At 34.6% G+C, this 115,343-nt stretch carries 105 protein-coding genes, 2 riboswitches and 1 other annotated feature (1 of these 108 running past the window's edge); of the genes, 39 read left to right on the forward strand and 66 right to left on the reverse strand.

The window, feature by feature from the left end:
- From cstA to NSQ89_RS09680, 5 genes are all read left to right on the forward strand, one after another.
- Positions 1 to 1,165, forward strand: the 3' portion of a protein-coding gene (gene cstA, locus NSQ89_RS09660; protein WP_095257276.1) for a carbon starvation protein CstA. Its footprint begins 632 nt before the window's first position; the window shows 1,165 of its 1,797 coding nt (coding positions 633–1,797); its start codon lies beyond the left edge, outside the window; it ends in the stop codon at positions 1,163 to 1,165.
- 424 nt (positions 1,166 to 1,589) lie between these two features.
- Complete coding sequence (locus tag NSQ89_RS09665) at positions 1,590 to 3,791, forward strand: sensor domain-containing protein (protein ID WP_341132549.1); 2,202 nt, start codon at positions 1,590 to 1,592, stop codon at positions 3,789 to 3,791.
- A 113-nt stretch (positions 3,792 to 3,904) separates the two neighbouring features.
- Positions 3,905 to 4,834: a glutaminase A gene (gene glsA, locus NSQ89_RS09670; RefSeq protein ID WP_047944627.1), complete on the forward strand. Its 930-nt coding sequence runs from the start codon at positions 3,905 to 3,907 to the stop codon at positions 4,832 to 4,834.
- Positions 4,835 to 4,950: 116 nt separating this feature from the next.
- Entirely contained in the window at positions 4,951 to 5,757 is an 807-nt protein-coding gene (speD, locus tag NSQ89_RS09675; protein ID WP_095257275.1) for an adenosylmethionine decarboxylase, read from the forward strand.
- A 202-nt stretch (positions 5,758 to 5,959) separates the two neighbouring features.
- Positions 5,960 to 7,126, forward strand: coding sequence for a M20 family metallopeptidase (locus NSQ89_RS09680; protein ID WP_445668969.1), 1,167 nt, complete (start codon positions 5,960 to 5,962; stop codon positions 7,124 to 7,126).
- 544 nt (positions 7,127 to 7,670) lie between these two features.
- On the opposite strand, the gene NSQ89_RS09685 is transcribed toward NSQ89_RS09680, so the two are convergent.
- The 3 genes from NSQ89_RS09685 to NSQ89_RS09695 all read right to left on the reverse strand — a co-directional run bounded on the left by NSQ89_RS09685 (position 7,671) and on the right by NSQ89_RS09695 (position 9,223).
- Entirely contained in the window at positions 7,671 to 8,078 is a 408-nt protein-coding gene (locus NSQ89_RS09685; protein WP_369987995.1) for a DUF1259 domain-containing protein, read from the reverse strand.
- 422 nt (positions 8,079 to 8,500) lie between these two features.
- On the reverse strand, positions 8,501 to 8,845 hold the full coding sequence (locus tag NSQ89_RS09690; protein WP_235844415.1) for a hypothetical protein: 345 nt from the start codon (positions 8,843 to 8,845) through the stop codon (positions 8,501 to 8,503).
- A gap of 51 nt (positions 8,846 to 8,896) precedes the next feature.
- Positions 8,897 to 9,223 carry a hypothetical protein gene (locus tag NSQ89_RS09695; protein WP_341132551.1) on the reverse strand — a complete coding sequence of 109 codons (327 nt, stop codon included), beginning with the start codon at positions 9,221 to 9,223 and terminating at the stop codon, positions 8,897 to 8,899.
- A 524-nt stretch (positions 9,224 to 9,747) separates the two neighbouring features.
- Here NSQ89_RS09695 and NSQ89_RS09700 point away from each other — a divergent pair.
- Positions 9,748 to 11,196 carry an alpha-amylase gene (locus NSQ89_RS09700; protein WP_047944624.1) on the forward strand — a complete coding sequence of 483 codons (1,449 nt, stop codon included), beginning with the start codon at positions 9,748 to 9,750 and terminating at the stop codon, positions 11,194 to 11,196.
- Between the two features lie 40 nt (positions 11,197 to 11,236).
- Here the strand turns inward: NSQ89_RS09700 and NSQ89_RS09705 are convergent, their stop codons facing one another.
- Positions 11,237 to 11,878 (reverse strand): LysE family transporter, encoded by a 642-nt coding sequence (locus tag NSQ89_RS09705; RefSeq protein WP_095257273.1) that lies wholly within the window; start codon positions 11,876 to 11,878, stop codon positions 11,237 to 11,239.
- Positions 11,879 to 12,178: 300 nt separating this feature from the next.
- Between NSQ89_RS09705 and map the strand changes: the two genes are divergently transcribed.
- The 3 genes from map to NSQ89_RS09720 all read left to right on the forward strand — a co-directional run bounded on the left by map (position 12,179) and on the right by NSQ89_RS09720 (position 15,707).
- Entirely contained in the window at positions 12,179 to 12,922 is a 744-nt protein-coding gene (gene map / locus NSQ89_RS09710) for a type I methionyl aminopeptidase (RefSeq protein WP_095320109.1), read from the forward strand.
- Between the two features lie 355 nt (positions 12,923 to 13,277).
- The gene (locus tag NSQ89_RS09715; RefSeq protein WP_047944621.1) at positions 13,278 to 13,697 is read left to right on the forward strand and encodes a hypothetical protein; all 420 of its coding nucleotides are present in this window, start codon (positions 13,278 to 13,280) and stop codon (positions 13,695 to 13,697) included.
- Positions 13,698 to 13,973: 276 nt separating this feature from the next.
- Positions 13,974 to 14,152: riboswitch (Lysine riboswitch) on the forward strand.
- Between the two features lie 154 nt (positions 14,153 to 14,306).
- Positions 14,307 to 15,707, forward strand: a complete 1,401-nt coding sequence (locus NSQ89_RS09720) for an amino acid permease (protein WP_341132552.1) — start codon at positions 14,307 to 14,309, stop codon at positions 15,705 to 15,707.
- A 59-nt stretch (positions 15,708 to 15,766) separates the two neighbouring features.
- On the opposite strand, the gene NSQ89_RS09725 is transcribed toward NSQ89_RS09720, so the two are convergent.
- On the reverse strand, positions 15,767 to 16,270 hold the full coding sequence (locus NSQ89_RS09725; protein ID WP_095257272.1) for a hypothetical protein: 504 nt from the start codon (positions 16,268 to 16,270) through the stop codon (positions 15,767 to 15,769).
- 202 nt (positions 16,271 to 16,472) lie between these two features.
- On the opposite strand from NSQ89_RS09725, the gene NSQ89_RS09730 reads away from it, so the two are divergent.
- From NSQ89_RS09730 to NSQ89_RS09755, 6 genes are all read left to right on the forward strand, one after another.
- Entirely contained in the window at positions 16,473 to 16,805 is a 333-nt protein-coding gene (locus NSQ89_RS09730; RefSeq protein WP_047944618.1) for a PadR family transcriptional regulator, read from the forward strand.
- Positions 16,806 to 17,561, forward strand: a complete 756-nt coding sequence (locus tag NSQ89_RS09735; RefSeq protein WP_341132553.1) for a DUF1129 family protein — start codon at positions 16,806 to 16,808, stop codon at positions 17,559 to 17,561.
- A 120-nt stretch (positions 17,562 to 17,681) separates the two neighbouring features.
- Complete coding sequence (locus tag NSQ89_RS09740; RefSeq protein ID WP_061796118.1) at positions 17,682 to 18,101, forward strand: GNAT family N-acetyltransferase; 420 nt, start codon at positions 17,682 to 17,684, stop codon at positions 18,099 to 18,101.
- 563 nt (positions 18,102 to 18,664) lie between these two features.
- Positions 18,665 to 20,293 (forward strand): catalase, encoded by a 1,629-nt coding sequence (locus NSQ89_RS09745; protein WP_235850031.1) that lies wholly within the window; start codon positions 18,665 to 18,667, stop codon positions 20,291 to 20,293.
- A gap of 306 nt (positions 20,294 to 20,599) precedes the next feature.
- Positions 20,600 to 22,477 (forward strand): molecular chaperone HtpG, encoded by a 1,878-nt coding sequence (gene htpG, locus NSQ89_RS09750; protein ID WP_082138447.1) that lies wholly within the window; start codon positions 20,600 to 20,602, stop codon positions 22,475 to 22,477.
- Positions 22,478 to 22,791: 314 nt separating this feature from the next.
- Positions 22,792 to 23,517, forward strand: a complete 726-nt coding sequence (locus NSQ89_RS09755; RefSeq protein ID WP_047940677.1) for an MBL fold metallo-hydrolase — start codon at positions 22,792 to 22,794, stop codon at positions 23,515 to 23,517.
- A 158-nt stretch (positions 23,518 to 23,675) separates the two neighbouring features.
- On the opposite strand, the gene NSQ89_RS09760 is transcribed toward NSQ89_RS09755, so the two are convergent.
- The gene (locus NSQ89_RS09760) at positions 23,676 to 24,299 is read right to left on the reverse strand and encodes a LysE family translocator (protein WP_047940676.1); all 624 of its coding nucleotides are present in this window, start codon (positions 24,297 to 24,299) and stop codon (positions 23,676 to 23,678) included.
- 397 nt (positions 24,300 to 24,696) lie between these two features.
- Between NSQ89_RS09760 and NSQ89_RS09765 the strand changes: the two genes are divergently transcribed.
- The 4 genes from NSQ89_RS09765 (at position 24,697) to NSQ89_RS09780 (ending at position 26,769) form a co-directional block, all read left to right on the forward strand.
- Positions 24,697 to 25,134, forward strand: a complete 438-nt coding sequence (locus NSQ89_RS09765) for a diguanylate cyclase domain-containing protein (protein WP_053215580.1) — start codon at positions 24,697 to 24,699, stop codon at positions 25,132 to 25,134.
- Between the two features lie 273 nt (positions 25,135 to 25,407).
- Positions 25,408 to 25,782, forward strand: a complete 375-nt coding sequence (locus NSQ89_RS09770) for a hypothetical protein (protein WP_047940673.1) — start codon at positions 25,408 to 25,410, stop codon at positions 25,780 to 25,782.
- Positions 25,779 to 26,324, forward strand: a complete 546-nt coding sequence (locus tag NSQ89_RS09775; protein WP_047940672.1) for a hypothetical protein — start codon at positions 25,779 to 25,781, stop codon at positions 26,322 to 26,324. The genes NSQ89_RS09770 and NSQ89_RS09775 overlap by 4 nt, the downstream gene beginning before the upstream one ends.
- A gap of 148 nt (positions 26,325 to 26,472) precedes the next feature.
- Entirely contained in the window at positions 26,473 to 26,769 is a 297-nt protein-coding gene (locus NSQ89_RS09780; RefSeq protein WP_095320116.1) for a Parvovirus coat protein VP1-like protein, read from the forward strand.
- Positions 26,770 to 26,876: 107 nt separating this feature from the next.
- On the opposite strand, the gene NSQ89_RS09785 is transcribed toward NSQ89_RS09780, so the two are convergent.
- From NSQ89_RS09785 to NSQ89_RS09795, 3 genes are all read right to left on the reverse strand, one after another.
- Positions 26,877 to 28,145 carry a glycoside hydrolase domain-containing protein gene (locus NSQ89_RS09785; protein WP_341132554.1) on the reverse strand — a complete coding sequence of 423 codons (1,269 nt, stop codon included), beginning with the start codon at positions 28,143 to 28,145 and terminating at the stop codon, positions 26,877 to 26,879.
- A 118-nt stretch (positions 28,146 to 28,263) separates the two neighbouring features.
- Positions 28,264 to 29,214: an L-lactate dehydrogenase gene (locus NSQ89_RS09790; RefSeq protein ID WP_047940670.1), complete on the reverse strand. Its 951-nt coding sequence runs from the start codon at positions 29,212 to 29,214 to the stop codon at positions 28,264 to 28,266.
- Between the two features lie 131 nt (positions 29,215 to 29,345).
- Positions 29,346 to 29,564, reverse strand: coding sequence for a hypothetical protein (locus tag NSQ89_RS09795; protein WP_341132555.1), 219 nt, complete (start codon positions 29,562 to 29,564; stop codon positions 29,346 to 29,348).
- Positions 29,565 to 29,755: 191 nt separating this feature from the next.
- On the opposite strand from NSQ89_RS09795, the gene NSQ89_RS09800 reads away from it, so the two are divergent.
- Positions 29,756 to 30,277, forward strand: coding sequence for a GNAT family N-acetyltransferase (locus tag NSQ89_RS09800; RefSeq protein WP_047940668.1), 522 nt, complete (start codon positions 29,756 to 29,758; stop codon positions 30,275 to 30,277).
- Positions 30,278 to 30,324: 47 nt separating this feature from the next.
- Here NSQ89_RS09800 and NSQ89_RS09805 read toward each other — a convergent pair whose 3' ends face one another.
- Both NSQ89_RS09805 and NSQ89_RS09810 read right to left on the reverse strand, forming a co-directional pair.
- Positions 30,325 to 31,167, reverse strand: a complete 843-nt coding sequence (locus NSQ89_RS09805; protein ID WP_047940667.1) for a TIGR03943 family putative permease subunit — start codon at positions 31,165 to 31,167, stop codon at positions 30,325 to 30,327.
- 15 nt (positions 31,168 to 31,182) lie between these two features.
- Positions 31,183 to 32,049, reverse strand: a complete 867-nt coding sequence (locus tag NSQ89_RS09810) for a permease (RefSeq protein WP_047940666.1) — start codon at positions 32,047 to 32,049, stop codon at positions 31,183 to 31,185.
- Between the two features lie 187 nt (positions 32,050 to 32,236).
- Here NSQ89_RS09810 and NSQ89_RS09815 point away from each other — a divergent pair, with 187 nt between their 5' ends.
- The 3 genes from NSQ89_RS09815 to NSQ89_RS09825 all read left to right on the forward strand — a co-directional run bounded on the left by NSQ89_RS09815 (position 32,237) and on the right by NSQ89_RS09825 (position 35,019).
- The gene (locus NSQ89_RS09815; RefSeq protein WP_341132556.1) at positions 32,237 to 33,493 is read left to right on the forward strand and encodes a polysaccharide deacetylase family protein; all 1,257 of its coding nucleotides are present in this window, start codon (positions 32,237 to 32,239) and stop codon (positions 33,491 to 33,493) included.
- 123 nt (positions 33,494 to 33,616) lie between these two features.
- Complete coding sequence (locus tag NSQ89_RS09820) at positions 33,617 to 34,033, forward strand: RrF2 family transcriptional regulator (protein WP_341132557.1); 417 nt, start codon at positions 33,617 to 33,619, stop codon at positions 34,031 to 34,033.
- An 89-nt stretch (positions 34,034 to 34,122) separates the two neighbouring features.
- Complete coding sequence (locus NSQ89_RS09825) at positions 34,123 to 35,019, forward strand: NAD(P)/FAD-dependent oxidoreductase (protein WP_047940664.1); 897 nt, start codon at positions 34,123 to 34,125, stop codon at positions 35,017 to 35,019.
- Between the two features lie 72 nt (positions 35,020 to 35,091).
- Here NSQ89_RS09825 and NSQ89_RS09830 read toward each other — a convergent pair whose 3' ends face one another.
- Positions 35,092 to 36,069, reverse strand: coding sequence for a LacI family DNA-binding transcriptional regulator (locus NSQ89_RS09830; RefSeq protein ID WP_047940663.1), 978 nt, complete (start codon positions 36,067 to 36,069; stop codon positions 35,092 to 35,094).
- Between the two features lie 6 nt (positions 36,070 to 36,075).
- Positions 36,076 to 37,557 (reverse strand): sucrose-6-phosphate hydrolase, encoded by a 1,482-nt coding sequence (locus NSQ89_RS09835; RefSeq protein WP_341132558.1) that lies wholly within the window; start codon positions 37,555 to 37,557, stop codon positions 36,076 to 36,078.
- Positions 37,558 to 37,778: 221 nt separating this feature from the next.
- Here NSQ89_RS09835 and NSQ89_RS09840 point away from each other — a divergent pair, with 221 nt between their 5' ends.
- Both NSQ89_RS09840 and NSQ89_RS09845 read left to right on the forward strand, forming a co-directional pair.
- Positions 37,779 to 39,725, forward strand: a complete 1,947-nt coding sequence (locus NSQ89_RS09840) for a sucrose-specific PTS transporter subunit IIBC (RefSeq protein WP_341132559.1) — start codon at positions 37,779 to 37,781, stop codon at positions 39,723 to 39,725.
- A gap of 73 nt (positions 39,726 to 39,798) precedes the next feature.
- Positions 39,799 to 41,997 (forward strand): alpha-galactosidase, encoded by a 2,199-nt coding sequence (locus tag NSQ89_RS09845; protein ID WP_341132560.1) that lies wholly within the window; start codon positions 39,799 to 39,801, stop codon positions 41,995 to 41,997.
- A gap of 225 nt (positions 41,998 to 42,222) precedes the next feature.
- Here NSQ89_RS09845 and NSQ89_RS09850 read toward each other — a convergent pair whose 3' ends face one another.
- Positions 42,223 to 43,110 (reverse strand): LysR family transcriptional regulator, encoded by an 888-nt coding sequence (locus tag NSQ89_RS09850; RefSeq protein ID WP_341132561.1) that lies wholly within the window; start codon positions 43,108 to 43,110, stop codon positions 42,223 to 42,225.
- A 113-nt stretch (positions 43,111 to 43,223) separates the two neighbouring features.
- On the opposite strand from NSQ89_RS09850, the gene NSQ89_RS09855 reads away from it, so the two are divergent.
- Entirely contained in the window at positions 43,224 to 44,114 is an 891-nt protein-coding gene (locus NSQ89_RS09855; RefSeq protein WP_082138235.1) for a sulfite exporter TauE/SafE family protein, read from the forward strand.
- 422 nt (positions 44,115 to 44,536) lie between these two features.
- On the opposite strand, the gene NSQ89_RS09860 is transcribed toward NSQ89_RS09855, so the two are convergent.
- From NSQ89_RS09860 to NSQ89_RS09875, 4 genes are all read right to left on the reverse strand, one after another.
- Positions 44,537 to 45,199, reverse strand: coding sequence for a DUF975 family protein (locus NSQ89_RS09860; protein WP_095257263.1), 663 nt, complete (start codon positions 45,197 to 45,199; stop codon positions 44,537 to 44,539).
- Between the two features lie 304 nt (positions 45,200 to 45,503).
- Positions 45,504 to 46,814, reverse strand: coding sequence for a UDP-N-acetylglucosamine 1-carboxyvinyltransferase (gene murA / locus NSQ89_RS09865; protein WP_047940657.1), 1,311 nt, complete (start codon positions 46,812 to 46,814; stop codon positions 45,504 to 45,506).
- 27 nt (positions 46,815 to 46,841) lie between these two features.
- Complete coding sequence (locus NSQ89_RS09870) at positions 46,842 to 47,672, reverse strand: DeoR/GlpR family DNA-binding transcription regulator (RefSeq protein ID WP_235850026.1); 831 nt, start codon at positions 47,670 to 47,672, stop codon at positions 46,842 to 46,844.
- 151 nt (positions 47,673 to 47,823) lie between these two features.
- The gene (locus NSQ89_RS09875; protein WP_144580011.1) at positions 47,824 to 48,423 is read right to left on the reverse strand and encodes a DJ-1/PfpI family protein; all 600 of its coding nucleotides are present in this window, start codon (positions 48,421 to 48,423) and stop codon (positions 47,824 to 47,826) included.
- Positions 48,424 to 48,581: 158 nt separating this feature from the next.
- Here NSQ89_RS09875 and NSQ89_RS09880 point away from each other — a divergent pair, with 158 nt between their 5' ends.
- A complete protein-coding gene (locus NSQ89_RS09880) occupies positions 48,582 to 49,646 on the forward strand; it encodes a DmpA family aminopeptidase (RefSeq protein WP_251687315.1) in 1,065 nt (354 codons plus the stop codon).
- 41 nt (positions 49,647 to 49,687) lie between these two features.
- Here the strand turns inward: NSQ89_RS09880 and NSQ89_RS09885 are convergent, their stop codons facing one another.
- The 17 genes from NSQ89_RS09885 to NSQ89_RS09965 all read right to left on the reverse strand — a co-directional run bounded on the left by NSQ89_RS09885 (position 49,688) and on the right by NSQ89_RS09965 (position 66,306).
- The gene (locus tag NSQ89_RS09885; protein WP_251687317.1) at positions 49,688 to 50,254 is read right to left on the reverse strand and encodes a nitroreductase family protein; all 567 of its coding nucleotides are present in this window, start codon (positions 50,252 to 50,254) and stop codon (positions 49,688 to 49,690) included.
- Between the two features lie 93 nt (positions 50,255 to 50,347).
- Positions 50,348 to 50,965, reverse strand: a complete 618-nt coding sequence (locus NSQ89_RS09890) for an NUDIX hydrolase (RefSeq protein ID WP_095320127.1) — start codon at positions 50,963 to 50,965, stop codon at positions 50,348 to 50,350.
- A 51-nt stretch (positions 50,966 to 51,016) separates the two neighbouring features.
- Positions 51,017 to 52,177, reverse strand: a complete 1,161-nt coding sequence (locus tag NSQ89_RS09895) for an ABC transporter permease (RefSeq protein WP_172866374.1) — start codon at positions 52,175 to 52,177, stop codon at positions 51,017 to 51,019.
- Positions 52,170 to 52,883, reverse strand: a complete 714-nt coding sequence (locus tag NSQ89_RS09900; protein WP_095320129.1) for an ABC transporter ATP-binding protein — start codon at positions 52,881 to 52,883, stop codon at positions 52,170 to 52,172. The genes NSQ89_RS09895 and NSQ89_RS09900 overlap by 8 nt, the downstream gene beginning before the upstream one ends.
- Before the next feature lie 193 nt (positions 52,884 to 53,076).
- The gene (locus tag NSQ89_RS09905; protein ID WP_341132562.1) at positions 53,077 to 54,108 is read right to left on the reverse strand and encodes a glyceraldehyde-3-phosphate dehydrogenase; all 1,032 of its coding nucleotides are present in this window, start codon (positions 54,106 to 54,108) and stop codon (positions 53,077 to 53,079) included.
- A gap of 126 nt (positions 54,109 to 54,234) precedes the next feature.
- Complete coding sequence (locus NSQ89_RS09910; RefSeq protein ID WP_341132563.1) at positions 54,235 to 55,041, reverse strand: protein phosphatase 2C domain-containing protein; 807 nt, start codon at positions 55,039 to 55,041, stop codon at positions 54,235 to 54,237.
- A complete protein-coding gene (locus NSQ89_RS09915; RefSeq protein ID WP_341132564.1) occupies positions 55,041 to 55,490 on the reverse strand; it encodes an HIT family protein in 450 nt (149 codons plus the stop codon). Before NSQ89_RS09915 ends, NSQ89_RS09910 begins: the two co-directional genes overlap by 1 nt.
- 45 nt (positions 55,491 to 55,535) lie before the next feature.
- Positions 55,536 to 55,748: a binding site (T-box leader), on the reverse strand.
- 60 nt (positions 55,749 to 55,808) lie between these two features.
- The gene (locus NSQ89_RS09920; protein ID WP_341133156.1) at positions 55,809 to 56,327 is read right to left on the reverse strand and encodes a DNA topology modulation protein FlaR; all 519 of its coding nucleotides are present in this window, start codon (positions 56,325 to 56,327) and stop codon (positions 55,809 to 55,811) included.
- A 47-nt stretch (positions 56,328 to 56,374) separates the two neighbouring features.
- Complete coding sequence (locus tag NSQ89_RS09925) at positions 56,375 to 57,019, reverse strand: histidine phosphatase family protein (protein ID WP_053215577.1); 645 nt, start codon at positions 57,017 to 57,019, stop codon at positions 56,375 to 56,377.
- 21 nt (positions 57,020 to 57,040) lie between these two features.
- Positions 57,041 to 57,772, reverse strand: coding sequence for a class I SAM-dependent DNA methyltransferase (locus tag NSQ89_RS09930; RefSeq protein ID WP_341132565.1), 732 nt, complete (start codon positions 57,770 to 57,772; stop codon positions 57,041 to 57,043).
- A gap of 11 nt (positions 57,773 to 57,783) precedes the next feature.
- Positions 57,784 to 58,071: a GDSL-type esterase/lipase family protein gene (locus NSQ89_RS09935; protein WP_328004410.1), complete on the reverse strand. Its 288-nt coding sequence runs from the start codon at positions 58,069 to 58,071 to the stop codon at positions 57,784 to 57,786.
- Positions 58,059 to 58,277: an SGNH/GDSL hydrolase family protein gene (locus NSQ89_RS09940; protein ID WP_268874775.1), complete on the reverse strand. Its 219-nt coding sequence runs from the start codon at positions 58,275 to 58,277 to the stop codon at positions 58,059 to 58,061. Before NSQ89_RS09940 ends, NSQ89_RS09935 begins: the two co-directional genes overlap by 13 nt.
- Before the next feature lie 221 nt (positions 58,278 to 58,498).
- Entirely contained in the window at positions 58,499 to 59,563 is a 1,065-nt protein-coding gene (locus NSQ89_RS09945; protein ID WP_082138233.1) for an AbrB family transcriptional regulator, read from the reverse strand.
- 76 nt (positions 59,564 to 59,639) lie between these two features.
- Positions 59,640 to 60,416, reverse strand: coding sequence for a hypothetical protein (locus NSQ89_RS09950; protein ID WP_047940644.1), 777 nt, complete (start codon positions 60,414 to 60,416; stop codon positions 59,640 to 59,642).
- Positions 60,417 to 60,837: 421 nt separating this feature from the next.
- Positions 60,838 to 63,273, reverse strand: a complete 2,436-nt coding sequence (gene parC / locus NSQ89_RS09955) for a DNA topoisomerase IV subunit A (protein WP_144579998.1) — start codon at positions 63,271 to 63,273, stop codon at positions 60,838 to 60,840.
- Complete coding sequence (parE, locus tag NSQ89_RS09960; protein WP_047940642.1) at positions 63,270 to 65,249, reverse strand: DNA topoisomerase IV subunit B; 1,980 nt, start codon at positions 65,247 to 65,249, stop codon at positions 63,270 to 63,272. The genes parC and parE overlap by 4 nt, the downstream gene beginning before the upstream one ends.
- A gap of 643 nt (positions 65,250 to 65,892) precedes the next feature.
- Complete coding sequence (locus NSQ89_RS09965) at positions 65,893 to 66,306, reverse strand: CoA-binding protein (protein WP_061796204.1); 414 nt, start codon at positions 66,304 to 66,306, stop codon at positions 65,893 to 65,895.
- A 557-nt stretch (positions 66,307 to 66,863) separates the two neighbouring features.
- Here NSQ89_RS09965 and NSQ89_RS09970 point away from each other — a divergent pair.
- The gene (locus tag NSQ89_RS09970) at positions 66,864 to 68,576 is read left to right on the forward strand and encodes a methyl-accepting chemotaxis protein (protein WP_095257253.1); all 1,713 of its coding nucleotides are present in this window, start codon (positions 66,864 to 66,866) and stop codon (positions 68,574 to 68,576) included.
- A 54-nt stretch (positions 68,577 to 68,630) separates the two neighbouring features.
- Here NSQ89_RS09970 and NSQ89_RS09975 read toward each other — a convergent pair whose 3' ends face one another.
- The 3 genes from NSQ89_RS09975 to NSQ89_RS09985 all read right to left on the reverse strand — a co-directional run bounded on the left by NSQ89_RS09975 (position 68,631) and on the right by NSQ89_RS09985 (position 73,114).
- Positions 68,631 to 70,343 carry a glycosyl hydrolase family 18 protein gene (locus tag NSQ89_RS09975; protein WP_341132566.1) on the reverse strand — a complete coding sequence of 571 codons (1,713 nt, stop codon included), beginning with the start codon at positions 70,341 to 70,343 and terminating at the stop codon, positions 68,631 to 68,633.
- 484 nt (positions 70,344 to 70,827) lie between these two features.
- Positions 70,828 to 71,250, reverse strand: a complete 423-nt coding sequence (locus NSQ89_RS09980; protein WP_095320135.1) for a GNAT family N-acetyltransferase — start codon at positions 71,248 to 71,250, stop codon at positions 70,828 to 70,830.
- A gap of 589 nt (positions 71,251 to 71,839) precedes the next feature.
- Positions 71,840 to 73,114, reverse strand: a complete 1,275-nt coding sequence (locus NSQ89_RS09985) for an IS110 family transposase (protein ID WP_047945042.1) — start codon at positions 73,112 to 73,114, stop codon at positions 71,840 to 71,842.
- Between the two features lie 195 nt (positions 73,115 to 73,309).
- Between NSQ89_RS09985 and NSQ89_RS09990 the strand changes: the two genes are divergently transcribed.
- Positions 73,310 to 74,661, forward strand: a protein-coding gene (locus tag NSQ89_RS09990) for an IS3 family transposase (RefSeq protein WP_341132567.1) whose coding sequence is annotated in 2 segments (ribosomal slippage) — positions 73,310 to 73,760 and positions 73,760 to 74,661 — 1,353 coding nt in all. Because the reading frame shifts where the segments join, the coding sequence is not laid out codon by codon here.
- 206 nt (positions 74,662 to 74,867) lie between these two features.
- Here the strand turns inward: NSQ89_RS09990 and thiT are convergent.
- From thiT to NSQ89_RS10010, 4 genes are all read right to left on the reverse strand, one after another.
- Positions 74,868 to 75,449 carry an energy-coupled thiamine transporter ThiT gene (gene thiT / locus NSQ89_RS09995; protein ID WP_047940637.1) on the reverse strand — a complete coding sequence of 194 codons (582 nt, stop codon included), beginning with the start codon at positions 75,447 to 75,449 and terminating at the stop codon, positions 74,868 to 74,870.
- A 69-nt stretch (positions 75,450 to 75,518) separates the two neighbouring features.
- Positions 75,519 to 75,617: riboswitch (TPP riboswitch) on the reverse strand.
- Positions 75,618 to 75,726: 109 nt separating this feature from the next.
- Positions 75,727 to 76,986 carry an MFS transporter gene (locus NSQ89_RS10000; protein ID WP_341132568.1) on the reverse strand — a complete coding sequence of 420 codons (1,260 nt, stop codon included), beginning with the start codon at positions 76,984 to 76,986 and terminating at the stop codon, positions 75,727 to 75,729.
- A complete protein-coding gene (locus tag NSQ89_RS10005) occupies positions 76,973 to 77,578 on the reverse strand; it encodes a TetR/AcrR family transcriptional regulator (protein ID WP_341132569.1) in 606 nt (201 codons plus the stop codon). Before NSQ89_RS10005 ends, NSQ89_RS10000 begins: the two co-directional genes overlap by 14 nt.
- A gap of 163 nt (positions 77,579 to 77,741) precedes the next feature.
- Positions 77,742 to 79,226 (reverse strand): aminotransferase class V-fold PLP-dependent enzyme, encoded by a 1,485-nt coding sequence (locus NSQ89_RS10010; RefSeq protein ID WP_341132570.1) that lies wholly within the window; start codon positions 79,224 to 79,226, stop codon positions 77,742 to 77,744.
- A 108-nt stretch (positions 79,227 to 79,334) separates the two neighbouring features.
- Here NSQ89_RS10010 and NSQ89_RS10015 point away from each other — a divergent pair, with 108 nt between their 5' ends.
- Positions 79,335 to 80,282, forward strand: a complete 948-nt coding sequence (locus tag NSQ89_RS10015) for a tyrosine-type recombinase/integrase (RefSeq protein ID WP_179290004.1) — start codon at positions 79,335 to 79,337, stop codon at positions 80,280 to 80,282.
- A gap of 51 nt (positions 80,283 to 80,333) precedes the next feature.
- Here NSQ89_RS10015 and spoIIP read toward each other — a convergent pair whose 3' ends face one another.
- The 6 genes from spoIIP to NSQ89_RS10045 form a co-directional block, all read right to left on the reverse strand.
- The gene (spoIIP, locus tag NSQ89_RS10020) at positions 80,334 to 81,473 is read right to left on the reverse strand and encodes a stage II sporulation protein P (protein ID WP_047940632.1); all 1,140 of its coding nucleotides are present in this window, start codon (positions 81,471 to 81,473) and stop codon (positions 80,334 to 80,336) included.
- Between the two features lie 257 nt (positions 81,474 to 81,730).
- Positions 81,731 to 82,150: a 3-hydroxyacyl-ACP dehydratase FabZ gene (fabZ, locus tag NSQ89_RS10025; protein ID WP_047940631.1), complete on the reverse strand. Its 420-nt coding sequence runs from the start codon at positions 82,148 to 82,150 to the stop codon at positions 81,731 to 81,733.
- Positions 82,147 to 82,752, reverse strand: a complete 606-nt coding sequence (locus NSQ89_RS10030) for a lysophospholipid acyltransferase family protein (RefSeq protein WP_047940630.1) — start codon at positions 82,750 to 82,752, stop codon at positions 82,147 to 82,149. Before NSQ89_RS10030 ends, fabZ begins: the two co-directional genes overlap by 4 nt.
- 572 nt (positions 82,753 to 83,324) lie before the next feature.
- Entirely contained in the window at positions 83,325 to 84,197 is an 873-nt protein-coding gene (locus tag NSQ89_RS10035) for a Cof-type HAD-IIB family hydrolase (protein WP_341132571.1), read from the reverse strand.
- Positions 84,194 to 84,967, reverse strand: coding sequence for a DeoR/GlpR family DNA-binding transcription regulator (locus tag NSQ89_RS10040; protein ID WP_047940628.1), 774 nt, complete (start codon positions 84,965 to 84,967; stop codon positions 84,194 to 84,196). Before NSQ89_RS10040 ends, NSQ89_RS10035 begins: the two co-directional genes overlap by 4 nt.
- Before the next feature lie 177 nt (positions 84,968 to 85,144).
- Positions 85,145 to 85,915, reverse strand: a complete 771-nt coding sequence (locus tag NSQ89_RS10045) for an alpha/beta hydrolase family protein (RefSeq protein ID WP_341132572.1) — start codon at positions 85,913 to 85,915, stop codon at positions 85,145 to 85,147.
- Positions 85,916 to 86,109: 194 nt separating this feature from the next.
- On the opposite strand from NSQ89_RS10045, the gene NSQ89_RS10050 reads away from it, so the two are divergent.
- Entirely contained in the window at positions 86,110 to 86,901 is a 792-nt protein-coding gene (locus tag NSQ89_RS10050; RefSeq protein ID WP_095320899.1) for a histidinol-phosphatase HisJ family protein, read from the forward strand.
- Positions 86,902 to 87,146: 245 nt separating this feature from the next.
- On the opposite strand, the gene manA is transcribed toward NSQ89_RS10050, so the two are convergent.
- Positions 87,147 to 88,091: a mannose-6-phosphate isomerase, class I gene (gene manA / locus NSQ89_RS10055; protein ID WP_341132573.1), complete on the reverse strand. Its 945-nt coding sequence runs from the start codon at positions 88,089 to 88,091 to the stop codon at positions 87,147 to 87,149.
- Positions 88,092 to 88,315: 224 nt separating this feature from the next.
- Between manA and NSQ89_RS10060 the strand changes: the two genes are divergently transcribed.
- A complete protein-coding gene (locus tag NSQ89_RS10060) occupies positions 88,316 to 91,483 on the forward strand; it encodes a S8 family peptidase (RefSeq protein ID WP_341132574.1) in 3,168 nt (1,055 codons plus the stop codon).
- Between the two features lie 52 nt (positions 91,484 to 91,535).
- Here the strand turns inward: NSQ89_RS10060 and NSQ89_RS10065 are convergent, their stop codons facing one another.
- The 5 genes from NSQ89_RS10065 to NSQ89_RS10085 all read right to left on the reverse strand — a co-directional run bounded on the left by NSQ89_RS10065 (position 91,536) and on the right by NSQ89_RS10085 (position 95,625).
- Positions 91,536 to 92,765, reverse strand: a complete 1,230-nt coding sequence (locus NSQ89_RS10065) for an MFS transporter (protein ID WP_095257241.1) — start codon at positions 92,763 to 92,765, stop codon at positions 91,536 to 91,538.
- The gene (locus tag NSQ89_RS10070) at positions 92,762 to 93,196 is read right to left on the reverse strand and encodes a MarR family winged helix-turn-helix transcriptional regulator (RefSeq protein ID WP_095257240.1); all 435 of its coding nucleotides are present in this window, start codon (positions 93,194 to 93,196) and stop codon (positions 92,762 to 92,764) included. The genes NSQ89_RS10065 and NSQ89_RS10070 overlap by 4 nt, the downstream gene beginning before the upstream one ends.
- A 674-nt stretch (positions 93,197 to 93,870) precedes the next feature.
- Positions 93,871 to 94,167 (reverse strand): YfzA family protein, encoded by a 297-nt coding sequence (locus NSQ89_RS10075; RefSeq protein WP_095257239.1) that lies wholly within the window; start codon positions 94,165 to 94,167, stop codon positions 93,871 to 93,873.
- Between the two features lie 329 nt (positions 94,168 to 94,496).
- Positions 94,497 to 95,210 (reverse strand): MOSC domain-containing protein, encoded by a 714-nt coding sequence (locus tag NSQ89_RS10080; protein WP_172865783.1) that lies wholly within the window; start codon positions 95,208 to 95,210, stop codon positions 94,497 to 94,499.
- An 82-nt stretch (positions 95,211 to 95,292) separates the two neighbouring features.
- Positions 95,293 to 95,625 carry a DUF3889 domain-containing protein gene (locus NSQ89_RS10085; protein WP_061796231.1) on the reverse strand — a complete coding sequence of 111 codons (333 nt, stop codon included), beginning with the start codon at positions 95,623 to 95,625 and terminating at the stop codon, positions 95,293 to 95,295.
- Positions 95,626 to 95,776: 151 nt separating this feature from the next.
- On the opposite strand from NSQ89_RS10085, the gene NSQ89_RS10090 reads away from it, so the two are divergent.
- Entirely contained in the window at positions 95,777 to 96,370 is a 594-nt protein-coding gene (locus tag NSQ89_RS10090; RefSeq protein WP_235844418.1) for a biotin transporter BioY, read from the forward strand.
- A gap of 239 nt (positions 96,371 to 96,609) precedes the next feature.
- On the opposite strand, the gene NSQ89_RS10095 is transcribed toward NSQ89_RS10090, so the two are convergent.
- Entirely contained in the window at positions 96,610 to 98,277 is a 1,668-nt protein-coding gene (locus NSQ89_RS10095) for a copper resistance CopC/CopD family protein (RefSeq protein WP_341117828.1), read from the reverse strand.
- 225 nt (positions 98,278 to 98,502) lie between these two features.
- Here NSQ89_RS10095 and NSQ89_RS10100 point away from each other — a divergent pair, with 225 nt between their 5' ends.
- Entirely contained in the window at positions 98,503 to 98,676 is a 174-nt protein-coding gene (locus NSQ89_RS10100) for a hypothetical protein (RefSeq protein ID WP_162837569.1), read from the forward strand.
- 225 nt (positions 98,677 to 98,901) lie between these two features.
- Positions 98,902 to 99,906: a cation diffusion facilitator family transporter gene (locus tag NSQ89_RS10105; RefSeq protein ID WP_047940617.1), complete on the forward strand. Its 1,005-nt coding sequence runs from the start codon at positions 98,902 to 98,904 to the stop codon at positions 99,904 to 99,906.
- Between the two features lie 117 nt (positions 99,907 to 100,023).
- On the opposite strand, the gene NSQ89_RS10110 is transcribed toward NSQ89_RS10105, so the two are convergent.
- The 3 genes from NSQ89_RS10110 to NSQ89_RS10120 form a co-directional block, all read right to left on the reverse strand.
- Positions 100,024 to 100,431: a hypothetical protein gene (locus NSQ89_RS10110; RefSeq protein WP_047940616.1), complete on the reverse strand. Its 408-nt coding sequence runs from the start codon at positions 100,429 to 100,431 to the stop codon at positions 100,024 to 100,026.
- Between the two features lie 107 nt (positions 100,432 to 100,538).
- Positions 100,539 to 101,543, reverse strand: a complete 1,005-nt coding sequence (locus NSQ89_RS10115; protein ID WP_144579974.1) for an MsnO8 family LLM class oxidoreductase — start codon at positions 101,541 to 101,543, stop codon at positions 100,539 to 100,541.
- An 88-nt stretch (positions 101,544 to 101,631) separates the two neighbouring features.
- On the reverse strand, positions 101,632 to 102,789 hold the full coding sequence (locus tag NSQ89_RS10120; protein ID WP_341132575.1) for a metallophosphoesterase: 1,158 nt from the start codon (positions 102,787 to 102,789) through the stop codon (positions 101,632 to 101,634).
- A gap of 253 nt (positions 102,790 to 103,042) precedes the next feature.
- Here NSQ89_RS10120 and NSQ89_RS10125 point away from each other — a divergent pair, with 253 nt between their 5' ends.
- Both NSQ89_RS10125 and NSQ89_RS10130 read left to right on the forward strand, forming a co-directional pair.
- A complete protein-coding gene (locus tag NSQ89_RS10125; protein WP_341132576.1) occupies positions 103,043 to 103,978 on the forward strand; it encodes a helix-turn-helix domain-containing protein in 936 nt (311 codons plus the stop codon).
- Between the two features lie 149 nt (positions 103,979 to 104,127).
- Positions 104,128 to 104,922, forward strand: a complete 795-nt coding sequence (locus NSQ89_RS10130) for an HAD family hydrolase (RefSeq protein ID WP_341132577.1) — start codon at positions 104,128 to 104,130, stop codon at positions 104,920 to 104,922.
- 59 nt (positions 104,923 to 104,981) lie between these two features.
- On the opposite strand, the gene NSQ89_RS10135 is transcribed toward NSQ89_RS10130, so the two are convergent.
- A complete protein-coding gene (locus tag NSQ89_RS10135) occupies positions 104,982 to 105,416 on the reverse strand; it encodes a hypothetical protein (protein WP_047940613.1) in 435 nt (144 codons plus the stop codon).
- A gap of 308 nt (positions 105,417 to 105,724) precedes the next feature.
- Between NSQ89_RS10135 and NSQ89_RS10140 the strand changes: the two genes are divergently transcribed.
- Positions 105,725 to 106,042 carry a thioredoxin family protein gene (locus NSQ89_RS10140; RefSeq protein ID WP_341132578.1) on the forward strand — a complete coding sequence of 106 codons (318 nt, stop codon included), beginning with the start codon at positions 105,725 to 105,727 and terminating at the stop codon, positions 106,040 to 106,042.
- Positions 106,043 to 106,841: 799 nt separating this feature from the next.
- Here the strand turns inward: NSQ89_RS10140 and ppc are convergent.
- The 4 genes from ppc to NSQ89_RS10160 form a co-directional block, all read right to left on the reverse strand.
- A complete protein-coding gene (gene ppc / locus NSQ89_RS10145) occupies positions 106,842 to 109,604 on the reverse strand; it encodes a phosphoenolpyruvate carboxylase (protein ID WP_341132579.1) in 2,763 nt (920 codons plus the stop codon).
- Between the two features lie 454 nt (positions 109,605 to 110,058).
- Positions 110,059 to 110,358: a heme biosynthesis protein HemY gene (locus NSQ89_RS10150; protein ID WP_061796239.1), complete on the reverse strand. Its 300-nt coding sequence runs from the start codon at positions 110,356 to 110,358 to the stop codon at positions 110,059 to 110,061.
- Positions 110,359 to 110,599: 241 nt separating this feature from the next.
- Complete coding sequence (locus tag NSQ89_RS10155) at positions 110,600 to 110,980, reverse strand: hypothetical protein (protein ID WP_047940609.1); 381 nt, start codon at positions 110,978 to 110,980, stop codon at positions 110,600 to 110,602.
- 221 nt (positions 110,981 to 111,201) lie between these two features.
- Positions 111,202 to 111,828, reverse strand: a complete 627-nt coding sequence (locus tag NSQ89_RS10160; protein ID WP_047940608.1) for a YitT family protein — start codon at positions 111,826 to 111,828, stop codon at positions 111,202 to 111,204.
- Between the two features lie 226 nt (positions 111,829 to 112,054).
- On the opposite strand from NSQ89_RS10160, the gene NSQ89_RS10165 reads away from it, so the two are divergent.
- Complete coding sequence (locus tag NSQ89_RS10165) at positions 112,055 to 112,501, forward strand: Lrp/AsnC family transcriptional regulator (protein ID WP_047940607.1); 447 nt, start codon at positions 112,055 to 112,057, stop codon at positions 112,499 to 112,501.
- A 75-nt stretch (positions 112,502 to 112,576) separates the two neighbouring features.
- Here the strand turns inward: NSQ89_RS10165 and NSQ89_RS10170 are convergent, their stop codons facing one another.
- The 3 genes from NSQ89_RS10170 to arr form a co-directional block, all read right to left on the reverse strand.
- On the reverse strand, positions 112,577 to 113,356 hold the full coding sequence (locus NSQ89_RS10170; protein ID WP_047940606.1) for an HAD family hydrolase: 780 nt from the start codon (positions 113,354 to 113,356) through the stop codon (positions 112,577 to 112,579).
- Positions 113,357 to 113,530: 174 nt separating this feature from the next.
- A complete protein-coding gene (locus NSQ89_RS10175; RefSeq protein ID WP_047940605.1) occupies positions 113,531 to 114,721 on the reverse strand; it encodes a class I SAM-dependent rRNA methyltransferase in 1,191 nt (396 codons plus the stop codon).
- A gap of 96 nt (positions 114,722 to 114,817) precedes the next feature.
- Positions 114,818 to 115,234 (reverse strand): NAD(+)--rifampin ADP-ribosyltransferase, encoded by a 417-nt coding sequence (gene arr / locus NSQ89_RS10180; protein ID WP_047940604.1) that lies wholly within the window; start codon positions 115,232 to 115,234, stop codon positions 114,818 to 114,820.
- Positions 115,235 to 115,343 lie beyond the last annotated feature (109 nt).

Below are 115,343 nucleotides of genomic sequence, written 5' to 3' on the forward strand. Positions count from 1 at the left end.
GGGAAATTGGTTAACACTTGATACAAAAACATTAGCTATTATTCTTCCTATTTATGCATTCTTTGCAGCTGCACTACCTGTATGGCTGTTATTGGCACCGCGAGATTATTTAAGTAGCTTTATGAAAATCGGTGTATTTATCGCCCTTATTATTGGTGTATTTATTATTAACCCCGCTATTGAATTTCCTGCATTTACGGAATTTGTAAATGGAGGGGGACCAGTTATCGCAGGACCAGTATGGCCGTTTATTTCCATTACGATTGCATGTGGTGCTATTTCCGGATTTCATGCCTTTGTCGGCTCTGGCACAACACCAAAGATGCTTGATAAGTGGAGTGATATTAAAGTCGTTGGTTTTGGTGCGATGCTTGTCGAATGTTTAGTAGGGATTATGGCCCTTATTGCTGCAACTGCTCTTCATCCAGGAGATTATTTCGCAATAAATTCCAGCCCAGAAGTATTTCGAACACTTGGTATGAGTGTTACAAACTTACCAGAACTAAGTCGTGAAATCGGCATTGATTTAGAAGGAAGAACGGGAGGAGCAGTTACCTTAGCTGTTGGAATGTCATATATTTTCACAGAAATTTCTTGGTTCTCCCATCTAGCATCTTATTTCTTCCAATTTGTGATTATGTTTGAAGCTGTCTTTATATTAACAGCCATTGATGCAGGGACGAGAACTGCACGCTATTTAATTCAAGATTTTCTTGGTGAGTTCTACAAACCATTAAAAAAAGTGGATTGGCTGCCTGGTTCTATTTTCGCAAGTGCATTAGCATGTTTAATGTGGGGATATCTCTTATTCTCAGGAGATATTAGCTCGGTATGGGCACTATTTGGTGTCTCAAATCAGCTCATGGCAACGATCGGGCTGATTGTTGGAGCAACCGTTATTTTAAAAATGGCTGATAAACGTAGATATATGCTGACTTGCCTCATACCGATGGCATATTTATTTGTAACAGTAAATTATGCTGGGGTGTGGATGGTTAAAAACGTTTATTTAAACCCAGAAGCGTCAGGTTATAATGTGCTTAATGCCGTACTATCAATTATCATGCTAATATTAGGGGTTATCATTATTATAGCTGCAACAAAAAAATGGTTTGACACCTGGAATACGCCCCGCTTTCATGTGGAATCAACGAATCTAAATTAAGATAGAATGGTTTAAACTAAGTTTTCCTGTCAAAGCTATACCCAAATAATCTACGAATCTTGCTGAGTTATTTCGTATGATTGTTTGGGTTTTTTATTCGTGTGAAAATTGAATTTCCATCTGACTTATATTTAAAAATGGAAGTGAATATTAAAAGATTTTGATTTGGTTTTACTCCCATGTCCATTTCCACTTGCATATATCCTCACTATCTTCCTCCCATAAATAGATTTCAAAAATAAAAATAATAAACGAATCATAATAAGTGTATTCTAAGTAAACATATATTTAAAATTTTATTGTCAAGAGTTTAACTTTATGGAATTATGGATATTAAGGGAGAAGTATTTTTGTTCCATACATATTTGTTTTAATAATAATTTTATTGACATTAATATGATCAATTAAAGTATGGAGTTCTTCTATGGATTATAAACACAGTGAAACAAAATGGATGGTGGCCATTTGTTTTTTTGTATTTTTATCTGTGATTTTAAACATCTTTGCTGCATCAATAAATAAAGAGCTGTTTATTCTGCTGCAATTAATTATTACTAGTGGCTTATTATATGTTTTTTATCAATTAATAAAAAAGTTCACCTACATACTCGGCGAATTTGCTCAAAGCAATAAAAAATTACAATCTATTTTTGACACTTTGGATATTGCGATTTGGTTTCATGATTTAAAAACAAATAAATTAATGGTCACTGCAGGGATTGAAGCTATTTATGGTTATTCATCAGAGGCATTTTATAAAAATCATAATTTGTGGAAAGACGTTATCCATCCAGCTGATCAAGACGTGTTAGTGGAACGAGCGGAGCTTCTAACCCATCAAGATGTCGTTGTCAGCACTTATCGTATTATTAAACCAGATGGGAAGATTCGCTGGATAAAGGATAGAGGCATCGCTGTGTTTGACAAATCGACTAGGGAGATGACTGAGTTTACAAGCGTGTTAATTGATATAACAGATAGCAAAGAAAACGAAGATAAATTTAGTAAATTGGTCGATATATCACCAGACATTGTTGCAGTAACAGTTGATTACAAGTTTCATTATATAAATAAGGCTGGCATCAAAATGTTAGGAAAAGACTATAATTCCATACAGGGGCTTGCAGTAAAAGATTTACTTTCTGAAGCCACTTATCAAAATATCGTTCGACAATATAAAAAAAGCAAAAAATTAAATCAAAATGTAGTCGAGATGGAAGTTGAATTAACGAAAGATTTAGCGGAAAACGTATTCTTAGAAATCAATTGCATGCCAATTCTTTTTGGAGGACAAGAAGCTGTTTTGATTGTTGGAAGAGATATCACATCCCGGAAACAGGCGGAATTAAAAATTAAGGAATTAGCATTTATAGATACGCTGACAAAATTACCGAATCGAAACAGTTGTATGCATCATTTAAATGATCGACTCTATAACCAAGAAGTGGAAGCAATGTCCATATTATTTTTAGACTTAGATCAATTTAAACGGATAAATGATACGAAAGGACATGGAACAGGAGATATCATTTTCCAAGAAGTATCTACTATCCTTCAATCAGCTATCGACAAAAATGATTTTGTTGCCCGTCTCGGGGGAGATGAATTTTTAATCATATTAGAAAACAAAACAAAATTAGAAACAGCTGAGACTGCCCAAAAAATAATAAACCAATTTTCTTACCCTATTGTAGTGAAACAAGATGAATTCTTCGTTACACCAAGTATTGGCATCAGCATGTTTCCATCAGATGGAAAAGATCAAGAATCATTAATAAAAAATGCTGATACAGCCATGTATGTTGCCAAAGATCACGGGAAAAACAATTTTCAATTTTACTCCGCTTCCATTGCAGAAAAAGGCACAAGAAAGATGGAATTGGAGATGGCACTACGCAAAGCTATTCTAAATAAAGAATTAGAATTATACTATCAGCCACAAATAAATATCCATACAGGCAGCATATTTGGTGTTGAAGCTCTCCTACGTTGGAAACACCCGGTATACGGCTATTTGTCTCCAGATGAATTTATACCAATTGCTGAAGAATCCAATTTAATATTAACGATTGGAGAATGGGTCATAACGGAGGCATTTGCGCAGAAAAAGAAATGGGAAAGAGAAGGAAAAAAAGATTTAAAACTTGCTATCAATATTTCTGCTCGACAATTTCAATACATTGATTTCATTTCTTTTCTACAAAAAGAAATAGTAAGATTAGAAATAGATCCAAAGAAAATCGAGTTAGAGATAACGGAAAGCATTATGCAAAATATTGAATTAGCCCAAATAGAATTAGCTAATATTAAAAAGCTTGGCTTTCAAATATCGATAGATGATTTCGGCAAAGGTTATTCTTCGTTAAGTTATTTGAAATCACTGCCTATTGATACCATTAAAATTGATAAAACGTTTATTGATGATATCAGTCATCCTATTCACAAAGGATCTTTAGCTAAAGTCATTATCGATATGGGTCATAATATGAATTTCCTTGTCATTGCAGAGGGAGTAGAAACAAAAAATCAAATCGATTTTCTCATAAACCACCAATGTGATATCGTACAAGGATACTACTTTAGCAAACCATTGACTTCATCTGAATTAGAAAAATTCTATCTATAAATCAGAAACCTTTTTCATTTTTTGTTTCTAAGGATATACTAATCTTATTAAGAAATTCTTTTTTATATTTTATAAAAAGGGATGTAAAAATTTTTCGTAAAGTTGGTGAAAAAATGCCTTGTCAATCTAATGAGGAATTAGAAAGTATATTGTTAGAAGCAAAACAATATACACATAATGGGAAAGTTGCTGATTATATCCCAGCTCTCAGCAAAGCAAATCCTGATGATTTATCTGTAGCTATTTACCACCATGATGGTACTTGTTATTCAGCAGGCTGCATTCATGAGAAAATTACTTTACAAAGTATCTCAAAAGTCATTACTTTAGCATTAGCACTAATTGAATCAGGAGAAGAGTACGTTTTTAGTAAAGTTGGCTATGAGCCTACTGGCGATCCTTTTAATTCTATTGTAAAACTAGAAATGAGTAACCCGTCGAAGCCGTTAAATCCTATGATAAATGCAGGTGCCCTTGCAGTTACCCATATGATAAAGGGGAACTCCGTGGATGAACGCTTCCAGAAGATTATTGAATTTGTTAAGCTCTTATCAGGAAATAGTGATATTGGTTATTCAGCGGAGGTAGCTGAATCAGAGTTTGAAACATCTCATTTGAATAGAGCACTTTGTTTCTTTATGAAACAACATGGCATCATTAATGAAGATGTGGAGGAATTATTAGATTTATATACAAAGCAATGCTCTATCGAAGTAAATTGTTTAGATTTAGCGCGAATCGGAATCGTATTTGCTTTAGATGGAAAAGAACCTGTCACAAACAAACAGTTAATGCCAGCACATGTAGCTCGCATTTGCAAAACATTTATGGTTACATGCGGAATGTATAATGCTTCTGGAGAATTTGCTGTTCGAGTCGGAATCCCTGCAAAAAGTGGTGTCTCCGGTGGAATATTAGGGGCCGTTCCTTCCCGTTTTGGAATTGGTATTTCTGGTCCTGCGCTTGACGACAAAGGCAATAGTGTTGCAGGATTAAAACTATTAGAAATCCTTGCAAAAAAATATGATTTAAGCATGTTTTAATAATAAAACTTATCACTAATTCTTCTATGGAAATAGGAAGGATTAGTGATTTTTTGGTTATTCCCCAATCTGTTCGGGTAACATAATTGTACCAATTGTTTAAAAGGGGGATAAACATGAGTTTAACACCTCAACAGCGTATAGAATTACATGGTTTTAACAATTTAACAAAGTCATTGAGCTTCAATATGTATGATATCTGTTATACTCGAACAAAAAGGGAACGAGAGGCTTATCTTCAATATATCGATGAGCAGTACAACGCTGAGCGTCTGACGAAAATCTTGAAAAATGTTTCCGATATTATTGGCGCACACGTTCTAAATATTGCAAAGCAAGACTATGAACCACAAGGAGCAAGCGTAACACTGCTCGTATCTGAGGGCCCAGTTGCTGAAGCTTCAAAAGAAGTATTTGAGGAATCTCCTGGACCACTTCCAGGCTCAGTGGTTATGCATCTCGACAAAAGTCATATAACGGTACATACATATCCTGAATATCATCCAGATGAAGGAATCAGTACCTTTCGTGCTGATATTGATGTTTCAACGTGCGGGGAAATTTCGCCATTAAAAGCTTTAAACTATTTAATCCACTCTTTTGACACAGACATTATGATAATGGACTATCGTGTAAGAGGATTTACCCGAGATATACATGGTCATAAACTATTTATCGATCATGATATCAATTCCATTCAAAACTATATTCCCGAAGAGACAAAATCACAATTTGATATGATTGATGCCAATATCTATCAAGAAAATATATTTCATACAAAATGCAAGTTAAAACAATTCCATTTAAATAATTATTTATTTGGCTGCAAAGAAGAAGAATTATCTGAAGAAGATCGGATATTGATAACAGCAAAACTCACACAGGAAATGAATGAAATTTTTTATGGGAAAAATATAAAGTGATTTATTACAAAACTGGCGACGTCTTTTAAATAAAAGCGAAGCCAGTTTTTTCATTAAGTTATCAAACATCATATTTAGGAAAAACATGGTAGATTCCATTGCATAATTATACTTTATATATTATTTTTAAACATGTTTTTCTAGCTTTTTTTTTTTAAATTGGTAAACTATTATTGTAGAAAGATAGAAAGGTGCGAAAATGATGAAACAAATCATCCTAGATACAATTAATGAAAACGAAGCAAAATTTAAAGATATTAGTATTTATATTGGAGAAAATCCTGAGTTAGGCCATGAAGAATTTAAAGCATGTGAAATTTTAACTGACACCTTAAAACAGCATGATTTTAACGTAGAAATAGGAATCTGTGATTTACCTACTGCCTTTAAAGCAACCTTTGACAGCGGCAAAGCTGGTCCAGTTATCGGCTTTATGGCAGAATATGATGCACTTCCTGAACTTGGACATGCATGTGGACATAATTTGATCGGTACTATGGGAATTGCTGCCGGAATTGGTCTTAGTAAAGTTTTAAGCGAAACAGGAGGAAAAGTGATTGTTTACGGCACGCCTGCTGAGGAAACGAAAGGCGGCAAAGTAACAATGGCAGAGGCAGGAATTTTTGAAGAGCTAGATGTAGCGATGATGGTGCATCCATTAGATAGCTATATGAAGAGCTGCGATTCTCTTGCAATGGACGCTATCCAATTTGAATTCTTTGGCAAAGCTGCTCATGCAGCAGCAAGCCCACATTTAGGCATCAATGCACTAGATGCTGTATTACAGACCTTTAATAGTATCAATGCTCTAAGACAGCATATAAAGTCTGATGCTCGTATTCATGGTGTAATCACAGAAGGTGGAAAAGCGGCAAATATCGTCCCTGACTATGCTGTTGCACAGTTTTATGTCCGAGCAGGAAAAAGAGAAGAAGTAAATAAATTAGTAGAAAAAGTGAAACAATGTGCAGAGGGAGCTGCCCTGCAAACAGGTGCTACAGTTAAATCTAGTTTCTATGAATTCTCCTATGATGATATGATTACCAACCAAACTTTATCTGATTTATTTACAAAACAACTTGTTGATTTAGGCGTAGAACCATCTGAAATACAGGAGCAGCGGGATGGTTCAGGATCACTTGATATGGGCAATGTAAGCCAGGTGGTACCATCTATTCATCCCTATGTAAAAATCTGTAATGAGGCATACGCTTGTCATACTCATGAATTTAGAGAAGCTGCTATGTCTGATCAAGGTAGAGAAGCCATGATTTTAGGTGCAAAGTCAATGGCCCTTACAGGTTTAGAAATTCTTACGAATAAAGAATTGTTAGCAAAAATCAAAGCAGAGTTTTTAAAAAATAAATAAATTCTAATTCCTCACGTTCAAACAATCAAGATTTGAATGTGAGGTTTTTTTTAAATTAAGGCATTTTTATGCCATTTATCCTCCTTTCGATAAGGAAAAAAAAGGTTCATTTATAATAAATAGTCCTATTCCCATTCGCAAAGGAACTATTAATCAAAAGGAGAAAAATACCAAAGCTAGTTATCATAGTATAACGATTAAAAGGAGTTTATATGCAAGCTTTTTTTCTATTTTTATTCCTACTATCTTTCTATGGGGATTTTCGAACTTTCATTCCAAAAATCAGCTAGGATAATGGACAATGCTTTCGCCAAATTAAACAGTTAGACGAATATACCAACACGGAAATACCGATAAAAATGAAGCAAGTGGGCATGCTGCGAAAATATTGGAGAGATGTAGATAAACCTGTATCTAAGGATCAAATCTTTGCTATACTTGAAAACTATCTGTATTTCCATGATGATACGAAAAGCATATTTTTATGGAAAGAGGAAAATATATACAAAACCGTGGCATTTACTAAAATATCACAAATGGCTACTTATTTGAAAAGTCCAGCTTCCTTTGCAGCTGAAAAACTGTTTTTTGCAAACTCAACTGGACTCATCCCTGCATTTTCCCAGTGCATATACATCAATCGTGGTTCTTCAAACAGCCAATGGTTATGAAAGGCTGTTACAATTAATCCTCTTTTCCGTAATGCATCGAGCATTGGATTAACTTCTTTTTGAAGTAACACAGTTTCACCTAGATTAAGACCATTTTTTTCAAAGGACAACATATATGGAAGTGCTAGCGGGGAAAGAGTGCGACGTCCTAAAATGGTGGCTCGAATATCACTTCTGAGCCGCATAATTACACAAACTGGAGTCGATTGAATAACCTCACCACCGATAATATCCGCAAGTCTTTGACAAGTTGACACATTTTCAAACTCTCTTTTATTCACTTAAATCACCTCTACTTCTTATTCTCACTTATAAGTATATTCAGAAACATAAGACAAGTTGTAGACATATAATTTAGAGAAAAAACCCTTTCAAAGTTAAAACCTGTCAAAGCACCTCAAAATGTTGATTGTGCCCAAAAAATGGCAGTCCAACTCAATTATTAAACGCTTACTATTCATTCGTAATTCCATAAATTTGTACCTTGATAACATATAATTGTTAATCTTCCTTTGTTCTTTCATGGCGTGACTCCAAGTATAGGTGAATAGCAATAATAATCCCAGCGAAAGAGCGATGTCTCTTCTTAGTTCAACAATCAACAATAAGGAAAATGCAGTCCATTTCTGTAAGGCCAAAACTTAAAGTGACATAACTATTTCATAGGTTATGTAGGATAGAGCAGCCAAGTAAACTCACCGCTCTATAATCTTTTTAAATTATATAGTTTTGCATTAGCCACATCGTTTACACTATTACCATAAAAATTTCCCATTTTTTCTTTCGTTAATTTTTCTAGTGTTTTTACAGCCTTTTGAAATTCTATATCTGTCATTTGCCCAGTAGCAAGAAGGGAGCATAAAATAGCAAAGCCTATTGCTGTCGTATCAATATTTACTTCAACTGCCAAATCAACATCTGAATTTCCACTACTTTTTATAGTGTTAAACGATTCATTATCATTGTTAATTCTATTAAAAGTTTTAGAAAAACCCCAGGACCTTAATCTTTCTTCATTTCGAATAGAATTGTTGTTTTTTTTAACCATATTATCATCCTTTAAATAGTGGGGTACTTATGTACCCCACTTCACTATTACTTAATCAAAATCGATATCTGTGTTTTGGTCTTGATCATTATCTTGATCAGTTTCTTGATCTGCTCTAACACGTGCGTTGCTTCTGCTATTCAAACGGATATCTACACGTGAGTTCCCAGAGTTTGTAACACGAGCAGTATTGGTATTCTTATTTCTAACTTCTGCTTCAGCATCTGAATCTGCATCCGCACGTACATCATTATCTAAGTCAAAATCGTTATCAACATTCACCTCTGTTCTGCCATTATTTCTTCTATTTTTAGAAGAACCCTTAAAGTAACTTTGGTTACCAGCGCTGTCATAATCTCTTCTTGACATTCTATTCACTCCTTTCCTTTTCTTAATTTCAACTTATTCATAATAAGATAAGAAAGCATAGACAATTTCTCTACTGTTATCGCCTTTTTTTTGAGAATTGGTCTTGAATATAAGTAGATAAAGAATAATCAGCATGAAAATAACTATACAATTGTTTTAAATTTGTTGAATTAGTAATACATCCATCATAGAGAACCCAGGGTCTAGGTAAAATGCTAATGACAAAAAAAGATGAAACGTTGAAAATAAGACTAAAATAATAACAACTCAAATCAAAAATAATTCCGCATATTCACTATATGAGTCTTTATATTGGAAGTACTTTTTTTATATTTAATAATTCTATAGTAATTAAATTTTAGTAAAAATAAAGAATAGAAAATATTTACTTTTTTTATAATATTCTTTTTATACTCTTTTTCAACTATGCTTGAAAAATAATATTTTTGGGTAGTATTACTTCATATGAAAGCTTCTCAATAATTTTCATTGTGAGAAAAGCTACAAATTTTATGGAGTAGGAGAAATGATAGATGGAAAATCAGACATTGATGCAATTTTTCGAATGGCATTTAGACGCAGATGGTCAACATTGGAACCGATTAAAAGAAAAAGCAGGAGAATTAAAGGAAGCTGGTATTGATTCCATTTGGATTCCACCTGTGACGAAAGCTGCCTCCAATGAAGACAATGGATATGGCGTTTACGATGTATATGATTTAGGAGAATTTGATCAAAAGGGCAGTATTCGTACAAAATATGGAACGAAAAAAGAATTACTGGAAGCTATTGAGGCATGTCATAATGTCGGAATCCAAGTCTATGTGGATGTGGTAATGAATCATAAAGCAGCAGCTGATGAGAAAGAAACATTTAAAGCAATTGAAGTGAATCCGGAAAATAGAGAAGAAGAGATATCAGAACCACATGATATCGAAGCATGGACAAAATTCACTTTTCCAGGAAGAGGAGATACTTATTCATCCTTTAAGTGGAACTTCCAGCATTTTAACGGAACCGATTATGATAATAAAACAAAAAAAGAAGGGGTATTCCGCATTGTAGGCGATAATAAAATGTGGAATTCAAACGTCGATGATGAATTTGGAAATTATGACTATTTAATGTTTGCAAACATTGACTATAATAATGAGCTTGTCCAAAATGAAATGATTTCATGGGGAAAATGGCTTTACCAAACACTAAATTGTGATGGCTATCGATTAGATGCCATAAAACATATAAACCACGATTTTATAAAAAAATTCGCCACTTCCTTGCTGAAAGAAAAAGACGATTTTTATTTCGTAGGTGAATTTTGGAAAGCTGATCTGCAAGAATGTCAGGAATTTTTAGAGCAAATGGATTACAAAATCGATTTATTTGATGTCCCGCTACACTATAAATTGCACACTGCTTCTATGGAAGGAAGTAACTTTGATTTATCAACGATTTTCGAGGGAACGTTAGTAAAAGAAAATCCTCTTAATTGTGTAACATTTGTTGATAATCATGATACACAGCCAAATGAATCTTTAGAATCATGGGTAGAAGATTGGTTCAAACAAATTGCCTATAGCCTTATTTTACTTCGAAAAGACGGCTATCCAACTATATTTTACGGAGATTATTTTGGAATTGGCGGGGATGCGCCAATAGAAGGAAAAAAGGCAGCCATTGATCCCTTATTATATGTTCGCAAGAAAAAAGCTTACGGCAAACAGGATGACTATTTTGATAATCCAAATATAATTGGCTGGGTTCGCCATGGAGAAGCTGAAATAGAAAAATCCGGTTGTGCTGTTGTCATATCCAATAAGGATGATGGATTCAAGAAAATGTTTGTTGGTGAATCACGAAGGGGAGAAGAATGGATTGACTTTACGAACACAAGAAAAGATCACGTGACAATAGATGAAGATGGATACGGTGAATTTCCTGTTGATGCGAAGAGTGTTTCCGTATGGGGATTAGCTGATTAAAAAGATAGGGCATGTTGTTTTACGCAGCATGCCCCATCTTTTATGAGGAAAAGAATAATTTCATCATTCCTTGATAACCAAAGTACACGCCAAATATAACTAAGGAAGCACCAGAAATAATGGAAATGCCTCTTAAAGTTCCAATTGTAAGAAAACGTCTAAAGCTATTAGTTAAAGCAGCTACAATCAAGTCCCATAAAGTAAGACCAAGAAAAATCATACTGCTGTAGATCAATAAAGAACTAGTCCCATTTTCTTGGGCCGTTTTTGCTAATATCGAGCCATATATACCTAGCCAAAATAAAATAGATAACGGACTAGTTATAGACATGATAAATCCTGTTAAAAAACATTTAAACAAAGAATCTTTTCCTCGAAGGGAATCCAATTTAAGATGTTGGGCACCTACAATACTTTCCATCCCCGTATAAATCAAAACAAAGCCCCCAAATAGCCAGAGAAATATTTGAATGATATCTATTTCAAGAAAATGAACCATTCCTATGTACACCATTATCATAAAAACACCATCTGCAAGCATGGATCCAAAACCAACTATCCAAGCATGCCAAAAACCATTTTTTATTCCTTTGTCAATTCTCGCGGAATTTACTGGACCAATCGGAGCAGCTAATGTAAATCCTAGCAAGATATAGCTAAGTAAGATGGTGACACTGAACATTCGTCTCTCCCACATCCTTTCTTGTACATGCTATGTAAAAGAAAGCGATGATATGTAATTTTAATTAGAAAAATGAAAACTTATTTATAACGAATGAATCACTTCACTATATTAGTAAATACATCCAATAAATAACTAAATATAGATAATCGAGACCGTAAAAAAAAGAATAAACCATCTCGCTGTTCTTCTTTTTTATTTAGCGTTAATAATGGAATTTCTTTTACTTAGTACTTTATTTAGCATATAATAGTATACGCGAAAAAGATTCGAGAACTGATATAAACAAGGAGAATATACATGATAGTAAAAAGTGAACAAGACATTAACGGTTTAAAAGAAATCGGGAAAATCGTAAGCATTATCAGAGAGGAATTAATTAAAAATACAGTACCAGGAGTGACTACAAAAGAATTAGATAATCTAGCTGGAAAGTTATTTGCCGAACATGGTGCGGTTTCTGCTCCCCAAGATATGTATGATTTTCCAGGGTATACTTGTATATCTGTAAATGATGAGGTTGCACATGGAATCCCAGGAGATCGTGTCATTCAAGAAGGTGATTTAGTTAATATTGACGTTTCCGCAAGCAAAAATGGCTATTTTGCTGATACTGGAAAATCCATTGTAGTAGGAAATGGCGATCCTAAGCTTATTAAACTCTGTGAAGTAGCGCAAGAAGCTTTTGAAGAAGGACTTAAATGCTTCAAACCAGGTGCGAAGAAGAATCGAATTGGAAAATTCGTATACAACACAGCAAAAAAGAACGGATTTACGGTAATTAAAAACCTGACAGGACACGGTATTGGAACATCTCTTCACGAGAAACCAGATCATATTCTAAATTATTTTGATTCTTGGGACACAGAATTGCTTCGTGATGGAATGGTTATTGCCTTTGAACCTTTTATATCTACCGGTTCGGAGGAAGTATATGAAGAAAATGACGGCTGGACATTCTCTACCAAAGAAAAAAGCTATGTTGCCCAGTACGAGCACACTGTAATAATTACAAAAGATAAACCAATTATTACAACTTTATAAATAGAAAGAAGCAAGCACTGTTTCAAAATAGAGCATCCGACCATAGACAAACACCTTTAAATTCAAGGTCTTTGCCTGTGGTCTTTTATATTCCTTTTTACTACAACTGTTTACTAAGATAAGAATAAGTATGAATTATTTGTTACGGGGAAGAAGCTGAAAAAGTGCAATTGGAGTTTTTAACATATTCCTTATTATATGTTCAGTTATGAAAAAATTGGTGATACAATGTATTTATATGCTTACGCATACAAATATTGTAAATTAAAAGTTCGAACTAGGGAAAAGCACCGCTCCGTGAAATTCTGATTGGAGTGTTCTTGTATTACTTATTAAATGAAAAGGAGAGTATTTTTTGAAAAAGAAGAAGTTTCTAATCACCTGCTCAGTCTTCCTTATTGTTATTTTTTCCAGTGTTTATGTATATGCTTCGACTCTTTCCATTTCTGGTAAGTCAGACAATGGCATGTGGAAGTATACTTATAAGAAAAATATAGACCCAAGTGAGCCAACAGGCTGGCAGGGTAAATTAAAACAATTAGATAAACAAAAAGTGGAAGTAAAAGAATTAACATTTACGGATAACGATGAGATATTAGCACAAACTGATTCCTTTGTGGAAGGAACAGATATAGATGGGTCAGTCACTACTCTGCATCCTTTTGCTACAGAATTTTATTTAGGGAATAGTCCGGAAAGAGGGCATATTTATAAAATGACTGTAAAATGGCAGAAAGAGGGAGAGACATATGAAGATACTTTCACGATTCATTAAACACTTGAACGATGTAATAGATTAATTTTAATTATAGATTTCATCGTAAACTCCACATTTCTAAACAAACAAGCTCTGTTTTCAAGCAGAGCTTGTTTGTTTAGAAAAATTTAAAATTGACAATGTTTTTTAGAGAGCTCTTAAAACGATAAACGATGAAAGAACCATAATTGCGAATTTAGCGACATTTCCTTCTATTTATATATCCATTGACATTGATGGTCATATCTCGTAACCTAGTACATGTAATTTCATAATAAAATCCTTATCAGCTCGAGATGAGGTAGAGGTCGCGATTTTTATTAGTAAAAAGAGGGAAAGCCAGAGAGCTTATTGATTGCTTTTGAAAGGAAATATCGCCGAAGCACTATTATTCTCTGATAATAGTAGCTGGGTCTGCATACGAATAGGTGCAGAACTGTCATAGGATCTTACTATGATGAACTATCCTGTTATCTGATGGTGTTTTCGAATTTCACACCATTTAAAGGTGTGTTTTTTTTATGCCTTGGAAATAATAAAAATACAATTTATTGTATACAGATATAAGGCTTCAAGTAAATCTCCTATGTCCTAGCATGAGCAAAATACATCATAAAGGAGACAAATATGAACACAAAAGGAAAATTAGGACTGGGGATCTTAATATCCTTAGTCATTGGAAATATGGTTGGCTCAGGAATATTTATGCTGCCACGCTCATTAGCGGAAGTTGCAAGTCCAGCTGGCGTTATTCTTGCATGGTTATTAACCGGATTTGGTGTGTTAGTCACAGCCTTAGTATTTGGAAATTTAGCCATACGCAAACCAAAATTAACAGGTGGACCACAAATTTATGCGAAAGAGTTATTTAAACGAGGATCCAAAAAATCTACTTTATCTGGTTTTATGTCAACATGGGGATATTGGATTGGAAATTTAGCTGGTAATGTTGCCATTATTACTACTTTTGCTGGCTATTTATCCACTTTTTTCCCTATTCTAACAAGTGAAGCAGCATTATTCCATGTTGGCTCTTTTACCCTTTACGTGGGAAATGCGTTAACCTTCCTTGTTTGTACCATTTTATTATGGGGAACCCATTGGATCATTTTAAACGGGCTAGAAAATGCCGGGAAATTAAATATACTTGCTACATCTGCAAAAGTAATCGGTTTTATGCTATTTATTATTATTGCTTTATTTGCATTTGAAACAAGCAATATCCTTCCTTTTGCTGAACCGAAAGTTAATGCAGCAGGTCATTCGGTTGATCTATTCGGACAAATCAACAGTGCAGCTATCACAACATTATGGGCATTTATCGGGGTAGAGTCTGCCGTCGTTTTTGCCTCACGTGCAAAAAAACAGTCAGATGTTAAAAAAGCAACCATTATTGGACTATTAATTGCATTAGCAATCTATATTGGAATTAGTACACTTGTTATGGGAATCCTTTCTCAAAATGAATTAATCGCTTCGCAAAAGCCTTTAATCGATGCAATCGAAGCTGTTCTAGGACCAATTGCCGGTAAAATACTAGCAGCTATCGGATTAATCAGCTTATTTGGCTCTACAATCGGATGGATTATGTTAAGTGCAGAAGTACCTTATGCTGCTGCTAAACAAGGAATTTTTATTCCTGCTTTCTTAAAGGAAAATAAAAAAGGTATTCCAACCTTTTCTTTAGTCGTGACCAATATTTTAGGTCAATTGTTTATTTTCTCCACCGTATCAAGAAGTATTTCGCAGGCATTTGACTTTATCATTTATATTGCCACATTAAGCTATCTTGTTCCTTATTTAATTTCGTCAATCTTCCAATTAAAATTAGTTATTTCAGGAGAAACGTATACTTCCATGAAATCGAGAAGAGTAGACTTTGCTATTGGAATCATTGCAACCATTTATTCTATATGGGTAATTATTGCGGGAACTGCAGATATTAAAACATTTAGCTTCGGAGTACTTTTACTATTAAGCGGAATTCTTTTCTATAACCAATTGAATAAAGGGTCTAAACCAGAATAATACACATATCCGAGCGGCAAAAACCTTGTTTTTACCGCTCAGTTTCTTTTTGTAAAGGATTAAAGTGATTCACTCACTGTACTATCATCCCATTCCACTTCATGCTCTTTCGCAAGTTTATCTAGTTCATTCATATATTGTCGAATTAGTTTACGAGCTTCCTCCAGCATAGCATTTGCCTCTTCTACAAGTGTGATATCCTGTGTTTCTAGCGCTGTAAGTATTTTCACAAATGCATTGTATTGTGTGTCAGCGCCTTCGATATATATTTCATGAATTTCTCTTAATTCCTCTGTTTCCACTTGTACTGAATTCAACTCTTTAATAAATTCATTATAATTGGGAATAACGGTCGTTTGGATTGTATCATACATAGTCCAATCATCCATATAATTAATACCTGAAACTGAATCGTATGCAGAAACAGCCTTTACCTCTAATTCAAATGCTGTTTTCATATCCTCATTTACATATTCAAGTAAATCCTCTCGAACTGGATCGGCTGAACAAGCAGTAATTAAAAACAGAAAGGGTAAAAACAAGATTTTAATAACTTTTTTCACTACTCCACCTCCTTCTCCTTACTGTATGAACGAGTGGAAGTCCACTATGAAAGCTAATTGGAAAAAGATGAGCCTAATTTTTAAAACTATCTTGCAATGCAAAATACTATATGGTAAGATATGTTTAAAGATAGAATCTTGCTATACAATATAGCCGCTATCTTGTTAAACAATATAGCCTGAATAGAAAGGATATATGTCCATGTCAAAAAGTCAGATGTTAAAGGGAGTTTTGGAAGGATGTTTACTTGCGATTATTTCAAAAGGAGAGATTTATGGCTATGAAATGATTGAAAAATTAGAAGCTTATGGATTTACCATGATTAGTGAAGGAAGTATTTATCCTGTACTTTTACGTATGAAAAAGGAAGAGCTTGTTACAGTAGAAACAAAAGCATCTCCATCTGGTCCAAAGCGCAAATATTATTCCCTTTCGGATAAAGGAGCTAAAGTCTTAGATGAATTTGCTGACACGTGGACAGAACTGGCAACAAGTGTACATTGGTTATTAAAAGATATAAGGGAGGAGAAGTAAGTGAAATTATCGAAAGAAGCAGAAACTTTTGTGGAAAATTTACATCTATATTTATTAACAACGGGAAAAAAAGAAAAGGAAATAAAAGAGATTGTCGAAGAATTGACCGATCATTTACAAGAAGCAGAAGCAAATGGAAAGAATATATCGAAAATAACAGGAAATTCCCCGAAAGCATATATGGAAAGTTTAGCAAATGAAATGCAGACGGATTTAATCGAATGGGGGAAACTATTACCACATGTATTTATTAGCTTAATTGCCTATACCTTAATCGGGAAAATTATCTTAGGGGAAAATCAATTATCTTTATTAGTTGGATTAGGTTCTCTATTTATAAGTGTTTTCATGCTTGGGATGTACGTTGTCATATTTCGTTACATTTCATCAAGAAATAGCTCAAATAAAAAAGCATTTGCCTTAATATTTCCCTTACAATTATTGATTATAGGAATGTTTTTTGTGTTAATGTTCTACGGGAATAATTATGGTCCAGTATACATGATTGATACGGTAACTAAACAACTCCTTTTCTTAATTGTTCCTTTTGTTTATTTATGTTGGTTTGCTTGGTGGAGTAAATCATGGGTTGTCTTTTTCCCTGTTATTCTCTATCTTCCAAACCTTCTAGTAAAACCTTTGCCTATGTCAGAAGAGATGAAGACTTTAACATCGTCCATTATTTTCTTTGTTTTCATGTTTGGGTATTTTATCTTGGTAATTTGGCAAGGAAAAAAAGCAAAAAAAAATACTTAATAACCTCTTAAAGCATATCAGAAAAAGATATGCTTTTTTTATAAAAAACAATTGAATATTAATTCATAATAATGTATAAATATAATTATGAAGATTCGGCGATTAAAGGGGAAAAGAACCATGAAATATTTTATAACAGAAGAGCTGCCATCATTCACAAAGTTTGCTCAATTACATGAGGACAGCGGTTTATTAAATAACAAAAAAGGAAACTATACCAGGGAGCAGTTGTATGAAGCAGCAAAAAACAGCTGGTATTCTGTTTCTATTTATAATGATAATGATAAAAAACTTATCGCCTTTGGTCGTATGATATCAGATGGAGTATATCAAGCATTAATTTGTGATGTAATGGTTGATCCTAATGAGCAGGGCAAAGGATTGGGGAAGCAAATAATCGAAAAGCTTGTATCTAAATGCCAACAATCAGGTATTCAATCCATTCAATTATTTTCGGCTAAAGGAAAACATCCCTTTTATAAAAAATTAGGATTCATAGAAAGAGAACAAGACGCTCCTGGCATGTCTCTCCATCTTTAAAAACCGCATTTTGGATGTGGTTTTTTATTTTTTCTTGTGCATATCCAACCTTATTCTGGTAACACTATTTACGTACATAAGGTGGAGGCATGTAAAGAAGAAGTACAATCACTTTTTTCTAGAAAAAGTCTGACCCAATAGATAAAGTCATCCGCTCGATTAAAACCAGCAAACCGAAGAACTCTTATCAATATTGATCTAATTTCCTTTCCTTGTTACTTACAACAAGTTACATAGTTTAAAAAAATTTCTTCCATTTGATATCTTTAAAAATATGTTTTCATTCCTATACCAGAATTTGCATGTATATAAATAGGTTAACCAAGAAATTAATGGGTAAAAGTAAATAGACAAAAGCATGTAATACACTTAATATTTCATGCTTTTGTTCGTATCATGTAAGTTTTTTGGGAAGGATAGTAAAAAAATAATACAGTAACCCCAATATTTATTTAAATAGTTATACCCATCATTTACTTCCAATAGCATGAATTAGCATATATTGGATACAACTAATAATGACTAAATACTAGGAGGTTATTTTTTTGGCAGAGAAAAAAGATATGAATAATGAAAAGGGGCAAGATCAGGATCGAGAAACCTTAACAACAAGACAAGGACATCCTGTATTAGATAACCAAAACATCCGTACTATTGGGAATCGCGGCCCTGCTACACTTGAGAATTACCACTTTATTGAAAAGATCTCCCATTTTGATCGTGAAGAAGTGCCAGAGCGTGTCGTACATGCACGAGGCTCTGGAGCATTTGGTTATTTTGAAACTTACGGAAAAGTAGGAAATGAGCCGGTAGAAAAGTATACTCGTGCAAAAGTATTTTCCGGAGCAGGGAAGAAGACACCATTGATGGTTCGTTTTTCTACTGTTGCTGGGGCGAAGGATTCACCTGAAACAGCACGCGATCCACGTGGATTTGCTGTAAAAATGTATACTGAAGATGGAAACTGGGATTTGGTTGGAAATAACCTTAAGATATTCTTTATTCGTGATGCCATGAAGTTTCCAGATATGATACATGCCTTTAAAGCAGATCCAGTTTCAAACGTACCAAACCCACAACGTATGTTTGATTTTGTTTCCCGCACTCCTGAGGCTACACATATGATAACCTTCCTCTTCTCACCATGGGGTATTCCAGCTACATATCGTCATATGCAGGGTTCTGGGGTAAACACTTATAAATGGGTAAATGAACAAGGTGAAGCAGTATTAGTAAAATACCATTGGGAACCAAAACAAGGCATTCGCAATTTGACGCAAGAGGAAGCAGAATCTATTCAAGCCAAGAACGTTGGCCATGCGACACAAGACTTATATGAAGCAATCGAGCGTGGTGATTATCCAGAATGGGAGCTTTACGTGCAAATAATGGAGGATGATTATCATCCAGAACTAGATTTTGATCCTCTCGATGATACGAAGCTTTGGCCAGAAGATAAATTCCCATGGTTGCCAGTTGGGCGTATGGTCCTCGATCGTAATCCGGTCGATTTCCATACCGAAATTGAGCAAGCTGCTTTCGGTACTGGTGTACTTGTAGATGGAATGGATTTTTCTGACGATAAGATGTTACAAGGGCGCACCTTCTCTTACTCTGATACTCAACGCTATCGTGTTGGTGCAAATTATCTGAAAGTACCAGTAAACGCACCAAAAGCACCTGTGCGCACAAATCAACATCGCGGCCAAATGGATGTACGTGATCCGAAAGAATCTGGGGAAAACCCACATATCAACTATGAACCATCTATGCTTGGTGGTTTTAAAGAGGCAGGGAAAGAAGAGCGGGTACCTCATCAGCCGACCTATAATGCTGCGGCGATGAGTGCACCAATAGACCGACCTAATAACTATGGACAAGCTGGTCACACATACAGAAGCTTTGAAGATTGGGAGCGCGAAGAATTAATAAAAAACCTATCGGAAGCACTGGCAATCTGTGATAAAAAAATTCAAGATGCGATGATTGAACACTTTACACAAGCAGATGAAGATTATGGCCGCCGTGTGAAAGAGGGCATCGAAACGAAAATGAAAGAGATGAAAGAAACGGCAAAGGATAATGTTCCAGGGCGTGAAGCAGGTCAATCAAAATATGGGCAAGGAACAATAGATGCCAATGAAGCAACAAAAGATGCAGTGAAGAAAAGCCATGAAGCTGACCCTTATTAATAAGTGGAATGGTAGATAAAAAGGTAGCTACTAAAAGTTCTTATTAAGTTGATGGGAGACACATTTAAAATTGTGTCTCCTTTTTGGTATTTTTAGGCCTGTTAACCACCAATTTCACAATCCTTAGTGGCAATTATATTCCATAAAGTTCTTATGTGCCAACCACATCAATCATTCTTTTCCTCTATAATAACATTAATTGACATCCCTTATGAAATATGATATTTAATTAATAGATTAGCACTCATCACATTTAAGTGCTAATATTATTACATAAGATAAAGAAGAAAGGGTGCAGGAAAATTGATCGAAACGAAAGAATTTAAAGCGGAATCCAAACGTTTATTAGAAATGATGATCAACTCCATCTATTCGCAGCGGGAAGTATTCTTACGTGAGTTAATTTCAAATGCTAGTGATGCAATTGATAAAATTTATTATAAAGCTTTAACAGATGACTCTATTAATTTTGAAAAAGATAATTATTTTATTAAAATTACTGCTAATAAAGAAAACCGTACGTTAACCATTTCTGATACTGGTATTGGAATGACAAAGGAAGAATTAGAAGCAAATTTAGGTACAATTGCTAAAAGTGGTTCCCTTGCTTTCAAAATGGAAAATGAAGCGAAGGATGGCCATGATATTATTGGGCAATTCGGTGTAGGTTTCTATGCAGCGTTTATGGTCGCAGATGAAGTAACCGTTATTACTAAATCACTGAATAGTGATACAGCTTATAAATGGATGTCAAAAGGTGCTGATGGTTATACCATTGAAGAAACGGAGAAATCAACAATCGGTACCGATATTATCCTTACAATTAAAGAAAATGCAGAAGAAGAGCAGTATGATGAATTTTTAGAAGAATATCGTTTAAAATCGATTATTAAAAAATACTCTGACTTTATCCGTTACCCAATTAAAATGGATGTAACGACAAGTAAGCTAAAAGAAGGCACAGAAAATGAGTATGAAGAAGTTAGCGAAGAACAAGTCATTAACAGTATGGTTCCCATTTGGAAAAAGAATAAAAATGAGTTAACAGAAGAAGACTATCAAAATTTCTATGAAGAAAAACGTTATGGCTATGATAAGCCATTGAAGCATATTCATGTTAGTGTAGACGGAGCAATTCGTTATAATGCAATACTTTACATTCCTGAAAAAACACCGTTTGATTATTATTCTAAAGAGTATGAAAAAGGCCTAGAGCTCTATTCAAATGGTGTCTTAATTATGGAGAAATGCGCGGACTTGCTGCCAGATTACTTTAGTTTTGTCAAAGGGATGGTTGATTCTGAAGATTTATCCCTTAACATTTCAAGAGAAATGCTGCAGCATGATCGTCAATTAAAACGGATTGAAAAGAACTTAACAAAGAAAATTAAGAGCCAGCTCCTCAGCCTTTTAAAGGATGAAAGAGAAAAGTATGAATCCTTCTATAACTCCTTTGGAAGACAAATCAAATTCGGAGTCTACAATGATTTCGGGATGAATAAAGAAATGTTACAGGATCTTCTCTTATTCTATTCATCTAAAGAGAAAAAACTAGTATCATTAGATGAATATGTAGAAAGAATGCCAGAAGATCAAAAATTCATTTATTATGCAGCTGGTGACTCGATTGATCGTATCGAAAAACTTCCACAAACAGAATTAGTAGCAGATAAAGGCTTTGAAATTCTTTATTTAACAGATGATATTGATGAATTTGCGATAAAAATGATTGCAGCATATAAAGAGAAGGAATTTAAATCTGTATCAAGTGGAGATTTAGGACTTGATCAAGAGGAAGAAAAAGAGGAAAAAGAAGTAACGGAAGAGAACAAAGCGTTGTTTGATTACATGAAGGAGATTCTCTCTGGCAAAGTCAAAAACGTAAAAGTGTCTACCCGCTTAAAATCACATCCTGTATGCTTAACTGCAGAAGGGGAAGTTTCGATTGAAATGGAAAAAGTGTTAAGTATGATGCCGGACAATCAAAATATCAAAGCAGACAAAGTGTTAGAAATTAATAAAAATCATGAAATTTTCCAATCATTAAAAGAGGCTTATGAAAAGGACAAAGATAAAGTGGCTCTTTATACAAACCTTTTATATAATCAAGCCCTATTGATTGAAGGTCTGTCTATTGAAGATCCTGTCGAATTTACGAATAATATTTGTAAATTAATGAAATAAGAAAAAAAAGCGGCTGGGACTAAGTTTTCCAACCAAGATAAACTCGAACGATTATACGGAGAATACTAAGAGGATTTTCGGTAATCGTTTGAGTTTTCTTTATTTTAAGAAAGGAGTTTGGAGGAATCGTCTGCAAACTGAAAACACTTCTTTTACCATGGAGCGAGCGCCGAGCCGCTTCGATTTTTAACCTATTTACTTCTTCGCCTATTTCAAATCTAAACATCATCCCCATACTTACAAATTTATATTTTACTAATTAAAACGAAAACGCTATACTTATAAAAAAACTATCAGAGATGGGGAACAATATTATGGCAGAATTAAAAGGAATAGAGATCTTGACGATTGAAAAAAATTCCTTTGTCATTCACCCAACCCTTATATGGGATGAAAAACAAACCTTATTAATCGATACAGGAATGCCTGGGTTTATGGAAGATATAAATGTAGTGATGGCTAAAGCAAATAAATCCTTGGAGGACTTAACGGGAATTTTGTTAACACACCAAGACATTGATCATATAGGTAGCTTACCAGAGATATTAACCGCTTGTACGCAGTATTTAACAATTTACGCACATGAAGGAGATATACCTTTTATTGAAGGGGATATACCTTTATTAAAAGCAAATCCTGATAATTTTAGCGAAAAAGAATGGGAATCACTTCCTGATCCATTTAAATTTATTTATCTCCATCCACCAAAGGCAAAAGTTACTGCTTCTCTACATGATAACCAACTATTAGACATAGATGGAGGTATAGAGATTATTCATACACCTGGACATACGCCAGGACATATCAGCCTGTTTCATAAAAGATCCGGTACTTTAGTTGCTGGAGATGCCTTACTTGCTGAAGATGGCCGATTACAGCATCCAGATCCAGTAAACACACCAAATATGGAGCTTGCGATTCAATCCCTAAAAAAGCTTTTAGCTTATCCGATTAAACAAATAGTTTGCTTTCATGGAGGAATGGTTACAGAAAATATCCAAGAGCAATTAGAAGGTTTGGTTCAATCGAAAGCTCTTTAAGTAGTGCACTATTAGAAATGATCCTAAAATTGCCTTATATAATGTTAGGAGACATTTCTAATAGTCACTTTTCATTTCAAATAGTCTATTATTTAGACAACTTTTCTCTATATAGTAAAGGAATTGATTCTGCTGGAGAATAAAAGAAACAGCTGCAATTATAAAAAGAACTGAATTCCCCGAATCCCAAAATATCCTCCAAATAGAATAAGAATAAGTCCAGAAATTCTACTAACAATAGTGATTAGCTGTTCAGATACGACATTTCGGAAAAAACTAGCCAGTACAGATACGGTAATATCCCAAATCGCTACGCCAAATAACATGCATCCCGTGTATAGAAGTACCGTACTTGTACTAAAATTATGTATAGTAGAGGCTAAAATAGATCCATATATTCCTAGCCAGAAGATAATCGATAGCGGATTCATAATACTCATCAGTAATCCAGTAACAAATGACCGAAACATAGAATTATTGTCTTTACCACTCCTTGATATAGTGCTAGTTTTAGTCATGATACCTTCTATCCCTGTATATATGAGGACAAATGCACCGAACAACCAAAGAAAAGTTTGAACAATTGGGATATTAGCCAATTTTGCTACGCCAAAGTATACGAGAATGATAAAAAATACATCACCTAGGAGAGAACCTAACGACAGAACCCACGCATGATGAAATCCATATCTAAGCCCTCTGTTTATAACAGCAGCATTCACTGGTCCTATCGGCGCTGCTAAAGACAAACCCAAGGCAATATAATATAAAATACTATCCATAAAGATCCTCCTAATATAAACGTCTATAATTAACGTATTCAATAAGGAGAGCATGTACCACATTTTTAGAAAACTTTTTTCTATTTATAATAGAATTGTATATTTGGCAAAAAACAAAATGAAATAGTCCATACTTCTCTTGAAAAAGAGGAAATCTTTTAATAATAGACTGACAATGATATAATAATTTTAAAAAAGAAAATACAGAAAATACCTATTTGCCTATAATTATTTTTGGTAGGGGACATAACCATGAATGTAAATGATACGCCATCTCTTGATTTTTTTCGTATACTTGTTGAACATGTAAGTGACTGGATATGGCAATTAAACGAACATTGGCAATTTACGTATTCCAATTCAATTGTTGAGGAGATATTAGGTTACTCATAAAACCATGTCTGAATTAATAGAATTCCAGAATGAAAGCCATTCATTTGCTTTACTATTTATAGACATTGATGACTTTAAACAAATAAATGATTCATTAGGGCACAAATACGGTGATCGAGCATTAAAACTCCTTGCAGCGAGAATGAAAGGTTCAATAAGAGAAACTGATTTTTTATGTCGTTTGGGTGGAGATGAATTTATTCTTATCATTAAGGATATGAATACAGAACATGAATTAGAAAATTACGCTAAGAGATTACTTGCTATTTTTAATCATCCTCTTCGAATGGACAATAAACTTTATTCTATTTCTTGCAGTATCGGTATCAGTATCTATCCATATCATGGGAGGGATATCGAAACATTAATGCAAAACGCTGATAAAATTATGTATCAAATGAAAAAATCAGGAAAAAACGGCTATCAAATTACTAAACAATAAAAAATTGAATTCAAAGGCAATGTCTTTGAATCTTTTTCTTCATAGGTATAAGGACTCAACATTAAAACTATCCTTAATTAATTTCGATTATTCTTGGAAAAATCAATTGACAACACGGCTGTTTGCAACTATTTTCATATAATAAAAGTTGCAAAATTATCCCAACTCATCTAACTATTGAAGGATTTTGTAGAATATCATCGAAAAATAATGAAAAAGAATGTATAATAGATACTTAGGAAACTAGATTCTGAAAGAGGGAGGATCTTTAAAATGGAATGGACACTAGCCATATTGTTTATTGCAGCAGCCATTTTGCTCATTACTTCCGTAATTAAAGCAAAACAAACGTCAAAATCAGAGCAACGTGAAATAGATGTAATTCACCTTTCTGTGATGGAAGAAATAGCACAGTTGCAAAAACAAATACGCCATCTTGAGTTGGACATAGAAATATTAGAAAAACAAACAGGCGTTCAGCTAGCTTCTAAAGACCGAATGGTTTTACGAGAAGTGCTTGACTTGCATAGACGTAAGTATTCAGTTGAAACAATTGCAGCTCAAAAAAAGCTTACTCAAGCTGAAGTAGAAGAAATGTTAGCTCCTTACTTAACTGGAAAAGAGGAAAGGAGAAGTGTTTTACAATGAAGCCATCAATAATTACAAGTTTCGCAGCGGGAGTTCTTTTAGCAACTTCTGTTAGCGGCATTGTCTATTTTTCTACGAAGGATGATACAGCGAATGCTGAAACAAACAATAATGTCCAAAAAGTAGATAAAGTAGCAAGTGATGCAGCAAATACGCCAACTGTTGAAGAAATGAAAGATATCTTAACAAGCAGTGGTTATGTTGTACAAACTTCTGAAGAAGCAAAGAAAAAAGAAGATGATGTAAAGAAACAAGCATCTGAATCTAATACTTCTGAAGAAAAGAAAGATGACAAAAAAGAAGAAGATAAGAAAAAAGAGGAAGTTAAAACAGTTACTGTTACAGTTTCAAGTGGTATGACTAGTTATGATGTAGGAAGCATTTTACATGATGAAAAAATCATTAAAGAAACCGCCTTGCAATTCTCGCAAAAAGTAGATAAAAAAGGCGTAGCAGAATACTTAAGGCTGGGATCGTTTAAAATTAAAAGCGATATGTCAACCGACGAAATTATTTCCACTATCTTCAAAAAACGAAGCTAACTTATAAAAGCTTGTCCGAAGTATTCCTTTGGACAAGCTTTTATTGTTTATGAAACAATTTTTCATATGGAAGTTTTCTTTTTTTAGATTGATTTCCCAAGCTATTTTTTACAAGCTTCATAATCTATATAGAAGGGAGAATCAGAGAATGCAAAAGAAAAGAAGGAAAACGATTAAACTATGTCTGCCTGGCGGTTATCGATATTGCGGTCCCGGCTGCAGTGGTCCTGGTGCACCTATCAATTATGTTGACTCCTGTTGCCAAAGGCATGATCAATGTGTAGAGACATATGGTTCTTGTCGCTATTGTGACGAAAAATTACTTCATTGTGTCCAATCAAAATCTAGAGAACGAAATCAAGAAGGGAAGACTGCCAGACTTATCTCTGATTTCATGCGATTTCGACTTGAAATCAATGGCGGATGGAGAGGCAGACACTTATAACTTCCTATAACGCGACTTCGAAAAATTATTATGGGATTTCCAAATTTCTAGATTTAAAAAACGAACATCTTACTTTCCGAATTATTCGTTAGTAAGATGTCCATTTTTTAATGTTTCCACAATACATCTGTCAGGTTGCTGTCAAATAGATTAGTATCTATATTACATGTTTCATCATTAATACCATATTGCCATCCATATGCAAGCGACTCTTCCGGTGCATCCACTTTAAATTCGGGGGCATCTTCTTCTGTAGTTATCCCAATATTAGGAGAGGCAGACCATAGAAATGTATTATCTTTTATTTCCGCTTTGTTTTTTACAGCTTGATTAAAGGAAGCAGTTAACGCTTCATCTTTATCAAAAATACCATAAATAGCAGGCTCATAGGTAGATTTACTAACTTCGGCATACCATCCTTCTATAAAGGCGGCATCCACAGGATAATTGGGTTCTATGTCCGCAAAAATGGCGACACCATCTGGAGCTTCAAGCTCCTTAGCCAACTCAATTGCCTTCTTTGCTTCACTTACACCATTATCATATCCTGTTGCGTCTGTAAACCCATTATATATGAGTAAGATATCCGCTTCATTGGAATGAATTAAATCGACTTGATCTGCCGTTAAGCCATGAGAAACACCTTCATTTGTTCCTAGATAGCGCGCAATCACTTTAGGATCTCCAAAGTTATCTCTTACACAAGCAAGAAAATCCTCTGTTGTTTCACTAGCAGAATCAATTCCCCATAAATAGGATGTTTCTTCCTTGTTGTCCTTATTTCCGTTTGATTCGTTCCCGTCGTTTTCTTTCTTACCATTATCTTCTTTATTATTCTCGTTATTGTTTGTATCCCCATTTTCATTATTGGATGATTCTTTCTTTCCATTGGTATTAACTTCATTGGAGACATTAACATCCACATTTAAATCTAAATCATTCAATATATTATTCGCTAGCTCTGCTTTGTTACTAGAGAGAATATTATTCGTAATATTATTATTTGTCGTACCATTTATCTGACCTTTTAACAAGTTTTCAATAGTATTATTAATAGTGACAGATGCTTCTTTTTCTGTTTTATTATCAATGCTATTGTCAATAGCAGCATCCTTATCTTCTAAGTCATTTTTCACCTTATTTTCAATTGTTGCTTTAGATTCGCCACCAACTATATTCTGGATGTTATTTGTTACTGAAATATTAATATTGCCTGGAGCGCTTTCTGTTGTGGCATTACTCTCGGAATTGAGTGAATTGCCTTGCTCTTTATCTGCTTCCACTTTATTTGTTTGAAAAAGCAAAACAGTAACAATTCCAGAAAAAAGAATCAAGAAAGTAGCAGCTGCTATAAGAAGGTATTTCTTCCAATCCATTCTGTCACACCTTTCCTAATTTACTTACTTTATAAAGTATGTAAATTAGAGAATTTGGGTGTGGGCTATTTTTGGATTGAAATATCTCTTCATTTCAGCAAACAGAAGGCTTAGAGTGTTAGGTAAAGTGAGGCTTAAGAATATCTTTTAAAATAGCAGCACTTTGCTGAAATTTTTCTTGTTCATCTAAAGCTAATTCCAACTCGATAACTTCTCGTATTCCCTCTCTATTTATAACGGCGGGAACACCAATATAGACATCCTTTTCCCCATATTGGCCATCCAAATAGGCAGAAACCGTTAATACACTATTTTCATTACTTAAAATTGCTTTTGTTATCCGTACAAGTCCCATCGCAATCCCATAATAGGTTGCACCTTTTCCTTCAATGATCTTGTAAGCCGCATCCCGAACATTCACAAAAATATTATCTAAATCTTCCATTTTATAATGAGCAGCTCTTTTCATTAACTTATAAACTGGAATACCAGCAACATCTGCCGCACTGTAGACAGGAAGTTCACTGTCCCCATGTTCTCCAATAATATAGGCATGAACGCTAGTAGGAGCAACTTTAAAATAATCTCCTAGTAAATAGCGAAATCTTGCGGTATCCAGTATCGTACCAGAGCCAATGACTTGATTTTTCGGCAAACCACTATAGCGCCAAGTAGCATAGGTTAGAATATCTACTGGGTTTGTAGCAACTAAAAATATTCCATGAAATCCACTTGCCATTACTTGTTCGACAATGGATTTAAAGATTTTTAAATTCTTTTCCACTAAATCAAGACGGGTTTCTCCTGGTTTTTGATTGGCTCCTGCACATATGACAACTAAATCCATTTCAGCACAATCTTTATATTCCCCATATTTAATACTAATTGGATTAGGGGCAAATACCTTGCCATGATTCAAATCCATCACATCGCCAAATGCTTTGTCCTTATTTAGATCAATTAATAATAATTCATCTACAATTCCTTGATTCATTAAAGCAAAGGCATAGCTAGATCCAACAAATCCAGCGCCAATTAAAGCTACGCGACTAACTTTATTACTTAGCATTTTCTACTCCCCTTTAAAACTATTTATTAAATAGCGTTTGTCTATCCCTTGCGAATTATGTATTTTATAAAAAATGTTACCGAAATTATAAAAAAGAAGACATCATACAAATGATATCTCCTATACAATATCTAACGCTTTCTTTTTTTATTATCTACTGCAAGTACGGCTTTTTTTACCACCTTTTCAAATTCCACATTTACTTGATATACCTCTTCTTTTAATTGATTCACGGATAGGACTTTGCCTTTTCGTCCTTTTATTTTTACAGGTAGATCAATATTCGGTATGTCTTGCCGTAATTGGGTCAATACATTGGTACTATTTTCAAAATAATGGACAGTAATCATTCAATAACACTCCTTTAAAGGAAGTTTTTTCGGATATTAAAATTAATATGGATAAAAGAAATAATTTAGAACGATAAACATGCTAGTCATTAAAAAGACAAACCTTCCATTCATTTTAAATATTTTTAAACAAACTTGCTTAATCTTCGCTTATAATAAGAAAAGAATAAACAAAGGTGAGGGAACCAAATATGAACATTTCCTTTAAAAAAATAGATAATCCAACTGATCAATTAATTTCTTGTTTAAATAAGTGGGAAAATGACCCAAGACTTATCCCGTTCATTCATCCTTGCAGAAATAAAGAGGATTTAGAAAACTACGTACTTGTTACAAAAGAGGAAATAACAAAACGATTAACCAATTACCACATGTATGCTATTTATTTAGATGATATTCTTGTTGGAGAAATGAATTATACGATTGATCCCATTCATCTATATAGGAAAGAACAAGGGACCGCTTGGATCGCTATTACAATTGGCGAAGAAGTTGCAAGAGGAAAAGGTGTCGGATCAACATCATTAATCTATCTAGAAGAGCAGATCAAAAAACAAGGGTTTAACAGGATTGAGTTAGGCGTATTTGAATTTAATAAAAACGCACATAAATTATATAAAAAGCTTGGATATCAAGAAATTGGCAAAAATAAATTCTTCACTTATTATCAAGATAGAATGTGGGATGATATTCGCATGGAAAAATATATATAAAAAATAGGAGAGAAGTGCTGCATATAAGCAAACATTCTCTCCTTTTTTTAATACTGTCTATATACATAAGGGTCATCTGGCTGATTAATGGACTTCCAATCTGTAACTTTAAGAATCGGAATGGTTTTCTTAAATGGTTGATAGTACACTGTTTCAAGCTTACCTGTTACTTGGAGCCATTGATCATTCTCTCTTTTCAATTCATCCGGAATATCAAGAAGCATTCCAAAAACACCAGCATCAGCAATACAATGGATAATCCCAAAGCGCAGCAGGAACAGCTGATTATTGGTTAAATCCTCTTCCTTGTAAGTAAATCCTGTCAACGTAATTTTTCTATCCATAAATTGACCTGGATAATTATAGATTGTTTCCAAATCATTTAAAAAATTATCTTCCCCTAATTTAATTTCAGGGAGATTCTTTATTTTATCTAAGCCTTTATCCATCACTTCTGCATAGCCTTCTTTGCCATAATAGCTACTCGTATTTGGCTGCAGGAATTGATGCTGACTATATTCATCTCCTTCATCATATGCAGGGAAATAGAGTCCCTTTTTCTCCACAATATTCGAATCAAGGGTAGCCACTGGAAGTATTAAACCAGTAAGAATAGGAATAAGCAATGTTATAATCGTAAATCCACGTTTCCACCAGCTATTTTCTTCATGGGAATGATCATGTCCACAATGATTACACGATGCATCATGTGTATGTTTATCCTTTTTTACATAGTTATAGACACATATAATTGTAAAGAGTACAAATATATAGATAGCAGACTCTGAAATATAAGCATATTTCATATTAATATATTTAGATATATCGCCAGTTGCATGTAAATGTAGAAATAAATAAGTAAAGCCTATTAACACGAATATTCGAAACATGTTTTTTTCACCTCTTTATAGAAAAATTGTTACGAGAAACACGCAAACTGTAATTAGACCAGTTAATAGAATGACAAACTTAGCTTTAAATGTGCTTAGCATCATCAATGTATTTTTGATATCCAACATAGGACCAAACACAAGGAAAGCAAGAATAGATCCTTCAGAAAAGCTGTTTCTAAAGCTCGCTGCAACAAATGCATCTGCTTGGGAACAAAGACTTAATATGTACGCAAGTCCCATCATAACAAGATGAGAGGAAGCCTGACCGTTTCCTATTGAAACAAGGGTAGAAGTCTTAACTAAAGTTTGTACTGCTGCAGCAATAAACGAGCCAATAACTAAGTATTTTCCAACAGAGAAAAATTCATCGATCGAATGCTTGAACATAGCTTCGATTCGGTCTTTAAAAGAGTGAATGTGCACGTGTTCAATCACATGACTTTTCAGCGGCGATTGCTTTACTGATTTATGCAGAGCAAGTCCAATAAGAATAGAACAAACAAGCGCCAATACAGAACGAAGAATTACCATTCTCCAGCTATTCCCGAAAGCAATATACGTCGAGAACATAACTACTGGGTTAATAATTGGTCCGGTAAGCATAAAGGCGATACTGGCAGGAACCGGTACACCTTTTAAAATTAACCGCCTTGTAATAGGAATAATTCCACATTCGCATGCAGGAATAATGCTTCCAACTAAAGAAGCAAATAAAATGGCCAGGATTGGATTTTTCGGCATCATTTTTGCAATAAGTTCTTCTGAGACAAAAATTTCGATAATACCCGAAATAAGAACCCCAATTAGAATAAAGGGCAATGCCTCAATGATAATACTGATAAAGATCGTATTTAACTGTAATAAGGTTTCCATATTCATTTTTTAAACACCTACTTTTTTGGTAAAAATCAGAAAGTCATCATTATAAAGAAGATTTATTAAAATCAGATGAGAATAAGGGAGAATCACTACTATTAATTATTAATTATTGCAAACGAATACACGAACCTTTACATTAAATAGTAGGAAAGCAGAAAGGAAGTGAACGAAGCTGAAGAGAAAGCTTTTGCTTTTTTTTGTCGCACTATCACAATGTGTTTTCATCGTAGCCTGTAGTGCTCCGTTACAAAAAGAATCAGAAAATCTTAAGCAGAGTCATATAAATCCAGAACAAAAGAATAGGCAGCAAACTGCTGACTATATAACTGTTCTAGTAGAAGCAGCAAATAGAGGCATGACGGATACAAGTTCCTTTAATATCTTTACAAGTACCATCGAACAAGTAATTAGCCAATGGGGGGAGCCGGATCAAACAGATCAAGTAGGAGAAGGGTACTATGCCATCTATAAGGATAAGGATACCGTATTTGGATATACTGCAAAAGGCGATATTTATGATATTCGTTCCAATAAAAAGCGATTAAATAGATTATCTCTATCGGATTTAAAAAAGAAAATAGGGGAACCAGCAGAAATTAGAGTAGGGAACGGTGAACAAATAATTGTCTATAACCTTAGTGAAGATGTTCAGCTTAAGTTTATAATTTTAAATAAAACCAACAGAATAGACCATTTATCTATCTATCACAAAGTTAGAGGGATACAAGAGAAATATGCCTTAACTATCCAAGGCGAATCTAATCAACTTACCAATAAACAATGGGAAACGATGCAAAACTGGAGGAGGGAGATTGTGAAATTCCAAGATAATAATGCGAATGTATACATCAATGGGCGGAATGAAAAGAAAGTTTCTTTAACCTTTGATGATGGTCCTGATGATATCATTACCCCAAAAATCATTGAAATATTACAGCAATATAAAGTGAAAGGGAATTTTTTCTTTATCGGCAGTGAAGCAGAAAAACATCCGCAAGTTGTAAGAAATGCTTATAAAAACGGGAATTTAGTTTTGAGCCATAGCTATCATCATGTTGACTTATCTGGTTTAGATAAGAACCAACAATTAGAGGAAATAACACGGGCAGGCAATGCTCTTCAATCAATTATTGGAAAAGAACCTGCAATGATTCGCCCACCATATGGAGAAACAAATGAAACGCTAATGAAAAACGCCGAACTAAAAGGATATTCTATTATCATTTGGTCCATCGATACACTTGATTGGTCACAAATGGAGGCAGAGAATATTATTAGAAATGTCACCAATCATTTGCGAAACGGCGATATTATTTTAATGCATTCAGATTCAGAAAAAACAGAAACTGCAAAGGCATTACCAAAAATAATTGAAACTATTCAGGAAAGAGACTTTGAAATAGTCGGTCTCGATGAATTACTAGGGATAGAGGCATACCAGTAAATAGGAAGGGAGTTCTCCTTAATAAAAGGAAATTCCCTTTAAAACTTGTTTTCTTCTCTCTCTTTCTATATAATCAATTATAGACATTAAAGATCTTTAATATATCCGTAAAGAGGTAGTATTATGAAGTATTCAAGAGCAACGAATTATGCATTACACACTATGGTATATTTGACACTTGCATCACAAGGGAAAGCTGTAGGGGTAGATCAATTAGCTAAAATCCAAGATTTATCTCCAACATATCTATCGAAAATCTTAACTAAACTTGTTAAAGCTGGCTTAATTGAATCAACACCAGGTGTTAATGGTGGTTATCGTATTATAAAACGTGCCGAGGAAATTTCCTTTTTAGATGTAATTACGGCTATTGAGGGAAACACATCTTTGTTTAGCTGTTCATTAGAGCATGATAATAGAAAAAATGGCGAGTGCTTAATTGAAAATGTCATGTTAGAGGCTGAAACAAAGATGCGTGAACATTTAAGCCAAAAATATATACGCGATATTGCTAATCAAATTGAACATAATGCTAAGTAAAAAATAAAGGTGATAACTCATCTTTATTTTTAGTCTAATTACGGATATTAAGAGTCTTTAATATATGTTATTAAAAGGAGGAATAAGCATTGTTAGATTGTATTGTTATAGGTGGAGGACCCGCCGGTTTAAATGCCTCACTTGTTCTTGGAAGAGCACGAATGAAGACGATCGTATTCGACGACGATAAACCTCGAAATTCCGTTACCCAAGAATCACATGGCTTCATAACAAGAGACGGTATTAAGCCTTCCCAATTTAAACAAATTGGGAAAGAAGAATTAAAAAAATATCCCGATGTATCCTTTAAAAGCCAGCGAGTAACAGACATTAAAAAGGTAAATAAACACTTCACCATTTTTACCGATCAAAATGAATCTTATCAGGCAAAGAAAATTATATTATCTACTGGACTGATTGATATTCTGCCCGATATTGCTGGCTTGCATCATTTTTATGGAAAAAGCATATTTAGTTGTCCTTTTTGTGATGGTTGGGAACTTAAAGATCGAGCTTTAGCAGTATTGGCAGAAAATGATCATACTTTTCATTTAACCAAATTGCTTTTTAATTGGAGTAGAAACATTATCGTTTGTACAAACGGCAAGAAGATACTTACGAATGAGCAACTTGACACGCTAAATAACAAAAATATTAAAGTAATCGCACATGAGATAGACAGACTGCAAGGCGATAACGGACAATTGCAAAAGATTATCTTTAAAAATGGGGAAGAGATCGATAGAGAAGGTGGTTTTGTCACAGCCGAACTTCAACAAGCCGTTCCCTTTGCTGAATCACTTGGATGTATATTAAATAAGATGGGTGGAGTGGAAACCGATGCTCTTGGGCGGACAAATATAGAAGGAGTATACGCAAGTGGAGATAATACTCTATTAACACCACCACAGTTGATAAACGCTGCAAGCCAGGGAAGCAAAGCTGCTTCAGGAGTAATAGCTGACTTAATTAATGAGGGCTTTTAATTAAGAAATAAATACTTGTTTTAGCAAGACATTCATAAACATGAGAAAACAAACGGGCAAACAAGGCGAAAATCAACTTGTTTGCCCGCTAATTAGTTTTACGGGGATTTCATAACGGTCTTCCTGATCATTTACTCCGTCTATTTTTTGAATAAGAAGCTCTACACAAAGCTTAGCCAATTCTCCGAGAGGCTGCTTCACCGTAGTTAGTTTAGGGAAATAATCCTCTATAAAGGAAGTTCCATCATATCCGACTAGTTTAAAATCTTGTGGTGATGTTAAACCAAGTTTTTCCGCTTCATTTATAACTAAAAGTGCTTTCATATCATCTGAACAAAAGATTCCCTCTGGCTGCTCTGTTTTAAGAATTTTAGCTATCTCCACCGATTTTCTCAAGGGAGTAAAACTTCCGTTTATGGAAAATATTCTTGGTTGTAAACCAGCATTGTTCATTTCATCTATATAGCCCTTTGTCCGTAAATAGGTTGGTGATTTAACATCATTGCTTCCAGTTAACATGATTATTTTTTGGATACCATGGTTGAGCAAGGAGCGTGTCGCTAAAACACCGCCCTGATAGTTATCACTGCTTACAATGGGAATATTAGGTGCAAGGAAACGGTCAAAGCTTATAATAGGGGCCTTGATATTCGTGTAATCATCATGGTTTAAATTATGTGCACCTGCAATGATTCCTTCTACTTGATTTGCTTGGAGCATTTGAATGTACTCCCGTTCTTTATCCGAATTATGTTCGCTATTACATTGGATTGTTTTATACCCTGCACGGAAAAGTTCTCGTTCTAAATGATCAATCAATTCTGCATAGAAGACATTATTCAAAGCAGGAAAAATTAATCCAACTAGCTTTGTGGACTTCCCCTGCAAACTGCGAGCAAGATTATTTGGTTGGTAATGAAGCTCTCTCATTGCTTCATGAACCTTAGCAATTGTTTTTTCTGATAGATAGCCTTTTTTATTAATAACACGGCTGACCGTCGTAGGACTCACCCCAGCTAATTTGGCTACATCGGTTAATTTTGCAACCATTTTAATTTACCTCTTCTGATTATTTAGTCTCCATATTGTACCGCTGAGATTACGTTTAGAATGCAGGTAAATAAATGTTTGTGATTCATCTGGAAAAACACGCCCTGTAATAACTCGTTCTCCTTCATTTACAAAGCACTCAAAAACGGAGGTATCAGCAAATATATTTACTTTAATTTCTGTATTCTTCGAAACATATGCTTCTCGCTGGAAACCATATTCTTGCGCAAAACGTTGGCCAGCATATTCTCTGTCTACAGAAACTTTACCATTTACCGAATCGAGTGTAAAGGCTAAATAACGGGTTTTATCTACATTTGAAAAGAGCAATATTTTCACAATTTCATTTGCGGGTACGCTTACTTCAAGTTCAAATCGATTGGTCTTCGCGTCAAATGACTCATAAAATGAATTCTCTATTTCACGCAATTTAATTGTTTCTTTAACTGGATATTGTTTTAGCTTCCCATCCTGTAATGTAAGTTCCTTCACTAAACTTAATAAACCTTGATAACCTTCTTTATCTGTCGGATAATTAATTTCCGGTAATCCAATCCAACTAATCGCAAGGGCCCTGCCATCAGGAGCATTAAATGCTTGTGTTGCATAGACATCGAAGCCTTCATCTAGATTTTGCAAATTTGTTGTCTTAGTGATTGCCGCCTTAACCGGGTCAAACGCTTCTCCAACGGTATACATATTCGGATAAATATTTTCATATGATTGAATTCTTTTAGATATTCCTTGTGGACAGAATAAGAGAACAGGTACCTCCTCAATAAAAATAAGATTCGGACATTCAATCATAAAGCCAAGTTCTTGATTAGAAAATGCTAATTCACTAACCAATGTCCAATTTTTAATATCATTTTCTAATGCTTTGTAGAGAAAGATAGCCCCTTTTTTATCTGATTGTTTTTGAGCACCAATAATCATATACAATTGATCTTGATAACAAAAAATTTGCGGATCTCTAAAATGATCTGTTGTTTCATTTGGCTGGTTAATCAATGGTTTAGGAAATTTATGAATGGTTCCGTCTTTATACATAAAAGCCCCATTTTGGAAGCTGTATCGATTCCAATCTTTGTCCCTAACATTTCCAGTGTAAAAAAGGAAGAGCTTGTCTTCATCAATGGGATAAGCTGAACCTGAATAAACCCCATGTGAATCATAATTACTGTCAGATTGTAGGGCAATCCCATTTTCTTCCCAGTGTATTAAATCCTTGCTTTCTAAGTGATACCAGCTTTTTAAACCATGTACAGCTCCGAAAGGATAGTACTGAAAAAAGAGCTGCCATTTCCCATTAAAGAATGAGAAGCCATTTGGATCATTTAACAAACCGGTTTTGGGCTCAATATGATACCCAGTACGCCACTTGGAGTTTTCCACTGATTTACTTAAAGCGTTCTTATAGTCAATGTCCCATTCTGAATAGGGTTTATATCTAAGATCTCGTGTCCAATTGTTAACAATATCTGTCATGTAATTAAAACTCCTTCATTGTAGTTCATAAGTGTACTTAAGGGCATTTTAAAACGTTCTCAAAAATATGTCAAACGTTTTCCTGTTTAATTTAACTACATTTATTATAATTATTTAAATCAAATTAATTTTTATGATAAACGTTTGACATAAAATAAAAACGATGTTAAATTAATCGTGCAAAAGGTTTTGAAAGCGATTTAATAGAAAGGGGAATTCACATGAAACACAGAGAAGTAGCTGAACGTGTAGCCAAAGCGTTGGGTGAAGATAACTTAATTGCTGCTACACACTGTGCAACTAGATTAAGACTTGTTGTAAAAGAAACAAAAAAGATTGACCAAACAGCTTTAGATGATGATCCAGATTTAAAAGGAACATTTGAAGCGAATGGTCAATTCCAAATTATCGTTGGTCCTGGTGACGTAAATGAAGTGTATAAAGAATTAATCACCATCACAGGCATTGGTGAAGCAACAAAAGCTGATTTAAAAGAAGTAACGGCACAAAAGGAAACGAATCCTGTCATGAAATTAGTAAAGCTCTTATCCGATATCTTCGTTCCGCTAATTCCAGCTTTAGTTGCAGGCGGGCTGCTAATGGCCTTAAATAATGTCTTAACAGGAGAAGGTTTATTCGGGCCAAAATCTATTGTTGAAATGGTCCCCGGTATTAAAGGTTTTGCAGAAATCGTCAACTTAATGGCCTCTGCACCATTTGCCTTCTTACCAATTTTAATTGGTTTTTCTGCAACAAAACGTTTTGGCGGAAATCCTTATCTAGGAGCAGCAGCAGGGATGATGCTTGTTATGCCTGAACTGGTAAATGGCTATGGGGTAGCAGAAGCTGTTGCTACAGGGCAGATGCCACATTGGGATGTATTCGGCTTACATATCGCTCAAGCCGGCTATCAAGGCCAAGTATTACCCGTGATTGGAGTAGCTTGGATTTTGGCAACACTTGAAAAGTTCTTCCATAAGCATTTAAACAATGCAGTTGATTTTACATTCACACCATTGTTTTCCGTAATTATTACTGGTTTTGTCACATTTGCATTTGTTGGGCCATTATTACGAGGTGTTTCCAATCAATTAACAGATGGATTACTCTGGTTAATTAATACACTTGGTGGAGTTGGTTATGGTTTATTTGGATTGGGATATTCTGCAGTTGTATTAACAGGATTGCATCAATCCTTCCCAGCAATAGAGACACAATTGCTAGCGGATATTGCAAAAACAGGAGGAAGCTTTCTATTTCCAATCGCATCAGCTGCTAACGTAGCACAAGGAGCAGCATGTTTAGCGATCTTCTTCTTATCAAAAAAACAAAAGCAAAAGGGATTAGCGTCCTCAGCTTCTTTCTCAGCAATGTTAGGAATAACAGAGCCAGCATTATTTGGGGTTAATTTAAAACTTAAATTCCCGTTTTTTATCGGCCTTGTTGCAGCAGGTATAGGAGCAGCATTTATGGGATTCACTGGAGTGCGTAATGTATCTTTAGGTCCTGCAGGAATAATTGGCTTTATCGCTATCAGCCCAAAAGCAATTCCCATGTTTATGATTGGAGTTGTTATTAGTTTTGTGCTCGCTTTTGCAGCTACAATGCTTTATGGACGAAAAAAATTGAATGTTCCATCTTCTAATTCTCAAGGTACTGAAACATCTGAAACAGATACTACGATTAATAGAAAAAGAGCATTTAGTGAAGAGATTACGGCACCAGTTGAGGGGAAAGCGGTTGATTTAACGAGTGTAAATGATCCTGTTTTCGCTTCTGGTACAATGGGAAAAGGAATTGCCATTATTCCGCGTTTTGGAAAAATTTATGCTCCAATCGATGGAGTTGTGACAGTTACTAGTAATTCTAACCATGCATATGGAATTCAATCAGAGAAAGGTGCAGAAATTCTTCTGCATATCGGGATAGATACAGTAAAAATGGCAGGGGATGGGTTTAAAACCTATATAAAGCAAGGTCAAAAGTTGAAAAAAGGAGACTTGCTAGGAGAATTTGATATGGCGAAAATCAAAGAAGCAGGGTTTGATTCTACCGTGATGATGATTGTCACAAATTCTTTTGAATATTTAGAGATTAATAGTATTAAGGATTCAGATATTAAGGTAGGAGATAAAGCTTTAACCTTAATACAATCAGAAAGCAAATAATGTTCGTCCCTTAATATTTAATGAGTGAAATAGACTAGTATAGATAGAAAAACATATGCAAGGAGGTACTTCATTGCCTATATTTCTTGAAAAGGATGTCAAGACACTTCATTTACAAAACAAGCAAATAAGTTATGTCCTCTCCATAGAAAAAGATAAATATGTCTGCCATCGATATTGGGGAAGAAGACTAGAAAGTTTTAATGGAAGCACTCAGCTTCAAATGATAGATCGCGGCTTTGCCACTAATCCGTTTCCTGAAGAGAGAGTGTTTAGCTTAAACGCACTACCTCTGGAAACAAGTACACAACAAAGCGGTGATCATCGAATCGCGAATTATACAATACGTTCGCATACCAATCAAACACGCACTGATTTTATTTTTAAGAAATTTGATATCCTATCCGGGAAACAGCCACTGAAAGGTTTACCTACATTAGAAGGAGAGGATACTACTGTTACGACATTAATTATTACTTTATATGATGATATTCAGCAGCTGGAAATGAAGCTTTACTATCATCTTTATGAACAACTGCCGGTTATAACAAGACATGTGGCTTTTCTTAATCACGGGCAACAAGATGTATTCCTTGATAATGCCGGAAGTCTTCAAGTAGATATCGCGGCAGCTACTTTTGATTTATTAACTCTTTACGGATCTCATACAAATGAAGCAAACATAAGTAGAAGGAAATTGCAAAATGGAATTCAAAAAATAGAAAGTACTCGTGGTGTAAGCAGTCCACAGCATCAACCGTTTTTAGCACTTTTAAATCCAAATACAGATGAATTCAGCGGAGAAGTACGTGCATTTCATCTCATTTATAGCGGGAATTTCCAAGCACAAGTCGAAGTAGAACAATATGGTTCAGCACGTGTACAACTTGGCATAAATACGGAAGGTTTTTCATGGAAGCTTTCACCTGGGGGCAGCTTTGATACCCCAGAAGCTGTGATGGTTTATTCTAATCATGGGTTAAATGAGATGAGTCATACTTTCCATACACTTTATCAACAGTATCTTTGCCCTAAGTCATTTCGAAATCAAGAGCGGCCAATTGTATTAAATACGTGGGAAGCTAATTATTTTGATATCTCAGAAGAAAAAAGTGAGAAATTAGCGGAGGCTGCAGCACAAATAGGCATAGAAATGTTTGTATTAGATGATGGCTGGTTTGGAAAACGAAATGACGATACCTCCTCCCTTGGTGATTGGATGGAGAATAAAGATAAACTGCCAAACGGGATAGCTGGTTTAGCCGAGACGGTGAAAAATAAAGGAATGAAGTTCGGTTTATGGTTCGAACCAGAAATGATTTCCCCAAATAGTGAGCTATTTAAAGCGCACCCTGATTGGGTTATCCATACCCATGGATATAAGCCCATAGAAGGAAGAAGACAGTTAGTCCTAGATTTATCTAATCCAGAAGTACAAGAGTTTTTAATAAATGTATTATCGAAATATTTAATAACAGGCAAAATCGATTATATTAAATGGGATATGAACCGACATTTAACCGATATTGGCAGTACCGCTTTTCCTAAAGATCAGCAGGGGGAGATTAGTCATCGATATATACTAGGTTTATATCGAATCCTCGATACATTAGTAAAGCAATTTCCGAATGTACTATTTGAAAATTGCTCAAGCGGAGGGGGCAGATTTGACCCTGGAATGATGCATTATATGGCCCAGACTTGGACAAGCGATAATACAGATGCGTTATGCAGGACAAAAATTCAATATGGATATAGTTTGCTTTATCCTCCGATTATGATGGGAGCACATGTTTCTACCGTGCCTAACCATCAGGTGGGAAGGATCACTTCACTAGAAACAAGGGGAAGGGTTGCAATGAGTGGCAATCTTGGATACGAGTTAGATTTAACAGAAGCAGTGGAAGAGGAACTACGAGAAATAGAAAACCAAATATCTTTTTATAAACAACAGAGAAAGCTTTTTCAGTTCGGAAAATTTTATCGATTGAAAGCGCCAGGAGAATATTTCGAAAGTGCTTGGATGTTTAAAAATGAAAAAGAAGCGATGATTATTTATTTTAACGGGATAGCACGGCCTGCTGTGCCAGTTAACTATCTCCCTGTTTATTATCTGGAAAATCTTGCAATCTATAAGGATTTAGCAACCGGAAGACTATATTCAGGCAGTGAGCTTAACTATGCAGGAGTGACCATTCCACGCGTGAAGGAAGATTACAAAACATTGATTTATCACTTTGAGAAAGTAGAACCGCAAACTAAGAAGACATGAATAGAGAGGGGGGATAAATAAGGATTAAAATATCAAATAACCACTAATTTTCTATTAATGATATTTCTATCTAGATTCCTAAGGAATTAGCGGGGCTGGTGAGATTCCAATGATGAGATTAATAAGAGGAATCTCACCACTCGTTCCTTGGAAAGCAAACGTATTCAAGCGAAAGCTAAAATACTTAACCTCATCAAACATCTAAAAACGCCAATATTAGTTCGTTTAATCCATATTGTTTAGTGCATGCAGTAATTGATTGACGAGAGGGGAAAGCTCTACGTTTTCATTGCGTCTACAAAGGTATATTGGCCGTTTAATTTCAACACCTTTCACCTTAACCACACCTACTTCCTTACGAAGCACATGTTCCTTAACTGCAAGTGAAGGAGCTAACATGACTCCATAACCAGCAATAACTGAATGAATAGATTCGTTTAAGCCGTGAAATTGCAATCCAACAGGAGGGTGGTTCACACCATGAATTTTACACAAAGAATATAACATGTCTCTTGTTGAGCTTCCGTTTTCTCTTACTAAAAATGGCTCTTGAACCAACTGCGAAAACGAAACTTCTTTGCCAGCAAATTTATGCTTTCGCGGAACGATGAACCAAAAATCAACATCCATTATGTGTGTGAGATGCAATTCTGGTTGCTCCCACCGTTCTTTTACAACAAGAGCTAAATCTACTTTATAGCGGAGTAATTTCTCAATCGCTTCGTTTGAGTTACCACTATATAACTCTATAAGGAGTAAAGGATTATCTATTTTCAATTTTGCTAATAGAGAAGGTAATAAAAAATTAGCCGGTAAATATGTGGATGCTATTTTGATATTATCTAGTATTCCAGCTTTCAGTTGGTTTATTTTCCCCTCAATATCTCTTTCTAAATCAAATAAACGTTCCCCTTGCTTATATAAAAATTCTCCTTCCTTTGTTAATTTAATTCCTCTTCCCGCAGACTCAATTAATGTCAATCCTGTTTCTTTTTCTAAATTTCGGATTTGCATAGTTACAGCAGGCTGACTAATAGAAAGAACTCTTGCTGCATCTGTAACACTTTTTGCAGAGGCAACAGTGATAAATATACGAAGAGCATGAAGGTTCACTAATCTTCACTCCTATAAATAATATTTATACATCCTTAAGAAATATATATTAGACTTATCTATTATAATTATATAACCTTTTTATTAGAAATGGTAAAAAGGAGCCTATAATCATGAACTTACCGATGATCAAAGAAGAAAGCAAACTACAACAGAAACAAATAACACGACAAAAAATCTTTTTCTGTATTATTCTAATCATGCTAGTATCAATCGGACTAGCAACAGCATTTTTAGGAAGAAGAGAGGGGAATTATCAACTATTCACATTAATGTTAATTGGTCTAGGAGCTTCCTTTATTGGAACATTAGCAGGAGGGGGTGGCTTAATTACCGTTCCTGGTATGATGTTAACAGGTATTCCCATTCAAACAAGTATTGCTACTAATAAGTTTTCCTCAGGAATTGCGGCACTTTCTAGTGTTTTCTATTTAATAAGAAACAAACAGCTAAGTGTCCACTTTCTATTAATTACTATCCTAATCGCTGTTTTAGGTGGAATAGGGGGAGCACTAGTAACTACAAATATACAGGAAGAAACGATGAATATCATTGCGTTTGCATTACTTTGTTTTGCCTTAATAGTAACAATAAAAAATAAACAATGGACTGCTACTATACAACAAGATAAAAAGCAAAAACAACAAAAAACAACAAAGAAAAGATTATACATCCCTTTCCTTATTGCAGCATATGATGGGGGATTTGGACCAGGATCCGCCACATTTAGTATTTTATTTTATTTAAAAAGTAATTTCACCTATATAAAAGCTGTGCAAATGACAAGAGTTATTATTCTTGGCAGCTGTACAGGAGGATTTATTATTTATTATCAGAACGGTTTTATTAATTGGTATTATGCCATTTGTATGGCAGTTGGTTCTATTATTGGATCACAGATTGGATTACTCGTATTGCCTAAAGTTTCTCAAAAAGCAGCAAAAACTCTTTTGGTGGTTATTATAAGTGCATTGATGCTGCAAATGATCGTTAAAATAATTTAGTTGTATTAGCATAATTGGTAATAGTTGAAAAGAAATAGTGGATTAAAAATTTCAGCAATTTTTTATAAAACTAAAGAATAGAATTGGAGGTTATAATGACTTTTTATTCTAGTTTACATAATATATATTATACACAGCAATTAAAAATTCAGCAAATCATATCTCATTACAAAGTATACTCTAGATAGTGAGACAAAATAAAAAAATTCCTTATCATTATCTATCACAATCTATTGTTAACTAACTGTATCGTATCTTTATGGACACTTGAATTTAATTGCTTAATAATTTTAAAATTATTATTAGTTTTTTATATGCTCAATATAATTTTTCATTGAAGAAAACTTCAAAAATTAAATTCAGCTTCCATCAAAAAACCAGAAAACACAAGGTTGAATGGTGTTTTCTGGTCTATAAAAAAATTAAATGGTTTCTTTCTCATTGTCAGCAATCAAATTCTGATAAAATGTGGCATTAGATGTATATATATATGGTGCCAACCATAGAAAACCGATTCCTAATGTGAATAAACATAAAATGCCCCATCCTATAAAGCTTAAATTTAATAAAAAGTACTTTCCTTTATAGCCTTTCATTCTTCGTCTGCTTTCCGTAATTGCTTCGAAAACTGAATACTCTGGATGATCTTTTAAAAGCATAAAAGTTTGTGAATATGCTAGTGCTTTAATAATACCAGGAATTAATAATAATAAGGACCATAAAAAAGTAAAAATACCAATCATAATAGACGTTCCAATTAGTTTAAGCATTGTTTTTACGTCTGTATATATGGTGAAAACTTGAGAAATCTCTGTGGTTTTTTCTCTTACAATGTCAAGATAAAACCATACAATCGATATAGATAAAGGAATTAATAGAAGGCTAATAATAGTATTTAGTATCGTCGCCTGCGGGGGTGCATAATCTTGATAAATCCAATTCATAAATCCGCCGCTCGCGTATATTTCAATCGACAGATTAACACCTGCACTTAAAATAAAATATAGGAATGTGAGTCCAACTGCCTTCCCCCATTCTCCTTTCAAATATTCTCTTGCTTCACGCTTAATTGCTGAAATTTTCAATATATATCCTCCTTTAATAGACTATCTTTCTAATTATAACTTTTTTTGTAATAGAAAGAATTAAGTGATAAATATGGTGAAATAAAATTTCTAAATTTCTTATTTCCCCCTATCTATACGAATATCCCATAGAAAAGTTTCTACTGTTTTCATATTTTAAAAAGAATTAAGTGCCTTGATGCTGCAGATTGAAATATACAGGCTAAATCATTCATAAAAAACCAAAGATGTCTATACAAAGACCCCTTTGGTTTTTTGGTCAGTTAATTCTTCCTATTTATCTATCAAAATAGGAAGAAATCTATTATCTCATTATTTTTTCAAATTCTTGCATCATTAATAGATCATTTGTAATTTCATCTGAATGATGTAAAGAGACTTTCGCCCCAAGGCTGTTAAAAGCCGCTACTGCCTCATCATATCCTCTTTCAATATGTTCAATTCCCGTAATTGTTGTCGTCCCTTCTGCAACTACTCCAGCTAACATTAGACAAATACCTGCACGGACATCTGAAGCATGAACTAATGCCCCGTGTAAAGCAGACTTTCCTTTAATATGGGCAATCCCATTTGATACTTCAATAGCTGCACCCATTTTGTTTAATTGGTATACATGATTAAATCGGTTCGGATAAACTGTTTCTCGAAGTATACTTTTCCCTTGTGCTTGTGTTAACAAAACGGTTAATGGCTGCTGCAAATCCGTTGGAAATCCTGGAAACATAGCAGTTCTTACCCTCGACGCTTTTAATCTACCATCTAGAAATGACGTAATATTATTTTCTTTTATTTCCAAACCGACACCGATTTCTTCCAGTTTCGTGAGACAAGATGTAAGATGTTCTGGGATAATATCGTTTACAGTGATCGTTCCACCTGTAATCCCTGATGAAATAAGAAAAGCTCCAGCAATTAGCCTGTCGGGAATTACGGTATAGCTGCATCCATTCAAGTTTTTAACACCTTTAATTTTGATTGTATCCGTACCAGCACCTATAATTCTCGCACCCATTTTATTTAAAAACAATGCAGTATCTGTTACTTCAGGATCTCTGGCAGCATTTAATAAAATCGTTTCTCCCTCAGCTAATACTGCTGCTATCATGCTATTAATAGTCGCACCAGATGTAATCGTATCAAAATAGATAGTTGCTCCTTTTAATTTTTGAGCCTCCACCACATAATAATCTTCATAAAATGTAAAAGTTGCCCCCATTTTCTCGAATGCCTTAATATGCTGATCAATGGGTCTGCTTACAAAATCATCCCCGCCTGGATAACCAAGAGATACTTTTCCGAATTTAGCAAGTAATGCTCCAATAAAATAATAAGCTGTTCTAAACTTCCTTGACTTTTCAGGTTCAATTATCGGGTTATCTATTTTAGTAGGGTCAATATAAACATCCCCGCGGCTATCTCGCTCCATGATACATCCTATTTCTTCTCCGATTTGACGAAGTACTTTAAAATCAGCAATGTTTGGGATGTTCTTTAATGTTACAGGCTCACTAGCTAAGCATGCAGCAGCTAGAATTGCCAAAGAACTATTTTTCGAACCAGGTACTGATAAGGATCCTTCCAGTTTAGAAGGTCCTTCTATATTCATCCATCTCATTTTAATCTCCTATTCCAATCTATCTAATCAACGTAAATCAGCAAATTTTATTTTTAGTTGTTTCTTTTTCATTTCATCAATCGTTTTTTGTGGTGCACCAACATCTGTGAGAAGGATATCAATTCCTTCGATTGGTACGGATTGCATAAACATTTCATGACCAATTTTTTCATGCGGTGCTAAACAGACCACTTTTTGTGCAACGCTGGCAACTGTCTGAGCAAATGCAGCTGCTTCAGGAGTAGAGGTACTTATACCTTTAGCATTAATTCCTCCTCCAGTTAAAAAACAAATATCCAAGGAAAATTTGCGCATCATTTCCATTGCAATACAATCAATTATACTACTTGATGAAGATCCTCTTAATTTCCCTCCGATTAAATAAGAAGCTATATTTTCTTTCATTCTAACAAGATCGGCAATTTTCAATGAATTTGTAACGATTGTATAAGGGAAATCAGTTGGCAAATATTTTACCATTCCATAATGTATACCTGCTCCTCCAATAAAAACAGTATCATTTTCTTTAATATAAGAGGCTGCTAATTTGGAGATAGCATTTTCATGCGGGGCAGCCGTTCCATATCGAATAGCTGATGGCTGCGGCATTGTTCTTACTTTAGGTATTGCTTCAGAAAGAATGGCGCCACCATATGTTTTTTGCAGCACTCCTTGTTCTTCCATAATTGTTAAGTCTCTTCTAATGGAATCAAGAGACATCTCAAATTTACTTGCTAAATCTTTAGCAATAACTTTCCCATCTCTTGAAATTATCTCTAAAATTAATTTTCTTCTTTCCTCCGCTAGCATACTGTTCCCTTTCCCATCAAAATCTAAATTCATCTTATTCCGTTTCATTAACTTTTGTCAAATATTTTTTCATTTTTCTTCCGTTTTATTCCGTATTATGCCTTTTTTACCGTATCGGAACATATGTTCCATTATTAATCTTTTCCTAATTTCTTTATTTTTCGTTTCATAAAAAACTACAGTGTAAGCACAGCAGTTTTTATGAAAGCTCCACATCATATTCCATTCTTTTTGCTGTTTCTTTCGCTATTTTCACACCTGCTAAACGTTTGACAAGATGAAAGGACATATTAATGCCTGCCGAGATTCCACCTGATGTAATAATGCGCCCTTCATCGACAAACTTCACCTTCTTTACCACGTTGACTTGTGGGTATTCCTCCTCAAGCCTAGTAAGGCTCGCCCAATGTGTTGTCGCGTTCAATCCATCAAGCAGCCCTGCTTCAGCAAGCAATAACGCTCCCGTACAAACAGAAGCCATCCATTGAACCTCTCCCATTTGTTCCTTAATCCAATTAATCACCGTTTTATTATGTACTTCTCGTTCTCTTGCACCTAGTCCCCCTGGGATGATTAAAAGATCGAACTTGGGCATCGTTTGGAAACTATAATCCGGATATACCTTTAATCCATTTCTCGCTCGAATCATTTGTCCCGTTTCCGAAATAGTCTGCACTATAAACGGTTTAGACCCATCCTCTCTTGTTGTAACAGAAAACACTTCAAACGGGCCAGCAAAATCTAATACCTCCACATCATTAAATAGAAATATCCCTATTTTCCATTGGTCGGTTTGCATTTCATCTCTCCTTCGTTAAAGCTATATTCTAGCTAGCTAGTTACTTATTATTATTATACTTAAGAATTTCATCATAGAGAGATAAATTATCTTAAACTTGATTAACTGACTGATTTTTGAAAAAATAAAAGGATAAAAAGGAGAGGCGGTTATTTAAAGTGAATGGACAAAAGAGGCTGCGAGATTATGGAATAATAATTGGAAAATTAGAAACAGGTAAAAGAAACGCCATTTCAGATGTAGAAGGTGTCACAGTTGGCAATGCTACATTAAATAATAAAGACACTCAGACTGGTGTTACCGCAATAATCCCCCACCAAGGCAATATATTTAAAGAAAAGGTAATCGCTGCAAGCCATGTAATTAATGGGTTTGGCAAAACAATGGGTTTAATGCAAATAACAGAATTAGGAACGATTGAAACACCTATTCTTTTAACCAATACATTAAGTATCGGTGTGACAGCTGATGCATTAATTGAATATATGCTAGAACATAACGAGGATATTGGTAGAACAACAGGTACTGTTAATCCCATTGTGTGTGAGTGTAACGATATGTTTCTTAATGATGTGAGAGCAAGAAAGATTACGAAAGACCATGTTTTCGGGGCAATCGCTAATGCTTCTGCGGAATTTGATGAAGGATCAGTTGGTGCTGGCCGCGGCATGCTATGCTATTCTTTAAAAGGTGGAATTGGAACCTCTTCCCGCATAATACATATGGAGCATGGTAGCTATACAATAGGAGTACTGGCACTGACCAACTTTGGTACTCTGAGTGATCTAGTGATAGCGGGGAATCCAATTGGACAACAGCTCAAAAAACAGCTTACACAGACAAATAAAGATAAGGACAAGGGCTCTGTTATCATCATCGTAGCTACTGATCTTCCCGTTTCGGAAAGACAATTAAATCGAATAATTAAGCGCGCAGTAACAGGATTATCACGAACAGGTTCGATTATCACAACTGGAAGTGGTGAAGTAGTCATTGGTTTTTCTACAGCAACAAAAATACCACACGAAAATCCTTATTCCAGCGTCCCCATCTCAGCCATTCATGAAGAGGATATCGATGTTGCATTTAGAGCTGTTGGAGAAGCTACAGAGGAAGCAGTGCTAAATTCCTTGATAACCGCAACCCATGTAATTGGTCGAGATGGGAATGAACGGCCAGCCCTTAAAGATTTATTAAGAGAATACAACATTCATTTACTTTAGAAAAAAACAGACGCCTGTATGATACAAAGCGTCTGTTTTCCTTATTTATATTTACCTTGCAAAATCGATTCCTCTAACGGACGGCGGCTAGACGGAATTTCTCTTGCTTGAAAATCTTCCGGCAACGCTTCTTTTTCCCCTTGATAACCAATGGCAATAGTTACTTGAATATCAAATTCTTCTGGGATGTTTAATACTTCACGAGCTTTTGCTTTATCAAATCCACCAATAGCATGTGTTTTTAAACCTTCTTTTATAGCCTGCAAGGATAAGAATCCCCATGCAGTTCCGCTGTCAAAGGCATTCATCCCATTTTGTTTATCCGAAATAAGCACTGCTAATATCGGTGCATTTTTACACCACTCTAAATTTCTTTCAAAAATAAAAGAATGGAATAATGATCGTTCCTCTGCTGTTCGAGCAACAATAAAACGCCATGGCTGCAAATTATTTGCAGAAGGCGCCCAGCGAGCCGCCTCAAATAGGCGCATTAAGACTTCTTCAGAAACTTCTTTATCTAAAAAAGAACGGGGTGACCAACGATTTAAAAAAATAGGATCAATCTCGTGGTCTGCTTGACGAAATGTATGTATTTCATTTTCCTTCATAAGTATCCACCCTCAAAAGTTATTTCATTTCTATTCCATTTTAATGATAAAAAAATAACAATTCAACTAATTGATTCTAAAGAATAGAAAGAATCAATCAAAATAAACAGGCTCCAACGGATTAGCCATATGTTTAAAGGCTAGTAATATTTGTGATTCAGTATTTCTTGGAATGGATAAAGGCGGAAGATCATCTTTTGCAAAGAAACCGACAGAGCTAGTTTCTACTCCTTCCTGCGCCTCTCCTCCTACAATCTCGCACTGAATGAACATTTTATATACATGGTATGGAGATGGAGGATGCGGGTGGCATTTCTTATCCATAACCGCAATTAATTTTACAGCTTTCACCTCAAATCCTGATTCTTCTTGTACTTCTTTTACTGCAACTTCAGCTGGAGTTAAGCCAATATCGCCCCAGCCTCCTGGCAAGGCCCAGGAGTTATCTGTCTTCTCTTTCACCATTAGTATTTTATTATCTTGAAAAACTACTGCCCTAATATCTACTTTCGGTGTAGCATACCCTGTTTCATTTGCAAAAAGATCACGAATACATGTTGTATCCACCTTGGTATATTCCGACATAATTTCTAAACTGATCTTCCTGATATCTTCAAATCTTTCCAAATCATAAGTATCCTTTGAATAGGTTAATCCGGCTTGGGCGATTGCTTGAAGTTGTTTCGCCCATTGTAACCATTTCGGTTCCATCTAATGACCTCCTTTTTTTAATAAACTGAAACACCTTAAAATTGCATAGACTTACCTTCCAATAACAAACCCAAATACACAAGTTAAAAAAAGTACCAGCACTAACGCAAGGCTTAGCATACCGCTTACAGCTTTTTTCCTTGCTGAATAATAAGCATCACTTTCCATATATTTTTTCATCAACGGATGGTAGTGGCACACTTTATTCCATAGGGTAGTAAGCCACCCATGCATGATAATAGAAAACCCTGCAAAAATAAGAATCTTTAACCATAGCGGCGGTACTATAATCATGGCGCCTGTAGTACTATTAATTAACATCAAATACCCATATAAATAACTGGAATTACGTATAACAATCTTAATAAATAATTCGATAAAGCCATTAATTGGTGTGCGTTTTTGAAAGATCCGTTTAGAGTTTTTGAAAATACGCGGTTTCTTTCTTCTCATAATGACCGGTTTTTCTATTTCAGGAGCCGCTAAATAGATAGCCTGAACCATGCTAGTTTTACGCTCTTGCTCTAATTCAATATGGAGATCAATGGACGCGATCTTTCGTAAAGCTGTCAAACTAAAGAAGATCGACAACAAGAGAATAATTAGTGATAGTGCATATACTGGAATAGTCATTCCCATATCCACTATATGATAAATCCATTGACTAAACCAATTCAATACAAGAAACAAGAAAACCACCAGCAAGCTTTTTGCCCATATAGAACCTATTTTTCGGATATGGTACTTCCATAACATGAAGCAAGATTGTAAAGCAGTGAAATAGACAAATAAGACAAGGATTTCTGACCAATTTAACAAATAATAATGGAGTAAAAATGGTAGAAGGCATAAGAAGCCTGCTGCCAGCACCATTGTTTGAAAGAACAGAGAATAGAAATAGCTCAGCGCTTTTAACCTTCCAATCAAATGAAGCTGTTTGACTAAAAATACTTTATCAGCTTCCACAATAAGGGTTCGAATATTGCCAATCCATGCCAGAAAGTAAAGGCAGAAAAAAGGAACAATAAAAGGGATCTTATGTATCCAGACAGGTATCTCCAGCCACCAAGAACGATAGATAACACCACAGAAAACACCTAGAGGGACTAAGATATATACAATTACCGTCCAATCAGCAATCGATCGAAGTACTTTCCATTGATAGTGCCAATTGCTAATTAAACGTGAAAAAAACAACTTTCTACTATTCATTACCATGATCCTCTGCTAACAAATGAAAACAATCATACAAAGAGCCATCAGGTAACTGACATTGCTCCCTTATCTCCTCTAATGTTCCTTTTGCCACTAGCTGACCATTATGGATCATAAGAAATCGATCACAAATCTTTTCTGCTGTATCTAATACATGAGTAGACATTAATATGCCAGCACCACGGTTTTGCTCTATTTCCATCGATCCGAGAAAAAGCTTCATGGCATTGGGGTCAAGTCCCATAAACGGTTCATCAATAATATATAAGGATGGATTTGTAATCATCGCAAGTATAAGCATCGCTTTCTGCTGCATTCCCTTTGAATATTTAGTTGGGTTTTCATGCGCGTGTTCCGCTAACTTGTACATATTTAGTAACTCATTAGCCTTTTGCTTATATTCTTTTTCTTCTAGCCCCTCTACTGCTGCAACAAAATCTAGGTGTTCCCATAATGTTAATTCATCATAGAAAATCGGTCGTTCTGGTAAATAGGAATAAGTTATCCCATCTATGTAGGAAACCGTTCCTTCTAAATGTTCGATTAAACCTAATAAACTTTTGATTGTCGTACTTTTGCCAGCACCATTTGGCCCAATTAAACCAACTAATTCTCCTTTTTCAATAGTAAAATTAATTTCTCTAATAATTTCTTTCTTTTGCTCGTATCCAGCTGATTGAATCTCTACCTCTAAAAGAGACATTTACACACCCTCCCCATCTCATTCTTCTTTCATACGGACAAATCTGTAAGAAAGTTTCTAAATTAGAAAAAATTTTTGGAGATTAAAAAAATCGCACTACTGGTAGAGAAGCATCATGAAGAAGGAAACAAAAAAATAGATGCAGTCAGATAATAATTACCTTCCTGCATCTATGCCATCGATTAACTATCTTTTACACAGCATGACTATCCATTTTCACACGCAGTTTGCTTCCAACAAGCTTTACCAAATCAACCACTCGATTAGAATAGCCCCATTCATTATCATACCAAGCTAGTATTTTCACTTTATTTTGCCCGATGACCATTGTAGATAAAGCATCAATAGTTGCAGACTCGGTTGTTGTATTAAAATCAACAGATACTAAAGGTTCCTCTGTAATGCTTAGAATCCCTTTCAGTTTTCCGTTTGAAGCCTCTTCAAAAGCTTGATTAACAGCTTCACTCGTCACATTTTTTTCTAAATCGACGACTAAATCGACTAAAGAAACATTTTGTGTTGGCACTCTTAACGCCATTCCATGAAGTTTTCCTTCTAAATGTGGAAGGATCTGTTTTAAGGCCTTAGCTGCTCCAGTCGAAGTGGGAATAATATTTTGCCCACATGACCTTGCCCGCCGTAAATCATGATGGGGATTATCTATATTGTTTTGATCATTGGTATAGGAGTGAATCGTTGTCATTAATCCATTCTTTATCGTAAAATGTTCGTCTATAACCTTAGCAACCGGTCCTAAGCAATTGGTCGTACATGATGCATTCGAAATAACATGATGTTTATCAATATTTAATATACTATCATTCACACCCATGACGATGGTTACATCAGCATTTACACCAGGAGCGGTAAGCACTACTTTATGCGCACCAGCTTTTAAATGCATTGCTGCTTTGTCTCTCGTGTTAAATTTCCCAGTAGCTTCTACTACGATATCGATTCCCAATTCACGCCACGGAAGTTTTTCTGGATTACGGTTATTCACTAATAGAATCTCTTGGTCATTTATAAGAATCGAATGTTCTTTAGCCACAACCTTACCTGGAAACTTCCCGTGAATTGTGTCATACTTTATTAAATGTGCTATCGTTTCAGAAGGATAACTGGCATTAATAGCAGTAATATGTATACTTTGATCATTAATAGCATTTCTAAGCACCATTCTTCCAATTCTCCCAAAGCCATTAATTGCAACTGATATTGTCATAGACTTCGCTCCTTTTTAAATATGTTATACTATTAAATTAATACTCTATAATAAGTATAACATATTTAAAATAAAATACATCTTATTTGATTAAAAATAAGATGTATTCTTATAGTGCCTTGAACTTTATCTCACTCCTTTTACAAAATCACTTGGCATCGTAGCTTCTTTGTTATTATGAACAATCCAAGATATTATCGTTGTACTGTCACGAACATTTTTCTTTTTTATTTCCTTTAATAAATAATAGACGCTCTCTTGATTGGAAAACGAATCAAAAGCTTGAAAAATGGATTCCATCCTATGATAATCCGTGTTGGGACATTCAATCAGTCCGTCAGTAGTGAGAAAGATATGTGTTTTTCCCTTTCTTAATTCTTTCACACCCTGATTATAGGAAGGTACTTCTTGATGAAAACTACTGTTTAGCCCAATCCATTCATAAAAGCTACGGTGACTTTGCTGGTATTCTCCTAATCTTGAAAGTTCTGGATGATTGAGTGCAAGTATACAGTCGCCAATTGATAACCACCATAAATAGTTTTCTTTTCGTACAACGATTAAGCACGCAGTTTCTCCTTGAATCATCATGCTTTGCTCCAGAAACTCCTTGCTTGCGAAATGGTTTAAGAAAAAGGAAGTAATTTCTTGGAATACTCTCTTTAACGGTAATTGTAGAATTGTTTTGATCTCCTCTTTCTTTGTCGCTATACTTTTTATTACTAATTCTGCACTTTGTGCTGAATCATGTGCATCCAAGAGGATGACAAGCTCCCATTCGCGTTCTATCCAAATGAAACAGCCGTCTTCATTTTTATATTGACCTGCAGAGGAGTTTCCTCCAAAGCGTCCAAGTACTAAATTATTTCTTAGATGGAGGATATTAATTTCATCTACATAATTCTTATCAGAACCTACCCATTTATATTCCATTACGCTTCCTCAAAAACTTCATTTGCTAAGTAATTTTTTATTCTTTTACATAAAGAGCTCATTTCCTCTTCGTTTGCAATCGGAGCCTCTGGCCAATCATATAACTCCGTTGGTCCCCAATATCTTTCAGGAGTATTGGGATATCTTGCAATTAGATGAAGGTGAAGATGAGGAACCGAATTTCCTGAGACGAGAGCGTAAATATGTTCCGCGTTTTCTGTTTCCTTTAATGCCTTGCTGACTCTTGAAATAATAAGTCCAAACGCCTTTGCTTCATCATTTGTCATCTCAGTATGTCTTTTTAAATCGATCATAAGATGTCCTAGGTAACTGCCCTTGCCTTTTCTGTCAATATGACCAACATAAACATATTCATTTTCATAGATTGGTATTCCTGCTGTTTTAATAATCCCTTTATGTTTATCGCATATGAAACAATTGGTTTCCATTTCCCTTTCCCCCTAAAATAGTATAAAAAAATCCTATTGTCTCTTAAAAGAGACGATAGGATTTATCGTGGTACCACTCTTCTTCATTCGTTAGAAAAACGAACCTTCTTAAGCTTAATGACGAGAGCCAACCGTCTAGATATACCTTTCTACCTAACCACTCCTAGGCGAGTTGGGAAGTGATATGCGCTATCTTTCACCAAACGACAGCTCTCTCTAGCATACTTACTTCTTAATACACCTAATCATCGTGTTTATCTTATTTAACTAATTTAAACTTTCTGTTATTTTAGGAAAAACTTCAAAAAATGTCAATCGTTATTTTCTAAATAGGTCTGACAATTCATTTTCATTTTTTATCACAAAAATTTTGTTCTGATACTGTTTGTATGTATGAAAGAAAAAAGGTTTACCTACTTGCTCCAAATGCTTATTCCATTTAAACATTTTAAAGAAAATTGTTAAGTTTGGCTGATAATGGGCCATTTCTTGACCAAGCTTCTGTTTAACGTATCGTTTTACGATACGATAGGTGCGCTTAGAATAATTGGTGTCCAAAAAAACAATGACGTCTGCTTGTTGAAAGCTGCCACTTACCCATTCCTCACTATGAACACCTTCTACAATCCATCTATCTGTTTGGGTGATGGACAGTAAATGTGCTTTCCTCTCTTCTTCCGATCTTCTAATATCTCCACTATCTGATCGTTTCCAAACAACATTATCTAATTCATAATAGGGAATTTGTAATTTCATTGATAAATCTTTTGCTAATGTTGTTTTTCCACTAGCTACAGAACCAATGATATGTATCTTATTAGGAGTAGCTTTCACTATTTCCCCACCTCCTTTATACAAGATTTTCATGAGTGTCGGGGAAGCATCTATTCAATATTTAAAGATAAAGACATCTTTCCATTATCACGGAAAGAGGGATCTGCTACTTTTTCGACCATTATTTGACTATCTTTTACGTGAATTACAGAAACGCAGCAATTATCATGGTGTGGGTAATCAGCCATATTTAGCAGAGATTTAATGAAAAATCCAATCGTAACACCATGAGAGAAAACCAAAATATTGCCGCCTGTATCTTTATGCTTAGCAATAATATCGTCAACAGCCGCTCTTGTCCGCGCTAATAATTCAGTAAAGGATTCTCCATCTTGGACTTTGCTTTCCATATCTGTAAAGGAGAAGAGTCTTTCCACTATATCTCCATGCTGTGCGATAATGTCTGTCTGCAGCATTGCTTCTAACATTCCGAAATTCATTTCTTTTAATCTTGCATCTTTTGTTAATTGAATATTTCTATTACCAATAGCAAATTTTGCCGTATCTAACACTCTCTGACTATCACTGGCATAAGCAGCCTCAAAAGGTATATCTGATAAACCAGCACCAACCGATCTTGCTTGTAAAATCCCATTTTCTGTTAAAGGAGAATCACAAAACCCTTGCATTCTCTTTTCGATATTATATTGAGTCTCTCCATGTCTGATAAAATACAGTCTCAATTCCTTCTTCATTTGAAACTCCCTTCCTTTGCTTTATTTTTCACAGGATACTATCAAGAAAAGCGGAATCCTCATTCGCCTTTCATATTCTTCTTTTTGCAGAAAATTTTCTCGTTTTGGCATTCCTTCCCGTAAGTCGGTTATTTTAAAGCCTGCTTCTTTTAACAGTCGAAAATACTCCTCTATCGTGCGATGATATTTTACTACTTCCTCGTCTATCCATCGCTCAATTCTTTCTCCCATGGAAAAGTAATCATCGACAATCCAATTCGTTCTTTTTTTCGAGGAAACGGAACTTTCAAATGTAGAAAGACATAGAGGATGCTGCACACTAAAGATAAACTTACCATTATCATTTAACTGATCATATACACCCTGAAAAATTGGCTGTAAGTCTTTAATATAGTGAAATAATAAGCGTGAGACAACGATATCCACTTTGCTATTGGTAAATTTCCAATCCTCTAGTGTAGAATGGTAAACAGAAGCAGTTGTGCCATTTAAAAGATGGTAAGCTTCATCAAACATTCTCTTTGAACCTTCTATTCCTGTATAGCATGCTGCACCTTTTTCTAACAGTTCTATACCAAAACGAGCATCTCCACAACCTAAATCAAGGACAGATTTACCGTCTACTTCCCCTAATAGCTCATACAAAATAGGGCTTTCTATACTATTGTTGGGGCTTGTTTCTCGATTTCTTCTAGCCCGATAACTTTCAAAAAATTGTTCCTTATCGTATAAAGATGAACCTGTATATGCCATATCTCCACCTACTAAATTTCATGTAATTTTTTTACAAGCAAATCTACTAAAATAGCATAACCTTCTTCCCCAAAATGAAGACCATCATTATGTATACCTTTTAGTTTCTTCTGATAATCTTCTAAAGAGAGCATTTCAGTATAAAAATCAATAAAGTATGCTCCTGTTTCATTGGCAACTTCCTTAACTGCATTTGCATACCTTGCTAAAACCTCATTTGCCCTCGCAAACTGCAACGTTTCATCGACGGGAGCTGGCGTAATCAGAATAGCTTTGTCTGGATCAATTAATTGGACGATTCTCCTCCTATTTTTTCGATAGGTGGTAAGTCAATCATCTTATGAAAGGCTGCATCATTTGCACCAAATAAAATTGTTACTAAATCAGGCTGCTTCTGGATAACATCTGCTTCAATTCTATTTAATGCATCAACCGTGTTATTCCCATTTATTCCTGCATTGATTATTTCATAATGATCGATTGTATCTGCCAGCATGGCTGTCAAAACAGGTTCGTTTCTAGTTTCTCTCCCTGCGGTAATACTATCTCCAAAGCATATTAAAACAGGTATTTTTTCTCCCTCCTTCCTATAAGAATATTCAAACCACTTGCTTCTATCCTATTTTATACTAATTATAATGATTCGTCTTTTTCTTTTCATTGATTAGGGGAAATAAAAAATTACAAGTAGCAATTAGATTATTGCACAAATTACTTCTGCTGAAATTAACCTTTTCGCTCTGCTAATCTTTTTTCTACACGCTGAAATCCCCATTTCATAATCATTGGGACACAGAATAAGATAAACAACAATCGAAATAGCTGATACGTTGTGATAATCGGCAAGTTAGCATGAACAGATTGGCCAAGTACGGCCATTTCTGCCATTCCTCCTGGAGCTAACCCAATAAAAGCAGTCAATAATGAGATATCCTGATCTACACTTACTAAAATATAGCCAAGTACTAAAGAAAAAAGGACTAGTAAGGCAGAAGTTACTGTTACCACGCTTAAAAACTTTGCTTTGTTTTCGATATTACCAAATTTAATTTGTAAACCTAGATCAATACCTATCAATGTTTGCGCCACACATGCAAGAGTTGTCGGAATTGCAGGTACATCCATCCCAGCAATCGATATAGTTGCAACAAGAAGCATCGGACCAATCATAAACGGCGCTGGAAACTTCCACTTTTTTACTATGCTTGCAATTAAATAGCAAAAGAATAAGATCAAGAAAATGATCCAATGATAGCCCGGGCTTCCATTAGTGGATGTTACCGCTGCCACTCCTTGATTGCCATACAAAATCGGACTATATACGAGGAGTGGAACGAGAATCATGACAGATAAAATTCTACTTATTTGAATAACTGTAACGACAGTGAGATCAATTCCTTTTATTTCTGAACTAATCGCCACCATTTGAGATAGTCCCCCTGGGATACTGCCGGCAACAGTTGATTTTAAATTACTATGCGTTAATCTTGAGGTTATAAAGGCGAGAAGTATACTAAAGGCAAGCATAACAACCGTCATGAAAAGCATAGAGGGGAGATGGGTCCCCATTTCAATAAGTGTCTGGCTGGTAAATTGTCTTCCAATGAGGTAGCCAATAACAAGGAGTCCGATATCTCGAAATGAGAAAGGTAATTTCGGAGAGATTTTGGCAAGCCGCACATAAAGGATCGTACTGAACATGGGGCCAAGCAGCCAAGATAGGGGAAGCTGGCATACTTGAAACACCCATCCTCCAAGTACAGCGCTTAAACATAAGAAAAGTAATGACATAATTTCGATCCCTTCATAAAGAAATAAGTACTTTCATTATACTACTTATTTCTCCTTAAAATGAAGAATCTCTTGTTTATTGGTGATTCGTTCCTTTATAACTAATTTCCTTCACTTTTACTTTTTCTAATACCCATTCTTCCTTTTTCCATATCCACCAAGTTTCTAAGTAACCAATCGTATCAACTGTCGCCAGTCCACTAATTCTTTGTTTCCCTTTCATCGCCGTTTGATTGTTAAATCGTGTTACTTTTAATTCAGAGAAAGGGGATAAAATTAATTCAGTTGGTTCATTTAATCTTCCTTTATGGTAAAGACCTAGTTTCTCATAATGGTTTCTCCGATCATACAAATCGAAAATATATGTTTTTTCTTTGTTTATTTTTATTTCAGCTTTATAGGCATCTTTAAACTGACTTTCAACCGATGCCAACTCTGGTTTTTCCAATTCTATTAAATGATTGCCTTGCAGTTGAAAGAAATAAAAGTTTTTTTCTGTCCCTCTTTCATTCGCAGAAACAGTAAGTAATATTTCTTTCTGATGATCATCATTTATATCGATTATATGTAATGTAGGATCAAATCCGCCTTCCACTGTTAGAGTGGCGCCCTTATCTTTTCCTTTCGTTACCTTCAGGGAAAATTCCTTAAAGAAATTACTATTTTCAGGCTGATCGGATGCATCTCCTTTTAATTGCACAATTTCTTCCTGCTCATCATTAGTTATATCAATTTTTTCTTCCAAAATTAATTTGTTTGTTTTATCTTCTTTTTCCATTGCATATACACCAGTAATAGCAGTTAAAGTCATCAAAAAGAAAGCACATAAAGCAACAAGCATTTCCCTTCTCATGCTAAAACCTCCCTATGTCTTATTACTTTTAGAGTGTCCTTTTTTGGTAAAATCATGTAAGAAAGGAAAAGAAAATTTAATAGAAGGTTTTTGCATAAAGTAAAGCGGCATTATTAGAAGGTAAATGAGCTCTATCGTTCTTGATTTTCGTATTAAAAAAGCGGGGGTTGCTCGGATAAAGGCTGCTATTTTCAGTGGTATTATAAAAAGTAGTATTCATTTGTTTGATGAACGCTATTTTCACCGGCATTCTTCGCAAAAGTGGTTTTCTTTCATTCGATGAACACTTTTTCCCCCTACGTTCTCTTCAATAGAGGTTTTCATCGCTTTTTCCTATATCCAAAACTTATTCATTTATAAAAAGAAGTTCCCGATTCGCAGGTTAACCTTGCGAATCAGAAACCTCTTATTCTAATATTATTTATACTTGCTCATCGCTAACTTTTTCTTCCCATAATTCAACAATTTTACCTGCTTCTGTTTCATCGATAATAAAGGATCCATTTGAATAGCGATCATTAAAACGAAGATCTGCTGTTTTCACCGATTCAATATCGCCTTTTTCGGTTTGAATATAAATGGTATCTTGTGCCCCAGCTATTGTCATCCCAACAATTCGGTGTGGATTTGCTTTTAATTCTCGAAGCATAATCAAGCCTCGTTTTGCTCTTCCAGAAAACTCAAATTCAGTGAGTTTCATTTTTTTTATGGAACCGCGTTGCGTAATAATAACGACGCTTTCCTGCTGAGGATTTGTTATAACTTTACCAGCAACAACATAATCATTGTCTTTAAGATTAATACCTTTTACACCAGCTGCTCTTGCGCCAACGATATTGATTTCTTCTTCATGGAATCGTAAGGCATAGCCGATATGAGTTGCTATTAAAACTTCTTGTTTACCGTTTGTTAGGAAAACATCTACTACTTCGTCGTCTCCTTTTAGGTTAATAGCAACTAATGGTTTAGAGTAACGCTGTGCTTTATAGTTAATCAACTCTGTTTTCTTTGCCATACCATTTTTCGTAAAGAAAAGCAGATATTGAGTTTGTTCAAAATCTTTTATAGGCATCGCCTTAATAATCGATTCATCTCGGTCAATTGGTATAATATTGGAAATATGCTGACCGAGATCCTTCCAGCGTATATCTGGCAATTCGTGTACCGGTAAATAGAGATAATTGCCTTTGTCTGTAAACAATAACAAGACTTCAGTTGTGTTTACATCTATCTTAGCAAGTATTCTATCTGTATCTTTCATGCCAAAATCTTGGCCATTGCTCGCTGCATAAGAACGCTGGCTTGTGCGCTTAATATATCCATCTTTCGTTACAGTGACAATTACATCTTCACTCGCTATTAAGACTTCAAGATTGATTTTAATTTCTTCAATTTCATCTTGTATTAATGTACGTCTTTCACTAACAAAGCGTTTTTTTACGTCTTTTAGTTCTTTTTTAATAACCGAAAGCAATTTCTTTTCACTTGCTAGGATTGCCGTCCACTCTTCAATTTTTTTAGCCAACTCTGCCGCCTCTGCTTCTAATGCCGTTATATCTGTATTGGTTAAGCGGTATAACTGTAAAGACACAATTGCTTCTGCTTGAGGCTCAGTAAATTGAAAAGCAGCCATTAAGTTATTTTTCGCATCTCGTTTATCTTTTGATGCGCGGATCGTTGCTATAACCTCATCAAGAATAGATAATGCTTTAATTAATCCATCCACAATATGCTCTCGATCTTTAGCTTTTTGCAAGTCGAATTCAGTACGTCGTTTAATCGTTTCTTTTTGATGCTCGATATAAGCATCAAGTAAAGCGATAATTCCCATTAACTTTGGACGTTTATTATGAATGGCAACCATATTAAAGCTGTAGGTAATCTGTAGATCGGTATTTTTAAATAAGAAATTTAGAATTCCGTTTGCATCTACTTCTTTTTTTAACTCAATTACAATTCGCAATCCTGTACGATCCGTTTCATCTCTTACTTCTGCAATTCCTTCAACTTTACGATCCAAACGCAATTCATCAATCTTTTTCACAAGATTGCTTTTATTTAGCTCATAAGGAACCTCGGTAATGACAATTTGCTGCTTGCCGCCTCTTAATGTTTCAATTTCTGTTTTCCCGCGAACAATGATTTTCCCTTTACCAGTCTCATATGCCTTTTTAATGCCTTCTACTCCTTGGATAATACCACCAGTCGGAAAATCTGGACCTTTTATATGTTTCATAACGTCTTCCACTGTACAATTTGGTGAATCCATGCGCTCAATCACACCATCGATAACTTCTCCCAAATGATGTGGTGGTATATCTGTTGCATATCCTGCCGAGATACCTGTAGAACCATTCACTAACAAATTCGGAAATTTCGCTGGTAATACCGTTGGTTCATTGGATGTATCATCAAAGTTTGGAATGAAATCAACTGTTCTTTTTTCAATATCACGGAGTAACTCTGCAGAAATAGCCGATAATCTAGCCTCTGTATAACGCATAGCTGCCGGCGGATCCCCGTCAATACTACCGTTATTTCCGTGCATTTCAATTAGGACATTACGTACCTTCCATTCTTGACTCATTCTTACCATCGCATCATATACAGAAGAATCGCCGTGGGGATGGTAATTACCAATAACATTCCCGACTGTTTTTGCTGATTTACGGAAATGTTTATCATGTGTATTTCCTTCTTCATGCATCGCATAAAGAATACGACGCTGAACAGGCTTTAATCCATCTCTCGCATCCGGTAACGCCCGTTCTTGAATAATGTATTTACTATACCGTCCAAAACGATCACCGAGAACATCCTCTAAAGGTAAATCACGGTATTGCTCTAATGAACTCATGATGGACTCTCCTCCTCAGTGACCATAATATTTTCATTTTCGAGAATATTGCCTTCTTCTTCTAATCCAAATGCAACATTCGATTCAATCCATTTTCTACGTGGCTCGACCTTATCACCCATTAATGTTGTGACACGACGCTCTGCACGGGCCAGATCATCTATCTTAACTCGTATTAATGTTCTTGTTTCAGGATTCATCGTTGTTTCCCAAAGTTGATCGGCATTCATCTCGCCAAGACCTTTATACCTTTGCAAAATATAGCCTTTCCCCACTTTTTTAATGGTATCTTGCAAGTCATCATCACTCCATGAGTATTCAATGACTTCTTTTTTTCCAGAACCTTTACTAACCTTATACAATGGAGGTAAAGCGATATATACCTTACCTGCTTCCACTAGAGGTTTCATATAGCGATAGAAAAATGTTAATAGAAGTACTTGAATATGTGCACCGTCTGTATCAGCATCTGTCATGATGATGACTTTATCATAGTTTGAATCCTCTACTTTAAAGTCGGCTCCCACTCCAGCTCCAATCGCATGAATAATTGTGTTGATCTCTTCGTTTTTAAAGATATCTGCAAGCTTTGCTTTTTCTGTATTAATTACTTTTCCCCGCAATGGAAGAACAGCTTGAAAGCGGCGATCTCGCCCTTGTTTTGCGGAACCACCAGCAGAATCTCCTTCCACTAAATATAATTCATTTCTTTGTGGGTTTTTCGATTGGGCAGGAGTTAGCTTACCAGAAAGAACAGCCTCTCCACGTTTACGTTTTTTCCCGCTTCTTGCTTCTTCTCTTGCTTTTCGAGCAGCTTCTCTAGCTTGTGCCGCTTTAATCGATTTTTTAATTAAAAGGGAGCTGACTTCAGGATTTTCCTCAAAGAAATAAGCTAAGTGTTCAGAAACAACAGCATCCACAGCTGATCTTGCCTCACTTGTCCCTAATTTTCCTTTTGTCTGCCCTTCAAATTGTAATAAATCTTCCGGTACACGTACAGAAACGATAGCAGATAAACCTTCACGGATATCGGAACCATCCAAGTTTTTATCCTTTTCTTTCAGAAGATTAACTTTACGCGCATATTCGTTAAACATACGAGTCATGGCTGTTTTGGCCCCAGCTTCATGTGTCCCGCCATCCTTTGTGCGGACATTATTAACAAAGGACAAAACATTCTCTGAATAGCCATCGTTGAATTGAAAAGCATATTCCACTTCAATCCCGTTACTTTCGCCTTCAAGACTTACGACTGGATGCAAGGTATCTTTCTCTTCATTTAAATATTCAACAAATGCTTCTATTCCATTTTCATAATGGAAAACACCGTGCTCATTATTTCTTTCATCGATAATTTCAATTCTTAGCCCTTTTAATAAAAAGGCAGATTCTCTTAATCGTTCACAAAGCGTTTCATAATTATAAGTGGTTGTTGAAAATATCGCTGGATCTGGCTTAAAGTGAATCGTTGTTCCAGTTTGATTTGTTTTCCCGACTTTTTCTAGTGTGGTGACAGGTTTTCCGCCGTTTTCAAAACGTTGTTCATAAATAAAGCCATCGCGCTTGATCTTTACAACAACCCATTCTGATAATGCGTTCACAACAGAAGCACCTACACCATGTAAGCCGCCACTTGTTTTGTAACCGCCTTGTCCAAATTTTCCTCCAGCATGAAGAATGGTAAAGATAACTTCAGGAGTTGGCTTTCCAATCTTATGCATTCCAGTCGGCATTCCACGTCCTCTATCTTTGACACTAATGGAATTGTCGCGATGAATTTTTACAATAATTGCATCTCCATATCCAGCCAGTGCTTCATCGACTGCGTTATCTACAATTTCATATACAAGATGATGCAAACCTCTAGAATCTGTACTCCCGATATACATACCTGGACGTTTTCTGACAGCTTCTAAACCTTCTAACACCTGAATGGCATCATCATTATATTCGAATGCTTGCTGATTTTTTGCCACTGACATACCCCTTTCACTTCTACAAATCCGACATAGTATCTTTCTATGTATCATGTCGAACAATTGTTTATGTATTCGTCTAAAAAACGAATTATCCTCTAAGATTCAAAACATTTATCGGAAAATTGTTTATTAGGCAGTTAAGAATTTTTGTCACTTTCTTATATAAAACTGTAATTTCTATCGTTAACAATAATTCTAAAACAGCCCTGCTTTTTATTAGACGAGTTTAAAAGAAGGCTTTTTCTACTAACCTTCTTTTTTCAAATTATCGAATTTTAATAAACAGTTGTTGATACCTGTCTGATTAAGAACATTTGTTCTTATTTCGTATTGTAGCACATATTCTCATTTTTCACGTTCATTTTCCATTTTATCTTTCGATTTTTTCCCGACAAAACCAATATTATACCAATAATGGCAAAAGCAAAAGATTTTTTTAAAGAGGATTTCCTCTTTTTATCTATATTATGTTAACACAGATTCTATGGAAAAACGAATAAGATTATAAATACTGTCTTCTTTTTTTTAAAATTGATAACGTTTTAACCACTCAAACAAACAGTCTTTATAGGATAAATGCTATTCTATTACAAACGACAAAGCAGAATGATTAGTGACAACCATTCTGCTTTGTCGTTTCCTATTTTGTCATCGCATGTTCTACTTTAATGCAGCGATCCATGATTACCGTATAGCCTTTTTCTGTTAGATCATGAAATGTTTCTTCATGTACAAGCCCCAATTGAGCCCAAAATACATCTGCATCTATTTTTTCAAAGTCAGCTGCAACCTCTGGTAAGAATTCCGATCTTCTAAATACATTAACAATATCAACATGTCCCTCGATATCTGTTAATTGCTTAACTGCTTTTACACCTAGCACTTCGTCCACCGTTGGATTTACGGGGATAATTTCATATCCTGCCTTTTGCATTGCCTCTGAAACCATATAGGATGTTCTGGAAGGATTATCGCTTAAGCCAACTACCGCAATTTTTTTCGCTTTTTTTAAAATTTTTCCAATTTCTTCTCGACTTGGATTTTCAATTGTCATTAAAATCGCTCCTTTTCCAATTCATTTCTAGTATATTTCCCCAAAGAGGGAAGAAAAAACGATGGAAAGCATAATAGAATACACTATAACAATAGCAAATTTTGCCACACTTCAAAAGAAAATTGCATTATTTACAAAGATTTATTCCTACATAAAGTTTTTAGCAATATCTAAACATCTGCAGGGATCATTTTCAAATAATACCTTAAATTCCCCACTTATCATTCTAATAAATGCTCGCAAGACTTATATCGGTTCCCAGAAAGCACGCTTTTCCATTATTTTATATTGAACACTGAAGCAATATTATTCATTATAATTCCCTCTATCCCTTCCAAAATAGTTACTCTAAAAACAATGTGCTTCCATTTTTTAATTCATTATCGCTTCTTTTTAAAACAAAATTGGTATTTATTACTAGCCTTTTTCCTTTGTTTTTTTAGAAAAAAAAGTAGAAACATCCAGCGAAAAAAATATTTTCAAAAGTTACTTATATACTGCTTATCCCTGCCGATATAGTAGTGTAAATATTATTTTAACTTAAAGGAGAAATCTGCTTGAAACTACTAAAAAATCTAAATATTACCAAGAAACTTTTTATCATTATTTTAGTAAGTGCCCTTTCTCTGGGAACTATTGGATACACGGGATTGCACTACATTAAAGATATGGCAAAAGATTCACAAGAAATGTATGAGAAAAGTTTAATACCGATATCCAATCTTATGCAGATGAGAATTAACACAAGAGCTAGTAATGGCTACACTTTAGAGCTCTTACTTACTACTGATTCAGCCAAAAACAAACAATTAAATGATCAGTTAACAGCTACATCTCAAGAAACGGATCAGCTGTTGTCTGAATTTTTAAAAGAAAACTTAACAAGCGAGGAAAAAGAGCTTGTTACCGTATATAACGAAGAAATGCAAAAGTTAAATGATGCAAGAAAAGATGTTATCTCACTTGCCTTACAAAATAAAAATGAAGAAGCCTACCGTATTTTTACAACTGATGTTGAGGAATATAGAATCAAAGTAAATGACACTCTTACAGCGCTTCAAAACTTAAAAGCTTCTTCTGCAGAAGCTACTTATAAAGAAAACTTAGATAGTGTACAAAAAATTACTATTTTTGTCTTTATCATTAGTATTGTTGCTCTCATTCTCTTATTATTTATTAGTCTTATTATCAGTCGTATGATTGTAAGACCAGTAAAACAAATAAAAGATTTGTTATTTAAAGCAGAACAAGGAGACTTTACAGTAAAAGGAACCTATCAATCAAAAGATGAAATAGGTGAACTAACTACCTCTTTCAACCGAATGACGGAGAAACTCCGAAATGTATTTAGCACTGTTCAGGAATCCTCACAGCATGTAGCGTCTGCATCGGAAGAACTTAGTGCAAGTGCAGAACAAAATAGCAGTGCAAGTGAGCATATAAGCCTGACTATTCAAGAATTAGCAACTGGCTCTGAAACACAAGTAATGAAGGTAAAAGAAAGCAATCAAGTCATCACAACAATCTCGGAACATACAAATTCAATTGCTGCACATACGGAAAAAATGTCTGAAAACGTTAAGCATGCATCTGAAGTGTCGACAGAAGGCAACGAAGCTATTCAACAAGTAAATAAGCAAATGAATTCGATATACTTAAACGTTAATAGTCTTTCAGATGCAATAAGCATTTTAAATGAACGTTCAACCGAAATTGGCCAAATCACGGATGTTATTACCGGAATCTCAGCCCAAACAAACCTGTTAGCTTTAAATGCAGCTATCGAAGCTGCTAGAGCTGGTGAGCACGGAAAAGGATTTGCGGTTGTTGCCGACGAAGTAAGAAAACTTGCAGAAGAATCAACGGCCTCTACCGAAAATATTGCGAAGCTAATCCACATGATCCAAAAGGATACTGAGCAAACCATTGAAACAATGAAAAAAGCTTCCAACGAAGTTCAATCTGGATTAGATATTGTGCAGATTGCCGGAAACTCTTTTCAAAAAATTGAAATAGCTGTAAAGAATGTAGTTGGTCAAATCGAAGAAATATCGAAAGCCTTAGTGAAATTCACAGAAGGTACAGACATTATTAACCATACAATTTACGAAGTAAGTGATGTTGCGATTGAATCCGCAAATAGGACACAAAATATATCTGCAGCAACCCAACAACAGCTTGCTTCTATGGAGGAAATTTCCTCTTCTTCCTTATCTCTTGCAAAATTAGCTGAAGAGTTACAAACAATAGTTAATTTATTTAAGATATAAAATGCTATCAAAAACCACTTTCCTTTGTATGGGAAAGTGGTTTTTAAGCATTACTTATTGTTCTTTTTTCTCTAAAGATAAAGCAGACCATGCTGCTTCATTAGCAAAGGTACGCGACCAACTCGCAAGTCCAGCTAAGTTATACTTTTCGACTAATTCTGCTCTCTTCGTTAAAGATAATTCATCTTCCAGCCAAATTTTAAAGGTTGATTTCGTTTTTTTATCATAATATTCCCCATAATTTTGACCGCTCGCTTCATCATAGGTAGGAGTAACTTTATGTTCTTTTAACCACTCCTCCACACTTTCCATCGAAAGTGATTTAGAGGATAATTCTCCATTTTCTTTTTCTTCCCATAGTCGCGCATATAATGGTACTCCGAGGACAAGCTTATCATTTGGAACAATGTCAAGTAATGTTTCTAAATTTGCTTCAACCCATGGAAAACTTGCCACACTTCCAGGATTCGGGCTTGTTGCCCAATGCTCATCATATGCCATTACAACAAGATAATCGACAATCTCAGCTAAATGGTCTCGCTGTAAGAATGCTGAATAATTTCCGCCAGCTATAAACGTTATATCCATTGACACAGTCAGACCCGCATCATGTAAATAAGGTGTAGCTTCTCTCACAAATTGGGTGATATATTTGCCATCTTCTTCCCGAACATTTTCAATATCAATGTTAATTCCATCTAAATCGTACATTTCACTATAGACTAAGAGTTGTCTAATCACCGTTTGCCTTTTCTGATAGTCTTTGAATACTTCGTGTGTTTTATCAGGATCAAAATCATTAGAAAACAATCCCCACACTTGATAGTCTTGTTTATGCGCCCAATTAACATAAGCTTTTGAGCCTAAATTACTAACATTACCATCATTCCCCTTCAGTTTAAACCAAGTTGGGGATACAACATTTACACCGTGCATTTTTGAAATCATTGAAGTATCTGGATTTCTTGAATAAACAGCTTCCCATGTTAATTGGATTGGTCCATTGACCTTCTTCAATTTAGGTTCTTTCTGTTCTAATTCAACTTCAACAACCTCTGATTTCCCTTTATCTACATATTGCTTTTTTACAAACCCAGCAATTCCATTCGCTTTTCTTACAAAATAAAAATCATCTACATCTTTTTCAATTGTTACATGCTCACCAGGTGCTAATTCCCCTGTGTAAGGAGATCGTAATGCAGCCTCTGAACGCAATCTGGTGAAATCCTTTCTAACTTTTTTCGTAGTAAATATTCCACTTGCTCTTTTTTGTCCATTTTCCTCTAAAAGCACCACATGGTCAGTCTCTACTAAAGTGTATTGGATTGGATAAAAGCTTGCTAATGGATCTAAGGCCAAGTAAACTGTTCCATTCTCATCTCTTAATGGATGAAAGGAAAGTTTAGTGTTCTTATTATTTACATAATAGGAAACAGAATCGGACGGAAATTGGATCACTTTATCTTTAGTCGTTACAATAACGGAATTACTATTCTCATCATAAGTGATACTTTCATCTATTTTTTCTTGCCAAATATTTAGCGGCAAATAAACCGTCCCCTTGTCTATAATGGCATTGCCGACTTGTTCTCCATTTAATAATACAGGATTTTCCCCTTTGAAATAATCCACCTTATCCTTATTGCCAAATGGGTAAAACATTAGCATAATGAAAGATATAGCGACTATTAATGCCGCTATGATAATACCGCCAATTAATTTTCTCTTTGTTGGCTTTTTTTGAAATGAATAATTTATTTCTGTCATTTTTACCTCCTTGAAGTAGTCCCTGCAAACGGATTCTATCAAAATCTAGACGATTTTCGAATGATAATAGTTTCATATTAACACAGAATTCGACAAAAAATAGAACCATCCAAACGGAAGGATGGCTCCCTTACTTAAGTTCTATAAAGTTATTACTAGTTCAGGAATACGGTATACATCCATTCTTTTTTCGATTCTCTACTCCTATGTCTTTTTCTATTCTAAATCTTTTAAATTTATCTTTTTAACAGAAAAAGAAAAGAAAACACTGATAATCACATAGTAAAACCTAAAATAGCAAAACAGTCTGTTGCAACTACGATTAGTTCTTTCTGCAGCATGATATATCTCCAACCGAAAGAACTAAGCAAAAATATTAATGGAAAAAATAAGAATAAAAGGATGAATATAAAATTTCTCTTATTATTCATTACCAATTCTCACCTCACTTCTGGAAGTACCTTCTAATATGCTTATCAATACCTTATTTATTGTACTCAAGGAAGGTTTTCCTATATCCATAAAATGACCGGAAGCCTTTGCTTTCATAATAAGTATTAGAAGTACTGCTAGCAAGCATTTCCACTCTGGTTAAGGGGTATTTACTATGTACATAGTATAAGAGTGCTTCCCCAAGACCAATCCCTCTATAGTTCGGATCAACGAGTAATTCGCAAATAAACAAAGTAATCGAACGATCGGTAATACCTCTAATATAGCCTATTAATTGATCATTAAGAGTAGCGACATAGGCAGCATTCGAATGATTCCAGGCAGACTTAGTATCTTCTTTATTCTCTACTAAGTTAGTCCAGTGTTCGAGTTTGTTTAATTCATGAATCGATTGGAAATCATCTTCTTTATATGGACGAATTTGAATAGCTAACCCATTTTTTAAATTAATCACTTTCACACACCTACTTTTCTAATTTTTAAATATTATAGTGGTCATTGGCGTATTGCAATCTTTCATTATTAAAAATCTGATTTTCCTTTTTGGAATATTGTACCATATGATAAGAAAAGACGCTCCTAAAGGAACGTCACAGCTTGTTGACAAAAGGAATTTAGGAAATGCAAATGGAATTATTATGCATTGATTGGAGTGAAAGGGGTGAGACTCCCTCGAGGAAAGTTGATATACCAACGTTTACAGCGTTATTTTTTTAGTCCAATATTTTTTTAGGAAAACTCTTTGAATCATATTTTAACTAACTATTCCATTAATTATAATATTTGGTAAGTAAGTGGACGCGACGCTAGAGCCAATAGGGATTTATTGACAAATATACACTATTAGATGCATCCGGTATCTCTACTCTTCTTATGAGGACGTACCCTCCCATGTCTCTTAGCGTCGCGCGCTTACATTCCTTCGTTTGGTCTCATCATAAGGCAGAGGCTGGCATCATGCTCCTGTATGGACTCTAAGTCGTAAGTCTCTCTAAAAGCCAGCTTTCCTGTCATCTTTTTGAATATAACCGTCTTATAGATTTTTATTTGGGTTGGAGGATAGAGAGATCTTGTCTCATTCGCTCCTTATCAAACAGTACTTCTTGCTGACAAAGTCCATGAAAAATCTTTAACATTTTATTACATAGAACGACTAATGCTTCTTTCTTCTTCAAAGGGTTTTCTTTTCTAGAGATATAATACTGATATAAATCATAAAAGGTTTCATTATTTCTAATCAAAGGCAAGACAGCACGATAGAGAAGGGCTCGCAGCTTTCTTCTCCCTCTTTTGGAGATTCGCTTTTGTCCAATCATCTTTCCAGAAGAGTTCTCTCGTAAGGTTAATCCCGCTAATTTAATAAGTTGGCGTGGATGTTTATAATGCTTGAGAGAACCCACTTCTGCTAGTAAATCTATAACGGTAGTTTCCCCAATGCCAGGGATTGATAATAAATAATGATATTCCGCTTGTTGCTCTGCTAGTGTCTTTAAACTTTCATTTACCTGTTCTAATTGCTTTGTCAGAAGTTCGTATTGAGTAATTAAAGAGTAAATTTCTATACGAGCCATATTGGAGCCTTCTGTTAATCCAATAGATTGTACCGCCACTCTCTTTAGTTGTGCTATTTTAGGTCTTGCTGGATACTTTAGTTTTTCCTTTTCCAAGTATAAAAGGACTAACTCCTCGATTTCTTTTTCCATTAAGTCTACTGGTAAAGGGGTATGTTTTAATATGGCACATGCATTCAGCCCTAAATCTTTAAATGCTACTTTAAATTCAGGAAAGTAACGATCCGTCCAGCGAATGATACGATTCTTCACTTTCGAAATGTCCTTTTTCAGATTCCACCGAATAGAGGAACCTTCTCTAAGCTCTGCTTCTATTCCTTCTATTTGACGAGGATCACTAAAGTATCCATTGGTTATTAGTTTAGCAATGACTCTCGCATCCTTCTTATCATTCTTCGTTTGTAAGTTATCATCCAACTCCTTGGAACGATTCACATGTAGAGGATTGACCATGACAAAACGAATATCATTTTGGGTAAGAAAAGCAGCTAAATTCATCCAATAGTGCCCAGTAGGCTCGAATCCAATCAATAAATCATCCTTTTGATGAATTGCCTTTAGATTTTGAAGCTTGAGATAAAATTGATGAAAACCATGATGAGACTGGTGGATAGAAAAAGAGGTACTTAACTCAACCCCTCGATCGTCCACCGCACATGCATAGTGTGTATTTTTAGCAATGTCAATTCCAATGATTAAAGTGGAAGTAGACACTTGATTTAAACGGTGATTACGGGTATTATTCATAATAGATTCTCCTTCTGACGCTGTGTTGATTGGTCTCAATATAAGCATCATAAAGGAGGATCTTTTTTTGTGCAATACCACAGAAACTAATCCCACAGGAATGCTCCTGTGGGATCTGCGAGACAGTCTGAGACCCTGCAGGCCTTTATGAACTGCACCCCAATTATTGGACACCACAAGAATTGGGGCTTTTGTATGGATAAAAGAAAACGGTGGACTATAGAAGAAAAAATATCAGCTATTGTACTATATGAAAGTGGCAAATTTTCCTTTCTTGAAGTTGCTAATCGTATCGGGATCGATAAAAAATCAGTCATAAAGTGGTGGAAGTTATATCAAATGCATGGAGTAGAGGCACTAATGCCCCGAAATAGTTGCACGGTGTATGAATCCTCCTTTAAACTGGAGGTACTAAAATATCGTGTAGAGACAGGGGCATCTTATCTGAATACTGCCACTTACTTTAACTTACCTTCCCCGTATACTATCCAACGGTGGGAGGAGAAGTATAATCGTCTAGGGGAAGTAGCCTTTGTTTCCAGGAAAGAGGAGAAATCTACCATGGAGAAAAAAGGACAAGCAGAGAAAGATGAAATCAAAGAAATAAAGGGAGAATTAGAACGATTACGTATGGAAAATGCGTATTTAAAAAAGTTGAATGCCTTAGTTCAAGACAAGGAAAAGTCACCAAACAAGACAAAATAAAGGTCGTGTATGAACTAAGGCATGAATATCCGGTGAATAAGTTATGCAAAATAGCGAATATTCGTCGCAGTACGTATTACTATGGAGTTAAGTTAATGAATCAGCCAGATCCCGATGAAAATTGGAAAAAGGAGATTACCTCTATCTTTGTTGAAAATAAAGGTCGTTATGGATATCGTCGTGTTTGGAGTGAATTAAAGAACAGGGGATATAAAATCAATCACAAAAAAGTGCAAAGAATCATGAAAATACTAGGCTTAAAATGTATGATTCGATTGAAAAAATATAAGTCTTATAAAGGAGTAGTAGGAAAAACTGCTCCCCATCTATTGAAAAGAGACTTTACTGCAAGAAAACCGAATGAAAAATGGGTAACAGATATCACCGAATTCAAGCTATTTGGCGAAAAGGTCTATTTATCTCCTGTTTTAGATTTATTTAACCAAGAGATTATTACGTATACCACAGGATCTAGACCGACCTATTCGCTAGTATCGGAAATGTTACAAAAGGCTATGAAGCGCTTGCCCAAGAAATATACAAATCTCCTGTTACATTCGGATCAAGGATGGCATTATCAGATGAAGTCTTATCGTGAATCCTTAAAGGAACGGAAAATCACACAAAGTATGTCGCGAAAAGGAAACTGTTACGACAATGCGGTAATGGAGAATTTTTTTGGCATTCTAAAATCAGAGTTTTTCTATTCCATGGAATTTAAAAATAAAGAGCATTTTTTAAAAGAACTAGAAAAATATATTTATTACTACAACCATAAACGAATTAAAACAAAACTAAATGGTCTGAGTCCAACAGAATATCGAACTCAGACCATAGGTTAAAATAATGTGTTTAATTTTTGGGGGTCACTGCATTTAGGCCGAAGCGGCTCAGCGCGAGCCCCACGGAAAGCGAACCCCTGCAACGGAAATCAACTCTTATTTAAAAGAATGTATATTTATAAACTAAGACAAACTCCTAATTACCGAATTAGGAGTTTGTCGACAGTCTGAGACGCTCCTAAAGGAACGTCTTCTTTTTGTACTCTTTAATTTTTAGAAACACCATTTACAGGTCGATCAAGTACAATACGCGGAGCAGAAACTACTAAAAGAACAAGAATAATCGAACATAAAATAGTTGCTCCTAAGTAGGAACCACCGTTTACAATCAAGGAATTGATAAATGGTGACATACCTTCTGGTGCAAATTTTGCCCATACAGTTACACCTGCAATAAAATGCCAAATATAGCGAGTAAACCCACCAACAACCACTGCCAAAATAATTAAGCCAGTCGCTAATCCTTTTTGTTCCGTTTTTAAAGCATTTTGAATTGAGGAAGCAAATAGTCCAGCAAAACCAATACAAGCAAATGCAACTAAATATTCTAAAATTACTTGCCAGAATGTTAAAGCTTGTAAATCAAAAACTATTTGCAGTAGCCCCCATAAAAATCCTGCACTTGCACTAGCTTTAAAGCCCCAGCGAAATGCAACGATAAAAATAGGTACCATGGCAAAAGAAATCGAAGTATTAAATATTGGGATAGATGGCAATAAATCAAGGATAAGTGCAATTGCCGCCATGATTGCCACTTCTATCATGACAACTAATTTCATATTTTTCATAAAAAAATCTCCTTTTTCTGCAGACCAAAAGGAGAACTAACGCGCGAAATGAATAATATAGCAATACTATATAAACTCTTCCCACATTCCTACGTTAGAATTAACTAACAGGTTCGAAGGGTCAGATCGATTGATCACTCTCAGCATTACGCTCCCCTTGTGGTTTGCTTTTTATCAAATTACATTTATTATAACATAGATTCTCCTTATAAATAGACGTTTTCCTTAAATAAATAAAATTCAGACGTTAATGTTTATAGCATCAATAATGAGATTTTTAAACTGTTTGGGTTATGTTTATTTGTTTTTTAGAATTTGTTTCCTTTTTAACAACATAAATCATTAATAACAAACCTAATATCCCAAATGAGAATAATCCTAAAGACATCGTTAAGGCAGAAATTTGGGTGCTTATCGTAATTGCTAAGCCAGCTACTATCATCTGTCCTTGACCAATCAATCCATTCAGAGCTAAATAAGAGCTACGGTAATTTTCATTCACTAAATCTGCAAGGATGCTTTGATTAATCGGAACATACATCAATTCGCCTATTGAAATAAACAGCATCATCATAATAAGCCATAATGGTGACGAGATATAGGTTAGGATACAAAAACTAACCACAAATAAACACATTCCTATAAAATATTGCTTATTGTCCGATATTTTTTTCATCATCCATGTAACAATACCTACACAAAAAACTACCAGTATAGTATTTTCCGCATGAAGAATTCCCACCATATTGATACCATTTACAGGAAGGATTCCAAAAAGGTTAGTATCTTGCATTGTATCTCTTAAATGAATGGCAATATAATTTGTTAAGTGGCTCTCAAGAGAGAAGATAAGGAAGCAGGAAAGTAAGTAAATCATAAAAGTCCGGTCTTTCCAGACATGAAGATAATTAGACCAAATAGTAAATTTAGATTTATTGTCGCTCCTTAAAAATTTATTTTTCATAAGAGATTCTTTAATAAATACATAGGTAACTAAGCTTGATCCAAGTGACACAATACCAACTAATAGGAAGAAATAGAAATGATAGTCAATAAAGAAAAATGCTCCTGTGATAGTACCAAGTGCGGTTGCTAAATTTGCTAGCCAATACATCGCTGTAAAAACAAATTTCCGTTGCTCTGCCAATACTAAATCATGAATCATTGCTGTAGATGCAGGGAAAAACATGCCATTAAAAAATAAATTGATCATAAATAAACCAGCGCTTATATATGGTAGATTAATCCATGGTGAATTAAAGACTGCAATAAAAAGATAGGTTATTCCTATGCCCGCTTCTGCTATTATCATCATTTTTCTTCTCCCGATTCTGTCTGCCAAGTAGCCGCCGATTAATGCGCCTACTATACCAGAGAGAATGACTATGATGACAATTACTCCTGTTACCGTTGTTCCGATTAGTGAGCTAAAATAAACAGATATATAAGGGATGATTGCACTTGATGTTAAAGAAGTAATAAACTGCAAATACATGCGGATACGAAGGGAAATATGTAATTGGCTAAATGTTATCATCGGCATATTCCCCTTCCATACCAAATAAACGGTAAGCTTGATTTGTAAATGTGCTTGTAAACATAGCATGCGCATGATCTGAATAGGTTAACCGAGCTCCCATTAGGAAAGCCAGATATCCATACCCGACCTCTTTGGAGTTACTTTTTGGCAAGAAGCCTTTTTCCATTCCTATATGAACAATTTCTTGAATATAAACTAAAAATAGTTCGACAAATTCATCTAATGCATGAATTTCAGCGAATCTATCTGGCTGCCCAATCACATATTGGACAATACGAAGTTCTTTTTCGGACTCCATGAATAAATTCAGATGTTTTCGAATGATATATTTAAGTTTTTCTTCAGTTAAATCAGTAAGTTCATTTTTGGTTTCATTTATTATCTCCTTAAATAATTGGAGAGGTCTATTTACACATTCTGTAAACAAAGTTTCTTTATTTTCATAATAAGTAAATACTGTTCCAAAACTAACACCTGCTTCTGCAGCAATATCCTTAATGGTTGTTTTACTAAAACCGTTATGTGAAAACAACTTTAAAGCAGCTTGATAAATATCTTCTTTTTTTTGTTCAGATCTTGGTTTAGCCATTTGAATTCCCCACTTATTAAATGATTGATTAATCAATCATATTATATAAAAGAAAATATTGGTAGTCAAACTCTTTTTGTGAAATTTTCAAACTATTTATCCCCTTACTAAAAACTCCCTTATTAAGGGAGTGAAGTAAATGTATGCCGCTCGTTGCTGCCGCTTATATCGTAAACAAATCCTTCACCTGTAATTTATCTCTTCTTAATGATTGATATTCACAAGAGAAAGGCTTTGTTACATAGTCCCTTACCCATTCATCGTGGTATTTTAGAATCTTTCTAATAGCTTCCACTATATAATATACTTCTGCGTTGCTCATTGTAGGATGTAAGGATATTCGCACCCACCCTGGTTTATGGGAAAAATCTCCTTCTTGTATTTCTTTGCTTATTGCTTTGGAATATTCCTTTGTAATTGGTAGTAAATAATGTCCGTATGGACCAGCACACGAACAGCCGCCCCTTACTTGTATACCAAAGCGATCATTCAATAATTGTACGACTAAATCATAATGAATATCTTCACAAATAAACGAGATAATGCCTAACCTATCTTCATTTTCTCCTTCTAGTATGCGAACTCTATTGATTTTCTTCAGTTCTGACATAGCTAATTGAATTAACTCCTTCTCTCTAGCCGCTATTCTTTCTATTCCCATTTCTTCTTTTAGTTGTATACATAACGCTATTTTAATCGCTTGTAAAAATCCTGGTGTTCCCCCATCTTCCCGTTCTTCATCCTCTTTTTTGTAGAGGATATCTCCCCACTCATTCGTAAAATCAACGGTTCCCCCTCCTGGCTGATCCGGTATACTGGAATAAATAAGCTTCTTTGACATCACTAGCACTCCGCTTGTTCCCGGTCCACCTAGAAATTTATGAGGTGAAAAATAAATAGCATCTAATCGTTCCTCTTTATTATCAGGATGCATATTCATTTCCACATAAGGAGCTGATGCCGCAAAGTCAACAAAGCAATAGCCTTTATACTTATGCATTATTTTTGCCAGCTCGTGGTAATTTGTTTTCCTTCCAGTAACATTAGAGCATGCTGTAAATGCCCCTATTTTTAATGGGATGTCCTTATATCGCTCTAGCAAAGATTCTAAATGTTCCATGCTGACATCCCCATTGTCATTTGGCTTAATCATTATGACATCTGCATTTGTCTCCAGCCATGATAAATAATTAGAATGATGTTCCATATGAGTGACAAATACTACAGCAATTTTCTCCTTTTTCGCACATGCACAGCTATTCTTTAAACCTATTATTCTTTGTAATTTATTAACAACCCCTGTCATACCAAATCCATCGAATAAAATAATGTCATTTTCGTCTGCATGAACATGCTTTTTGATAATTCGCTTTGCTTCCTTATATGCCTTAGTCATATAAGTACCTGTAATATTTGACTCCGTATGTGTATTAGCAACATAAGGACCTAATTTATTGATAATCTTCTCTTCAATAGTCTTATATAATCTGCCGCTTGCCGTCCAATCCGCATATAGCAGCTGCTGCGTTCCATAAGGTGTAGAAAAGGTTACATTATTGCCAATGATATTATGCTTAATTTTTGAAAAATAATGTTCTAATTTAGTATGATATTGGTAGACAGACTCACCAACTTTAATTCTAATCAATTTAAATATCCCCTTTCTCTCTCCTTCTTTAACCTATGTCAAAATAAGAAGAGAGGTTATTGCATTTCGGATAGTTTGAAAAAAATTCATAAGAAGGATGGAACATATATGATGATTACCTTGCCTGATTATGCACTTGACTATATGGAGAACTTAAATCAATCTGGACGAAGCAAACTTACATTAAAACAGTACGAATCTGATTTAAAGAAATTTTTCAGCTGGCTTTCTACATACAAGGAAAATACTAAATTTGAAACAATAAAGGCATTAGGAGCTGATGACATTCGCGCTTACTTTCATTATTTAAAGGAAAAGCAACTGTCACAGGCAACAATACGCCGTCTGGCATCTGTCCTTAGCAGACTAATGATGTACCATCAATGTGTTTGTGCCCATGAAATTCATAAACTAGCTGAAGCTGCCCCATTGCGTTCCCTGACTACAAAAGATTTTATTACAAGTGAAGAATATAATAAATTATTGCAAAATCTGCTGACAAAGGATTTTGAAGGAACCAAAAAATCGGCTCGAAACTATCTGCTGACAAGAAATTGGACAATTGTGGCTTTATTAAAAACTTTTGGCCTGACACCTCTCGATATACATGGTATTGAAATGAAAGATGTAAACTTAGCACAAGGAGAACTAACTCTGCATAGAGAGGATGATCCGTTCCTTCTCGCCATTCCAAGTGATATTCTGACAAAATTACGAGCATACTACTTTTCCATTCCGGAAGTCCTTCGACCAAAATATTATTCTAATGATCCTGTGTTTGTCGCCTTTAACAATATTTCTTATTCTTTTCAATATGATTATGATCGACAAAAACCAAAAGCTCTGTCTGTCCGCGCTATTCAAGAAATGATTAAAGATGAAGTAAGAAGAGCAGGTTTACGTAAAATTTCTGCAGTCAATTTTCGCAATGCTGCTATATTAAAAGAACTAGCATTAGGAGTGAGCGATGAGAAGGTAATGCACCAATTTCATTTAACAAGTGAAGCTGCACTTAGAAGGTATAAACAATATTTGCAAAATAAAATCAATAGTTAAATAGAAAAAAGCTGGACCTCCAATATAAAAGGTGGTCCAGCTTTTTCTTCGTTATTGCTGTGTCGCATCATTTTCTTCCCAATACACCTTTGAGAATACGTCAGCAAATGCTGCAATGCTGCGGTTCAATTCTCCTTGCGTATTGTCTATCCCACCTACTTCAAGTAGGATAGCACGGTCAGAAAAGTTCTGATTGTATACTCCGTTTCCTTCTTCTTTTCCCTTAAGGAATACGCCTCTTGATATCCCAGGGTATTTTTTTTGCAGTTCAGCATGAAGCTTTTTGGCAAATTCTTGATTTTTTTCATATCCTTTATTCGCATTGCCTATAATAAATAGTAATTTGGCATAGTTTTTGCCATTAATCGTAGCACTAGTAGTTTTTTTCCTTGCTGAATCTCGGTGTATATCAATTAAATAGTTTATATGTTTATTTTCGCTAACTGCTGTCTCCACCACTTCTTTAGAAACGGCATAAGATGAGAAGAAATTCCAGCCTCTATCAAGAAGCTTTTGGTTAATATTTGTTTTATCTAATTGCACGCCAATCCCTTCATCTTGCAATAGACTACTTAATTTATTACTTAATCCAACTACATTAGCCCGTTCATCTGAGCTGACTGCTTCATTTTCATTTGCATTCTTTAAAAGTGGTAGATAGGCTTCTAGATTATGAGTATTGTAGACCAACACTGTTTTATTTTTTGGAGTAGTAACTGGTGCTTTGTTATCTGAAGGCTTTTCTTCCTTCTCCACTTTTTCTTCATCTACTTCTTTAGGATTTTTCATAAGCTCTTCGGATGGTGTTGACTCAAACGGAAGATTAGCAAGACTTGTCCCTTCTTCTGCGACAACTATTTCAGTATGAAAAAAAGTCAAAGCAGGTAGTTCTCTTCCTAAAAGTGTGCGCGTGTCATCTAAACGAATATTAGTGGCAATTTGAAAAAGAATATTTCCGATTGAAAGTCCCTTTCCATCTGATTTTGGAAAAAGATGATTTTCACTATGAAATATTTCTGTATAAATTTCCGTTGTATTTACAGATTTTAAGATATTGGCAACATTATCAGAAGTTAATTTAAAGGAAAAAATAGAGGTCGTGATTCCCGCAATAAGGATAAACATTAGGATGATTCCTAATATTGTTGTGTTCAAATATTGGATTAATGTACGTGTTTTGGAGGTTTGCATATAGGTACATCCCCTTTCTCTTTATAGATATATGTCTATTTACTAGAAAATAGTCTTGTAATCTATGAAATATTTGATAGGGAATTGTAATTATTTTAAGGAGGATTTATAAATTTCTTCATTATTTTGGATGCGTAAAATTTTGATAGAAACTGTTGAAAACTGCTATAATTAGCTATCTAGTCTTCCATAAAAATTAAAAATCACCTTCTAGAAAGATTGTCCATTTCTAGAAAGTGACCAAGTATTGGCATTGCTTATTGAAAGGAAAAAAGAAACTCTGCTTCACAAATCAATTCACCAGCTACTGTTGCTTTACCTCTTGCTTTAGCAAAGCTATTTTTCACCTTTTCAACCATTACTTCCATACAAAGCTCATCCCCAGGAAATACAGGCTTACGAATTTTGGAATGATTTATGCCTGCTAATAAGGCAAATTTATTCCTATGTTTTTCTTCACTATGAATAGCTACTGCAGTAACTTGAGCAATCGCTTCAATTATAAGGACACCTGGCATAATCGGATTATTTGGATTTTGTCCCGTTGCAAATGTATCTTCCTTGTTAATTTGCTTTACTCCAACTGCCATTTTGCCTTCTTTTAACTCTAATATTTCATCTACTAAAGGCAGAGGATACCGACTTAGTATATCCTTCACTTTCTGTAGATTCATCATTGCTTACCGCCTCTTTTATCTAATTCATTTTGTAATTGTGCCATTACATCGCTTAATTCCCTTGTAATATCAGCTGGATCTTTTTTTGTACCATCTTCCTTTTTCAAGGAAATTGGATCACCGAATATAACATGTATTTTCCTGCCCCTTAAAAGACCCTTTAAATCTGTTGGACCACTATAAGCTGCTGGAACGATAGGCACTCTCGCCAAGTTTGCAATGGTAGCAGCTCCCTTTTTTAATGGCACATCCTCAGAAGTTCTTGTTCCACTAGGAAAAATTCCTACTATCTTCTTGTCCTTTAATAGTTTTACTGGCGTTTTTATACTGCTTGGGCCTGGATTTTCTCGATCCACTGGAAAAGCATTAATACTATGCAAAAATTTAGCTGCTTTTGGTTTATTAAATAACTCTTTCTTTGCCATAAAGTGAATTTCATTTGGTAATAAAGAAGTACCAAGCGCAACCACATCCACCCAGCCAATATGAGAACATGCAACCACATAACCAGTATCTTGCGGTAATTTATCTTTATTGATTACCTTTGTTCTTCCAAAAATTTTTAAGACAACATTTGCAAATCTGCTCGTAAATGCATACATTTTTTCTTTCTCCTTTATGTAAAAATTACTAATATTTATGTGTAGCATTACTATATGTAAGATTTTTAAAATGGCCAAATATTCCGCTGATAAAAACCGCTATCAAAAATAATATCATCTGCTATTAGTACTAGATACTATTTTTTTACTACCTACTTATTATATCTCATTCTCGTTAAAAAAAATAGTATCAAACCATTACAAAATAGGCGTCTCCCAGTTGAAGAATCTATTGTAATTAAAGCAGTAATTAAAAAATATGGATAAATTAAAATAGATTCGCTATAAAAATTCAATGTATCGAACTAATTTTCAAACAAGTTTCTTAAACCCTTCTTGCTGATATGCATAGGACACAGCAAAACGCCTAAGACCTTGCAGACAAATGGCAGAAAGCAATTTTTGCGCTATTCCCTTGGAAAGGGCCGTGTAATCAAGCTGTGAATAATGACATAAGCTTTCTTTATCCAAATTAAAAAACCTAAACAATCATAAGAGATTATAAATGACTTCTCCGTATAATTGTTTAGGTTTTATTTAATTCTAAGACTTATATCCATGCGGCTTTCCTATTATAAAGTAATCGAGGACAATACTATCCGCTTAATCGTATTTGCGACTCCATCCTGGTCATTCGTTTCAGCGACCTCTATTGAAGCATCTTTTACATCCTGCCTTGCATTTCCCATCGCTACAGGATATCCCACCTTGATTAACATCGATAGATCATTCATACTGTCACCCATTGCTAACACATCTTTTAAGTGAATTCCTAAGTGATTCGCTAGTTTTGTCAATGCGTTTCCTTTGGAGGCATCCTTATGCTCAAATTCAAAATTATAGGTTCCAGATGAAACAAGAGTGATGGCGGAATCATCTTCGAATGTTTTCCATCCAGCGTCTAGCTTCTCTTTATCAAAGGAAAATGCCAAAATATTATAGACATCAATTGCAGGATTTTCTATTTCTTTATAGCTATCAATATAAGAAAATCCAGTTTGCGAAAATTGAATAGTCGCATGCTTTTCAAGCTCTTCTCTGCTAATTTGAGGATTTGCCGTATATAAACGATCAAGTTCAATTGCAATTAATTGTCTACCACGCTGTGGCGAGTAAAGATAATCGCTGCTAAAAACTTCATAATAGTAATCTCTCTCATCTAACCATTGTAATAGACTCATTGCTTTTGGCTTATCCATCGGAAGATGATCAAATAGGTTTCCTTCTGGATCATGAATGGTCGCACCATTTGCGCCAATAACCCAAGTTTTTAATCCAGTTTCTTTGAAAATCTCCATAACATCTGGATAGTTTCGACCTGTTGCTACAATTACTTCTATTCCTTTTTCTTGTGCACTTTTCAAACTGGCTGCATTTTCTGGACTAATCTTACTTTCATGATTTAAAAGAGTGCCATCTAAATCGGTTACAATACATGTAATCATCCTTCTCCATCCTTCCTGTCTGCCACTAATAACTCCACACCATTTTCCTTTAATAACTGAATAAACCATTCTTCCGGTTCTTTATCTGTGATAAAGAGATCAATATCGGAAAGATTCGCGAATTGGTAAAAGTCAGTAATGCCTATCTTGCTATTATCACCAACTACAATAACCTGCTTTGCTTGCTGCATCATCTTCTTTTTAACATCACCGTCTTCTTCGTCGACAATTGTTAGTCCTTTTTCAGATATACCGACAATACCAATAAACACTTTATCTACATAATATTTATCTAATCGTTGAATAACAGAATTCCCGTATAAATAGCGATGTTCTTTTTGCATCACTCCACCTAATAAGTGAATTTTCGGCAATTGCTTATCTGATAAAATATCCGCCAAATTGATAGAATTTGTTATCACTGTACATTCTTGATTAATAAAACTTCCGATTGCCTGCACAGTGGTGGAGGCGTCTAAAATAATATGATCATTTTCTCGAACAAAGGATGCAGCTAATTTTCCAATTGCTTTCTTTTCTTCTGATACAGCTTTCAATCGATTATGATAATTATCTACTTTGCGATGAATTTTTGGTAAAAGCGCACCACCCCTTGTTCGAATAATTACTTGTTCCTCTTCTAGTTTTACTAAATCTCTTCTAGCTGTATCTCTGGAAACATGAAAGAGGGAACAAATTTCTTCCACTGTTATTTTTTCATGCACATTTAAATACTGAATAATGTCCATTAATCTTTGCTCTTGTGCCATATTATCCCCTCAAATTCATTTCATCTATTTACATTTTAAGTTATTCACTTATAAATTTCCATTAAAATAAGCAAAATAATTATTTTCACTTATAAATTTCCATTAAAATAAGCAAAATAATTATTTTCACTTAAAAAAACGCAAACGGATATCTACTTCATCCATTTGCGTTTTTAATTATTTCCTTTCTAACCAGTCAACCGTTCCATTAATCAGCTTCATAAATTGGCTGCCAGATGAGAAAGTATGTATTCCCTCTTCAATAAATACGGATTCAACAGTTCCTGTATTTCTAGTTAAATATTCATTTTTATATTTATTCAAATAGTGATAAGGAATATCCTCATCAGCAGTACCGTGCACAAGAAGAACATCTCCTGAAAACTTATGACAACTCTTTAATGGATTATAATCTATTAAAGAATCGAAATAAGTTTGATAAAAAGAATAGCCGTAAAAATCAACGACTTCTCTTTCTGCTAATTCAGACAATCTCTCTTCTCCAAATATTCGTTTAATATCAACCGCTGGATCCCCGACAGCAGCCCACTGAATTAACCGTCTGACTCGTGCATCTTTGATAGCTGTCAATACAGCGACAGCTCCACCCAAACTATGGCCAAGTAAAATAAGTTCCATTATCGAGAATTTTTCATAAGCAAATTGAATAATGGCTTCTGTCTGATCGATTAAATCAGACAATTTTGTGCTGCCATACTCACCACTAGATTCGCCACATCCCCTATAATCAAAACGAATCACTAAATAACCCAATTCTGTCAGTACATTACTTGCCTTAACAAACAAGCGATCAACGCCAATTCTACTGCCAATTAACCCATGGCACATTATCACTACTTTATATTCATTCCGTATTTTCTTTGGATAATCAACAGACAAAACAATGGTATCGTCTTTCCAGTTGATTGATCTTACCTCGGTCATCATTTCCTCCCCCTAAACCTTCATACATCTATTATACATTATTCCTACCTGTTTAGTAAGTTTAAAACAGGAATTATCTGAAATCTTTTTTATCATATAATAATAGAACCTCTTTCCAACTTCAAGTTTGTTATTAAAATATGATAAAATAAACAGGCTGGGTTTCATTATCGACTGACAAATTAAAGGAGATTCTTATGTATTATATTGATTATCATCACCATTCCAATCATTCATTTGATTCTAAAGCAATAATGATGGATATTTGTGAAAATGCTATAAGAAAAGGGATAAATGAAATTTGTTTTACCGAACACTTTTCTGTCAATCCGAATGCCCCGACTTACGGTCATATGAATTGGCCAACATATTTAGAAGACATCAACAAATGTAGAATTAGTTATCAGGATCAATTAATAATTAAATTAGGAATTGAACTATGTGAACCCCATTTATTACGTGAACAATATAAAACAGTGTTAGCACCAATTCCTTTTGATTATATTCTTGGTTCTGTTCACAATTTACACGGGCTAACACTTCGTAAATATATGAATGCTCACCCTGATGAGGATATTTATCTTACTTATTTTAAAGAGGTTCTTGAATTAGTTACATACGCAGATATTGATGTCCTCGCTCATTTTGATTTAATGAAGCGATATGCCCATCCAACACGAGGTATCTATCACTTCCCTGACTATCAGGAGATTATCACTACTATCTTAACAACAGCAATTAAAAGAAACATCGGTTTAGAAATTAACACTTCTGGCTGGCGAACAAGCTTAAATGAATCATTACCTTCTATAGAAGTGTTGGCATTATATAAAAAGTTAGGTGGCGAAATACTTACAATTGGTTCTGATTCCCATAGAAAAGACGATGTTGGCGCAGATTTCATGCAAGCTCTTAATCTAGCAAAGAAAGCAGGTTTTACAGCATATTACAAATATGAAAAAAGAAAACCTATTCGAATAGATATGTAGAAATCTTAACAGCTTCTTATAAGCATTAGAGCTAAACTAGCAGAGACTCTTCTATGGGTAATATTTTCGATCATTCGGTTAGGAACGGCTGATATAAAAGGACAATACAGCACCATTACTCCATATTATCCGAAAATAAATAAAAAAGAGTGCAAAGGTAGTTACCGATAAAAGTTAGTATTGTTATTCTAACTTTTGGAGATCAGTACCCAAATGACACTCTTTTTTATTTTTGGAAATTCGCTTTAGATATAGGAAACAATCAGTTCTGCTTTCCCAGTCAATTCAAATTCACCAAATTTATATGGCAGTAAGAAATGATCCCCTTTTTGGAAAGTGAATTCTTTGCCATCCTTTTGCAGAGATCCATAGCCTTCAATTACGCTACATAGTAAAAAATCTTGGTCTTGTTTTCTAGTAGACTGTCCGTCCAACACCCATTTTTCTACTGTAAAATAATCACATGTAACAAATTTAGTAATCTCCATGTTTCCTTGTTGTTCAACAACTGGAGTAGTTGCCGCTAATTGATGTGGAACAGTTGTAACGTTAATTGACTGTTCAATATGCAGCTCTCGCTTATTGCCGTCGCTATCTGTACGATCATAATCATATACACGGTATGTTGTGTCAGAATTTTGTTGTGTTTCAAGGATGATAATTCCTTCACCGATAGCGTGAATTGTTCCGCTAGGTACAAAGAAGAAATCACCTTTTTTCACTGGTACCTTGTTTAATAATTCATCCCATTTATTTTCAGCTATCATCGTTGTTAATTCATCTTTTGTGTTCGCGTGATGCCCAAAAATGATTTCTGCTCCTTCTTGACAGTCAATAATATACCAACATTCCGTTTTACCAAGTTCTCCATTTTCATGAACTTTTGCATAGTCATCATTTGGATGCACTTGTACAGATAAATCTTGATTAGCATCTAATATTTTTGTTAATAACGGAAAACGGTCACCTTCTATATTACCAAAAAGCTCATGATGATTCTCCCATAACTCTTCTAAGTTTTTACCCGCTAATGATCCGTTCTTTACTATACTTTGACCATGTGGATGTGCAGAAAACGCCCAGCACTCCCCTGTTATTTCACTCGGAATATCATATCCAAAGCTACGCAGTGCAGTACCGCCCCAAATTCTTTCTTTAAATACTGGTTTAAAAAATAATGGCTCGTTCATATGATTTGGAACTCCTTCTTTACAATATTTACTAGACTATTCTATCATACTCCCATATAAATTGGGTTTGATTTTCATAAAACGAAAATATCGATCTGCTGCCGATTTTATTAAATGAAAAAGAATAACATACAATTTTTTCTAAAAATACAAAAAATATGAGGACAAATTGGAAGAAAGGTGATTTAATAGATTTGTAATATACCACTTATAGGGGGGAAATTATGAAAAAGTGTAAATGGAAAACAATTTTTGCTTTGTTATTAACGGTGACATTAGTATTAAGCGCAATGCCATCAAAAGAGATCCTAGCATCAGAAGGAGAAATTTCAGCTGCTACTCTTTCGATCGGAAAAGAGCTATCCTCGAGCTTTCAGCCAGACGAACATGTTAAATGGTTTAAGATTGATCCAAAATCTGTCGTGTCTAAAGCAACTCACCTAGAGGTTGAATTAAATTCAACGGAAGAAATGAATATTAGCGTATATTCAAGTAAAGATAATGCTATGTCAGACAACACCTTCGATCAATATAACGCCGTTAGCTTTATGGATAATAAGGGCGTCATTTACTTCCCGATTGCTTGGGAAGGTCCGTACTATATTAAGGTTGAGTATTATTCCAACGTAGATGATGAGGAATACATAGGAGAAGATGAAGTACCTGAACCGAATAGTCAATTTTCCTTAAAAGTAACGGATACAAAGCAAGCTCCTACTGTTGAAGCAGAAGAAGCATGTCCAGTTGAATTAAGTACCAAGGAGTCAAAGGACAGCCAAACAATCCTTACACAATTACGTACTATTAGAGATACCATTTTGTCTTCAACGGCAAATGGGAAAAAACTATCTTCTTTATACTATCAAGTATCGCCATTTTTATCGGCGAAAATGATATTTAATAAGCAGCTAAGACAAGATGTATTAACAAATTTAAAAGCGCTAAAACCGATTTTCACTAACCTGCTAGATAATGGTACAAGCAGCACCTATAAAATTGGAAAAAACGAAGCAAAAGCAATAAATAATTTATATGAAATCACCTTAGAAGCTTCTCCTACCGCTTTACAAACCAAGATTTCATCCCTCGCTAACAAAGTAGAGTTATCTAATATAGAAGGAAAAACGCTTGATGACATTTTTACTTTATTAGGAGCTTCCAGCTCAAGTATAACGAACAAAGAGATAAATAATAAATATATTGTAAAAATGAAATCTGGTAAAACAGTTTCTTCTTTGAAAAACAGTTTGGGTAAAACTTCTGCTCAATCTATTAAAGGGTTAGAAGGAAGCGAAAAAATTGCTGACGGTATGTTTACCCTTGAATTGAATGAAGGAAAATACACAACGAAGAGTGCTAATACCCTTATTAACAAGATTCAAAACGCAAATGAAGTAGAGTATATAGAGCCTGTACAACAGTATACCTTACTATCCTTGCCAAGTGATGTATCTGCACCTTACCAATGGTCATTAAAAAACACAGCACAAACAAATGGGAAAAATGGTGCTGATATTCAATTTGAAAAGCTTTATCAACTTCAACAATCTACTGATGTTAAACAAATGAAAATTGCTGTCTTAGATACTGGTGTGGATGCTTCCTTAGCCGATTTAAAAAATAAAATCACAGCGGGTTATAATTTTATCAACGAATCAGACAATGTATATGATGACAATAATCATGGTACACATGTAAGCGGCATTATCGCAGCAGGTATAAATAATGGCTATTCTATGTCTGGCATCCATTCAAACGCAAAAATTATGCCAGTCAAAATATTAGATGCATCTGGCTCTGGTGATACGGAACAAATTGCAAAAGGAATTAAATATGCGGTAGATCATGGCGCAAAAGTCATCAACATGAGTTTGGGTGGTGGTTATAGTAGAGTAATAGAGTCCATGCTTCAATATGCCAACAGCAAAAATGTCACTATTATTGCAGCAAGTGGAAATAATGGTTATGAAGGACTTGATTATCCGGGCTCTTCCAAATATGTAACGGCCGTTGGAGCTTCGAACGATTTAGATATCGTTGCTGATTATTCAAGTTATGGGAAAGAGCTTAAGCTTGTTGCACCAGGTTCCAACATTCCAAGTCTTGTTCCCAATGGAAATCTTTTATTATACAGTGGTACTTCGATGGCTACGCCACATGTATCTGCTGTGGCTGGATTATTGCTTTCTTTAAATGGGAAGCTAAAGCCTAAAGAGGTAGAAAAATATTTAATTGAAACAACAACATCTATTGTTTTTAAGGAAAATGACAATCCTGAAAATGAATTTTCGGAAGAATATCCAGATGATTTACCCGCTAGTAGTAATCCCATCGGTTTTGATAAAGTATCTGGCTGGGGGCGATTAAACGCATTTTCTGCTTTTAGTGCTCTAAAATTAAAAGCAAAAATTAATCCTGTTTATAATAGTACTCGATTACTTACCGGGACAGCTGAACAAGGAAGCAAAGTAAGTGTAAAACTTGGCAGTAAAACCTATTCTTCGTCAGCAGACAAAAATGGCAAGTTTACAGTAGAAATACCTTTACAAAAAGCGGATAAGCTTATGTATGTCCAGCTTTCAAGCAAAAATGGAACGGCAAATACATCCCTCAGAACAACTGTTCAAAGAGACACGAAAGCTCCAAATGCACCAACCGTTCAAAAGGTTGGCGATAATGATAGTTTGCTGAAAGGAACAAGTGAACCTTTTGCTAATATTAATGCAAAGGTTAAGGGGAAATTGATCGGTAAAGGAACGGTCGATAAAAATGGGAAATTCGCTATTAAAATCAAAAAACAGAAAGCTAATACAATTGTATCTGTTACAGCTGCAGATGGTGCAAAAAATACAAGTAAACCAGCAACCGTGAAAGTTGTGGATAACACACCACCTCCTATCCCAACGATAACTGGAACAATCAGTAATAAATCAGATAAAATCACTGGTAACGCGGAAGCTAATTCTACTGTTACTGCCAAAGCAGGCAAAAAGAAGCTCGGTTCTGCAGTTGCTGATAAAAAAGGAAAGTATACGATTAAAATTAAAAAGCAAAAAGAAAATACTAAAATCAGTGTTACAGCTACAGATAAGGCGAAAAATATAAGTAAAGCGAAGACTATTACAGTAGCAGATAAAATAGCTCCTGCTAAGCCAAAAGTAAATACGATCACGACGAAAACAACAAAAGTAACAGGAACTGCTGAAAAAAATGCAACCATTATCATTAAAAGAAACAACAAAGTATTAGCAGAAGGAAAAACAAATAAAAAAGGAGCTTTTTCTATCAAAATTAAAAAGCAAAAAGAAAAAACCTCTTTAACTATTACGGCAAAAGATACATCTGGTAATGTCAGCAAATCTGTTATAAAAGTGGTCACAAAGGCAAAATAATAACAAAGACTCTCCTTTTAGAAAAATTTCATTTCTAAAGGAGAGTCTTTTTTTAAGCACCTCTATTTAATTGTTCTTTCTTCGTTACTGTCTTTTCATTTCTAATCGTTTTACCATGCAAATAGTAATAAACAGCAATGCCGATTAAGATATAAATGCTGCTTAATGAATAGAAAGAATTTAATCCAATAGCATCACCAATAATTCCAACAATATAGGAGCCAAACCCTATTCCTATATCAAATATGGATAAAAAAGTAGCTGTTGCGAGACCTCTTCGATGTGGTGCTGCTTTCTGAATCGCAATGGTTTGTAGACACGGGAACATTGATCCATATCCTAAGCCAATTAATGCAGCAGATAATAAGAACATCCATTCAGATTGTGCAGTCCCCAAGACAAGCATCCCGATGGAAAATAGTACGATACATGGATAAACAATTTTATTTGCACCATAGCGGTCAAACCATTTACCAGCAAAAGGTCTTGCTATTAGCATAAAGATAGCGTAAACCACAAAGAAATATCCTGAAACACTTATAAATCCTTTGTTTTCAGCATAAACCGAAACAAAAGAAAGAATCGATGAATAAACAAGACCGAATATGGCTGCTACGATACTAATTTTTACTGCCGTACTCTCTATAATTCGATCAAATTGAATTCCTTTTTTCTCTTTCACTTTCGCTTCTTGTTCTACTCTCTCTGTTTCCATATCTGAGTCCAATTTCATAAATCCACCTGTTAATATCGCAAAGAATGCAAATATTAGCGCCAATATAAACAAGGTAGAAGTTCCCCATGAGTTAATTGCCTGGAGTCCGATAAATGGACCGACTACCATCGCTAAATTCATACTCATTGAATAATACCCCATACCTTCTCCTCTTCTGGAGCTTGGTAAAATGTCTGCAACAATTGTCCCGGTAGCGGTTGTAGCCATACCAAATCCAATGCCGTGTAATGCGCGAACGATGAGCAAACTAGTGATAGAATCAGTAAATAAATAAAAAACCGCTGCCACTAAGAAAATAAGTAATGATGTAACAAATATGGCTTTTTTGCCAAACTTCTGCATCAAGTTACCAGCTACAGGCCGGATAAGAATAGCTGTTATAATGAATACCGTAACAACTAAACCTGCTGTAGACTGCTTTCCATTTAATTCCCGAATCGCATAGATTGGTAATGAAACTAGTAAAAAATAAAACGTCATAAATAAAAAAAAGTTACTTACCCATATTTGGATAAATCCCTTTGTCCATAATGGTTCTTTATTCACTTCTTTTCCTCCTTGATTGCTAATGAATGAATCCATTCAAAAATTATATGTTGTAAAGTCTTTTGAGATTCGATTGGCAATTGTTTAAGTAACCCCTGATTTGCCAGCAGAACAGCTGCTTCCCATTTCGCATACTGCTGTATAGCAAAATCTGTTAGAAATACTCTATTTGTCCTCTTGTCTTCTCCCTTTATTTGCAGAACATATTTTTTCTCCACGAGCTTCTTTATGGTACGTGTTACTGGAGGGGGTTCTATGGATAGATAATCGGCGATTTCCTTTTGAGTAAGGGGACCATTTTTTTTTAATACATACAAAATTGCCCATTCAGAGCTATAAATATCAAATGGCTCAAGTGCTGTATTTAATTGTTTGGTTAATTGTCGTGCGAGCTGCTGGATAGAATGGAATAAATCATGAGTCGTGTTCATTGCTTTCTCCGATCTAAAATTAATTACCTAGGTAACTATATCATAACTTTATTGGAACGGCAAGATACTATTTCATTTAATCAAACGTTTGATTAAATGAAAATATCACTATGTATAAAAAAACACCCTTAGGTAGACTTTTTAATGTCTACCTATAGGGTGCTTTTTTATTCTTCTGCTGCTTTATTTGTTAGTTTTTCGCCAGTCTTCTACAAAACTGAAATGGAAGCAATGTTGTCTGGATGACAAGCTCCTATAGCCTTTTTAATTTGTAACTAATTGAAAAAACAGGCAATTCACTAATTAACCATTTTTTACCAAATGCTACTAATTAGGCGAAATGCCATCCTTGGTATAAATAGTAAAATGTTCCAGACTACTTCCCCAACTATCTCAAATAATACTTCTTTTAAAAAACTGTTACTTTTTCTTGTTTTAATTTTCATCTTCTAACTTCCCGTTATAAAATTTGGATACCTATTCTGGATTAATAACTATAACTTGACTGCCTGAATAGATTCTTCTATTCAATTCCATCTTCCACTATCCTACTGCTTCTCTATAAGCAAGCCTTTGATCTAGCAGCATAGTTAAATATGGACATCAGGTATTGCTGTTGGTTATCCCACTTGCATACATATCTATTATTACAGCTTAATCAGCAATGGTATTTATTATTTACTGCGAGTAAAAACCTTTACTATCGCACTAATTATTCCAGGCACAAGAAAAAAGACGCCAAAAAAGACAGTGAGTAGATTATACTGTGGCGTTTTATAGAAATTAAACCATTCAGTGATAATAAAACTGTCAAGAAGCTTCCCGAATATTGTTCCATCCATATCTCTGTATTTAAGTATCCATCCTGTTGCTTCTGATGAAAAAAAGAATATTTGTGACAATACAAATACACCAATAGAAGATACCCAATATTTTTCCAGAAATGATGAAGCTTTTTGTTTCCTAACCAATGTAAATCCCATCCTTTACAAATACTCTTGTCTATATATTCATAAATTCATTACGTATGGTTAGGAATTAAGTTTCAAAATTTTCCCTGTTTTATTAGAAAAATTGAATTGAATATTAATACCATTTCTACTAACTTGTTAATCCAATTATCAATAGAACCTTAAAACAGAAGGAAACGGCGGGAGGAATACTCTGTTCCTGAGGTAACAGAAAGGCTTGCTCACGATGGATTAATTGGAAGCATGATGAAAACAAATAGTTTTTATATTTGCACTGTAATAACAGAATGTTCAACTATACAAAATTAAGTATTATGTTCGCACCATCTTTATAAAATAGCTATCTTATCACCAATATGAATAATTCCAGTCTTAATCACACTTGCATATAAACCAAAATGGTTATTTCGCTCTTTAACAATCTGTTTTAATAGCTTCGGCTGTCGGGTGCCTGTTTCTGGATCTACTGTTATGATCATACATCTTTCACAAAACTTATTAATCTCCAGAATTACATCTGAACCGATTTTAATTTGTTTCCCTAGTAAATCTTGTTCGTTTAGGTCACTTTCTTGGAGATCATAGACAATATTTCCTCTGAATCTTCTCTCATCAATCGATTCACCAAATGATGTAGATAATTCTGATAGAGCTTTTGTGGAAATTAATAACAGATTATCTTCTTCAATTGCTGGAAAGGGAACAAAGGTTGGAGCATAGGCGATTGAATCTAATGTCCGATTCGTTTCTTGTTCTAATCTTTCTAATAATGCCGTTTCGCCCCAAATATATTTAGAGCCATCATTGGCAGTTATAGTTAAATTAGGATATTTTTCTATTGACTCTTCTCCTGAAAAGCCCGCTTTATATGTAACCATTTTAGGGTATTGCGTAATGGTTAAATGCTTATTATTCGCTCTATCGATAAAAGCATGACTTCGATCGCCATATATTCCATACGACATAATCCGTGCCTTTTCCAAGCTTTCTCCAGTAAATGATTTTATTGGATAGCGCATGATCTTTTGTATATTGCCTATCATCTTTTCTCCCCCTTTACTCTCTTTCTTCTATTAAAACAAAAAAACTCTCTAAAACCAATTATTTTAGAGAGTTTTTCGAAAATTAAGGCTTTGTTTCCTTCATATCTACCGATAATAGTCGTTCTGTGCGCGTATCAAAAGTTAAATGAACAAATACACCAATTTCCTTTTGATCTTTGTTTACAATTAGCTTAAACTTTTCCACAGAAGTTCCTTTCTTATCTTCCTTGCCTACATGCAGATAATCAGTAACTTCACTATTAGGATATTTTTCTTGTGTTTTTGTTATGGCAATTCTCCCCCATTTTACATAGGAAGGCAGCTCTTCCGCACCACCATGTAAGGGACTGCTAAGCTGCATTAGGAATAAGCTTACCAAAAAGATGCTTATGAATGGATATTTTAATTTTTTCATGCAAACATCTCCTTTCTTGTTATTTCTAGTATGAACAGAGAAACAAAATATATGTATTTTTATATGTTAACTAAATTATATTATAGGTTGACACAAATCAATTAGAGAAGTATAGTTAATTACAGAAATTAAACAAAAGGGAGTGGCCATTTTGAAACAGTGGAAGCCAATAGATATAACAATGATTGCGTTATTTGTTGCTTTTATGGCGGTGGGAGCAAATGTTACAAGTTTTCTTATCATTGGAGGTGTTCCCGTAACTCTTCAGACTTTCTTCTCTATTCTTGCGGGGCTGATTCTTGGTAAAAGATTGGGAAGCGTGGCAATGTTTGTTTATATGCTTGTTGGTCTTATCGGAATACCCATCTTTGCAGGGATATCGGGCGGCCTTATGGTAATCACCAGACCATCATTTGGCTTTATTTTAGCATTTATTATGACAGCATTTTTTGTCGGTTTCTTCATCGAAAAAAAACAAACCATTCCATTCTATATTTTTAGCGGCTTCATTGGATTATTTATTAATTACATAATTGGGACTAGTTGGATGTATTTGGCTTATAAAGTTTGGTATGCTGCACCAGAAGGATTTACTTACCAGCTAATGTGGAGTTGGATGGCTCTACCTTTAATAAAAGACATCATCCTAACTTTTATCGCTGGTATTTTAGGACATCGTTTATATTATTCCGTCATCAAAAAAAGTTCCCTTCGCGTGCATTGGCATGAAAATTCATCGCGATAAGAAAACTGCCACATAATAAGGAACAGCTGAGAAAAAAGACTATAGACAAACCTCATAATTACTTAAGGTAATTGCCTATAGTCTGAAAGTCCTCAATAATGGAGGACTTGTTTGTTACCAAATCCGATTGCTTTTTATATTATTCGCTATAATACGACTTTTTTTCCTAAAAATCCTGTCTGATTATGCGCTTTCCCAAGAAATATTTTTCCTATTCCCATTTCCCTCTTCATGAAACTTTATCTTATGTCGATGGAGTAAGAATAATCCAGTGATTCCAATTTATCGGTTAATACATGTATTTCTACATCCCATTTACCCGGCTGATTTAACTGAAGATTTTCTGCAAAATAATGTCCTTCCTTTTCCTTCGTTAATGGAAAAGACATTTCTTTCTCTCCTTGTCTTAAACTAATTGTAATTTGTTCCACAGGATCGATTGGCTTGCGGTTATTATCAAATACAAATACTTCATACTGATTTTGTACACCTGTTTTCTTAGGTGTGATCGATAAACTGATATTTTCATTATAACCAAGTTCTGCTTCTTCATAGAACGGCAGGTCGATAGGCAAGGTTGGTGTCTGTATTTGAGTAAACGCCGTAGTTACAAGCAATATTAATATGCCAAGTGTAATTTCCATTTTTATTGATTTTTTATAAAAGTCTTTCTTTCTTAATAGAAGTCTGCTGACAAGGTGATATGCACCAAAAATTAACATTAAAACAAGTAAACCAATTTTAATAAGCAAAACCTTTCCATATGCCGTACTTACTAATGACTGAAAATCAGGAATTAATAAGGAGGCATTTATTGCGCCAGAAATGGCTAAAACCGCAACAGTAATAAGGGCCCATAATGAATACCTCTCCATAGTTGCCCAATATAAATCATGTCCTTCCCCTTCTTTAGCAAATATTCCTTCTCGTAAAAAGAGAATAATGACAATCATTCCGCCAAGCCAAATAGATGCTGCTATTAAGTGAAAGAAATCAAGCACGATAGCTACTGTCTCATAAGGCGAACTGGAAGGATGACCAAGAAATGCTTTTGAAAGCATGATGCCTATAAATGCTAATCCGGGAATTATCCAATGCTTTCTTTCTAAATAAGCTTCTTTTGTCCAAATAAATCGTTGTGCAAGGAATAAAATAGCCAAAAGGATCATTTGTACAATCCAAATAATTCCTTCCTTCGTACTTGTCAATGTTTCCATTAAATTACTTGGCTTTATACTAGCTAATAGACTCACACCAGCATAGCTTTGTGTTTGAATAACTAATGAGCTAATAATACTAATGGCAAGGAATAAGACAGCAATAATGGATATTTTTTTCGTTCTTTTTACTAGCTTTGCAGATAATTTTTCATTTCTATACCAAATTGTATAGAATAACAATAATCCCATATAGATAGAAAAACCTATATAAAGAAAGCCTTTATTGATCATCGTACTTATAAAGCTCACTAGATTACCATTGTCCTGTTGAGTTGGAAAAGCTGCACCATCAGGTAATTCTCCAATGCTGAAAGGAATCATCCCAGAAACGGAATGGCCATCAGCAGATACAACCCTCCATTCTACCGTATATATATCATTCGGTAAATCTGACTTTAGATCAACTTCCATTGATTTTTCTGTATCAGGATTAATGACTACATTTTTCTTGTCTACTCTTTCACCCGATGAATTTAAAACATTTAAGATTTTAAAGCCAGTTTGAATCTTTTCATTAAACTCTATGTATACCTTCTCTGGCGCTGTCTTTAATATTTCATTCTCACTAGGGTTTGAATTTGTAATATAAGCATGTGCAGAAACTTTATTAATCCCTAAAAAACTAAACATTAGTACAACGATAGGAAGAATCATAAACAGCCTTTTGCTATCCACTTTTAAAATCACGTCCTTCTATTTTCTCATTCCCCTCCCAATTATAGCGAAAGAATAGTCATTCGTACAATGAAGTGTTACCCTTCCTTAACGGGTTCGACATTATCCAAGGAGAAAAGTCAACTTTTGTCTTTATAGCGCACTTTTTGCGCTTTCCCAAGAAATATTTACGGAAAAATCGAATAAATCCTGTTGATCTGGTAAATAATATGAATAAATTTAAAAGGAGGTAGGTCCATGGATATTAGCATGACTGCCGATGAAGTAATGTTGGCTATTCAACAATTACGCTCAAATGGCATGAATATGAATAAAAAGAAGATAAAACAAAGCCACCCGGATTTAATGCGCCATGCGCTCCATTATTTTCCTGATTGGAACAGTGCGGTTGAAAAAAGCGCATCTGCTTAATAATACCAGATTAACTACTTCTTAGTCATACATATTCAACAAGTGTCTGATAACACCATAGACTTACGAAAAAAATGAGTGAACAAGGTTTTTCAACAGTATCAAATAGAAGTTAATAGAGGCTTCCCTTACAATATAACCACTTAGATTTTGGCTGGTTAGAAACGGGAAGTTCTCTTTTTATTTGTACACGACCTTTACTAAGGAAGAAGGGTATAAGATAGAATGAAGGAATTCTTAATATTATTAAAGAATGGAAACCGTTCGGCTCTGCTTGCTGCTTTAGTAAATACCGTTATCTCCTTATTAAAAGGAGTTGCTTACTTTCTCACCGGTAATGTGGCGATGTTTGCAGAAACCATGCACTCCCTTGGTGATGCAGCCAATCAATTTTTTGTGTTTATTGGATCTGCATTAAGTAAAAAAGCTCCAACAAAACGCTTTCCAGGAGGATTTGGCAGACTTGTCAATATTGTTTTATTATTTGCTGTTTTAATCGTTGGAATTATGGCTTATGAAACAATTCGCGAAGGACTTGATCATGTTCTTAAGCCACAAGAATCAACAGGCTTTTTACTCATTATCATTATCCTCTCCATATCTGTAGGCTTAGAATTTACCGTTTTAATTAAAGCAATGAAAGAAATTGTAGCAACAGCGGGTTTAAAAACAAGAGGTTTACAATTGTTTTCTGCCAGCATTGCCTATTTAAAATCTGCCAAGCCTGCAACAAAGTTAGTATTTTTAGAAGATTCCGTAGCAACAGCAGGAGGAATATTAGCAATTGCGGCAGTAATAGTAAGTGAATATACAAACTTTAAACAAGCAGAAGGCATTGTATCCATTATCATCGGCATTTTTATGTTTATTGTTGTTGGGAGAGTTTTTTTAGATAACGCTGCAGGTGCTATAGGGGAAGCAGATTTAGAAATGCAAGATACAATTGGCAATATTGCGATTAAAGATCCTGATGTACGTGATATCCAAGATCTAGCAGTTTACAAAGAAGGGGAAGATTTCCACGTAGAACTAAGTATCGAAATCGATAGTAAATTAACCGTTGAGCAAGTCGATAAAATAAGACAACGAATTGAAAAGCAAATTTTATCAGAAAAAGGCGTATCTGATGTGATTATCGAATTTGATAAAGATGATGGTATTTTAAAATGGCCCCATTTTATTTCTGAATTGGATAAACATAAAAAGGTGGCTGAAAAGCATACAAATTAATAAATCTAGGCTTATAAGATTCATTCTTGAATAAGTAGTGAATTAAAAATCACCAATACTTCCATCATAAAGGCCAGGAATTCTAAAAAAATCCCTGGCCTTCCATTTATAATGAATCTATTTAATTACCGCGTCTTCAAACGGCGCATAAAATACTCCCTTAGGTGCTAGAACACTGGTTTCTGACTCCTCTTCTCTCCCATCGACTTTATAAGTACCTGCTGGAAAATAATCATAATAACCAGACTTTACATGTAAATCCACATAGTATTCATCGAGTTCTCTCATTAATATGTGATATGCTTCTCTATCCATAATTTCACCTAAATCATCTAGTTCAAAATTTTCTTTCACTGCCTCCATAAATGGTTCACAAGACTCTGCCGCAACATATAAATCTACGTCACAACATTCCATACAAAGTAAAACCTCTTCCCCTTTTATATTAGCATAAGCATCATCGACCATTTGTTTTAAAATCTGTTTGATCTTTTCTTGATTAACCAAATTCATGGTTGTTTTCACAACAGTTCCCTCCAAGTATTTACAACTGACAAAAATATCTATAGCTTTATCATACACAAAAACAAGTACAAAATGAAATAATATCATTTTGTACTTGCTTCAGCCTTTTATTTTAAAATATTTTTTACAATTTCATATGAACGAAGACGTTCAGATTGAGAATACACTTGTGTGTTGATTATTATTTCGTCCGCTTGGGTTTCCGCTAAAAATGATTGTAGTTTCTGAGTAACTGTATCTTTGGAGCCGATAATAGATGCTTTCAATTGCTTGTGAACAATAGCTTTCTCATAAGTACTCCACATTTCCTCCATATTGGAAACCGGGGGCTGTAGTTGTGCCGGCTTGTTCCGAATAAGACTTAAAAACTGCTGTTGTGAAGACGTAGCAAGATATGCCGCTCTTTCATCCGTATCTGCTGCAATAATATTCACTCCAACCATCACATACGGCTTCTTTAAAGTTTCTGATGGACGGAATGAATGAAAATAAGTATTAAGTGCAGGAATCGTATAGTCTGGTGAAAAATGGCTAGCAAATGCAAATGGCAGGCCAAGTTGAGCAGCCAATCTAGCACTAAAGTCACTGGAGCCTAACAGCCAAATTGGTATTGTTTCCCCTTCCCCTGGTATAGCCCTTACTGGTAAATTTGTCTCTTCGTATGGTTTAAAATACGTTCTTAATTCCTCTAGCAATTCTGGAAAATCACTTCCATCACTTTGATGGTAACGTCTTAATGCTCTTGCTGTCAGTTGATCACTGCCAGGAGCCCTTCCAAGACCTAAATCAATACGATTGGGGTACATAGATTCTAATGTGCCAAATTGCTCAGCAATAACTAAAGGCGAATGATTCGGTAACATAATCCCGCCTGCCCCCACTCTAATCTTGCTTGTACCCCCAGCTAAGTAGCCAATTAATACGGAAGTAGCACTACTAGCAATCCCAGGCATATTATGATGTTCAGCTACCCAATAGCGGTTATACCCCCACTTTTCAGATTGTTGAATAAGTTCTAAACTATTTTTAAAACTTTCAGCAGCATTGCTACCTTCTCTAATCGGTGCTAAATCAAGAACGGAATATTTTATTTCCTGTAATGTTTTTCCCATATATCCAACCCCTTCTCTCTACACTATAAAACTGTTCCATTCTTCCCTTCAACTTTATTGCCTGTACATTGAAACATCCGTGAATATATTAATCAAAATGATTTAATAGTTGCTTACTGTTTACATACTCTAATGTATCTTGATGATATCGTGAAAGAATATATTCCATTTGCGGCATTGGGGAAACAATCGGTATTTTCTTGTTTTTTATAATCCTAATAATTGGTTTTGCAGTTGATTTTGAATCCACTATTGCCCATTTTCCTTTTTTCTTCTGAAGCGTTAAATCAATGATCCCAAGGTGATTTCCCCAGTTTCCTGCTTGGACTGTCGGTTTTCCATTAATCAATCCTTTTTCATGGTTAACACCTTTTGGCCCTTTTTCTCCTTTAACTGGAAAGATACCATGCGAGTGACCATAAAGAATAACATCTATTCCTTTGACTTTGCTAATATCTCTGACATTATTCCCTTGTTTTGGCCAATATTGATCAGAATATAAACCGGCATGTACTAAAGCAATGATTAAATCTGCGCCTGCTTTTTTCATTTGAGGGACAATTTCTTCCGCTGTTTTTCGCATATTTTTTATGATAAGTTTATCTTCCAAATGCTCCTTGTCCCATACCTGGGTTATTGGAGTAATTAATCCTATGACACCCATCTTAATATTTTCCGTTTTTCCTTGATCATTTACTAACTTTTTATCTAATAGTAGATAAGGTTGAAAAAAATGAATATCATCTTGTTCATATCCATTATGATCATCAACATAAATATTAGCATTCGTATAGGGGAAATCAGCCCCTATTAGCGTATTTAACAAAAAATCCAATCCGAAATTGAACTCATGATTCCCAACCGTTGCTGCGTCATATCCCATTAAATTCATACTCTTATAGGCTGGATGAATATCACTAGAATAAAACATCGGCGAATTTGCTACATATTCAGCTAGCGGACTCCCTTTTATCACATCGCCCACATCAAACAGCATTGTATTTCTTTGTTCTTTTTTTGCCTGCAATATTAAACTTGCAACACGATTGTATCCATATTCAATCGTTTTCTTTTTCTCTTCGTAATTATAATCTAAAAGATAAGAATGAATATCCGTTGTCTCTAAAATTCGAAGTGGAAAGATAGATTCCTTGTGATTTTCTTCAGTAGCTTTTGTAAGTATAGGGTTGGCATGTATAAAAAGGATAAAAGTAATACAAATAATAACAAAGAATTTCTTTTTCATCTCTAAGTCTCCCCTTTTCTCCGAGCACACCTTTTCGCTTGCCTTAGTTTATACAATAATGAACATACCTACACAGAAATTAACAAAAGGAATTAACAATATCGTTTCCTAAAATAGAAAATGTGGGAAATTTGTCAACTAATCAGAAGTTTTGATAGCTTTTGTCTTGTTGCAGGAAATTAATTCCCCCTTCTCTAAATACATATAGTAAAGATGGTCAAATTACCTTGATTATTCAAAAGGAGAGAGAGAAATGAAAGCATATACGATAGGTGAAGCATCAAAAAAACTGACGACAACCCCAACTATGTTAAAACAATGGGAAAAGGAATTTCAAGGAATTATCGTGATACCTAGAACAAAAACAGGGGCGCGTATTTATACCGAAAAAGAAATAACCCTCCTTCATGAGGTGAAAAATTTATATAAAGAGAAACGAAAAACAGCTGAAGTAAAAGAAACATTAACAATGCTCATTAACAGACGTAAGAAAGCAGAGATTGCGGAAATAAAAGAAAAAAGCAAAAACACAGCCGTCGAATTGCTTCCTAAAAAGGATGCTTTAGAACCTGCTGAGACGACGGAATCACAAATTACAGAACAAAACTTTCGCCTATTACTTTCTTCCTTGGAAAATTATAAACAAGATTTTCTTGAAGAAGTCAAAGATGAAATTAGAAATGGGATTAAAACGGAAGTATTAGAAACAATTTCAAAGGAAATAAAAGCTGGCCGTGAAGAAACAATTTCCCATATTACTAATTCAGTTAAGGAAACGCAGACACAAACATCCGAACATTTAGATGAATTTTCCGAACTTTTACATAAAAACGCAGAAGCGACCACAACTAAATATGAAGAAATTCAAACGAAGTTCAAAAAACTTTCCCAAATTTCAAAAGCTGAAAGAAAAACCTACTCGAAACAATGGACATCTAATGTTTCATCCACAAAAGAAATTAAATCAATGATCGAGCATCTCTCGAAATCAAATGAAGAACTAAACAAAACGGTGGAACAATTAAATGAAAATGATCAATATTTTATGGAAACGTTACAGCTAGAAAGAGAACAACTGAATAAAGAAATTAAACAAAGAGAAAGAAGTTTCCAAGAGCTTGTCCAAACATTTCGTCATGCCGCTGCTGCTCAAGAAAAAAGGAAATCCTGGTGGAAAATTTGGCAATAACAAACTTAGGAAAATATTAAATAATGGATAACATGTAAAATTGACTGAAAGAGTAGCCAAATAATTTCCCTTTTTGGTTACTCTTTTTCATTTGTCCTTTTTATATGGTAGTATGGTATTGAAGAAATGTAAATTTAATGGAGGTAAAAATGTCAATCACTTATAAAGTTTTGTTCCTAGATATTGATGGAACTATCTTAACACCAGAAGATACGATCCAAGATTCCACAAAAAAAGCAGTGCAATTAATGAAAGAAAAAGGATTAGAGGTCTTTTTAGCAACTGGAAGACCACTACATGAAATATCACATATTGGAGAGACACTCGCCATAGAATCGTTTATCGGTTATAATGGCGCATATGCAATACATAATGGAAAAGATGTTTTTAGACAACCGATGAGTCCTGACTTGGTCACGAAATACTTAGATATTGCCAATGAAAAGGGAAATGAACTAATTTTATATACAAATACTCATAATTTACTTTCCCACCCTGAAGAGAAAATGACAAAACAATTTAGTGAAAAATTCCATTTAAAGCAAAATAGAGCTTTTACTCTAGATGAAAAAGCGAATATTCTAGGAATTACTATTATCAATTTAAGAGAGGAAGATATTTCACTATACGAAGATTTTCCTGATATCCACTTATCACAAGTTAATATCGATGGATTTAGACATTCCTATGATGTTATTAGTGATAAAGTAAATAAAGGGTTTGCTGTCTCCCTTATTTTAAAAAGATTAGGAATCGAGAAAGAAGCTTCTATTGCTTTTGGAGATGGTCTAAATGACAAAGAAATGCTCGAAGTAGTTGGAGAAGGATTCGCTATGGGGAATGCACATGAGTTGTTGTTTTCCTATGCTAAGCATACAACCACATCTGTTACCGATTCAGGAATTTACAATGGCTTAAAATGGCTTGGATTAATCGAAGAATAAGTAATCATTCCTTTAACAAAAAGGATCAGTCTCCTAAAACGGAAACTGATCCTTTTTTGTTACACTTCTGTACTTTCCTCAGTAGCTTCTTTGTTCAGATGTTGTAATATTTTCTTATCAAAATATTCTTCATTCATCTTGTAGGAGATTTCAAATGCTGGAGTGCTGGCAAATTCTTTTTTTATCCAGAAAAAATTCTCTTCTTTTATTGGCTCTGTTAAATCAAGCATAATAGTGATTTCAAGAGAGATAAGATTTTTGTTTTTTGTAATATTTACAGTTGGATTCGTACTTCTTGCTACTTTGTTTATAAGCTTTTTGTTAAAAAGCATGGAAAAGTGAAGTTCGTTACCGCTTTTATTTTTCTTATTGACTTTTAGTAAATAAGAATCACCTAAATCTACTAATTTCTCTTTATCCATATTCTCTATTGCTAAAATTAAGCGTATGTACGTATTTTCCACTGGTGAAATGTTTATTTTTGTCGAACTCATTTGTTACCTCCTCTTACTTGAAACCGCAAAATGAACCCTCTTTATCATATGACAACATTTCATTTATTATAACGAAAAAAGGGGGCAAAAAATAACTGCATAAATATAAATTATAATGGCAATATCCTATTGTTTGCATCCTTCATCTCCTACCTTGTATATTCTTATCTTTCTAACGTTATAATGCAAATAAAATGCTTAAAGAAAAGAATGCATTTTGGAGGAAAGAAATACCTTTCATGTGTATAATAAAAATTGTAGTAACTTTTCATAGTTATTAGGAATTTTTAAATGAGGAGCTTAAAGATATGAATGAAATTAAAACAGTAGAAACATTTGAAGAAATTATTAACAATGGAGATACAAATATTGTGAAGTTTTTTACCACTTGGTGCCCTGATTGTACAAGAATGGATATATTCATTGGGGAAATCATGGAAGCAAACAATGACAAAAAATGGTATAGTTTAAATAAAGATGAACTTCCTGAAATAGCTGAAAAATATGATGTCATGGGGATTCCCAGCCTGTTAGTTTTTAAAGACGGCGAAAAAATTGGTCACTTACACAGCGCCAATGCCAAAACACCTGAGCAGGTAGAAGACTTTTTAGCATCATATAAATAATTTTTGGAAATAAAACGAGGAGAAATATTGATTTCTCCTCTCAGCTTGTTGACAAAAGGAATTTAGAAAATGCAAATGGAATTATTATGCATTGATTGGAGTGGAAGAGGTGAGACTCCTTTGGGAGATGCGAGACAGTCTGAGACCCTGCAAGCGGCTCAGCGCGACCCCCACGGAAAGCGAACCCCTGCAACGGAAATCAACTCTTATTTAAAAGAATGTATATTTATAAACTAAGACAAAAGAGGATCAGAATGTTTTCATTCTGATCCCCTTTTGTCTTATATGGTCTTTTTTCGTTATTTTATTGTATTTTAATCTATTCTTTATACTCTTCTTAAATTGTTACGGACTCACCCAAGTCCAGTTGGCCGTCAAGCGTAGTCTCCATCTTGTGAACTAAGTGATTTGGTGGAACAAGTTAATCAAAGCAATCATTTCTAATTGATCTCTTTGAATAGAAGAATGTTTGGAAAGTATGATTTCACCTCTAAAAAATATCTACCTATATTTTAAAACCAGAGCAGTTAAAATTCTAGACTAACTTGATGAAACCAGGTTGTTGATTGGAGCGGAAGGTGTGTGACTCCTTTGGGAGATGCGAGAAAGTCCGAGACACTGCAGGAGCGTATGATACGAAGCGGCCCGGCGCTCGTCCCAAAGAAAGCGAACCCCAGTAGCGGAAATCAACACCCTATTAGAAGAGATCACAAAAAAAGACCATAGGCAAAACCTCAAAATTCAAGGAGTTTGTCTACAGTCTGAAAATTAGACTCATCTTTTTTTAGGCTATCCTAACTCAACCTGTATTACGTAAACCAGCAGCGATGCCATTAATGGTTAAAAGAACTTGGTTCAGTAATTCCTTATCAGGAACTTCTTGGTCACGAAGCTGTTTAATTAAATCAACTTGGAAGAAATTCAATGGATCTACATATGGATTTCTTCTATAAACAGACTCTTGAATAGAAGGTGTGTGATCAAGTAATTCTTCTATACCAGTGATTTCTAATAAAATAGCTCTTGTCTTATCATACTCTTCTTTAATATTTTGATAAATACGATTACCAATGGCTTCATTTTCCACAAGGGAAGAATATTCTCTTGCTGTTGTTAAATCTGCCTTCATTAATGCCATTTGTAAATTATCAATCGTCGAGTGGAAGAATGGCCATTTTGCGTACATTTGTTTTAAAATTTCAATATTACCTGATTTTTGCTGAGCAAACTCAGTTAATCCAGTACCAGCAGCATACCAAGCAGGAAGCAGCTGTCTACTTTGAGTCCATGCAAAAACCCATGGGATGGCACGAAGATTTTCAAAAGTTGTCGTATTTTTTCTGCTCATTGGCCGTGAACCAATTTTTAAATTTCCGATTTCATTTAAAGGCGTTGCTTCTTTAAAATAAGTCATAAAATCAGGATCATTAAAAACCAATGATTGATATTTTGCAAGCGCAATAGCAGATATTTCTTCCATGCAATCTTCCCAAAGATTTCTCTCCTCTTTATGTTCGCTAATATCCTTAGAAATATGAGCAATTGCCATAAGCAACGTAGAAGTTGCTTGCTCTAAGCTTCTAAAAGCAATATCTTCTAATAAATAGCGCGAGGATAATACTTCCCCTTGTTCCGTGATTTTCACGCCATCCCCTAATGTTTCACCTGGTTGAGATAGGATACTCTTATTCAACGGACCACCGCCGCGACCAAGTGAACCGCCACGACCATGGAAAAATTTCAAGCCGATTTGATAGTTACTAGCCATTTCGTGAATTTCACGCTGAGCTTTAAATAATTTCCAGTTTGCTGTTAATGTGCCACCGTCTTTACTACCATCAGAATATCCTAGCATGATTTCCTGCTGATCATTATGTTGTCTTAAATGTTCACGATAAACCGGCATACGGAATAATGTTTCAATGATTTCAGGACCGGCGATTAAATCATCAATTGTCTCTAATAATGGTGCTACATTTAAGTGACTTTCTACTGTTCCATCCGCATGCAGTCGATAAATTCCAGCTTCTTTTGCTAATACAAGTACTTCAAGAATATCACTTGGCGACTGTGTCATACTGATTAAATAAACATTAATTGCTCGTTCTCCAAACTTCTTATGTGCTTCTCTAATCATGTTAAAGGTGCTAATCATTTCCTGTGTTTCATTTGAATAATCTTCGTTTAATAACAGAATAGGACGAGGATCATTCAAAACAGATTCAAGAATTCCTAATTTTTCATTTTCTGGTAAATTTTTATAATCATCTGTTATGCCGACTTTACGCAGAATCTCGTCTATAGCTGCCTCATGCTCACCACTATGATTACGAATATCCAATGTGGCTAAATGAAAACCAAACAATTGCACTTGTCGAATTAGTTTTTGTAAATCTTTTTGCTGATGAGCTTTCGGTTGGTGCAAGGCAAAGCTTTCTTGAATTAAATATAAATCATCAAGTAACTCTCCTGCCTTCACATAACCTTTTTCAGATTTGCCATATTCTTTTAATCTTTCTAAAATAATTGAAAATTTCCGGCGATAAACTTCTTTTTCAACTGGCCATTTCTTTTCTGGTGTAAGATATAGCTGTTCTTCCTCCATAATCGTCTGAATAAGCTTTGAACTAACCTTAACACGATTAGTAGAATGACTGAATCTCTTCATCAATTCATCTACTGCATGAATGTATTTTTGGATGACTAATTCATTTTGCTTATGCAGTGTTTGCCATGTAACGTCAGGTGTTACATTTGGGTTACCATCTCTGTCTCCACCAATCCAAGAACCAAACCATAAGAAATTAGGTACTTTCCATTCGAAATTAGGATAGTTTTCATCCAGAGCATCCTGAACCTCTTGATGGATTTCTGGCAATACATCAAATAATGTTTGCTCAAAATAATAAAGACCATTTCTAACTTCATCCATTACGGTAGGACGTTCCTGCCGTAATTCATCTGTCTGCCACATGATCGTTATCTCTTCAAATAGATTATCATTTAAATGCTGTCTCTCTTTCTTCGTCAACATTGGGTTATCAAGTTGTTTTAAGATATTAGCAATTCTCTTTTGCGATTCTAAAATCGTACGTTTTGTTGATTCTGTTGGATGCGCTGTAATAATAAGTTCTAACGAAAGAGTATTTAACACTTCTTGAATGGTCTCTTCAGATAAATTCTTTTGTTTAAATGCCATGATTGCACGATCAATGGAATATGGCTGTACACCTTTTTCTTGACTTAGTTGGTATTCTCTTCTACGACGAATACGATGATTTAACTCAGCAACATTCACCAAATGAAAATATTTCGAAAACGCTCGAATAACTTGTCTGCGAACTGGCTTATCTAGTCTTTCCATTTCGAACTTTAATTGGTTATATGTATGTTCATTATTTGTTTCCCGCAGTTCTTTTGCTAATTTACGAATTATTTCTACCTTGTCTAATAATTCTTGGCCACCATGGTGGATAAGTACCTCACCAAGAATATTTCCAAGGTGTTTGACATCTTTTCGTAAAGGTAAACTGCTCTCATTTCCTTTTATCGTTGTTGTCATTAGATTACCATCCCTTAATCTAAATTTTTTAACATAAATACTTTATTACCATTAATCCTATCATTATTCTTTTAAAAATTCATTAACAAAAATCGATAATTAATAGATAGATAAGATAGATCTTTAAGGAATCATCTATTTTTTATATTAATCATACAACAATAAGCATCTATTGGATTTTTTTGTAAATTTTTTTGGACTTATGGGAATACATGAGACCTAAATATTATTTTTTCGTGATTCTCATCATTTATGTCATTAATGTATATAACCTAAAAAACTAAATATGTAAACTCAAATGCTCTGTTACGCTTAAAAGTGACGGATTAAATACAGAACAGGTTTCATTTAGGAGTTAATTATAACATATAACAGTCAGTATGGAAATGTCTCATTTAGAATGAGGACAAAAGCAAATATTAAAAAAACAGGAAGTGTTTCCACTTCCTGTTTTTTAATGATGATGTTGTTCTTTTGATGGATTATAAATAGTGAATCCTGGCTGTGGAACATGGAAATATTGAATCCATACACCATCCAAGAAATCTGCATCTCTCGTATCTAATAAAATGGGAATATCTTTGTCAGACTGCACCACTTCATCATGTTCCGTCTTCTTGTCCAATTTTAAATCGTAATGTGCATGGTTTCCATGATTCTCTGTTATGTATACCCGAATCATTTCTCCTTCTTCAGCTTTTTCTAACATTTGATTAAGCACTTTAACAGCGTGTCTGTTTATTTTGACTTTCATCTAATAATCCTCCTAAGCAAACATTTGCCTTCTTCATAATACTATCCCATTGTAATCTTCCGGAAGGACGTTTGCAAATAATCAAGACTGTATGAGCAAATTAATTCATTTTCTTCTGTTTCTATTATGCAGAGCTCCTTTGCTCTTTTATAAAGATTCCCTAGATTGTCTCCCTTCTGTTTATAAAAACAAAAAAGCAATCCAATATATCTAAATGGATTACTCTTAAAATTCAATATAATCAAGTCAGAGCAAGCTCATTTTGAAGGGATTTTAAAGTATTAAGCTCCTTGGCAAAAAGCTCAAACTGCTCTTTATTTAAGCCATCTAACGATTCATTTACTTTATATTCTAAATAATTCATTCTTAATTCCATATCCATTAAGGAAGTGATCTTTTTATTCGCAATAAATTCTTCTATTTCATCTATGAACATGAAGAAACTATAGTCATTTACCATAACAAGTAAAAGCCAGCCAAGCGAATCAACGTATTTTTTTTCTTCAGTAACGGTAATTATATCTCCTTTATGTAAATCAAGAATGAAAGTATGTTCAGGTCTAGGACAGGTACATTCGATCATATATTGAAATGGAGCTAAAACAATGAAATCATTTTTCATTATATCTTACACCTTCCTAATCTTTTCGTTATTTGTTTTCATTTTAAATGAAAATGATTATCACTGTCAATTATTTTTCCTTATAATAATATTGAGGGTAAAGAATATCCTTTTTATTAAAAAGTAAGTTATATTCCACTAACTCCACCTTTAGGATTTAAAACAAAACCCCTATACTCCACCCCTCAATATTATGGAGTGGAGTATAGGGGTTCCTATGGTTAAACAGATTGTGTTTCAACCACAGATGTAACTTTTTCGATATTAGTTTTACTCGTATTTCTATTAGCTATTTTTTCCTTGAAGGTACTCATCATAAAGGAAATTATAAATACTGATACAATACTGTATAAGCCTCTAATTAGTCCTACACTGTACAAGCCAATTAAAATAACAATTGTATCAAAAATAAAATTTGTTTTTCCCATATTCCAATTAAATTGTTTTTGAAGTGTAATAGACAGAATTTGGGCTCCCCCTAAAGACGAACCATTCATAAACAAAATAATAGTTCCTATTCCAATAATAAAGCCCCCAATGATAGATCCTAGTAGAGGATATAGAGCGAATGGCGGTAGAATGATGGATAACAAATAGGAAAATAATGTAACTAACGATACAGCTAAAATGGTTGAAATCGTAAATTTCTTCCCCATTTTAAAGTAAGACAAAATATAAAACGGGATATTTATTAAAGTAAATAAGATTGAAAATGAAATAGGTAATAAATAAGAGATACTTAATGCGAGTCCAGCTGTTCCTCCAGTAACAATTGCTGACCCTTTTAATAAATACAGACCAAATGATGTAATTAAACAACCAAACATCATTACTATTATTTTTCTCAATGCAACACACTCCTATAGTAATCATGATAAGTAGAAGATAAAAGAGGATTTATCGGTGAAATCCTAAAAATTTGTGATTTTAGGGTGGAATTCTTACATATATAATGATAGAATATATCGAAGTGTTTTTACATACCAATATGAATGTAATTACCTTGTACTTCCTCTATTTCGCATAAATATATGCATCATTACATTCATTTTGCAAAAAGGAGTATTCATTAAAATGGATAAGGTTGACATACAACTACTAAAAATTTTACAAGAAGATGCCAGAATTACGGTTAGTGATTTATCCAAAAAGTTAGCTTTGAGTCGCCCGAGTGTTTCGGAAAGATTATTAAGATTGCAAGAAAAGGGTATAATTTTAGAATTCAGCGCCCGAATTTCACCTGCAAAGTTGGGGAGAGAAACGCTTTTATACATTCAAATCAGTGAACTAAAAGAAGAACCACATGCATTTGAGGAATTTATTAAAACAGAAGCAGACATTATTGAATGCCACCGTGTAACCGGTACTGTCAGTTATATTATTAAAGCAGCTGTTTCTGGAATAGACGGAATGAGAAATTTGGTCGATCGCTTAATTCCCTATGGCACTATTAATACTTCAGTCATCTTGGCTTCACCTGTTCCCTTTAGACATATATTACCTAACGAACAATCACAATAAAGAACAAAAAATGAAAAAGTCTAGTCGTCATAAGTGGCAAAATGTCTCCTATGATGACCAGACTTTTCTTCTTGCTTAATCTAATATAGCGAATAATTCTTCAAGCTGATGTATTTCATATGTGGGCAGTACATCTTGCTTTTCAGCCTTTTCGCGATTAATCCAAACGGACTTAATTCCCGCCCGATTAGCTCCTAAAATATCTGTCATTAAATTATCTCCCACCATTATGCATTCTGATTTGTCTACACCTATTAAAGAAACAGCATGCTCAAATATAGAAGGATCAGGCTTTCCTCTGCCAAAATCGCCAGAAATTACAATATGATCAAAATAAGGAGAAATTTCAGGTGTAATAGATAGCTTTGTATTTTGCAAATGAGGTGATCCATTCGTTAATAATAACAATGAGTATTTCCCCTTTAATTGATTAAGGACAGAAAATGTTTCTTCATATACGAAAGGAGATTTCTTTCTATTTTCTGGAAAAGCTTCCGCTAATTCTTCGCCAAATTCAGGATCATCAATTCCAAGTGCTAGTAATCCTTTGGTCCATGCATCTTTCCGGTAAAACCGGATGAGCTCTCTCATTTTTGGAAAAGAAGCATGTTCTTCAAGAAACTCTCCCCAAAGTCCTTCAAAGGGATTAATCCCAATCATTTTCGTAAATTCATATGTATCATAACCTTCATATAAAGCTCTGGCTTCCTTCCGCACAGCTTCTTCTAAGCGTACAGCCGAAATAGTATATTTCTCTTCTGCCAATTTACATGTTTTAAAAAAAGCTTCTTGTACACTTTTTTTATCCCATAGTAGTGTATCATCCAAATCAAAAATAATTGCTTTAATTGTCATTTTCCGTTTCTCCTTTTAAACAAAAATATTTTATTCAAAGCATAGCCAAGAAAAAGGAATCTTTCTTTATAAGATTACAAGTGTTTTTAAACCACGTAAACCCTTCTTTTTCATAAAAAAAGAACTTTGCTATTAGAAGCAAAATCCTTCTTTGAAAAATAATATTTTAAGATATTATTTTAGTTTTTTTATAAAAACAACTTTTAAATAATTACTTTCTGTTACCTCATTAATATTCGCAAAATCGGCAGGTAAACCAAATTGTTCGACTATTTGATATGTTTCTTTCTGATGATGAAAGGCAGCATCAATAAATCCCTTAAACTTCTTCATATCAAAGGTTGCACAATTGGTGGAAGCGACAATAATTCCGCCATTTTTGGTTATGGCAATTGCTTCTTTAAGTAAATTAGTATAGTCTTTTGCTGCGCGAAAAGTATGCTTTTTTGAACGTGCGAAGCTAGGAGGATCTAGAATGACCATATCAAAGCTAAGTTGTTTCTTTACTGCGTATTTAAAATAGTGAAAAACATCTTCTACGATAATTTTTTGATTTGATAAGTCAATATCATTTAACAGAAAATTATCTGTTGTTTTCTGCTTGCTTCGATTTGCCAAATCAACACTAGTAGTCGATAAACTACCACCGACAGCTGCCGCGACCGAAAAAGCCCCTGTATAAGAAAAAGTATTTAGAACATTTCTCCCTTTTGCATATTGATCTCGAATTGTTTTGCGAACATCTTTTTGATCTAAAAAGATTCCTGTCATAGCCCCTTCATTCAAGTTTACTGCGTATTTAATCCCATTTTCTAAAATAGTAATGGGGAAATCAGCTTTTTTCCCAACCACAAAATCATCGTCTTCCATATATGTTCCATTATCGTCGAATCTTTTTTTCTCATAGATTCCGTCTATTTCTAATAATCGCTGCAACGATTCAATAATCCAGCTTTTATATTTATAAATGCCAATACTGTACCATTGGATTAACAGATAATTTTGGTAGAGATCAACAGAAAATCCTCCAATACCATCGCCTTCCCCATTAAAAATTCGAAAAGCAGTCGTTTCATGATCCTTAAAATAGGCTGCTCTTTTATCAATCGCTTTTTTTAGCCGCTTTTCAAAAAAAGCACCATCAATGGGAATGTTCCTTTCTCTTGTTAAAATCCAGCCAATTCCTTTATTTTGAATAGCATAATATCCTCTGCCAATAAATTTGTTTTTCTTTGTTATAACGTCAATTATTTGCCCTTCCTCAAGAGAAGTATTAGCATTTATAGCTTCTTTATAAATTAAGGGATTTCCATTTAGTAAATTTTTCTCAAATGGTGTTTCAATTTGTACTGTTACGATTTCCATTTTGCCACCTTTAACTTTCCGACCTAATATTTTCATATGCCCTTTCTATTATACATGAAATGAAGCTAGACGCTAATTTTCCTATCGTAATTTGGATTAATCGTATATTACATTTTTTCCTTCTTCACTTAACTTTTTTAAAGATTCAAGCATATGATTTATTTCTTCATCAGAATGTCTTTCCCATGCGCCTAACTCAGCTATAATTTTCACGGGGGATTTAGAACGATACGAGCGGGTTGGGTTTCCTGGAAATCTCTTGTCCGTTACGTTCGGGTCATTTTCAAAATCACCTAATGGTTCTACAATGTATATTCGTTCTTTTGAAGTAGACCTCGCTAACTCAGCACCCCATTTAGCAGCATTTAATGTTGCAGTAAAATATATATGGTTCGATTTTTTATCTTGGTAATTTGATAAGTGATTAGGTTCTAATAAATCGCCAATTTTCAGTTCTGCTTTCGTACCATGAAAAAACGGTCCATTGTCTAAAGCATTTATTTTAGTATCCATCCAATGCACTCCTTAATTATTTTGATTTTTGTACAACAATATTAGTATAGTGGGAATTTATTAAAAAACTAGTCTATAAATAGTAGTGTTAGTAATGGTATAATATTAG

It is taken from the genome of Niallia sp. FSL R7-0648, from assembly GCF_038007005.1.
Classification (GTDB): Bacteria; Bacillota; Bacilli; order Bacillales; family Cytobacillaceae; genus Niallia; species Niallia circulans.

Bases quoted from the DNA above. Each gene is read 5' to 3' on its own strand.
- NSQ89_RS10135 (WP_047940613.1), bottom strand. From the start codon at position 105,416: ATGAGTTCGACAAAAATAAACATTTCACCAGTGGAAAATACGTACATA.
- NSQ89_RS09700 (WP_047944624.1), top strand. From the start codon at position 9,748: ATGGAAAATCAGACATTGATGCAATTTTTCGAATGGCATTTAGACGCA.
- NSQ89_RS09785 (WP_341132554.1), bottom strand. From the start codon at position 28,145: ATGGATTGGAAGAAATACCTTCTTATAGCAGCTGCTACTTTCTTGATT.
- NSQ89_RS10140 (WP_341132578.1), top strand. From the start codon at position 105,725: ATGAATGAAATTAAAACAGTAGAAACATTTGAAGAAATTATTAACAAT.
- NSQ89_RS09720 (WP_341132552.1), top strand. From the start codon at position 14,307: ATGAACACAAAAGGAAAATTAGGACTGGGGATCTTAATATCCTTAGTC.
- NSQ89_RS10120 (WP_341132575.1), bottom strand. From the start codon at position 102,789: ATGAAAAAGAAATTCTTTGTTATTATTTGTATTACTTTTATCCTTTTT.
- NSQ89_RS10030 (WP_047940630.1), bottom strand. From the start codon at position 82,752: ATGTATGCATTTACGAGCAGATTTGCAAATGTTGTCTTAAAAATTTTT.
- glsA (WP_047944627.1), top strand. From the start codon at position 3,905: ATGCCTTGTCAATCTAATGAGGAATTAGAAAGTATATTGTTAGAAGCA.
- NSQ89_RS10155 (WP_047940609.1), bottom strand. From the start codon at position 110,980: ATGAAAAATGATTTCATTGTTTTAGCTCCATTTCAATATATGATCGAA.
- NSQ89_RS09950 (WP_047940644.1), bottom strand. From the start codon at position 60,416: ATGAGAAGGGAAATGCTTGTTGCTTTATGTGCTTTCTTTTTGATGACT.
- NSQ89_RS10170 (WP_047940606.1), bottom strand. From the start codon at position 113,356: ATGACAATTAAAGCAATTATTTTTGATTTGGATGATACACTACTATGG.
- thiT (WP_047940637.1), bottom strand. From the start codon at position 75,449: ATGAAAAATATGAAATTAGTTGTCATGATAGAAGTGGCAATCATGGCG.
- NSQ89_RS09775 (WP_047940672.1), top strand. From the start codon at position 25,779: ATGAAGCCATCAATAATTACAAGTTTCGCAGCGGGAGTTCTTTTAGCA.
- NSQ89_RS09885 (WP_251687317.1), bottom strand. From the start codon at position 50,254: ATGAAGGAAAATGAAATACATACATTTCGTCAAGCAGACCACGAGATT.
- NSQ89_RS09790 (WP_047940670.1), bottom strand. From the start codon at position 29,214: ATGCTAAGTAATAAAGTTAGTCGCGTAGCTTTAATTGGCGCTGGATTT.
- NSQ89_RS09985 (WP_047945042.1), bottom strand. From the start codon at position 73,114: ATGAATAATACCCGTAATCACCGTTTAAATCAAGTGTCTACTTCCACT.
- map (WP_095320109.1), top strand. From the start codon at position 12,179: ATGATAGTAAAAAGTGAACAAGACATTAACGGTTTAAAAGAAATCGGG.
- spoIIP (WP_047940632.1), bottom strand. From the start codon at position 81,473: ATGCAAACCTCCAAAACACGTACATTAATCCAATATTTGAACACAACA.
- NSQ89_RS09965 (WP_061796204.1), bottom strand. From the start codon at position 66,306: ATGACAATTGAAAATCCAAGTCGAGAAGAAATTGGAAAAATTTTAAAA.
- NSQ89_RS09760 (WP_047940676.1), bottom strand. From the start codon at position 24,299: ATGGATAGTATTTTATATTATATTGCCTTGGGTTTGTCTTTAGCAGCG.
- NSQ89_RS10100 (WP_162837569.1), top strand. From the start codon at position 98,503: ATGGATATTAGCATGACTGCCGATGAAGTAATGTTGGCTATTCAACAA.
- NSQ89_RS09740 (WP_061796118.1), top strand. From the start codon at position 17,682: ATGAAATATTTTATAACAGAAGAGCTGCCATCATTCACAAAGTTTGCT.
- NSQ89_RS09795 (WP_341132555.1), bottom strand. From the start codon at position 29,564: ATGATTACTGTCCATTATTTTGAAAATAGTACCAATGTATTGACCCAA.
- NSQ89_RS10080 (WP_172865783.1), bottom strand. From the start codon at position 95,210: ATGATAGGCAATATACAAAAGATCATGCGCTATCCAATAAAATCATTT.
- NSQ89_RS10085 (WP_061796231.1), bottom strand. From the start codon at position 95,625: ATGAAAAAATTAAAATATCCATTCATAAGCATCTTTTTGGTAAGCTTA.
- NSQ89_RS09905 (WP_341132562.1), bottom strand. From the start codon at position 54,108: ATGACAATATCAGTTGCAATTAATGGCTTTGGGAGAATTGGAAGAATG.
- fabZ (WP_047940631.1), bottom strand. From the start codon at position 82,150: ATGATGAATCTACAGAAAGTGAAGGATATACTAAGTCGGTATCCTCTG.
- NSQ89_RS09690 (WP_235844415.1), bottom strand. From the start codon at position 8,845: ATGGTTAAAAAAAACAACAATTCTATTCGAAATGAAGAAAGATTAAGG.
- NSQ89_RS09835 (WP_341132558.1), bottom strand. From the start codon at position 37,557: ATGACAGATATTGTTAACAATTGGACACGAGATCTTAGATATAAACCC.
- NSQ89_RS09840 (WP_341132559.1), top strand. From the start codon at position 37,779: ATGAAACACAGAGAAGTAGCTGAACGTGTAGCCAAAGCGTTGGGTGAA.
- NSQ89_RS10150 (WP_061796239.1), bottom strand. From the start codon at position 110,358: ATGAAAGTCAAAATAAACAGACACGCTGTTAAAGTGCTTAATCAAATG.
- NSQ89_RS09755 (WP_047940677.1), top strand. From the start codon at position 22,792: ATGGCAGAATTAAAAGGAATAGAGATCTTGACGATTGAAAAAAATTCC.
- NSQ89_RS10070 (WP_095257240.1), bottom strand. From the start codon at position 93,196: ATGAACACGACTCATGATTTATTCCATTCTATCCAGCAGCTCGCACGA.
- NSQ89_RS09830 (WP_047940663.1), bottom strand. From the start codon at position 36,069: ATGGTTGCAAAATTAACCGATGTAGCCAAATTAGCTGGGGTGAGTCCT.
- NSQ89_RS09870 (WP_235850026.1), bottom strand. From the start codon at position 47,672: ATGAAACGGAATAAGATGAATTTAGATTTTGATGGGAAAGGGAACAGT.
- NSQ89_RS10015 (WP_179290004.1), top strand. From the start codon at position 79,335: ATGATGATTACCTTGCCTGATTATGCACTTGACTATATGGAGAACTTA.
- NSQ89_RS10105 (WP_047940617.1), top strand. From the start codon at position 98,902: ATGAAGGAATTCTTAATATTATTAAAGAATGGAAACCGTTCGGCTCTG.
- NSQ89_RS09800 (WP_047940668.1), top strand. From the start codon at position 29,756: ATGAACATTTCCTTTAAAAAAATAGATAATCCAACTGATCAATTAATT.
- NSQ89_RS09890 (WP_095320127.1), bottom strand. From the start codon at position 50,965: ATGGAACCGAAATGGTTACAATGGGCGAAACAACTTCAAGCAATCGCC.
- NSQ89_RS09930 (WP_341132565.1), bottom strand. From the start codon at position 57,772: ATGGCATATACAGGTTCATCTTTATACGATAAGGAACAATTTTTTGAA.
- NSQ89_RS09805 (WP_047940667.1), bottom strand. From the start codon at position 31,167: ATGTTTCGAATATTCGTGTTAATAGGCTTTACTTATTTATTTCTACAT.
- NSQ89_RS09765 (WP_053215580.1), top strand. From the start codon at position 24,697: ATGTCTGAATTAATAGAATTCCAGAATGAAAGCCATTCATTTGCTTTA.
- parC (WP_144579998.1), bottom strand. From the start codon at position 63,273: ATGAGTTCATTAGAGCAATACCGTGATTTACCTTTAGAGGATGTTCTC.
- NSQ89_RS10005 (WP_341132569.1), bottom strand. From the start codon at position 77,578: ATGGCTAAACCAAGATCTGAACAAAAAAAAGAAGATATTTATCAAGCT.
- NSQ89_RS10000 (WP_341132568.1), bottom strand. From the start codon at position 76,986: ATGATAACATTTAGCCAATTACATATTTCCCTTCGTATCCGCATGTAT.
- NSQ89_RS09770 (WP_047940673.1), top strand. From the start codon at position 25,408: ATGGAATGGACACTAGCCATATTGTTTATTGCAGCAGCCATTTTGCTC.
- NSQ89_RS10125 (WP_341132576.1), top strand. From the start codon at position 103,043: ATGAAAGCATATACGATAGGTGAAGCATCAAAAAAACTGACGACAACC.
- NSQ89_RS09820 (WP_341132557.1), top strand. From the start codon at position 33,617: ATGAAGTATTCAAGAGCAACGAATTATGCATTACACACTATGGTATAT.
- NSQ89_RS10115 (WP_144579974.1), bottom strand. From the start codon at position 101,543: ATGGGAAAAACATTACAGGAAATAAAATATTCCGTTCTTGATTTAGCA.
- NSQ89_RS09730 (WP_047944618.1), top strand. From the start codon at position 16,473: ATGTCAAAAAGTCAGATGTTAAAGGGAGTTTTGGAAGGATGTTTACTT.
- NSQ89_RS09745 (WP_235850031.1), top strand. From the start codon at position 18,665: ATGAATAATGAAAAGGGGCAAGATCAGGATCGAGAAACCTTAACAACA.
- NSQ89_RS10165 (WP_047940607.1), top strand. From the start codon at position 112,055: ATGGATAAGGTTGACATACAACTACTAAAAATTTTACAAGAAGATGCC.
- NSQ89_RS09895 (WP_172866374.1), bottom strand. From the start codon at position 52,177: ATGAATAGTAGAAAGTTGTTTTTTTCACGTTTAATTAGCAATTGGCAC.
- NSQ89_RS09875 (WP_144580011.1), bottom strand. From the start codon at position 48,423: ATGCAAACCGACCAATGGAAAATAGGGATATTTCTATTTAATGATGTG.
- NSQ89_RS09855 (WP_082138235.1), top strand. From the start codon at position 43,224: ATGAACTTACCGATGATCAAAGAAGAAAGCAAACTACAACAGAAACAA.
- ppc (WP_341132579.1), bottom strand. From the start codon at position 109,604: ATGACAACAACGATAAAAGGAAATGAGAGCAGTTTACCTTTACGAAAA.
- murA (WP_047940657.1), bottom strand. From the start codon at position 46,814: ATGAGATGGATGAATATAGAAGGACCTTCTAAACTGGAAGGATCCTTA.
- NSQ89_RS10175 (WP_047940605.1), bottom strand. From the start codon at position 114,721: ATGGAAATCGTAACAGTACAAATTGAAACACCATTTGAGAAAAATTTA.
- NSQ89_RS09680 (WP_445668969.1), top strand. From the start codon at position 5,960: ATGAAACAAATCATCCTAGATACAATTAATGAAAACGAAGCAAAATTT.
- arr (WP_047940604.1), bottom strand. From the start codon at position 115,234: ATGGATACTAAAATAAATGCTTTAGACAATGGACCGTTTTTTCATGGT.
- speD (WP_095257275.1), top strand. From the start codon at position 4,951: ATGAGTTTAACACCTCAACAGCGTATAGAATTACATGGTTTTAACAAT.
- NSQ89_RS10040 (WP_047940628.1), bottom strand. From the start codon at position 84,967: ATGGCACAAGAGCAAAGATTAATGGACATTATTCAGTATTTAAATGTG.
- NSQ89_RS10130 (WP_341132577.1), top strand. From the start codon at position 104,128: ATGTCAATCACTTATAAAGTTTTGTTCCTAGATATTGATGGAACTATC.
- NSQ89_RS09705 (WP_095257273.1), bottom strand. From the start codon at position 11,878: ATGTTCAGTGTCACCATCTTACTTAGCTATATCTTGCTAGGATTTACA.
- NSQ89_RS10060 (WP_341132574.1), top strand. From the start codon at position 88,316: ATGAAAAAGTGTAAATGGAAAACAATTTTTGCTTTGTTATTAACGGTG.
- NSQ89_RS09810 (WP_047940666.1), bottom strand. From the start codon at position 32,049: ATGAATATGGAAACCTTATTACAGTTAAATACGATCTTTATCAGTATT.
- NSQ89_RS09915 (WP_341132564.1), bottom strand. From the start codon at position 55,490: ATGGAAACCAATTGTTTCATATGCGATAAACATAAAGGGATTATTAAA.
- NSQ89_RS09925 (WP_053215577.1), bottom strand. From the start codon at position 57,019: ATGAAGAAGGAATTGAGACTGTATTTTATCAGACATGGAGAGACTCAA.
- NSQ89_RS10050 (WP_095320899.1), top strand. From the start codon at position 86,110: ATGTATTATATTGATTATCATCACCATTCCAATCATTCATTTGATTCT.
- NSQ89_RS09900 (WP_095320129.1), bottom strand. From the start codon at position 52,883: ATGTCTCTTTTAGAGGTAGAGATTCAATCAGCTGGATACGAGCAAAAG.
- NSQ89_RS09780 (WP_095320116.1), top strand. From the start codon at position 26,473: ATGCAAAAGAAAAGAAGGAAAACGATTAAACTATGTCTGCCTGGCGGT.
- NSQ89_RS10045 (WP_341132572.1), bottom strand. From the start codon at position 85,915: ATGATGACCGAGGTAAGATCAATCAACTGGAAAGACGATACCATTGTT.
- NSQ89_RS09665 (WP_341132549.1), top strand. From the start codon at position 1,590: ATGGATTATAAACACAGTGAAACAAAATGGATGGTGGCCATTTGTTTT.
- NSQ89_RS09945 (WP_082138233.1), bottom strand. From the start codon at position 59,563: ATGTCATTACTTTTCTTATGTTTAAGCGCTGTACTTGGAGGATGGGTG.
- NSQ89_RS10035 (WP_341132571.1), bottom strand. From the start codon at position 84,197: ATGATTACATGTATTGTAACCGATTTAGATGGCACTCTTTTAAATCAT.
- manA (WP_341132573.1), bottom strand. From the start codon at position 88,091: ATGAACGAGCCATTATTTTTTAAACCAGTATTTAAAGAAAGAATTTGG.
- NSQ89_RS09910 (WP_341132563.1), bottom strand. From the start codon at position 55,041: ATGGAATATAAATGGGTAGGTTCTGATAAGAATTATGTAGATGAAATT.
- NSQ89_RS09975 (WP_341132566.1), bottom strand. From the start codon at position 70,343: ATGACAGAAATAAATTATTCATTTCAAAAAAAGCCAACAAAGAGAAAA.